The organism is Streptomyces alfalfae (assembly GCF_004127445.1).
Taxonomy (GTDB): Bacteria; Actinomycetota; Actinomycetes; order Streptomycetales; family Streptomycetaceae; genus Streptomyces; species Streptomyces alfalfae.
Genome location: NZ_QEXM01000051.1, coordinates 1 through 111,830, shown reverse-complemented (window position 1 = coordinate 111,830; position 111,830 = coordinate 1). Strand labels below are relative to the sequence as shown.

Genomic DNA, 111,830 nt, shown 5'->3' with positions numbered 1-111,830 from the left:
TCCGCGCCCCGGACGGTGTGTTCGTTCAGCCGGCTTGGCGCCTGCTCAGACGGCGAGCGCCTGGGCGCGGCGCTTCACCTCCGTGCCGCGATTCTCGCTCAGGGCCTGCGCGGGGGTGCCGGGCAGGGAGGGGTCGGGCGTGAAGAGCCACTCCAGCATCTCCTCGTCGGAGAAACCGTCGTCCCGCAGGAGCGTCAGGGTGCCGGCCAGGCCCTTGACGACCTTGTCGCCGTCGATGAAGGCGGCAGGCACCTGGAGCGCGCGGTTCTCACCGCGGCGCACGGCGATCAGCTGGCCCTCCTTGACCAGCTGCCGCACGCGGGTCACCTCGACGTCGAGCATCTCCGCGATGTCGGGAAGGTGGAGCCAGGCGGGGACGAGTGCGTCGGTCTTTGCGTCAATCTCGGTCACGGTCCCAGGGTATCTCCGGGCCGGAGGGCGTCGCCTCGGGCGCGGCCGGGCCCCGCGCCCCTTCCGGGGGCGCGCCTCACGGTCGTGCTACAGGGCCGCCTTCTTGAGCGGGACCGAGGGGTCCGTCACCAGGGCGGGATCCAGTCGCGTGCCCGCCTCGATCAGTTTGCGGCCCTGCGCCAGGTCCCTCGGGCGGCCCACCGCGAGGACCGCCGCGAGGGCGCCGTCCCTGAGCCAGCAGACCGACCAGGCCACGCCGGCCGGGTCGCCGCGCCAGACCAGTTCGTCGCCCTCCGCGTGGTGGCCCGCGTACTGGACGAAGCGGCCGAACTGCTCCGACCAGAAATACGGCACCGGGTCGTACGCCACGGGGGTGTCCCCGAGGATGTTCGCCGCGACCGTGCGCGGACCCTGGAGGGCGTTGTCCCAGTGGTGGACCAGGAGGCGCTCGCCGTACCTGCCGGAGGGGAACGAGGAGCAGTCGCCGACCGCGTAGACGTCGGGCGCCGAGGAGCGCAGGTGGTCGTCGGCGACGACCTCGCCGTGGGCGCCGAGCTCGATGCCGGAGCCGGCGAGCCAGCGCGTGGCGGGCCGCGCCCCGATGCCGACGACGACGGCGCCCGCGGGCAGCCGGGCGCCGTCGGAGAGGACCACGGCGCCCGGCTCGACGCGCTCCACGCGCGCGTGGGTGCGCAGCTCGGCCCCGGAGTGCGCGTACCAGGCGGCCATGGGGGCGGCGACGTCGGCGGGCAGCGCGCCCGCGAGGGGGCGGCCCGCGGCCTCCACGACGGTGACGGAGCAGCCCGCCTCCCGCGCGGCCGTGGCGAACTCGGCGCCGATCCAGCCCGCCCCCACGACCACGACGTCGTGCTGCTCGGCGAGGACGGGGCGCAGCCGCTCGGCGTCGTCCAGGGTGCGCAGGAGGTGCACCCCGGGGACGCCCTCCGTGCCCGGCAGCCGGACCGGTTCGGCGCCGGAGGCGAGGACCAGCACGTCGTACGGGACGGGGCCCGCCGCGGTGTCCAGTTCGCGCTCGGCGAGGCGCACCCCGGTGACCTCGGTGCCGAGGCGCAGTCCGATGCCGAGGGCCTTGAAGTCGATGTCGAAGGCGGAGCCCTCCGCCTTGCCGAGCAGCACCGCCTTGGACAGCGGCGGCCTGTCGTAGGGCTGGTGCGTCTCCGCCCCCACGAGGGTGACCGGGCCCGCGTGCCCCTGTTCACGCAGGGCGACGGCGGTCTGCACGCCCGCCATCCCCGCCCCGACGATGACGACGTGCCGCTCTGCCTGCCTCCGCTGCTCAGTCACCCGATCACTGTAGGACGGCGGGCAAGGCCGCCTTCAGAGGCGGGCGGGGAGATCTCTGACACACCGTCACCGCCCATGTCCGGACAGCTCCCCTACTGTCACGCCGGGCGACGGGCTAGGGTGGCCGGTGCAGAGCACTCGCGGGAGCCCGGGCGCACCGGGCTGAGAGGGAGGCTGGACGGCCTCCGACCGTACGAACCTGATCCGGGTCATGCCGGCGAAGGGAGGGGCTGGACGCCCATGCATCCACCGACACCATCCGAGGGATCACCGCGCCCGGCGGACGTACTCGTCGTGGGCGGCGGCATCATCGGCCTGGTCACGGCCTGGCGGGCCGCGCAGCGCGGGCTCGCCGTCACGGTCGTCGACCCCGAGCCCGGCGGCGGCGCGGCGCAGGTCGCCGCGGGCATGCTGGCCGCCGTCACCGAGCTGCACCACGGCGAGCAGGCCCTGCTGGGCCTCAATCTCGCCTCCGCGCGCCGCTACCCCGACTTCGCCGCCGAGCTGACCGAGGCGAGCGGCCGCGGCCTCGGCTACCGCACCTGTGGCACGCTGGCCGTCGCCCTGGACTCCGACGACCGCGCGCACCTGCGGGAGCTGCACGCCCTGCAGAGCCGGTCGGGCCTGGAGTCGGAGTGGCTGAGCGGCCGTGAGTGCCGACGCCTTGAGCCGATGCTGGCACCCGGCGTGCGCGGCGGGCTGCGGGTCGACGGCGACCACCAGATCGACCCGAGAAGGCTCACCGCTGCCCTGCTGACCGCCTGCGAGCGGGCGGGCGTGCTCTTCCGCCGCGCCTGGGCCGAGCGCCTGGACGTGGCGGGCGACCGGGCCCGCGGGGTGGTCCTCGCGGACGGCGCCGCGCTGCACGCGGGCCAGACCGTCCTCGCGGCGGGCAGCCTCAGCGGACGCCTCGCGGGCGTGCCCGAGGCCGTGCTGCCGCCCGTGCGGCCGGTGAAGGGGCAGGTGATCCGCCTGACGGTGCCGAAGCCGTACGCGCCGTTCCTGAGCCGCACGGTGCGCGCGGTGGTGCGCGGCAGCCACGTCTACCTCGTACCGCGCGAGGACGGCGAGCTGGTCGTCGGCGCCACTAGCGAGGAGCTGGGCTGGGACACCACGGTCACCGCGGGCGGCGTGTACGAGCTGCTGCGGGACGCCCACGAGCTGGTGCCCGGCATCACCGAGCTGCCGCTCACCGAGACCCGCGCGGGTCTGCGTCCCGGCTCCCCCGACAACGCGCCGATGCTCGGCCCGACGCGCCTGCCGGGGCTCCAGCTGGCCACCGGGCACTACCGCAACGGCGTCCTTTTGACGCCGGTCACCGGTGACGTCATGGCGCAGGCCCTGACCACCGGTGAGCTGCCCGAGGAGGCGCGGCCGTTCACCCCGCGCCGCTTCGCCGGGCCCGCCGCGCCCTTCCCCGCCCTCCCCACGCAGTCGTTCACGGAGCAACCCGCATGAGTACGCCCTTCGCCGTTTCCGTCAACGGGGAGGTGCGCGACGTGCCGTCGGGCACCACCCTCGACGCGCTCGTCGCCACCCTGACCACCGCGCACTCCGGTGTCGCCGCCGCCCTCAACGAAACCGTCGTCCCCCGCGCGCGGTGGTCGAGCACGGCGCTCGCCGCCGGTGACCGCGTCGAGGTGCTCACCGCCGTCCAGGGAGGCTGACCATGGCTGACGACCCCTTCGTCATCGGCGGGCTCACGCTCTCCTCGCGCCTGATCATGGGCACGGGCGGGGCGCCGAGCCTCGATGTCCTGGAGCGCTCCCTGGTCGCCTCGGGCACGGAGCTGACCACCGTCGCGATGCGCCGCCTCGACCCGGGCGTGCAGGGCTCCGTGCTGTCCGTGCTCGACCGGCTCGGCATCCGCGTCCTGCCGAACACGGCGGGCTGCTTCACCGCCGGTGAGGCCGTGCTGACCGCCCGCCTGGCCCGTGAGGCGCTCGGCACGGACCTGGTGAAGCTGGAGGTGATCGCGGACGAGCGGACGCTGCTGCCCGACCCCATCGAGCTCCTGGACGCCGCCGAGATCCTGGTCGACGACGGTTTCACCGTCCTGCCGTACACGAACGACGACCCGGTGCTCGCGCGCCGGCTCCAGGACGTGGGGTGCGCGGCGATCATGCCGCTCGGCTCCCCGATCGGGTCCGGGCTCGGCATCCGCAACCCGCACAACTTCCAGCTCATCGTCGAGCACGCGCGCGTGCCGGTGATCCTCGACGCGGGCGCGGGCACCGCGTCCGACGCGACGCTCGCCATGGAGCTGGGGTGCGCGGGCGTGATGCTCGCCTCGGCCGTGACGCGGGCGCAGGAGCCGGTCCTGATGGCGGAGGCCATGCGGCACGGCGTCGAGGCAGGGCGCCTCGCGCACCGGGCCGGGCGGATTCCGCGGCGGCACTTCGCGGAGGCGTCGTCGCCCGTGGAGGGCATGGCGAGGCTCGATCCGGAGCGGCCCGCGTTCGGGGAGCCCCGCTAGGGCCACGGGAACCGCGCGAGCGACCGCGACGCGACCGCGGACGCGAACGGGCCGGCTCCGTCGCCTGTCACAGCTCGGCTTCAGTACCGCCGCCAGTGTGCCCGCCCCGGCCGGGGTGTCGGTGGCTGCTCGTAGACTCGCCCCGTGGACACGACCCTTCAGGACCCGCTCGTCGGGCAGCTGCTCGACAGCCGTTACCGCATCGACGGCCGTATCGCGGTCGGCGGGATGGCCACGGTCTACCGGGCCGTGGACACCCGCCTCGACCGGGTGCTCGCGCTCAAGGTGATGCACCCCACGCTGGCGGCCGACGCCTCCTTCGTGGAGCGCTTCATCCGTGAGGCGAAGTCGGTCGCCCGCCTCTCCCATCCGAACGTGGTGGGCGTCTTCGACCAGGGCGCCGACGGTTCGTACGTCTATCTGGCGATGGAGTACGTCGCGGGCTGCACCCTGCGGGACGTCCTGCGCGAGCGCGGTGCGCTCCAGCCGCGGGCCGCGCTCGACATCCTGGAGCCGGTGCTCGCCGCGCTCGGCTCCGCGCACCGGGCCGGTTTCGTGCACCGCGACATGAAGCCGGAGAACGTCCTCATAGGGGACGACGGCCGGGTCAAGGTCGCCGACTTCGGTCTCGTCCGCGCGGTGGACACCGTCACGAACACCACGGGCACCGTCCTCGGCACCGTCTCGTACATGGCGCCCGAGCAGATCGAGCACGGCACGGCCGACACGCGCGTGGACGTGTACGCGTGCGGCGTCCTGCTCTACGAGATGCTCACCGGCGCCAAACCGCACTCCGGGGACACCCCCGCCCAGGTGCTCTACCAGCACCTCAACGAAGACGTGCCGCCCCCGTCGGCGGCCGTGCCCGGCCTCCCGGTCGAGCTGGACGAGCTGGTCGCCTCCGCGACCGCCCGCACCCCGGACGTACGCCCGTATGACGCGGTGGCGCTCCTCGCCCAGCTCCGGCAGGCGCGCACCGGCCTCAGCGAGCAGCAGCTCGACGCGGTGCCGCCGCAGGCCCACGCGACCGCGCACGACAACGCCGATGACCGCACCAGCGTGATCCCGCGCGCCGCGCGTTCCGTGCGGCTTCCGCTGCCCGCCGATGCCGATGCGGCCGACCCGCAGGCCCCGCTGAACCGCACCAGCGTCCTGGCCACGCCGCCGCCCGGGCCGCCCGCGCCCGCGCGAACCTCGCGGCTGCGGCTCGACCCGCGGCGCCGCACGGTCGCGGCAGTGGCCGCCGTCCTGCTGGTCCTCGGCCTCGGGGCGGGCGTCTGGTACATCAACTCCGGGCAGTTCACGGAGGTCCCGCCGCTGCTGACGAAGACCGAGGCGCAGGCGAAGCAGCGCCTCGAGGAGGCCGGTCTCGACGTGAAGGGCGTCGAGCGGGAGTTCAGCGACACGGACAAGCGCGGCACGGTCATGGCCACCGACCCCGGGGTGGGAGAGCGCATCCGGCAGAACGGCCAGGTGACGCTGACCGTCTCGCGGGGCCCGGAGACGGTGAAGGTGCCGGACGTCAAGGACCTGCCGCTGAACAGGGCCAGGCAGGAGCTGAAGAACGCCGGGCTCGCGCCGGGCATGGTCAAGAAGGTCTTCAGCGACGAGATCGAGAAGGGCTCCGTGGTGAGCACGGACCCGCGGGCCGGTTTCACCCGCAAGGCGGACTCCGCCGTCGCCCTGGTCGTCAGCAAGGGCGAGGAGATCAAGGTCCCGGACGTGGCGGGGTCCTCCCTCGACGACGCCAGGGAGGACCTGGCGGAGGACGGGCTCAAGGTCAAGATCCTGCCGGGCCGGGTGCACTCCTCCGACGTGGACAAGGGCGGGGTCGTCAAGCAGTCGCCCGCTCCGGACACGTCGCTCGCCGAGGGCGACACGGTCACGCTGACGCTCTCCAAGGGCCCCGAGATGATCGAGGTGCCCGACGTGACCGGTATGAAGATCGGCGAGGCCACGGAGGAGCTGGAGGCGGCCGGGTTCGAGGTGGACGAAAACCGGGGGCTGCTCGGCATCTTCGGTGACACGGTGAAGGAGCAGTCGGTGGACGGTGGGGACAAGGCGCCCAAGGGGGCGTCCATCACGATCACCATCCGGTGAGGTTGCCGGCCTCTGGCCTGGCGGTTCTTTCTCGCCTGCGGCGGCCTTCCCGTCCCGTGTCCGGGGAGGCGGCGCTCGTCCGGTCTGCGGGTGGTGGGGGCTGGTCGCGCATTTCCCCGCGCCCCTGACGGCAGCCGTCGCGCGCCGCGTCAGGCGGCTCGGCCGTTTGCGCGTCCTCGGGTGCGGTGTGAGGGGTGGTCGGGGGTGGGGCGGGGGCATGTCACCCTTGACTGCGTGAGCAGTGACCAGTCCCCCCGTGCCGTGTCCCGCAACCCCGTCGGGGGCCATGTCCCCGTGGCCGGAGGTCTGGCCTCCGTGGGGCTCTCGTACGCCCGTGAGATCGGCGCGGAGGCCGTCCAGGTGTTCGTCGCCAATCCGCGCGGCTGGGCGACGCCGGTCGGCAACCCGCAGCAGGACGAGGCGTTCCGCGAGGCCTGCGCCGCCGAGGGCATCCCCGCGTACGTGCACGCGCCCTACCTGATCAACTTCGGCTCGCACACCGAGGCGACCGTGGAGAAGTCCGTGGACTCCCTGCGCCACTCGCTGCGGCGGGCCCGCGCCATCGGGGCGCTCGGCGTGGTCGTGCACACCGGCTCGGCGACCGGCGGCAGGGACCGCGCGGTCGCCCTCGCGCAGGTGCGCGAGCGCATGCTGCCGCTGCTCGACGAGCTGACGCACGACGACGACCCGTTCCTGCTCCTGGAGTCGACCGCGGGCCAGGGCGCCTCGCTCTGCTCCCGCACCTGGGACTTCGGCCCCTACTTCGAGGCGCTCGACGCCCATCCGAAGCTGGGCGTCTGCCTGGACACGTGCCACATATTCGCCGCGGGCCACGACCTGACGGGGCCGAGCGGCATGAAGCAGACCCTCGACCTCCTCGTGGACACGGTCGGCGAGGGCCGCCTGAAGCTCGTGCACGCCAACGACTCCAAGGACGTCGCGGGCGCCCACAAGGACCGCCACGAGAACATCGGCACCGGCCACATCGGCGAGGAGCCCTTCCGCGAGCTCATGCTCCACCCCGCCACGGAGGGCGTGCCCCTGGTCATCGAGACGCCCGGGGGCAAGGAGGGGCACGCGGCGGACGTGGCGCGGCTCCAGGGGCTCAGGACCCTGTAGCGGCCGGGGGATCAGAGCTCGGGGCCGTCCCCGGGCTCCTCCTGGTAGGAGTAGCGCTGCTCGCGCCAGGGGTCGCCGACGTTGTGGTAGCCGCGCTCCTCCCAGAAGCCGCGGCGGTCGGCGGTCATGTACTCGACGCCGCGGACCCACTTCGGGCCCTTCCAGGCGTACAGCTGGGGCACGACGAGCCGCAGCGGGAACCCGTGCTCCGCGGTGAGCAGCTCGCCGCCCTTGTGCGTGGCGAAGATCGTGCGCTCGGAGGCGAAGTCGGCCATCCGGAGGTTGGAGCTGAAGCCGTACTCCGCCCAGACCATGACGTGGGTGGCGTCGGCGGCGGGCGGCGCGAGCTCCAGGATCGTGCGGGCCGGCACTCCGCCCCATTCGGCGCCCAGCATGCTGAACTTCGTGACGCAGTGCAGATCGCCGACCACCGTCTCGTACGGCAGGGCGGAGAACTCCTCGTGCGTCCAGCAGTGCTTCTCGCCGTCGGCGGTGGCCCCGAAGACCCTGAACTCCCAGCGCTCGGGGCGGAACTTCGGCACCGGGCCGTAGTGCGTGACCGGCCAGCCACGCTGCAGCCGCTGACCCGGCGGAAGCTCCGGCTCCGCTGCCTCTCCAGATGCGCGTTCCGCCGGCTGACCCATGCCTCCATCCTGACAGACCGGAAGCGGTGGACGTGACCATACGAAGCCCGACAGATACGGATTCGGGCAACTCCTACTAAGCCTGCACTTACTGGACGGCTTCCGAACGCCGGTGCAAAGATGCCCGCTACCTGCCCAGTACCCGCGTGGAAGGAGCCTCTGCGATGCAGGGCGACCCCGAGGTCATCGAATTTCTCAACGAGCAGCTGACCGCCGAACTCACGGCGATCAACCAGTACTTTCTGCACGCCAAGATGCAGGAGAACTTCGGCTGGACGAAGCTCGCCAAGTACACCCGGTCCGAGTCCTTCGACGAGATGAAGCACGCGGAGGTGCTGACCGACCGGATTCTCTTCCTCGACGGTCTGCCCAACTACCAGCGGCTCTTCCACGTTCGTGTGGGCCAGACGGTGACCGAGATGTTCCAGGCGGACCGCCAGGTCGAGGTCGAGGCGATCGACCGCCTCAAGCGCGGCATCGAGGTGATGCGCGCCAAGGGCGACATCACGTCCGCGAACATCTTCGAGTCGATCCTCGCCGACGAGGAGCACCACATCGACTATCTCGACACGCAGCTCGAACTGGTGGAGAAGCTGGGAGAGGCGCTCTACATCGCGCAGCTCGTCGAGCAGCCGGAGAGCTGAGAGCGCGGGCGCAGGCGGGCTAGGCCGCCTCGTCCAGCGCCGAGAGGACCGGCTCGCCCTGGTCGGCCAGCTCCCTGCGGGGGCACGCGCCCCGGCCGAGGAGCGCCTGGATGCTCCGTACGCACGAACCGCAGTCCGTGCCCGCCTTGCAGGCGGAGGCTATCTGGCGGGGCGTGCAGGCGCCGTCCGCGGCGTGCTGCTTCACCTGCGCCTCGGTGACCCCGAAGCAGTTGCAGACGTACACGCGGTTCACCTCCCGGACAGGACTCATCGGCGGCGCCGTCCCGATTGATCGGTGAGGCTAACCTAACCTTACCCATGTCCCCGGGTCCACAAAAGCCCCGATACGCCGGTGGGGCACGGATCACATCGATCCGTGCCCCACCGCCGCGCATGACGGGAATACCTACTGGTCGCGGTACATCTCCGCGACCAGGAACGCCAGGTCGAGCGACTGGCTGCGGTTGAGCCGCGGGTCGCAGGCCGTCTCGTAGCGCTGGTGCAGGTCGTCGACGAAGATCTCGTCGCCGCCGCCCACGCACTCGGTGACGTCGTCGCCCGTGAGCTCGACGTGGATGCCGCCCGGGTGGGTGCCGAGGGCCTTGTGGACCTCGAAGAAGCCCTTGACCTCGTCGAGCACGTCGTCGAAGCGGCGCGTCTTGTGGCCGGACGCGGCCTCGTAGGTGTTGCCGTGCATCGGGTCGGTGATCCAGGCGACGGTCGCGCCGGACGCGGTGACCTTCTCGACCAGCTCCGGCAGCTTGTCGCGGACCTTGTCGGCGCCCATGCGGACGATGAAGGTCAGCCGGCCGGGCTCACGGTCGGGGTCGAGGCGCTCGATGTACGACAGCGCCTCCTCCGGCGTCGTCGTCGGGCCGAGCTTGATGCCGACGGGGTTGCGCACCCGGGAGGCGAACTCGATGTGCGCGCCGTCCAGCTGGCGGGTGCGCTCACCGATCCAGACCATGTGGCCGGAGGTGTCGTACAGCCGGCCGGTGCGGGAGTCGACACGGGTGAGCGCGCCCTCGTAGTCGAGCAGCAGCGCCTCGTGGGAGGCGTAGAACTCGACGGTCTTGAACTCCTCCGGGTCGGTGCCGCAGGCCCGCATGAAGTGCAGTGCGTTGTCGATCTCGCGGGCGAGCTGTTCGTAGCGCTGGCCGGAGGGGGACGACTTCACGAAGTCCTGGTTCCAGGCGTGGACCTGGCGCAGGTCGGCGTAACCGCCGGTGGTGAAGGCGCGCACCAGGTTCAGCGTGGAGGCGGAGGCGTGGTACATCCGCTTCAGGCGCTCGGGGTCCGGGATCCGGGCCTCTTCGGTGAAGTCGAAGCCGTTGACGGAGTCGCCGCGGTAGGTCGGCAGCGTCACGCCGTCGCGGGTCTCGGTGGGCTTGGAGCGCGGCTTGGAGTACTGCCCCGCGATGCGGCCCACCTTCACGACGGGCACGGACGCCGCGTACGTGAGGACGGCGCCCATCTGGAGCAGGGTCTTCAGCTTGTTGCGGATGTGGTCGGCCGACACGGCGTCGAAGGCCTCGGCGCAGTCGCCGCCCTGGAGCAGGAACGCCTCTCCCTTGGCGACGGAGGCCAGTCGGGCGCGCAGCTGGTCGCACTCGCCCGCGAAGACGAGCGGCGGATACGACTCGAGGTCCGCGATCACATCGCGCAGAGCCTCGGCATCGGGGTACTCGGGCTGCTGCGCCGCGGGCAGGTTTCGCCAGGTGTTGCCACCGGTTGCGGTGGTCTTAGCCGTTACGGTCACCCCCACAACATTACGGGGTGACGTCCCCCGTCCATTCACCCGCTCACCAAGTGAGACGGACCCGACACAGGCGTGCGCCGACGCTCCAGCTCCCGTTCACCGGCGGACGGCGCCGCCAGAGCGAGCCGACGGTGCGTGCGGCGCAGCATGGTGCGCGCCATGAACGGGTGGAGGCGCTTGACCACGCCCCAGTAGATCCTGCCGCCCAGCGTGTCGGTGCGCACGGTGGAGCTCAGCGTGACGTGCCGTCCGTCCACCAGGATCGAGGCGCGCGCCGTCAGCCCCCGGACCTGGACCTCCAGGAGCAGCTCGTCCCCCTCCCGGGCGATGACGGGGAAGGCGTCGCGCAGGATGCCGGTCCAGGCCTCCGGGTCGCGCGGCTGCCCCGGGAGCAGCGGCATGCGGTAGGCGTCCTCGTAGCCGGGGCGGTCGACGGCGGCGCGGAGCAGACGGGCGGCCTCCGGCACCGCGACCGTCTCCGGGCGGTCCCACAGGAGCCGGTGGCACAGCCGCACCCGGAGCGACCAGCGGACGGGGCGGGCGCAGCCGCCCGTCGCCGCCCGCTCGATGTTGTCGAAGACCTCTTCGACGACCGTCCCGTGCAGCGGCCGGACGACGGCGGGCCACAGCAGGCGGTCCCCGCCGCGCGGTGCGCTCTCCAGGACGTGGCGGACGCGGCAGCGGCCCTCCCCCGCCGGCTCGACGGACATCTCGTGGAAGCCGTTGCCCGGCGGGGTGAAGGCGAACCGGACGCGGCTGCCCGGCTCGTACTCCGTGACGCCGTAGCGGACGGGGCCGTGGCCGCCGGTCGCGCCCACGCCGAGCGGGCGGTCGAAGGTCATCGCCTGCCAGGCCGGCGTCGGGAAGAGCGGATCGTCCTCGGCGGAGAGCCGGTCGAGCAGGGCGCCGACCACCTCCGCCGGAGCCTCGATCACGCGCTCGTGCTCGTCGCGCACCATCCCCATCACGTACCTCCATACGCTGACGTATGGTCGACCATACGGTACCGTATGGCCATGGTGCAACGGCAGCAGAAGAAGCCCGCGGCGAAGCCCCGGCTGACCGCCGAGGACTGGGCGGACGCCGCCCTGACCGCGATCGGCGAGGGCGGTCTCGCCGCCGTCGCCGTGGAACCCCTGGCCGTCCGGCTCGGCACCACCAAGGGCAGCTTCTACTGGCACTTCGCCAACCGTGACGCGCTCGTCGAGGCCGCACTCGGCCGCTGGGCGGAGATCCACACCGAGAAGGCGATCCAGGAGGTCGAGGCCGAGCCCGACCCCCGCGAGCGCGTCCGTCTGCTCTTCGCCGGGGCCATCGGGTCGGCCACCTCCGACTCCCTGGAGGTCGCCCTCCTCGCGACCGCCTCGCACCCCCAGGTCACCGAGGCCCTGCGGCGCGTCACCGAGCGCCGGGTCGCCTACGTGGGCGAACTCTTCGCCGGCCTCGGCTTCCCCCCGGCGGAGGCCGCGCGGCGCGGGCTGCTCGCGTACAGCGTCTACCTCGGGCACGTCCAGCTCGGTCACGCGGTGCCGTCCGTGGTGCCGGAGGGCGACGGGCTCGGCGCATATCTGGACGAAGCCCTGGACGCGCTGATGACGCGGTGACGATGCGCTAGGGTGCGGGACATGCACGCGCAGACGACGACGCGAAACTGGTGGTGGCCGGCTCATCCGGCGGCCCACTGACTGCGCGTACCCACTGTCGCGAAGGCCGCCCGAGGGGCGGCCTTCAGTGTTCTCCGGAGCTCACCGGAAGCGGGCCGTTCCTCTCCGAGTGAGAAGGAACAGAACCCATGCAGCTCACCGACCTGCTGACCGACGACCGCCCGTTCGCCCTGCTCCGCCGCCGCACGCCCGGCCGCGACCACGACACGGTCGAGGTCCTGATCGGCCCGACGGGCACGTACGAACGGCTCGCCGACATCCCCGAGGGCCTCGCGCTCGTGCCCTTCCGCCAGATCAGGGAGCGCGGCTTCGACGTCCGCGACGACGGCACGCCGCTGACCGTGCTCACCCCCGAGGAGACCTGCGAGCTGCCCCTCGCGGAGGCCCTTTCCGCGCTGCCCGCGCACGAGGTGCGGGTCGAGGGCGGGGCCTTCGACGTCGACGACACCGCGTACGCGGACATCGTGGGCCGCGTCCTGAAGGACGAGATCGGCCGGGGCGAGGGGGCCAACTTCGTCATCCGCCGGACGTACGAGGGCGAGATCCCCGGGTTCGGCCGTGCGGACGCCCTCGCGCTCTTCCGGCGGCTCCTGGTGGGCGAGCGCGGCGCCTACTGGACGTACGTCGTGCACACCGGGGACCGGACGCTCGTCGGCGCGAGCCCCGAGGTGCATGTGCGGATGTCCGGCGGGACGGTCGTCATGAACCCCATCAGCGGCACCTACCGCTACCCCGCGGGCGGACCGACCCCCGAGGACCTGCTCGCCTTCCTCGCCGACGGCAAGGAGATCGAGGAGCTGTCGATGGTCGTCGACGAGGAGCTCAAGATGATGTGCACCGTCGGCGACATGGGCGGCGTCGTCGTCGGGCCGCGCCTGAAGGAGATGGCGCACCTCGCCCACACGGAGTACGAGCTGCGCGGCAAGTCCACGCTCGACGTGCGCGAGGTCCTGAAGGAGACGATGTTCGCGGCGACCGTCACCGGCTCGCCGGTGCAGAACGCCTGCCGGGTCATCGAGCGCTACGAGCCCGTCGGGCGGGACGGCGTCGGCCGCGGCTACTACGCGGGCGCCCTCGCCCTCCTCGGCAGGGACGCGGGCGGCGCCCAGACCCTGGACTCGCCCATCCTGATCCGCACCGCCGACATCTCCCCCCGGGGCCGACTCCGGGTGCCGGTCGGCGCGACGCTGGTGCGCGGCTCCGACCCGGCGGGCGAGGTCGCGGAGACGCACGCCAAGGCCGCGGGCGTGCTCGCGGCGCTCGGGGTGCGGCCGGGGCGGCCCCGCGACGAGGCGGTGCGGCCCGCCCTCGCCGACGACCCGCGCGTTCGGGCGGCCCTCGACGGGCGGCGGGAGCGCCTCGCGCCGTTCTGGCTGCGGATGCAGGAGCGCGGCGACGCGCTGACCGGGCACGCGCTCGTGGTCGACGGCGAGGACACCTTCACGGCGATGCTCGCGCACCTGCTGCGCTCATCGGGCCTGACGGTCACGGTGCGGCGCTATGACGAGCCGGGCCTGCGCGAGACGGTCCGCGCGCACGAGGGGCCCGTCGTCCTCGGCCCGGGTCCGGGTGACCCCTCGGACGCCGCCGACCCCAAGATGCGGTTCCTGCGCGCGCTGACCGCCGAGGTGGTGCGCGATCACCGGCACGGGATTCTCGGCGTCTGCCTGGGGCACGAACTGCTCGCCGCCGAGCTGGGCCTGGACATCGTCCGCAAGGAGGTGCCGTACCAGGGCGCGCAGACCCCGGTCGACCTCTTCGGGCGGACCGAGACCGTCGGCTTCTACAACAGCTACGTGGCGCGCTGCGACGACGAGGCCGCCGCCGAGCTGGCGGCCCACGGCGTGGAGGTCGGCAGGGACGCGGCGACCGGCGAGGTGCACGCCCTGCGCGGTCCGGGCTTCGCCGGGGTGCAGTTCCACCCGGAGTCGGTGCTCACGCTGCGCGGGACGGCGATCGTGCGGGAGCTGCTGGCCGGGGTGCTCGTGTAGGGCTCCGCTACCCGTCCGTGGGGGCCGCCGGGACCAGGACGTTCTCGTTGCGGCGGCCCGCCACGTAGTCCTGGACGTTGCGCAGGGTGGTGTCGACGATCTGGCCCACCGCGTCCTCGGTGTAGTACGCCTGGTGCGAGGTGACCACCACGTTCGGGAACGTCATCAGACGGGCCAGGGTGTCGTCGGTGACCGTGTCCAGGGACTTGTCGAGGAAGAACAGGCCCGCCTCCGCCTCGTAGACGTCGAGGCCCACCCCCGTGAAGCGGCCGGCCCGCAACTCCGCGACCAGGGCCTCGGTGTCGACCAGGCCGCCGCGGCTGGAGTTCACGAGGATCGCGTCGTCCTTCATCATCCGCAGCGCCGCCGCGCCGATGAGGTGCTGGGTGGAGGGGAGCAGCGGGACGTGCAGGCTGATCAGGTCGGCCTCGGCGAAGAGCCGCTCCCGCTCGACGTACTGCATGCCCAGCTCCCGGCAGGCGGGGTTCTCGCGGGCGTCCCAGCCGAGCAGCCGCATGCCGAAGCCGTGCGCGATCCGGGCGAACGCCTCGCCGATCTTGCCGGTGCCGAGCACGCCGACGGTGCGTCCGCGCAGGTCGCGGCCCATCAGGCCGTCGAGGCGGAAGTCGAAGTCGCGGGTGCGGTTGCTCGCGCGGACGATGCGGCGGTTGACGGCCATCGCGAGGGTCCAGGCGAACTCGGCCACGGAGTACGGGGAGTAGTACGACACGCGGGCGACGGTCAGGCCGAGGCGCTCGGCGACCCGCAGGTCGATGTTGTTGAACCCGGTGGAGCGCTGGGCGATCATCCGCGTGCCGCCGTCGGCGAGGATCTGCAGGACCCGCTTGTCCAGCGTCGCGTTGACGCTGGAGGAGATGACCTCGTGGCCCGCGGCGATGGGGGCGGTGTCCTCGGTGAGGAAGACGTCGAGGCAGCGGATGTCGTGGCGCCCCTGGAAGGCCTTCTCGATCAGCGGCTTCTCGTCGGACTGCACGCCGAACGCGAGGATCTCCATGGCGCGAGTCTAGGTACCGCCTGCCGGGACGGCACCTTGAACGGGTGCCGTCCCGGGGCCGGTCGCCGCGTTCGGGGCGCTCAGCCGAAGAAGACGCCGACTTCCCCGTAGAGCGCCGGGTCCACCGTCTTCAGCTTCGCCGTGGCCTCGGCGATCGGGACGCGGACGATGTCCGTGCCGCGCAGGGCGACCATCTTGCCGAAGTCGCCGTCCCGTACGGCGTCGATGGCGTGCAGTCCGAAGCGGGTGGCGAGCCAGCGGTCGAAGGCGCTGGGCGTGCCGCCGCGCTGCACGTGCCCGAGGACCGTGGTCCGCGCCTCCTTGCCGGTGCGGCCCTCGATCTCCTTGGCCAGCCACTCGCCGACCCCGGAGAGCCGCACATGCCCGAAGGAGTCCTGCGTGCCGTCCTTGAGGACCATCTCGCCGTCCTTCGGCATCGCCCCTTCGGCGACGACGACGATGGGGGCGTACGAGGCCTTGAAGCGCGAGGTCACCCAGGCGCAGACCTGCTCCAGGTCGAAGCGCTGCTCGGGGATGAGGATGACGTTCGCGCCGCCCGCGAGGCCCGAGTGCAGCGCGATCCAGCCGGCGTGCCGGCCCATGACCTCGACGACGAGGACGCGCATGTGCGACTCGGCGGTGGTGTGCAGCCGGTCGATCGCCTCGGTGGCGATGCCGACGGCCGTGTCGAAGCCGAAGGTGTAGTCGGTGGCGGAGAGGTCGTTGTCGATGGTCTTGGGGACGCCGACGACCGGGACGCCGTACTCGTCGGTGAGGCGCGCGGCGACGCCGAGGGTGTCCTCGCCGCCGATCGCGATGAGGGAGTCGACCTCCTCCTTGGCGAGGGTGTCCTTGATGCGGCGCACCCCGTGCTCCTCCTTGAGGGGGTTGGTGCGCGAGGAGCCGAGGATGGTGCCGCCGCGCGGCAGGATGCCGCGGACCGCGGGGATGTCGAGCCGGACGGTGTCGCCCTCCAGCGGGCCGCGCCAGCCGTCCCGGAAGCCGACGAAGTCGTAGCCGTACTCCTGCACGCCCTTGCGGACGACGCCCCGGATGACGGCGTTGAGCCCGGGGCAGTCGCCGCCTCCGGTCAGTACTCCGATTTTCTTGGCCCCCATGGGACCGTCCCTTCGCCGCAGTGACCTGACGCGGGTCACGCTAATGGTGATCCAGGTCACTCCGGGACAGTGCGGACGGTCAATTCCCTTTCGGGACAGAGGAGTTGATCACGGGCATTCACTCGTACGAGGGGTCATGCGTCGTCGGCCTTGTCGATGCCCCGCTCGATCGCGTAGCGCACGAGCTCCACCCTGTTGTGGAGCTGGAGCTTGCCCAGGGTGTTCTGGACGTGGTTCTGCACGGTGCGGTGCGAGATGACGAGGCGTTCGGCGATCTGCTTGTAGCTCAGGCCCTTGGCGACCAGGCGCAGGACCTCCGTCTCGCGGTCGGTGAGCCGCGGCGCCTTCGGGTCCTCGGGGGTGCCCGCGGCGGGCTCGGTGGCCAGCCTGCGGTACTCGCCGAGGACGAGTCCGGCGAGGCCGGGCGTGAAGACCGCGTCGCCGACGGCCGTGCGCCGCACGGCGTCGGTCAGCTCCTTTGTGGACGCCGACTTCAGCAGGTAGCCGGTGGCGCCGGACTTGACCGCCTCCAGGACGTCGGCGTGCTCGCCGCTCGCGGAGAGCACCAGGACGCGCAGCGCGGGGTGGGACCCGACCAGCTCCTTGCAGACCTGGACGCCCGGCTTGAGCGGCAGGTTCAGGTCGAGGACCAGGACGTCGGGGGCCGCGGCCCGGGCCCGGCGCACCGCCTGCTCGCCGTCGCCCGCCGTGGCGACCACGTCGAGGCCCGCCTCCGTCAGGTCGCGGGCGACCGCGTCCCGCCACATCGGATGGTCGTCGACGACCATGACCCTGATGCGGGCCGCCCCGTCGCCGCCCTCCGTCCCCGGCGTGCCGCCCGTGGCGTCCGTGGCGTCCGTGGCGTCCGTGCCGTCCGTGCCGTCCGTGCCGTCCGTGGCCGGTTCCCGCAGCTGCCGCTGTCGCTGTTCGTTCATCGCGTCTGTCGCCTTCCCCCGTGTTCCGTGCCGTCCCGCGCCGCTCAGCGCGGGACCCTCATTTCCACTTCCGTGCCCTGGCCGGGCACCGAGATCAGCTCGGCCGTGCCCCCGATGTCCCGCAGCCGCCCGCGGATCGACTGGGCGACGCCGAGGCGGCCCTCCCCCTCGGCCTCCGCGAGACGGCCCTCGGGGATGCCGGGGCCGTCGTCCCGGACGGTGACGATCACCGCGTCCGGCTCGTCCTCGATCAGGATCCAGGCGTGCGCGCCGGGCCCCGCGTGGCCGCGCACATTGTCCAGCGCGGCGCCGACGGCTGCCGCGAGTTCCCCGGCCGCGTGCGGCGGGAGCGGCACCGGAGCGCCCGGCTCGGAGAGCGTCACCCGTGACCCCGCGTGCACGGCGAGCAGCGGGCGCAGATCGCGGGGCGCCGCGTCGTCCGGCTCCTCGTCCGGCACCTCGACAGCGCGGACCAGGGCGCCCCGCGAGGCGTCCTCCGAGGCGTGTGAGGCGGGCACCAGGCCGCCCGCGACCAGGCTGCGCAGCGCCACCTCCTGCTCGCCCGCCAGCCGCCCGAGCTCCGCCGCCTCACCGCCGATGGCCGTGCCGCGCCGCTGCACCATGGCGAGGACCTGCAGGACGCTGTCGTGGATGTCGCGGGCGAGCCGTTCGCGCTCGCGGGTCGCCGCCTCGATCTCCAGGGCGCGGGCGAGGGTGCGCTCGGAGGCGCGGGCCACCTCCACCACGTAGCCGATGGCGATGGAGGCGATGCAGACGAGGACGACGTTGTGGACCGTGTCGCGGCTGAACGCCCCGCGCTGCACCACGTTGGCGACGCCCACGAGCAGCGACGCGAAGGCCGCCCAGCGCCAGCCGCCCTTGATGGCGTACGCCAGGACGGCGCCGGCGGTCCATATCGAGGGCAGCGTCGGGCCGCCGTTGACGATCCGCTCCTGCGAGTCGGCGAGCGGCGTCAGCAGGATGCCGACGAGGGCGACGGTCAGGTCGCAGACGAGGAAGCGCCGGGTGCAGCTCGCGGCGTTCGCGACGCGGGGCAGCGTGCCGAGCGTCCAGCCGGCGAGCACCGCGAAGTAGGAGATGGCCACCCAGGGGTGTTCGAGCTCCTCGTGCGCCGTCCAGAAGAGCCCGATCGCGTACAGCATCGTCAGCACGCGGTAGCCGGTGAGCGCGCGCCAGAGCGGCTGCTCGACCGACATCCTCATGACCTTCTCGCGACGTGCCACGTCCCGTCCCCCCCACGCTCCGTCCCCGCCGGGCCGTGCCCGGCCCGTCGTGCCGGCCGCCGGGCACCCGCCGGGTCCCACCCCCTGAACGGACGCGGCTAGGAGGCCGGCCGTTCCTTCTCCGCCGACTTCTCGCTCGCCCTCGCGGCCTTCGCGGCCTCGGAGATCTGGCGCTTGGCGGCCGTCGCGTACATGTCCACGTACTCCTGGCCCGAGAGCTTCATGATCTCGTACATGACCTCGTCGGTCAGCGCCCGCAGCACGAAGCGGTCGTGCTCCATGCCCTGGTAGCGCCGGAAGTCCAGCGGCTCTCCGATGCGGATGCCGGGCCGCATCAGCTTCGGCATCACCTTGCCCGGCGGCTGGATCTTCTCGGTGTCGATCATCGCCACGGGGAGCACGGGCGCCCCGGTGGCGAGCGCCACGCGCGCGAGGCCGCCGGGCTTGCCGCGGTAGAGGCGTCCGTCCGGCGAGCGCGTGCCCTCGGGGTAGATGCCGAAGAGCTCGCCGCGCTCCAGGACCTCGATGCCGCTCTTGATGGCCGCCTCGCCCGCGCCGCGCCCGCCGGAGCGGTCCACGGGGAGCTGGCCGACGCCCTTGAAGAAGGCGGCGGTGAGCTTGCCCTTCACTCCGGGCGAGGTGAAGTACTCCGCCTTGGCGATGAAGGTGACCTTGCGGTCGAGGACCGCGGGGAGGAAGAAGGAGTCCGAGAACGAGAGGTGGTTGCTCGCCAGGATGGCGGGCCCCTCGGCGGGGACGTTCTCAAGGCCCTCCACCCAGGGCCTGAAGCCGAGCTTCAGCGGCCCTCCGATGGCAACCTTCATTGCGCCGTAGATCAAACCGAGTGCCTCCTGTTTCTGTGGATCAGACCTTAACCCGGTGTGCGGTCAATGGGCCCGACGACCCTGGCCGGTGTCAGCCCGGTCGCGTACGGTGAAGTACTCCCCCATCTCACGTTCATGAAGGAGACCGAAGGTGCCGGTCCTCCCCGGAGCCGAGCCGTACCGCCACGAAGGCGGCGAGGTCGGCGTCCTGCTCTGCCACGGCTTCACCGGATCCCCGCAGTCGCTGCGCCCCTGGGCACAGTTCCTGGCGGAGCGCGGCCTGACCGTCTCGCTGCCGCTCCTGCCCGGACACGGCACCCGCTGGGAGGACCTGCGGATCACCGGCTGGCAGGACTGGTACGCCGAGGTCGACCGCGAGCTGCGCGGCCTCCTGGAGCGGTGCGAGCGCGTCTTCGTCTTCGGCCTCTCCATGGGCGGCACGCTGTCGCTGCGCCTGGCCGCGAAGCACGGCGACGCGGTCGCGGGCCTGGTCCTGGTCAACCCGGCGAACAAACTGCACGGCCTCGCGCCGTACGCGCTGCCGGTCGTCCGGCATCTCGTGCGGACCACGAAGGGCATCGCCAGCGACATCGCCAAGGAGGGCTCGGTCGAGATCGGCTACGACCGGGTCCCGCTGCACGCCGCGCACTCCCTGCGCGCGTTCTTCCGCCTCGTCGACGGCGAACTGCCGCAGGTGACCCAGCCCTTGCTGCTGCTCCACAGCCCCAGGGACCACGTGGTGCCCGCCGCCGACTCCGCGCGCGTCCTCGGCCGTGTCTCGTCCACGGACGTCACGGAGATCCTGCTGGAACAGAGCTACCACGTGGCGACGTTGGACCATGACGCGGACCGGATCTTCGAGGCGAGTCATGCTTTCGTCAGCCGGCTCGCCCCCAGCGTCGGCAAGGAAGGGACGGCCACCGGTGGCTGAGCACGAGGCTGACCGCGAGAAGAGCCGCGAGGAGCCCGAGGAGAGCAGACCGCCCCGCGACGGGGCGTCGCCAGACGGCAAGACGCCGCCGGACGGCAAGACGCCGCCGGACGGCAAGACACCGCTCGACGGCAAGACACCGCTCGACGGCAAGGCCCCGCTGGACGGCGGGGTCCCGATCGACGAGGAGGCCGCCTGGCAGGCGATCGTCGCGGGGTACGGCGAGGAGCCCGCCGACCCGCCCGGCGCCAAGCCCTTCAAGTCCGTGGAGGACCTGGCCCTCCTGGAGTCGGAGTCGAACGGCCCGGCGCCCGTGCGGCCCGGCCCCGGCAAGGACCCCGCGGAGCCGGGCGTGAAGCCCGACCCCCGCGCCAAGGCGGAGCCCACGGCCGAGCCGGGCGCCGACAAGCCGCTCGGCAGCTCCGTCTCCTTCGCCCCCGGCGTCGGCGGCCCCCGGGACCACACGGCCCCCGAGCCCTCCGAGGACGACTTCGACGCGGACGACGAGGGCCACTTCGTGCCGCCGGAGCCGCCGCCGCTGCCCGAGGCCGACGTGACGGCCAAGTTCGCCTGGGTCGCGGTGCTCGGCGGCCCGCTGCTCATCCTGCTCGCCGTGCTCTTCGGCTGGCAGATGACGTGGTGGCTGACCACGCTGGGCATCGGCGGCTTCCTCGGCGGCTTCGCCACCCTCGTCATGCGGATGAACGCGGGCGACGAGGAGGACGACGACCCGGGACGCGGCGCGGTCGTCTGACCCCTCCCCCGCACCCCTGGGCGCCAGGCCCTACCGACCGGGGGAAACGGGGGCCGGAGGGACTCTGAGGGCGGCCAGGACCGGGAGGTGGTCCGTCGCCGCCCGCAGATCCGCCTCCGTCACGCCCGGCAGCCCCGCCGGCACCCCGCAGCCGAGCACCTCGACGCCCGGGGTGGCGAGGATGGCGTCGATGCGCTGATGGGGGTCGCCGGGCGTGGAGGTGTGCTCGCCGCCCCAGGGACTGGTGGCCCAGCAGTCCTGGAGCGTCTCGGTGAGCCTGCGGAAGGTCCGGCCCCGCGGCCGCTCGTTGAGGTCGCCGCCCGCGACCGCGTGGTCCACGCCCATCCCGGCGAGCCGGTCGAGCAGCAGCCCGCCCTGCGCGTACCGCTCCTCGCCCTGCAGGCTCAGGTGGCAGCTCAGCACGCCGAGCCGCGCGTCCCCGAAGCGGACGACGGCGGTGGCGAAGCCGCGCCGGTGCAGGCCGGGGGTGAGCGGGAGCAGGACGTCCTCGGTCCGCTCGACGGTGGCCCGCAGCGAGCAGAGCAGCGCGGGGCCCGCCGCCGTGCCGCCGCCCGAGAGGATCACCAGGTCGGCGGCGCGCGCGAGGCGGGCGAGCTTCTTGCGCCAGCGGAAGAACCGGGGCGCCTCCTGCACCAGGACGAGGTCGGGGGCGCAGGCGGCGATCACACGGGCGAGCGCGTCGGTGTCGTCCCGCATCGAGCGGATGTTGTAGCTGAGCACCCGGATGACGGCCGAACCGTCCTCTTCGGTGCGGGAGTTGGGGAGCGCGGCCAGCGGACTCGTCGACATGGCGATCAAGATACGACAGCGCCCGCCGCTCCCTCGCGGGGCACGGCGGGCACGGTCGGATGAACCGGGTCTCACATCACGGGGTCGGGCTCCCGCGCCAGGTCGGCGGCGCCCACCAGGCCCGCCTTGTTGCCGAGCCGGGCGGCGATGACCTCGGCCTGCGGACGCCAGGCGGCCCCGACGAGCCAGCGCTTGAAGGACTTGCGGATCGGGTCGAGGACGAGGTCGCCCTCGTCCGAGAGGCCGCCGCCGACGATGAACGCGGACGGGTCGAACAGCGACGCCAGGTCGGCGAGGCCGGCGCCCGCCCAGCGGGCCAGCTCGCGGTAGGAGTCGATGGCGACCGCGTCGCCCTGCCGCGCGGCCATCGAGATGTGCTTGCCCTCGATGCCCTCGGGGCTGCCGTCGCCGAGCGACAGGAGGTACTCGGCGCGCTCGGGCGTGGCGTTGGCGCGCTGGCGGGCGTAGCGCACGAGGGCGCGGCCCGACGCGTACTGCTCCCAGCAGCCCTGGCTGCCGCAGCCGCAGAGCAGGCCGTCCGGGACCATGCGGATGTGGCCGAACTCGGCGGCCACACCGAAGTGGCCGCGGCGCAGCTTGTTGCCGATGATGATGCCGCCGCCGAGGCCGGTGCCGAGCGTGATGCAGATGACGTTGCGGTGGCCCTTGCCGCCGCCGAACTTGTACTCGCCCCAGGCGGCGGCGTTGGCGTCGTTCTCCACGACGACCGGCAGGCTGACGCGCTTCTCGACCTCGTCCTTGAGCGGCTCCTGCCGCCAGTCGATGTTGGGCGCGAAGTAGACCGTGGAGCGCTGGCGGTTGACGTACCCGGCGGCGCCGATGCCGACGCCGACGATCTCGTGACCGGCCCGCGCGCCCTCCACGGCGGAGGCGATCGCGTCGACGATGGCCTCGGAAGTACCAGGGGTCGGCACCTTGAAGGTCGAGAGGATGTTGCCTTCCTCGTCGACCACTCCGGCCGCGATCTTGGTGCCGCCGATGTCGACGCCGATGGTGAGTCCCATGAATCCCTCAGTTCGATCGAGCCCCGCTACGGCCCACCGTACCCGAGGGGGGTCAGTCCAGATCGATGTGTTCACCCGCTGACGGGCTCTCGTCGCCGCGGTCCCCGCCGCGCGCCGGGTCGTCGGCCCCGTCCGCGCCGCCGCGGGTCCAGCGGCTCTCCTGGCTTCCGGCCGCCGAGCGGTAGGCGGCGAGCAGCTCGGAGCCGGCCGCGGCGAGGTGGTCGAAGACGTCGGGGTTGCGCTCGATGACCGGTTCGACGGCGGCCTTGGCCTCCCTGACGACCTGCTTCAGGGTCTGCTCGACGGCTCCCTGGGCGACCGCGCCGAGCAGCGGCGCCTGGAGCCCGGAGAGCTTCTCCGAGACGGCGTCGACCAGCTTGCGCAGTTCCTCGGCGGCCGAGCCGGGCGGCTGTCCGTGCCGCTCGCGGCGGCGGGCCTTCTCCGCCGCCAGGTCCTCGGCGCACGCCTTCGCCCAGGCGTCGGCGTCGACTTCGGGGGCTTCGCGCTCCGTGGCATCGCTCATACCACTCGACGTTACCCGAATGGCCGTAGCCCGTTCACCGTCCGCGCGGCCACAGGTCCGGGTCCGGCGTGAAGCGCACCCGCAGCTCGCCCTCGCGCAGCCCGGCGCCCGCGACGGCGCAGCGGCGCAGCGCGGACGGGAGGGCCAGGACGCGGCGGAAGGGGCCCGCGGTGACGACGAGGCTGTCGCCGCGCCGGACCAGGCCGAGCTCCTCGCGCACGGCCCCGGGCAGGGGGATGTGCCAGACGTAGGTGTCGCCGCCGTCGTCGGCGGTGGTGCGGGTGACGGGCCACTCGGCGGGGGCGGGGGGCTCGGCCGGCGCGGGCACGCCGAGCGCGGCGAGGTCGTCGGCGCCGCGCGGGTCGTGCCCGAGGTGGCGGACCCGGCGCACGAGGTCGTACGTGGTCTCCCACTCGGCCAGCGTCTTGTCCTGCTGGGCGCGGAGGGCGGCGAGCCAGGTGTCGGCGGAGGCGTCGGGAAGGACCCGGTTGGCGAGGACGAGGTCGGTGCGCAGCCCGTGCAGGGCGAGCCCGGTGGCGCTCCGCGCGACGGCGTCGGCTCCCGCGGGCCCCGGCTCCGCGACCAGGCGGACGGTGGTGGCGGGGTCCTCGATCACGGCCTGGGCGGCGGCGAGTTCACTCTCCCAGCGGGCGGCGGTCTCATACAGCCAGGCCGCGGGCATGGGGACGCCCGCGAGGCGGCCGAGCACGGGGCGCAGGGCGCGGGCAGCCTGCCGCTCGGGGGGCAGCAGCTTGCGCAGGTAGCGGCGGAGCTGCTCCGGCAGGGCGAGGACGGCGAGGGCCTCGGGGGCGGGCGGCAGGTCGACGACCACGGTGTCGTAGGCGTCGGCGCGCGCGGCGTCGCGCAGGGCGCGCAGCAGGGCCAGCTCCTCGCTGCCGGGCAGCGGGGTCAGCTCCTCGCCGTCGATCCGCTCGGCGCCGAGCAGCTCGAAGGCGGAGGCGGCGCGTTCCTGCACGGCCAGCAGGTCGTCCCGGAAGCGCTCGTCGGGGGCGAGGCGCCACGCGGTGAGCCCGGGGTGCGCGTCCGGCCCGCCGAGGACCGTCCCGAGCGTGTCCCCGCGGTCGGCGGAGACCACGAGGACCCGCTGCCCGGCCCGCGCCGAGGCGAGCGCGGCGGCGGCGGCGACGGTGGTCCGCCCTGAGCCGCCGGGACCGGTGACGAGAAGGGTGCGCATAGGAGTGAACGGTACGTCAGGGCGGACCGGCGGACTCAGCCCCTCCGGCCGCCCGGGACGGCAGGCCTCGCGGGCCTACTTCCCGGACTCCACCCTCTTCTTCAGGCCCGCGAGGGCCCGGTCGATGATGACCTTCTCGGCCTTGCGCTTGATCATGCCGAGCATGGGGATCTTGACGTCCACGGTCAGCCGGTAGGTGACCTGCGTGCCGGAACCGGCGGGCTTCAGGAGGTAGGAGCCGTCGAGGGAGCGCAGCATCTGCGACTTGACGAGGGTCCAGCTCACCTCGTCGTCGCCGGTCCAGGTGTAGCCGAGCGTCTGGTCGTCCTTGATCGCGCCCGCGTCCATGACGAGGCGGACCTCCTTGGCGCGGCCCTGCTCGTCGGTGGCCAGGACCTCGGCCTCCTTCACCTCGCCCGTCCAGTCGGGGTACCGCTCGAAGTCGGCGATCACCCCCATGACCTCGGCCGGCGCCGCCTCGATCGTGATGCTCGAGCTGGTGTGTTCGGCCATGGCCGTGGCTCCTCCAGATGCGGTCCGGTACAAGGGGGTGTCCGAGGTGGTCTACCGCGTGAAGGCTACCGCGCGCCCCGCGCTCACCACTCCAGGGCCCAGGGCCTGCCGGACCCGGCGAAGTGCCCGACGTTCACGCACTCCGTGGCGCCGACGCGCATGCGCCGGACCAGCGGCTGGTGGACGTGGCCGAAGAGCGCGTACCGCGGCCGGGTCCTGCGGATCGCGTCGAGCAGCGCCCGGCTGCCGCGCTCGAAGCGGCGCGCCACGGTGTCGTACAGGAGTTCGGGCAGGTCCGGCGGGATGTGGGTGCACAGGACGTCGACCTCGCCGACCGCCTCGACCTTGGCGGCGTACTCCTCGTCGCTGATCTCGTAGGGCGTCCGCATCGGGGTGCGCAGGCCGCCGCCGACGAAGCCGAAGACGCGGCCGCCGATCTCGATCCGCTCGCCGTCCAGGACGGTGGTGCCGGGGCCGGCGTACTCCGGCCACAGGTCCGGCATGTCGACGTTCCCGTATGTGGCGTACGTCGGGGCGGGGAAGGCGGCGAACAGCTCGGCGTACTGCCTGCGGACCGCCCGCTCGATCGCCGGGCGGCGGTCGACGCCCGCCCAGAGCCGCCTGCCCAGCTCCCTGGCCTCCTCGAAGCGGCGGGCGGTGCGCAGCTCCACCAGCCGGGAGGCGTTCTCCGCGCCGAAGAGGTCGGGGAAGATGCCGCGCGAGTGGTCGGCGTAGTCGAGGAAGAGCACGAGGTCGCCGAGGCAGACCAGCGCGTCGGCGCCCTCGCCCGCGCGGGCGAGGGCCTTCGCGTTGCCGTGCACGTCACTGACCACGTTGACCCGGAAAGCTGGCATGCCGATCACCCTAAGTCGGCCGCGCGGCGGAGGATAGAGGCCCCGGTCACACGGTCGGACCTGCGGTTACTTCCGAGTCGGGAAGCCGGTGGCGTACTGTGCGACGCAGACCACGACGGCGTGTGACGCACCGAACATCTGAGGCCGCCCCCCTACCGGACAAGCCATACCCATGGGTAACGTCCGGGCAGTCCAGTAGTGCTCGGCCCCCCACTTCGACTGAGCACCTGCCCGATCTTGGACCGCACCGTCGCAGCACGACGTCGTGGCGCCGGTGCCCTATGTAGGAGCAGCAGTCTTGCGCGAGTTCAGCCTTCCGGCCCTGTACGAGGTCCCTGCGGACGGCAATCTGACCGATATCGTCCGCAGAAATGCCGCGCAGCATCCGGATGTCGCCGTCATCGGCCGCAAGGTCGACGGACGCTGGCAGGACGTCGACGCCAAGACCTTCCTCGCCGAGGTCCGCGCCACCGCCAAGGGCCTCATCGCCTCCGGGGTGCGCGCGGGCGACCGCGTCGGCCTGATGTCCCGCACGCGCTACGAGTGGACCCTCCTCGACTTCGCCATCTGGAGCGCGGGCGCGGTGACCGTGCCGGTCTACGAGACCAGCTCGGCCGAGCAGATCCAGTGGATCCTCGGTGACTCGGGCGCCGTGGCCTGCGTCGTCGAGCTGGACGCGCACGCCGCCGCCGTCGAGTCCGTGCGCGAGGCGCTGCCGGCCCTGGACAGCGTCTGGCAGATCGACGCGGGCGGGGTGGAGGAGCTGCGGCGCGCGGGCGCCGACGTGACGGACGCGGCCGTCGACGAGCGCTGCGCCGCCGCCGGGGCCGACGACCCGGCCACCATCGTCTACACCTCCGGCACCACGGGCCGCCCCAAGGGCTGCGTGCTCACCCACCGCAGCTTCTTCGCGGAGTGCGGCAACGTGGTGGAGCGCCTGAAGCCGCTGTTCCGCACGGGCGAGTGCTCGGTCCTGCTCTTCCTGCCGGTGGCGCACGTCTTCGGGCGCCTGGTCGAGGTCGCCGCGCTGATGGCGCCGATCAAGCTGGGCCACGCGCCCGACGTCAAGAACCTCACGGACGAGCTGGCCTCCTTCCGGCCGACCATGATCCTCGGCGTGCCGCGCGTCTTCGAGAAGGTCTACAACTCGGCGCGCGCCAAGGCGCAGGCCGACGGCAAGGGCAAGATCTTCGACAAGGCGGCGGACACGGCGATCGCGTACAGCCGCGCGCTGGACACCGCGGCGGGCCCGTCCATCGGTCTGAAGATCAAGCACCTGGTCTTCGACAAGCTGGTCTTCAGCAAGCTGCGCGCGGTCCTCGGCGGACGCGGCGAGTACGCGATCTCCGGCGGCGCCCCGCTCGGCGAGCGCCTCGGCCACTTCTTCCGCGGCATCGGCTTCACCGTCCTGGAGGGCTACGGCCTCACCGAGTCCTGTGCGGCCACCGCCTTCAACCCGTGGGACCGGCAGAAGATCGGCACGGTCGGGCAGCCGCTGCCGGGCTCCGTCGTGCGGATAGCGGACGACGGCGAGGTCCTGCTCCACGGCGAGCACCTGTTCTCGGGGTACTGGAACAACGAGGGCGCCACGGAGGAGGCGCTCGCCGACGGCTGGTTCCACACGGGTGACATCGGCACGCTCGACGAGGACGGGTATCTGCGGATCACCGGGCGCAAGAAGGAGATCATCGTCACGGCGGGCGGCAAGAACGTCGCCCCCGCGGTGATCGAGGACCGCATCCGCGCGCACGCGCTCGTCGCCGAGTGCATGGTCGTGGGCGACGGGCGGCCCTTCGTGGGCGCGCTCGTCACCGTCGACGACGAGTTCCTCGGCCGGTGGGCCGCGGAGCACGGGAAGCCCGCGGGGTCCTCCGCGGCCTCCCTCCGCGACGACGCGGATCTCCTCGCGGCGATCCAGAGCGCGGTGGACGACGGCAACGCGGCGGTCTCCAAGGCGGAGTCCGTCCGGAAGTTCCGGGTCCTCTCCTCGCAGTTCACGGAGGAGTCGGGGCATCTGACGCCGTCCCTGAAGCTGAAGCGGAACGTCGTCGCGAAGGACTACGCGGACGAGATCGAGGCGATTTACCACGGGTAGCGTGGACGGTCCCCGCGCCCACTCGCCGCGGGGGCCCGGCTTCTCGGCGGCTCTCGGTCTCGTGGTGGTTGCCCGCGCAGTTCCCCCGCGCCCCTGACGGGGCGCTGCTCAGGGGCGCGGGGAACCGCGCGACGAGCCCACGACGGCACGCAGCCGCCTACGAGCCCCCGGCAGGAGACCAGCAGGCCTACAGCAGGTCCCGCAGTCTCTCTGCCAAGAGGTCCCAGCGCCAGCGTTCCTCCACCCAGGCGCGCCCCCGCGAGCCCATGCGGGACCGCAGCTCCGCGTCGCCGAGCAGCGTGACGATCCGGTCCGCCGCCTCCTCCGGGGCGCCGCCCCGGACGACCCAGCCCGTCTCGCCGTCGAGGACGGCGTCGGGCGCCCCGCCGGAGTCGCCCGCGACGACGGGCAGCCCCGTGGCGGACGCCTCCAGGTAGACGATGCCCAGGCCCTCCACGTCCAGGCCGCCCCGCCGCGTCCGGCACGGCATGGCGAAGACGTCGCCCGCGCCGTAGTGGGCGGGGAGTTCCGACCACGGGACCGCCCCGGTGAAGCGGACGGAGTCCGCGACGCCGGTCGTGGCCGCCAGCTTGCGGAGGTCCTGCTCATAGGGCCCGCCTCCCACCACCAGGAGCACCGCCTCGGGCTCCCGGGCCAGAATCCGCGGCATGGCCAGGATCAACGTGTCCTGTCCCTTGCGCGGCACGAGCCGCGAGACGCAGACGACGACGGGTCGCTCCGTCAGACCGAGCCGCGCCCGCACCGCGTCGCCCCCCGAACCGGGGTGGAAGGTCTTCTCGTCGACGCCGGGCGGCAGTTGCGCCATCCGCCCCGCCGCGGCGGGCGTCAGCGCGGCGGCGATGCGCGACCGGGTGTACTCGCCGAGGTAGGTGACCGTGTCCGTCGACTCGCCGATCCGGCGGAGCAGTTGCCGCGAGGCGGGCAGCTGCGCCCAGCCGGCCTCGTGGCCGTGCGTGGTGGCCACCAGCCGCGTGGCGCCCGCCTTCCGTAGCGCGGAACCCATGAGCCCCAGCGGCGCCGCCGCGCCGAACCACACCGACGTGCACCCGTGCTCCCGCAGCAGCGAGACCGCGCGCCGGGTGACCCGCGGGGTCGGCAGCAGCATCGTCGTGGGGTCGCGGACGACCCGGAAGGGCTGTTCGGCGTCGAAGGCGGCGGTGGCCTCCGCGCCCTCGCGGCCCCGCTTCCAGGTGGAGGCGTAGACGACGATCCGCTCGGGGTCCAGGCGCAGCGCCATGTTGTGCAGGAACGCCTGGATGCCACCGGGCCTGGGCGGGAAGTCGTTCGTGACGATCAGGGTCTTGTGCATCGCGCCCGACAGTACCGAAGGGGCACACGGCCCCGCCTCTTCGCCCTCCCCCCGGCCCACCCTGCATCATGACCCCGGCGGACGGATACGCAGAACAGGCAGAAGGGGCGAGGCGCATATATGGCGCGCATCCTGATCTTCTGGGTCCTCACCAGGGCCGTGCTGCTGCTCTGCGTCTTCCGTGTGCTCACCGCCCCCGGGCCCGACGTGACCAGCGACGTCTCGGTCATCTACCAGGGCTGGTACGAGATCCTGCGCACCGGCACCTTCCCCCTCGACGACGTCACCTGGCAGTACCCGCCCGGCGCCGCCCTCGCGGTCCTCTCCCCCGCCCTGCTGCCCTTCCTCGACTACGCCTCGGCCTTCTTCGTCCTGGCCTTCCTCGCCGACGCCGCCGTCTCGGGGCTGCTCCTGTGCGCGGGGCTGCGGCCCGGCAGGTCGCCGCGCGGCCTCGTGGTGTGGACGGCGGGGGTGCCGCTGCTCGGGCCGACCGCCTACGCCCGCTACGACATCCTCGTGACCGCCGTCGCGGTCGCCGCGCTGCTCGCCGGGGCCAGGCATCCGCGCACGCTGGGAGCGCTCGCGGGGCTCGGCGCGCTCCTGAAGGTGTGGCCCCTGCTGCTGCTCGTGGGCGTCCCGCGCGGCCGGGCCGCCCGGCGGTCGTGGACGGCGGCCTCGGTCACGGTGCTCGGCGTGACGCTGGTGTCCGTGGTGGCGATGCCGGGAGCGCTCGCCTTCCTCACCTTCCAGCGCGACCGGGGCACCGAGGTGGAGTCGCTCGGCGCCCTCGCCTTCCACGTGGGGCGCCACCTCGGCTGGCGGGGCGAGGTCCAGCTCAACTACGGCTCGGTGGAGTTCCTCGGCCCCTACGTCCCGCTGGTCAGCACGGCGGCGCAGGCACTGACCCTGGCCGCCTTCGGCTGGCTCCTGCTCTGGCGGCTGCGCGCCCGCGCCCGGCCGTGGCCCGCGGGCACGCTCGCGGACGCGGCCTTCGTGGCCGTGCTGCTCTTCACCGCCACGAGCCGGGTGATCAGCCCGCAGTACATGCTGTGGCTGGTCGGGGTCGGCGCCGTCTGCCTGGCGTTCCGCACGAGCGGCATGGAGCTCCCGGTGCGGCTCGTCCTCGTCGCCACGCTCGTGACGTTCCTGGAGTTCCCCGTCTGGTTCTCGCACGTGGTGGCCGGCGATCCGCTGGGCGTGGCCCTGCTCCTCGTACGCAACGGCCTGCTGGTCGCGGCGGCCGTGCTCGCCTGCCGGAGCCTGTGGCGCCGCTGCGCCGGTGAACCGGTGCGGGGGACGGTCAGCGCAGCTCGGAGCGGAGATACGTGCGCCAGCGCGCCGTGAACTCGGCCGGCGTGGTGTCCAGCACGTCCCGCAGCGCGTCCGCGACCGCGCCGGTCCGCTCGTCGTGGGCCCCCACCGCGCGGTAGAACTCCCCCAGTTCCCGCTCGCCCCACTGCTCGGCGATCATGCGGCAGGCCAGCCACGAGCCCTCGTAGGCCTCGGCCAGCCGTTCGGCACGGCCGCCGAAGCCGAAGTCCGCGTCGTCGGGGAGCCCGGCGGGCAGCCGCCCGTCCCGCACCGCGCGCCGCAGTTCGGGCGCGGCCCGCGCCGCCGTGCGTCCCGTGCCGCGGTAGCCCACCCAGTCCGCGAAGCCCTCGGAGAGCCAGAGCGGGGTGGCGCGCGAGGTGCGGGAGCGGGTCGCCACGTGGACGGTCTCGTGGGTCATGACGACCTGTTTGCCGAAGTCGCCGAGGACGCCGTACGCCTCGGGGTTGACGATGACGCGGTCGGCGGGGGCGCGCCCCGAGCCGCCGACCTCTCCGGTGGTGACCGCCGCTATCCCCCGGTACCCGGCGGCCGGCGCCCCCAAAAGGCCCGCCATGCCGTCCAGCGTGCGGGGAACGAGGACGACGACCTTGCCGGGCCACTTCTCCCGCCACGCCTCGTCCACCGCGGGCACCGCACGGTCGGCGAGGTCGCGGTAGGCGCGCCGGTCCGCCGCGCTCTGCCCGACCCCGAGGACGAGGCTGTGCCTGCCCCGCTCGGCCCGCACCGGGCCCTGGTCCCAGAGCTGCTGGCCCGCCTTCCTCGCGGGCCGCTCCGACGTCACGTACCACCGCCCGTCGTGCCGCTCCAGGGCGAGCGTGCGCTCCGCGGTGCGCGGGGCGCGGTCGTAGCCCTTGACGCGGTAGCTGAGCTCGGCGCGCGCGGTGGCCCTCGCGCCCGAGCGGTCGAGGCCGGTCAGGCGGTACTCCCACGCGTCGAGCGGCACGTCGCGGACGTTGGCGAAGAGGTCCGTGGGGGCGCGCCCGCCCGCCGCGCCCCGCTCGGTGCGCTCGTACGCCTTCTCGTCCCGTTCCAGGACGGCGTGTGCCCGGCGCTCCAGGAGCCTGCGCACGTCGCCCGCCGCGGAGTCGGGGACCGGGTCTCCGCCGCAGCCCGCGAGCACGGCGAGGCAGAGCGCGACGCACAGCGCCACCGCCCCCGACCCACGCCCGTGACCAGCCACCTTCCCGATCGTACGGGCCTGCCCGGCAGGCGGCCGGTCAGATACGGGTCACGGAGGAGACCGGCATCATGCCGACCGGGTCGTAGCGGACGGGCGCGCCCGGGTAGGGGGCGTGCACCACCTGGCCGTCGCCGACGTACATCCCGATGTGGCTCGCATCGTCGCGGTAGGCGACGAGGTCACCGGGCCGCACCTCGGAGAGGGAGACCTGCCGTCCGGCGTGCCGCTGCGCCTGCGAGGTGCGCGGCAGCCCGACCCCGGCCTGGGCGTACGACCACTGCGTGAGGCCCGAGCAGTCGAAGCCGGAGGGCCCGTTGGCGCCCCACACGTACGGGCGGCCGACCGCGGACCTGGCGGCGGCCAGGGCGGCCGCCGCGCGCGAGGACACCGCCCCGGCGGGCGCGGGGAGCCCCGCGCGGTCGCCGCCGCGCGAGGCCCTGTCGTAGGCCCGGCGCTCCTTGCCGGTGAGCGAGTTGAGCAGCCGTCTCGCCGTGGCGAGCTTGTGCTCGACGGTGCGCTTGTGGCGGGCGACGACGGCGCGGCTCTTCTCCAGCTCGGCCAGCGCGCGTCCGGCCTCGGCGCGCTCGCGGGCGAGGCCGCGCTGGGCCTTCTGGAGGTCGGTGAGTTCCCCGGCCTGGCGGAAGGTGACGCGGTCCAGGACGGCGGCGCGGTCGAGGTAGCCGTCGGGGTCGGAGGAGAGCATGAGCAGCAGTGCGGGGTCGATGCCGCCCTCGCGGTACTGCGCCTGGGCCAGCGCGCCGAGCTCGCCGCGCATTCCGTTGATCCGCTCCTGGCCGCGGGCGACGCTCTCCTTGGCCCGCTTCACCTGCGCCCGCAGCTTGTCCGTGCGCTCGTCGGCGTCGTTGTACGCCTCGGTGGCCCGCTCGGCCTCCTCGTAGAGCCGGTCGATCTCGGCCCGGGTGTCGGCGGGCCTTTCGGGCCTGAGCTGGGGCGCCGCGCCCGCGGGTGCGGCGGCCAGGGCGGCGGCAGCGGTGGCCGCTGCCGCCGAGAGGACGGTGACACGCGTGCTCCGGTCGGTGCCGGGTCGTGCGGGACGACGGTGGGACCCCACTGGGCGCCGCTCTCCCTTCCGCTGGAGGACCCCCGCTCTCCGGGGGAATGCGCGCCGACAGTAGCCGTGCGACCAGCACGGGACCAACGTCCCGGATGGGTGCCCAAACGCCTGCGCCCCGCTTCAGACGCAGGTCATCAGCGGGGCGCGGGGGTCAGCGGGGGGTGCCGTAATTCGCCCGTTCGGGCGGATCGGCGGGCCGTTGGCGCCGGGCGGGGCGGAGCGGGGCTCCGTGGTTCAGACGCGGACGCCGAACTGGAAGGTGCCGAGGTAGGACATCGACTCGTAGCGGACGTTGGCGCCCGGCTTCGGGGCGTGCAGGACCTGGCCGTTGCCGGCGTAGAAGCCGACGTGCGCGAGGTTGTTGAAGAAGACCAGGTCGCCGGGCTTCAGCTCGCCGCGGCCGATCCTCGTGCCGTCGTTCTGCTGGGTGTACGTGGTCCGCGTGATGGAGACGCCGGCCTGCGCGAACGCCCACTGGGTGAGCCCGGAGCAGTCGTAGGAGTTGGGGCCGGTGCCGCCGGAGACGTACGGCTTGCCGATCTGCGTCGCGGCGGCGCTCAGGGCCGCGGCGCCACGGCCGGAGGCGGGGGCCTCGTCGCCGAGGTCGGCGCGCTGGTCGGCGGCGCGGCTCGCGCGCTTCTGCTCCTTCTCCGCCAGGTCCGCCTTCTCCTTGGCGGTCAGGGTGTTGAGGAGCTTCTGGGCCTCGCCGAGCTTGCCCTGGACTTCCTGCTTCTTCTTGCCGAGCTCCTCGCGGGTGTCCGCGAGGTCGTCGAGCTTGCCCGAGGCCTCCTTGCGCTTCTGCGCGAGGTCCCGCTGCTTCTTCTGGATCTTCTTGAGCGAGTCGACCTGCTGGCTGCTGAGCTGGTCGAGCGTGGACGCCTTGTCGAGGTAGTCGTCCGGGTCGGAGGAGAGGAAGAGCTGCAGGGAGGGGTCGATGCCGCCGGAGCGGTACTGCGCGCTGGCCATCGAACCGAGGCCGTCCCGCAGCTCGTTGAGCTCCTCCTGGCCGTCGGCGACCTTGTCCTGGAGAGCGCCGATCTGCTTCTCCAGCTTCTCCTGCTTCTCCTTGGCCCCGTTGTACTTGTCGGTGGCCCGCTCCGCGTCCTCGTAGAGCTTGTCGACCTTGGACTTGACCTCGTCCTTGCTCGGCTTCGGCGCGGCCTGGGCGGCGCCCTGCGAGGTGAGGGCCACGGCAGCGGCGGCGGTCGCGGTGAGCACGGTCACGCGGGTGCGGCTCGGCTGCTTGGGACGACGGTGGGACGCCACGCGGGCGGCTCCTTCTTCCTCCAGCCGCCTACCGAGACCCGGTGGGCGGGCACCATCGCCGTCACCCCGAATGGGTGATCAACTAAGCGAGGGTTCGAGGCGAGACCCTAGTGACCTTCCTGTGATCAGTTCAAATTACCGGGGCGGAAAATCGTTCGCGAGGCGCATATTTTACCGATGGCGCACAGCCCGTGATGATCTTCTGACACTACGTCGCGCCCATGGGCCGTCAATTCGGGCATACAGCACAGGAGTTGCGTGAAGCCCCTTTAGTCCCGCGAAAGCCGCGGTCCGGCCGTGCGCGGCTCAGCCCCGCGAGAGCCGCTTCAGGAGCACCGCCGAAGCCACCGGCCGCGCACCGGCCTTGGCGATCCCGTCGGCCACCTCGCGGTCGGTCGAGACGACGACCACGGGCCTGCCCGGCGGCTCCGCGCGCACGAGCTGACGGATCAGCTCGTCGGCGGTCACCCCCGGCTTGGAGAAGAGCACCCTGACCCCGCGCGGCGGCGCGAGCAGCACGGGAGCGGCCAGCTCCGCCCCGTCGAAGACGCAGGTGACCTCGGCGCCCGACTGCAGGGCGAGCTGCGAGAGCGAGCCGAGCAGGCGCAGCCGCTGCTTCTCCAGCGGCATGGTCGGATAGCCGGTCTTGGTGACGTTGTAGCCGTCGACGACCAGGTGCGCCTGCGGCAGCGCGAGGAGCTGGTCGATGACCGCGGGGTCGCTCTCGGAGAGGGCGCGGGCCGCGATGTCCTTGGGCGACATCCGCCCCGGCTCGACGGCGTCCACGGTCTCCGCGGGGCGTACGGAGACGGGCGGCAGGGCCAGTTCGCGCCGGAGCCCCTGGGCCGCGTCGAGCACCGTGTCGAGCAGCAGCCGCACCCGCATGTCCTCGACGCTGCGCCCCTCGCGCGCCGCCTTGCGGCTGGCCTCGAGGGCGGCCTCGGTCTCGCCGAGCCGCGCCTTGAGCCGCCGGGTCTCGCTCTCGGCGGCGGACACCTGGGCCTGGCTCTCGGCGCGGACGGCCTCCGTCCGAGCGGCGGCCTTGCGCAGCGCCGCCTCGCCGCGCTTGACGTCGCTGAGCGCCCCGCGCAGCTTGCGGTGCAGGGACTCGGCTTCCCTGCGCGCCGCTTCCAGCTCGGCGCGCAGCCGCTCGGTCTCGGCCCTGGTCTGGCCGCGGGCCGCGGCCAGCTCCTCGCGCAGCCGCTCCAGCTCGGCCCTGGTCTCGTCGTCCGCGCGCTCGGCGTCGGCCCGCTGGGCCTCCTCGCCCGCCGCGGTCACCAGCTTCACCCAGCCCGCGGGGCGCAGCACATAGGCCGCCGCCGCCACGTCCAGGGGGTCGGCGGCCGGGGGCGGGGCGCCCGCGTCCAGGGCGCCCGCCAGCTCGGCCTGGGACTCCCTGAGCCGTTCGCCGATGCGCTGGCGGAACAGGGCCTCGCTCTCCAGGGCGGCCGCCATGGCGTTGCCCGCGAACTTCGCGCGCCGGGTGGGCGTGAAGCGGGCGTACTGCCGGAGCTGGGCGGGGAGCTCGGCCAGGGTCAGGCCGCCGAAGGCGTCCGAGACGAGTCGGACGACGCGCCGGCGCACGCCGTCCGGCAAGGGGCGGTCGAGCACCTCAGCGGTGCCGTCGTCCGGCTCCCCGCCCGCGCTCTGCACCATCCGTCACCCCACTTGCCGTGCGGGCCCCGCTCCCTCTCAGGAGTCGGTGCCCGGCCTGTCCACCAGTTCCACCTGATCCACCGCGTTGCACCAGCGGCAGCGGACCGACTCGATGGTCTCACTGACCACCTCGCGTTCCTCCACGTTCGACTCCCCCGCGAGGTCGAGATGCACATACTCGACGACCTTCGAGCTACGGGTCACGTCGAAACGCGTGAGGTTGCCGCACAGCTTGCAGCGCCACCGGGTAGTGGCGGTCGGCAGGGGAACCGTCATCGTGGCTGATCGCTTTCCTCGGTGGCGTGGCACTCGTCCGGGTTTCCGTGGTGCGTATTGCCCGCAACCTTAAGGCCTGTAAGGGGCACCGCGCGGCGGTGTCCACCCCGGCATGGCGGTCTGTGCGGGTAGCGCCCGTTACGTCATGCTCTGTTCATGATCAACGCATGGAGTACGCGGGCGAGCCGGCTCTTCGGCGAGCGGTCCGCCCCGGTGACGTACGGACTGATCGCCGCCTGCTGCCTGGTCTTCCTGATCTCCCCGGTCTCCGGGCTGAACCCCGGCTACGGCCGCGGCAACGAACTGCTCGGCGCGCAGCAGGCCTACTTCGAGCGGTGGGGGGTGGTGCCCACCGAGCTCTTCGGCGGCGTGCCGAGCGCCGCGCTCGGCCCGTTCACGGCCCTGTTCGTGCACGGGAGCTGGATCCATCTGCTCGGCAACATGCTCTTCCTCTTCGTCTTCGGGGCGATGGTGGAGGAGCGCATGGGACACCTCACGTACGCGCTCTTCTACGTCGGCTGCGGCTATCTGGCGCTGCTCTCGTACGCGGCGGCGCACGCGGACTCCCAGCAGACGCTCGTCGGGGCCTCCGGGGCGATCTCCGCCGTCCTCGGGGCCTTCCTCTTCCTCTTCCCGAAGGCGCGCGTCACCAGCATCTATCCGTTCCTCTTCTTCCTGCCGCTGCGTTTCCCCGCCTGGCTGGTGCTGCCGTTCTGGGTGGCCCTGCAGTGGCTGGCGGCGGGGCGGGACGGCCAGGGCACGGGGGTGGCGTACCTCGCGCACCTGGTGGGCTTCTCGCTGGGGTTCCTCTCCGCATGGGTGTGGTCCTCGCGGAGGGCTAAGGTGAAAGGCACCGCACCGGCCATCGAGGGAGACAGCCAGCCGTGATCACCGCGATCGTGCTCATCAAGACCAGCGTGGACCGGATCCCGGAGATCGCCGAGTCGATCGCCGCGCTCGACTCCGTCAGCGAGGTCTTCTCCGTCACCGGGACCTACGACCTGATCGCGATGGTGCGGGTGCCGCGCCACGACGACCTCGCGGACGTCATCCCCGGCCGGATCAGCAAGATCCCCGGCGTCGAGGGGACGGACACGCACGTGGCGTTCCGCACGTACTCCCAGCACGACCTGGAGGCGGCGTTCGCGATCGGCCTCGACTCCTAGGGTCAGGGGCCGCCGGGCCCGGGGAGCGCGCGCCGAGCGGTTCATGAAGGTTTCCTCATCCGCGGCTCATCAGGACGCGGCGGCACGTCGTGCAGGATCGCGGGCATGGTCTTCTCCCACCGCATGGCGGCCCTGGCAGCCGTCGTGGCGATACCGCTCGGCATCGCCGCGACGAGCTACCTGCTGACGGACAGCCCCACGCCACCCAAGGCTCCGCCCAAGGTCGAACTGCGCAGCGACTCCCCCTCCGCCACTCCCACCAGCGCCCGGCCCACCCCGAGCGACGAGACGGTGCCCCCGCCGCCGGTCGGCGGGAACACCCCGGGCGACGACAGATCACCGGGCGATGACAACGACGACGACGCGGACGACGACGCGGGCCGGGGCGACAGCGACGACGACGGCCCCGGTGACGACGGCTGAGCCCCCGCGCCGCCGGATATCCGCCCGGGTCCGCATCCTGCTGTGGCTGCTCGTGGTGATGGCCGTCGCGCTGACCGCGGTGGCCGCCACCACGCGCTCGGTGCTGCTGCGCGACGTCGACCACCGCGTCGGCCGGCTCCTCGCGCAGGAGACCGGGGAGTTCACCAACTTCGTGAAGGAGGGCGTCGACCCGCACACGGGCGAGCGGTTCACCGACCCCGAACCGCTGCTGCGGCTGTTCCTCTCCCGGCAGTACGCCGACCCCGACGAGGAACTGCTCGGCCTGATCGGCCGCCAGGGCCGGGGCCCCGCCAAGAAGGAACAGTCCAGGGAGCCGCGGATCGACCACCCGCTCGCCGGCGACCCCGCCTCGCTGAAGGCGGTCTTCGACTCCCCCGACGCCACCGGCACGCTGGACCGGCCGGGCGGCGAGGTCCGCTGGGCCAAGGCGGTGATCGAGGCGGGTCCCGGGCACCCGGAGGCGGCCTTCGTGGTCGCCTTCCACCCGGCGGGGGAACGCGCCAAGGCCGACAGCGTGTTCACCATGCTGCTCGCCATCTCCGGGGTCGCGCTCCTGATGACGACGGGCATCGGCTGGGTCGTCGCCGGGCGCATCCTCAAACCGGTCAGGCTGGTGCGGGCCACCGCCGCGCAGCTCACCGAGCAGGACCTCACCCAGCGCATCCCGGTGCAGGGCCACGACGACGTGGCGGCGCTCGCCGAGACCTTCAACGGCATGCTGGACCGCCTGGAGCGGGCCTTCGCCGCCCAGCGGGAGTTCGTCGACGACGCGGGCCACGAGCTGCGCACCCCCATCACCATTGTCCGCGGCCACCTGGAGCTGATGGACACCGCCACCGACAACGCCGCCGAGCGCGAGGAGACGGTCCGCATCGTCACCGAGGAGCTCGACCGGATGAGCCGCATGGTGGAGGACCTGCTGCTGCTCGCCAAGGCCGAGCGGCCCGACTTCGTCACCCCCGGGCCCGTCCAGCTCGCCGAGCTGACCGCGGACGTCTTCGTCAAGGCCAGGGCGCTCGGCGAGCGCGACTGGCACCTCGCCGAGGTCGCCGACACCGAGGCCAGGCTCGACGCCCAGCGCATCACGCAGGCGATGGTCCAGCTCGCCCAGAACGCCGTCCAGCACACCGTCCCCGGCCAGCGCGTCGGCATCGGCTCGCGGCTGCGCGACGGGGACATCGAGCTGTACGTCGCGGACAGCGGCCCCGGGGTGCAGCCGCAGGACGCGGCGGTGATCTTCGAGCGGTTCCGCCGCGGCACCGCGCGGCGCGGCTCCCGCTCCACCGGGGCGGGGCTCGGCCTCGCCATCGTCAAGGCCATCGCCGAGGGCCACGGCGGGCGCGTCGAACTGCGCCCCACGGACGGCGGCGGCGCCACCTTCGTCCTCGTGCGGCCACAGCAGGAAGGGGCGGCCCGCCCATGAACCGCGTACTGATCGTCGAGGACGAGGAGCGCATCGCCTCCTTCGTCGAGAAGGGCCTGCGCGCCAACGGCTTCACCACCACGGTGGTCGGCGACGGCGAGAGTGCTTACGACTACGCCCTGACCGGCGGCTTCGACCTGGTCGTCCTGGACATCGGGCTGCCGGGCAAGGACGGTTTCACGGTCCTGCGGCAGCTGCGCGAGGCCCGGGTGGCCACGCCCGTCATCGTGCTGACCGCCCGCGACTCGGTGCGGGACACCGTCGCGGGCCTGGAGGGCGGCGCCGACGACTGGATGACCAAGCCGTTCCGCTTCGAGGAACTGCTCGCCCGGGTGCGGCTGCGCCTGCGCACGGCGGCGTGGGCGCCGGAGGTCACGGTGCTGCGCAGCGGCGATCTGACCCTGGACCTGCGCACCCGCAGGGCGCGTTCGGGCGAGCGCACGGTGGACCTGACGGCCCGTGAGTTCGTCCTCCTGGAGCTGTTCCTGCGCCATCCGGGGCAGGTGCTCTCACGCGAGCAGATCCTCTCCCACGTCTGGGGGTACGACTTCGACCCCGGCTCCAACATCGTGGACGTGTACGTGCGCGCGCTGCGCAAGAAGCTGGGCGCGGAGCGGCTGGAGACGGTGCGCGGGATGGGCTACCGCCTGCCGGACGCCGGATGAGGACGGGCGCACCGCCGGGCCGGTGAAATTTCCTTCATGCTCGGCTCATTGAGGGCTCACGGCGCCGCACCACGCTGGACACGTGACCCTGACTCCCCTCCGAGCCGTCACGCTGTGCGTCGCGCTCAGCGTCTGCGCGCTGCTCGCGGTCCCCGGCAACTTCCCGGGGCTCGGCATCGACGCCCGCCTCACGCTCGCCGTCTTCGCCCTCGCGACCTGCGCCTGGATCGGCACGCCGATCGACGACACCTACATCGCGCTCGGCGCGGGCCTCGCCCTGACCGCGACCGGCGTGATCAGCAGCGACACCCTCTTCGGCACCCTCGGGGACGAGACGGTGTGGCTGCTGATCTGCGCCTTCGTGCTCGCCGCCGCCGTGGCGCGCAGCGGGCTCGCGGGGCGGGCGGCGACCTTCCTGGTCAGCGGGGCGCGCAGCGTACGGCAGCTGACCCATCTGACGACCGCCGCGCTGGTCGTGACGGCCTTCGCGGTGCCCGCCACCTCCGGGCGCGCCGCGCTCGCGCTGCCCGTCTTCCTCGCCCTGGCCAAGGTCCTCGCCGACCGAAGGCGCCTGGTCGTGATGCTCGCGCTGCTCTTCCCCACCGTGATCCTGCTCTCCGCGGTCGCGACGCTGATCGGCGCGGGCGCCCACCTGATCACCGTGTCGGTGCTCTGGGAGGCCACCGGTGACCGCATCGGCTTCACGCAGTGGCTGCTGCTCGGTCTGCCGCTCGCCGTCGCCTCGTCCCATCTGGCCGCCGAGGCCGTGCTGCTGACGACCACGCGGCGCGCGGACCGCAGGGGCCCGGTGCGCATCACCGTCGAACAGCTCCAGGCCCACAGCGAGCGGCCGGTCTCGGGCCCCTGGGAGCCCGCCGAGACGCGCTGCGCCCTGCTGCTCGCCACGGTCGTCGCGCTCTGGTGCGGCGAGCCCCTGCACCGGGTGCCGCCCGCCGTCGTCGCGCTGATCGGCGCCGTCGTGGCCGCCTCCCCCGCCCTCGGCACCGTGCGCCTCAAGGACGCCCTGAAGACGGTGCCCTGGGCGCTGCTGCTCTTCATGGCGGCGACGATGGCGATGGGCGTCGCCCTGGCCGACTCGGGAGCGGCGACGTGGCTGGTCGGCGGCCTGCCGCTGGATGTGCCCCCGTGGCTGTTCCTGGCCGTGGTCGTCTGTGTGAGCACGGCGGCGCACCTGGTCCTGCAGTCCCGCTCGGCCCGTTCGTCCGTCCTGGTCCCGCTGGTCGTCGCCGCGGCGGCCGGCGCCGGAGTCAATCCGGTCGCCGCGGCCCTGGCCTCGACGGCGGCGGCGGGGTTCTGCCACACGCTGCCCGCCTCGGCCAAGCCGGTCACCCTGTTCGCCGACATCCCGGGCACCCCCACCTACACCCCGCGCGACCTGCTGCGCCTCTCCGCGGTCCTGGCCCCGCTGACCGCCGCGCTCGTCCTGCTCTTCGCCGTCACGCTCTGGCCGCTGCTCGGCGTCCCCGTCCGCTGAACCCGCCCGCACAGGAGATCTCATGCTGAACCGTTTCGCCATCGCTCCCAGCGGCTTCAAGGAGTCCCTCTCCGCGGGGGCCGCGGCCGAGGCCATCGCCGCGGGCGTACGCCGTGTCGTCCCGCACGCGGAGACCGACCTGATCCCGCTGGTGGACGGCGGCGAGGGCACCGCCCGCGCCCTGGCGTCCGCCGACGGCGGCCGGCTCGTCGCGCTGCCCGCCACCGGGCCCGTGGGCCAGCGGATCGGCACGCACTTCGCGCTGCTCCGCGACGGCACGGCCGTCGTCGAGATGGCGGCCGTCGCCGGGCTCTCCCTGGTCCCGCGCGATCTGCGCGACCCTGGCGCCACCACGACGTACGGCGTCGGCGAGCTGATCCGCGCCGCCCTCGACGCGGGCGCCCGCCGCGTCCTCGTCGGCTGCGGCGACTCGGGCACCTCCGACGGCGGCGCGGGCGCCCTGCAGGCCCTGGGGGCCCGCCTCCTCGACACCGACGGCTGGGAGCTGCCGCGCGGCGGCCGGGAGCTGGCGCGGCTGAGCCGGATCGACGCGAGCGGCCTGGACCCCCGCCTCGCGGACACCGACATCCGCGTGGCGTGCAACCCCTTCAACGTGCTCTGCGGCGAGCGCGGCGTCGCCCGCGTCTTCGGCCCCCAGAAGGGCGCGACCCCCACGCAGGTCGAACAGCTCGCCGCCGCCCTCGAACACTGGGCGCACGTCCTCACCCGTGACCTCCGCGCCGCGACCGACCTCTTCGAGGGCGCGGGCACCGGCGCGTCCGGCGGCCTCGGGGCGGGTCTCGCCGCCCTCGGCGCGCGGCTGCTGCCCCGCTTCGACGTGCTGCTCGGCCGGATCGACCTGGACGCCCGCCTGGCCCGCGCCGACCTGGTCGTCACGGCGGAGGGCGCCCTCGACCACCAGACGCCGCGCGGCAAGATCCCGGCCGAGGTGGCCCGCCGCGCCAAGCGCTCGGGCCGCCCGGTCCTGGTCCTCGCGGGCACGATCGGTCAGGGCGCCCACCAGGTGCGGGCGGTGGGCGTCGACGCCTACAGCGCGATCCTGCCCGCCCCGGTCACCCTGACCGAGGCGCTCGGCAGAGGCGGCGAGTTCCTCACCGACGCCACCGAACGGGCCCTGCGCATGATCCTGCTCGGGTCGCGCCTGACGCCCGCGGGGGTGGGCCGGACGTCCCTGACGGGTCAGGCGGCGACGCCGGTGTCCGGCACGCAGCGGCCGTCCTCGGTGCGGTAGTTCCACCGGGCGCCGTCCGCCACCAGCTCCTTGACGGCCCGTACGAAACGCTCGACGTGCTCGTCGGGGGTGCCGGCGCCGAAGCTGACGCGGATCGCGTTCAGCGACTTCTCGCCGGGCGCGGCCTCGGGGGCGCCGCACTCGCCGGGCTCGTCGGCGTCGCTGCCGAGCAGGGTGCGCACCAGCGGGTGGGCGCAGAACAGGCCGTCCCGTACGCCGATGCCGTACTCGGCGGAGAGCGCCGCGGCGAAGTGCGAGCTGTTCCAGCCGTCCACGACGAAGGAGATGACGCCCACGCGCGGCGCGTCGTCGCCGAAGAGGGAGAGCACCCGCACGGCGGGCACCTCGGCGAGCCCTTCGCGCACCGCGGCGATCAGGCGCCGCTCCCTGGCCACCAGCGACTCGAAGCCCGCCTCGGTGAGCGCCTTGCAGGCGGAGGCGATGGCGTAGACGCCGATGACGTTGGGCGAACCGGCCTCGTGGCGGGCGGCGGTGTCGTGCCACTCCACGTCCACGCCGCCGCCCGCTTCCCTGGGGCGCCGCGTCACCTTCCGCGAGGCGCCGCCGCCCGCGAGGTAGGGCTCGGCCTCCCGCAGCCAGTCGGAGCGGCCCGCGAGCACGCCGGAACCGAAGGGCGCGTACAGTTTGTGCCCGGAGAACGCGACCCAGTCGGCGTCCAGCTCCCGTACGGAGACGGGGTGGTGGGGGGCGAGCTGCGCGGCATCCAGGACGATGCGGGCGCCGTGCGCGTGGGCGACGGCGGCCAGCTCCCGCACCGGCCACAGCTCACCGGTGACGTTGGAGGCGCCGGTCACGCAGACCAGGGCGGGCCCGTTGGGGCCTCCCCCGCTCGAACGAAGCCGAGAGCTCGGGGAAGGGTCGCGGTCGGCGAGGGCGCGCTCCAGGGTCCGCACGGCCTCGTCGGGCGTGCGCGGCGCGTCGAGGTAGGTGACCCGGGCGTCCCGCCACGGCAGCAGCGAGGCGTGGTGCTCGGTCTCGAAGACGAAGACCTCGCAGCCGGCGGGCAGCGCGGCGGCGAGCAGGTTCAGCGAGTCGGTGGTGGACCGGGTGAAGACGACCTGGTCGCCCTCGCGGCAGTCGAGGAACGCGGCGACGGTCGCCCGGGAGTTCTCGAAGAGGTCGGTGGAGAGCTGCGAGAGGTATCCGGCGCCGCGGTGCACGCTGCCGTAGTAGGGCGCGTACGCGGCCACGTCGTCCCAGACCCGCTGGAGCGCCGGGGCGCTCGCCGCGTAGTCGAGGGCGGCGTACGTGACCTCGCCGCCGGTCACGAGCGGCACGGTGACGTCGCCGCCGAGCACCGGCAGCGGCGCCTCGCAGCAGGGGTCGGCGGGGGTGGTCTGGGCGGTGGCGGTCCGTGCGGACATGGCGAAGTCTCCCTGCGGGCATGGTGGAACAGCTGCGTAAGATCCCGTGCGGCGGCGGAACAGCGGTTCCGCGTACGGGTGTTGCCTCGACGCGCGGCGCTCTGGGCCGGGCGGAGGGGGTACGGCGAACGGGGCCCGAGGCCCTATCGCATTCGCTTGCTCACGAGACTGCTCCCTTGAGGACCAGGACCCCAGGGCTGTGACATCCGACGATGTCCAGGGGTCCGCGCTTGCCATACGCCTTGCTGCGTACGGCCTGGTCTTCACCCGGGGCACCCCGCCACGGACGGAGGGTTGCCGGACAGCGGGCCGGGGCCGTAGTCGCTGTCACTCATGACCTGTGCAGCATCCTGCCACACGATCTTCCGTGCGCAAGGCGCGGTCCAATATCCGGACCGCGCCCCGCGTCACACCGCCGGGTCCGCTCAGCGGTTGCTGGCGGTCACCCACCGCTCCAGGGCCCGCTTCGCCGCCCCGGAGTCGATCGACTCGGCCGCCCTCGCCATCCCGGCGCGGATCTGCTCGTCGAGGCTGCCCTCCCCCTGCGCGAGGGCCACCAGGGCCGCCGCCGAGTTGAGGAGCACCGCGTCGCGCACCGGGCCGCTCTCGCCGTCGAGCAGCCGCCGGGCGACCTCCGCGTTGTACGAGGCGTCGGCGCCGCGCAGCGCCTCCACGGGCACCAGGTCGACGCCGACGTCACGCGGGTCGAAGGCCTCCTCGCGGACCGCTCCGTCGCGCACCACCCAGACGCGGGAGGTGGACGTCGTCGTCAGCTCGTCCAGGCCGTCGTCGCCCCGGAAGACGAGCGAGGAGTTCCCGCGCTCGGCGAAGACGCCGGCGACCACGGGCGCCATCCGCGCGTCGGCGACGCCGACCGCCTGGGCGCGCACCCTGGCCGGGTTGGTGAGCGGGCCGAGGAGGTTGAAGACGGTCCTGATGCCGAGCTGGCTGCGCGCGGCGCCGGCGTGCCGCAGCGCCGGGTGGAACTTCACCGCGAAGCAGAAGGTGATGCCCGCCTCCTCCGCGACCTCGACGACTCGATCGGGGGTGAGCTGGAGGTTGACGCCCAGCTTCTCCAGGACGTCGGAGGCGCCGCTGGCCGAGGACGCGGCGCGGTTGCCGTGCTTGACGACCTTCGCGCCGGTGCCGGCGATCACGATCGCCGACATCGTGGAGATGTTCACCGTCTTGGCGCCGTCGCCGCCCGTGCCGACGATGTCGACCGTCTCGCCCGGCACCTCGATCACGTTGGCGTGCTCGTACATGGCGCGCACGAGACCGGAGATCTCGTCCACCGTCTCGCCCTTGGCCCGCAGCGCCACGACGAAGCCCGCGATCTGCGCGTCGGTGGCCTCGCCGCGCATGATGCGGTCCATGGCCCAGGCCGTGTCGTCGGCGCTCTGGTCGCGCCCGTCGAGCAGTCCGTTCAGCACGTCGGGCCAGGAACGGTCCGCCGCGGTGGTGCCTCCTGCGGGGGTCACAGCGCTCATAGCCGCTCCTGGGTTTCAGTCCGAGGGAAGTAGTCGCCCCGTCACACCGGGGGTGGGACCACCCTATCCAGCCCCGGGGACGGCAAAGAGCCCCGTCCATGCAATGGACGGGGCTCTTGCCGTGGCGACCCTTGTGGTCTACAGCTCGTGGAGCTTCGGTCGATCAGTGGTGGCCGTGGCCGCTCGTGATCTCCTTGTACTCCTCGGCGGTGGGCTTGGGGATCTGGCTGTCCTCCCCGTAGTAGCCCTTGGAGAGCTTGGCCCTCAGCTTCTGCGAACCGGTCACCTTGCGCTCGACACCGTTCTCGTCGACCGTCGGGCCGATCTCGACCGGCTTGTACTGCTCGTGCGCCGTGAGGGTGTGCAGCTGGTCCTTGCCGAGCGGCTCGTGGATCTCGATGAACTCACCGTGCGGCAGGCGCTTGATGATGCCCGACTCGCGGCCGTGCAGCACCTTGTCCCTGTCGCGCCGCTGCAGACCCAGGCAGATCCGCTTGGTGACGATGAACGCGATGACCGGGCCGACGAAGAAGGCGATGCGCACGAACCAGGTGATCGCGTTGATCGACAGGTGGAAGTGCGTGGCCCAGAGGTCGTTTCCACCACCGATCAGGCAGATCAGGTACCAGGTGATCCAGGCGACACCGAACGCGGTGCGCGTCGGGGCGTTGCGCGGACGGTCCAGGATGTGGTGCTCGCGCTTGTCACCGGTGACCCAGGCCTCGATGAACGGGTAGACCGCGATGACGACCAGGATCAGCGGGAAGACGATCATCAGCGGGATGAACACGCCCAGGACGAGCGTGTGGCCCCAGAGGTTGATCTCCCAGCCCGGCATGACACGGATCAGACCCTCGGAGAAGCCCATGTACCAGTCGGGCTGCGCACCGGTGGACACCTGGTCCGGGCGGTACGGGCCGATGGCCCAGATCGGGTTGATCGAGGCGATCGCCGAGATGACCGCGATGACGCCGAAGACCAGGAAGAAGAAGCCTCCGGCCTTCGCCATGTACACGGGCAGCAGCGGCATGCCGACGACGTTCTTGTTGCTCTTGCCGGGGCCCGCGAACTGCGTGTGCTTGTGGTAGAAGACCAGGATCAGGTGCGCCACCATCAGGCCCAGCATGATGCCCGGCAGCAGCAGGATGTGCACCGAGTAGAAGCGCGCCACGAAGTCGCCGCCGGGGAACTCCCCGCCGAACAGGAACATCGACAAGTACGTGCCGACGACCGGGACGGACAGGATCGCGCCCTGCATGAAGCGGACACCGGTGCCGGAGAGCAGGTCGTCCGGGAGCGAGTAACCGGTGAAGCCGGTGAACATGCCGAGGACGAACAGCAGGAAGCCGAACAGCCAGTTGACCTCACGCGGCTTGCGGAAGGCGCCCGTGAAGAACACGCGCATCATGTGCACGAACATGCCGGCGAGGAAGATCAGCGCCGCCCAGTGGTGGATCTGCCGGATCAGCAGACCACCGCGCACATCGAAGGAGATGTGCATGGTCGAGTTGAACGCCTCGGACATCAGCTGTCCCTGCAGCGGGACGTAGCTGCCGGTGTACTCCACCTCGTTCATCGACGGGTGGAAGAACAGCGTCAGGTACACACCCGTGAGGATGATGATGATGAAGCTGTACATGCAGATCTCGCCGAGCATGAAGGACCAGTGGTCCGGAAAGATCTTGCGCATGTTGGCCTTGGCCAGGGAGTAGATCCCCAGACGGCCGTCGGCCCAGTCGGCCACCCGCTCGCCGGCGGGTGCCTTCTTGCCGGAGTTGCTCGCGCCGTGCGCGTCGTTGGTGGGGTTGGTGCTCATCCGCGCTCCCAGAAGGCAGGACCGACGGGCTCTTCGAAGTCGCCGAGCGCTTCGAGGTAGCCCTCCTCGTTCACACCGATGCGCAGCTGCGGCAGAGCGTGACCGGCCGGGCCGAAGATGACTCGGGCACCGTCGGAGAGGTCGAAGGTGGACTGGTGGCACGGGCAGAGGACGTGGTGCGTCTGCTGCTCGTACAGGGAGATCGGGCAGCCCACGTGGGTGCAGATCTTGGAGTACGCGACGATGCCCTCGTGCGACCACTCCAGCTCGCGCTTGTCCTTGATGTTCTCCGGCTGGATCCGGACGATCATCAGGGCGGCCTTGGCGATCTGGACCTGGAAGTCGTGGTCGTGCTCCGACATGCCGTCGGGCATGGCGAACGTCAGCGACCCGACCTGCACGTCCGAGGGACGCAGCGGCTCGTGCGTGTTCATGTTGACGAGCTTCTTGCCCTTGGCCCACTTGGTGTGCCGGAGCTTGTCCTCGGGCAGCGGACCGAGGTCGCGCAGGAGGACGACACCGGAGAGCGGGACCAGGGCCAGGGCGCCGAACATCGTGTTGCGGATCAGCTTGCGCCGTCCGAACTGCGACTCCTGGGCACCGGCCCTGAAGTCGGCCATGACCTTGGCCCTGACCTCGGGCTCGGCCTCGATGGGGTGCCGGTCGTCGGCGACCTCCACGTCGGACATCAGGGTGCGGGCCCAGTGGACCGCGCCCGCGCCGATGCAGAACAGCGCCACACCCAGGGTCAGGCCCAGGGCGAAGTTGAGACCGCTGATGTGCCCGATCGGCCAGACGTAGATGCTCTTGTCCGCCGGGATGGCCACGAACGAGGCGATGAAGCCGACGGTGGCCAGCATGGACAGCGTGAACATGAACGCGATCGCACGCTCGGAGCGCTTCGCGGCCCGCTCGTCGATGTCCTGGATGCGGTGCTCGTGCGGCGGAAGGCCCGGGTCGGCGAACGGGTTCTCGTCCGCGACCGCTACCGAGCCGTGCTCGGTCTCCTGCTCGGTCGGCAGGTTCTTCTCTTCTGGAATCTCTTGGCTACTCATGACTTCTTGGCCTTTGCGGTCCGAGCGGCGACCCACACGGCGACCGCGATCAGCGAGCCGAGACCGAAGATCCAGCCGAAGAGGCCTTCACTGACCGGACCCAGACCACCGAGCTCAAGACCGCCAGGGCTCTCGGTCTTCTCGCCGTTGACCGCGTCGAGGTACGCGATGATGTCCTTCTTCTCCTTCTCCGGCATGGTCGTGTCGGGGAAGGACGGCATGTTCTGCGGGCCGGTCTGCATGGCCTCGTAGATGTGCTTCGGGGAGACATCCTCGAGCGACGGCGCGTACTTGCCGTGTGTGAGCGCGCCACCCTTACCGGTGAAGTTGTGGCACTGGGCGCAGTTGGTGCGGAACAGCTCGCCACCCTTGGCGATGTCCGCCCCGTCCGGGCTGTACTGCTTCTCGGTCGGGACCGAGGGACCGGCGCCGAGCGACGAGATGTACGCCGCGAGCTGGTCGATCTGGGCCTGGTTGTAGATGACCTTCTTCTTGGGCGCCTGGGCGCCCTGCTGCTGGAGCGGCATACGCCCGGTGCCGACCTGGAAGTCGACCGCCGCGGCGCCCACGCCGACCAGGCTCGGACCGTCGGAGGAGCCCTGACCGCCGGTTCCGTGGCAGCTGGAGCAGCCCACGGCGTAGAGCTTCTTGCCCTCGTCGATGGCGAGGGACTGGGCGGTGTCGTCGGCCTGCGCCTTGTCCGCCGGCGCGAACGCGGCGTACAGCCCCCCGGTGGCCGCCAGCGCGAGGAGTAGGACGACGACCGCCGCCAGCGGATGGCGTCGTCGTGCGGAGAGCTTTTTCACGGATTACCCCGGTGTCAGGATCTTCTGCGTCGATGCTGGAAAGTGTCGGTACGTCGCGTGAGCGACCCCCGCCGATTACTTGATCATGTAGATCGTGGCGAAGAGGCCGATCCAGACCACATCGACGAAGTGCCAGTAATAGGACACGACGATGGCTGCGGTCGCCTGTTCATGGGTGAACCTCCTGGCCGCGTACGTGCGGCCCAGGACCAGCAGGAAGGCGATCAGGCCGCCTGTCACGTGCAGTCCGTGGAAGCCGGTGGTCAGGTAGAAGACCGAGCCGTACGGGTCGGACGAGAGCGAGAGGCCCTCGTGCTTGACCAGCTCGGTGTACTCGTACACCTGACCGCCGATGAAGATCGCACCCATGATGAAGGTGACGATGAACCACATCCTGAGCTTCTTCACATCGCCACGCTCAGCGGCGAACACGCCTAGCTGACACGTGAGGGAGGAGAGCACCAGGATGGTGGTGTTCGTCGCCGAGAACGGGAAGTTAAGGGCCGAGGCCATTTCCTTCCAGTGATCAGGACCTGTCACCGATCGCAGGGTGAAGTACATCGCGAAGAGGGCCGCGAAGAACATCAGCTCGGAACTCAGCCAGATGATGGTTCCGACGCTGGTGAGGTTCGGTCGATTGACCGGCGGGTGCGCGTGCCCGGTATCTACTGTCGTTGCTGTCGCCACGACCGACATTATGTCGGTCGCTTATCCCGCCCTCACCCCGGGGGGTGCCGTTCGGAGTGTCTGTGGGGTGTGTCCTGCCCGTATGGCCCATCACGGGCCCTTCCGAACCGGTGTTGACGGGGTGTCGGGAGGAGTAGCATCCGCGCATCGGTTCCCGATCCCATGACGGCACAGCTCAGCTCAGGACTGCTCGACGTACTGGAGGAACAATGCAGCCGACCGCCACGGTGCTGGTCTACAGCGACAACGCGAGCACCCGCGAGCAGGTCCGCCTGGCCACCGGGCGCAGGCCCGCCACCGACGTCCCCGAGGTCGAGTTCATCGAGTGCGCGACGCTGCCCGCGGTCCTCAAGCGGCTGGACGCGGGCGGCGTGGACGTCTGCGTGCTGGACGGCGAGGCGAAGCCCGCGGGCGGCATGGGCGTGTGCCGCCAGATCAAGGACGAGATCTTCCGGGCCCCGCCGGTGCTGCTGCTCATGGGGCGCCCCCAGGACGCCTGGCTGGCCACCTGGAGCCGGGCGGAGGCCGCGGTGACCCTGCCCGTCGAGCCGGTGGAGTTCGCGGACGCGCTGGCCGCCCTGCTGCGCAGCCGCCTGGCCGTGCGCTCCTGAACCGGCCCCGTCCCGCCCCGTACGCCCGACAGGGCCCCGCGTCCCGGCGCGGGGCCCTGCGCGCTGTCCGCGCGGCTCTCTGTGCTGTTCTGCGGGGCCGCTAGACCGCCGGCCGCAGCCGGGCCGCCTCGACGGCCGCGGGGCCGTCCTTGCCGCCGGGGAGGAGCGCGCTGCCCTGCCGCCACTTCTTCCAGCCCATGTTCCAGTCGCCCAGGCCGTTGCCGAAGACCGGCATGTCCTCGCCGAAGCTGTTGATGGTCCGGGTGATGTCGCCCTGCCGCACGGTCTCGAAGAACCAGGCGGCGTTGCCGGTGCTCATCCCCACGCAGCCGTGGCTGACGTTGGCGGAGCCCTGGGAGCCCACGGACCAGGGCGCGGCGTGCACGTATTCCCCCGTGTCGGTCAGCCGGGTGGCGTAGTACACGGGCAGGTTGTACGAGTCGGCGGTGCCCTCGGGGATGCCGATGCTGGTGCCGCGCATGCGTACGAAGTACTCCTTGCCGAGCACGACCTTGACGCCGTTGCGCGTGGAGTAGCCGGGCTTGCCGGTGGTCACCGGTATCGACCTGATCTCCTCGCCGTTGCGGTAGACCGTCATCGTGTGGGACGCGGCGTCCGTCACGGCCTCGACCCGGTCCCCCGTGGTGAACCTCAGCGGCTTGGTCTCGGCGCCCCACAGCCGGTCGCCGACCTTGATGCCCCCGAGGCTGCTGGAGACGCTGACGGTGGCGTGGGCGGGCCAGTACTCCTTGGGGCGGTAGTGCAGCGTCTCGCTGTCCACCCAGTACCAGGAGCCCTCCGTCGCGGGTATGGACCTGACCTTCAGGGCCCGCTCCACGACCGCGCGGGCCTTCTTGCCCTTCACCGGGGCGCTGAGCGAGGCCGTGACGGGCTGTCCGACGCCGTAGGTGCCGTCCCCGGGGCCGAGCTCGACCTTCAGCTGCTTCTTCGCGGGGGCCGTTCGGGTGCCGAAGGTCATGACCTTGCGGCCGGGCGCGCCGTCCTCGTCCTCGGTGCTCACCCGCACCGTGTACTGGGCGCCGGCCGCGAGGGGCGCCGTGCTGTGCCATCGGGCGCCGTCGACGGAGAGTTCGCCCGCCAGGCGCCGGCCCGCGGCGTCGGTGGCGGTCACGTCGGTGATGCGCGCCTCGTCGCCCTGGGCGGTGATCTCGAGGGGCTTGTCCGGGTCGGCCTTCTGGCTGCCCGCCGGGGCATTGACGGCTATCTGGCCGGCCGCGTCGTACGGCTGCGCCGAGAGCGGATGGCCGTCGGAGCCGCCGCATGCCGTGACGCCCGCACCGAGGGCGGCCACCAGCAGGGTGCAGCTCGATATCGTACGAATACGCGGTGACTGGCTCATAAGCACACGGTATGGACATTCACCCCGTACGGCGCGCCGAAGTGCCCCGTACGGGGGACACGGTTGCTGCGGTACGCGGAGAGGCCCGGACCCTCCAGAAGGAGTGTCCGGGCCTCTCGTGCGCTTCGTGAACTACAGACTCACTGGGTCTGGTTCTCGCCGCGGTAGTACTCGAAGACCCAGCCCCAGAGCCCGATGAGCAGGAGCGGGGCGGAGAAGTACATCAGCCACCAGCCGATGGCGATGCTCATGAAGGCGAGCGCGCCACCGACGGCCAGCGAGAGCGGCTGCCAGCTGTGCGGGCTGAAGAAGCCCACCTCGCCGGCCTCGTCCGCGACGTCGGCCTCCTTGTTGTCCTGTGCGGAGGCGTCGACCCGCCGGGCCGTGAAGGCCAGGTAGTAGCCGATCATGATGCACAGGCCGAAGGCCAGGAAGAGCGCCGTGGTACCGGCCGGCTCCTTCGACCACACGCCATAGACGATCGCCATGGCGAGGACGAAGACGCTCAGCCAGATGAACATCTTGCCCTGGATCTTCACTTCGCGGCCTCCTTGTCGCCGCCGAACAGCGCGGTGTCCTTCTGCCCGTCGTTCTCGATCTGGCCGAGGGCCGCGATGTCCGGGTGGTGCAGGTCGAAGGCCGGCGATTCACTGCGGATGCGCGGCAGGGTGACGAAGTTGTGCCGCGGCGGCGGGCAGGACGTCGCCCACTCCAGCGAACGGCCGTAGCCCCACGGGTCGTCGACCGTGATCTTCTTGCCGTACTTGGCCGTCTTCCAGATGTTGTAGAAGAACGGCAGTATCGACAGACCGAGCAGGAACGAGCAGATCGTCGAGATCGTGTTCAGCGCGGTGAAGCCGTCCGCGGCGAGGTAGTCCGCGTAACGACGCGGCATGCCCTCGGCGCCGAGCCAGTGCTGCACCAGGAACGTGCCGTGGAAGCCCACGAACAGCGTCCAGAAGGTGATCTTGCCGAGCCGCTCGTCGAGCATCTTGCCGGTGAACTTCGGCCACCAGAAGTGGAAGCCGGAGAACATGGCGAAGACGACGGTGCCGAACACCACGTAGTGGAAGTGCGCCACCACGAAGTACGAGTCGGAGACGTGGAAGTCCATCGGGGGCGAGGCGAGGATGACGCCCGTCAGGCCACCGAAGGTGAAGGTGATCAGGAAGCCGACCGCCCACAGCATCGGGGTCTCGAAACTCAGTGACCCCTTCCACATCGTTCCGATCCAGTTGAAGAACTTCACGCCTGTCGGCACGGCGATGAGGAACGTCATGAAGGAGAAGAACGGCAGTAGTACGCCACCGGTCACGTACATGTGGTGCGCCCACACCGTCACGGAGAGACCCGCGATGGCGATGGTCGCGCCGATCAGGCCCATGTAGCCGAACATCGGCTTGCGGGAGAAGACCGGGATGACCTCGGAAATGATGCCGAAGAACGGCAAGGCGATGATGTACACCTCTGGATGGCCGAAGAACCAGAAGAGGTGTTGCCACAGCAATGCGCCGCCATTTGCCGCGTCAAAGATATGGGCGCCGAATTTGCGGTCCGCCTCCAGGGCGAACAGCGCGGCGGCCAGGACCGGGAAGGCCAGCAGCACGAGGACGGCCGTGAGCAGCACGTTCCACACGAAGATCGGCATGCGGAACATGGTCATGCCCGGCGCGCGCATGCAGATGATCGTGGTGATGAAGTTGACCGAGCCGAGGATCGTGCCGAAGCCGGAGAAGGCCAGACCCATGATCCACATGTCGGCGCCGATGCCCGGCGAACGGACCGCGTCCGAGAGCGGGCTGTAGGCGAACCAGCCGAAGTCGGCCGCACCGTTCGGCGTGAGGAAACCGCCGACCGCGATGAGCGAGCCGAAGAGGTACAGCCAGTACGCGAACATGTTCAGTCGCGGGAAGGCGACGTCCGGCGCGCCGATCTGGAGCGGCATGATCCAGTTCGCGAAACCGGCGAACAGCGGCGTCGCGAACATCAGCAGCATGATCGTGCCGTGCATCGTGAACGCCTGGTTGAACTGCTCGTTCGACATGATCTGCGTACCCGGGCGGGCGAGTTCGGCGCGCATGAAGAGCGCCATCACTCCGCCGATGCAGAAGAACGCGAACGACGTGACCAGATAGAGCGTGCCGATCGTCTTGTGGTCAGTGGTGGTCAGCCACTTGATGACGACGTTTCCCGGCTGCTTGCGCCTGACCGGCAGCTCGTTCTCGTACGAGTCCGTTGCTGCTGCCGCGGCACCCTGGGGTTCGTTGAGGATGCTCACAGGTTGTTCGTCTCCCGGTTCTTCTCGTGGCCCGTCTGCTCGATGCCGGCCGGGATGTAACCGGTCTGGTTCTTCTTCGCGAGCTCTTCCAGATGCTTCTGGTAGCGCTCGGGAGAGACGACCTTGACGTTGAAGAGCATCCGGGAGTGGTCGACGCCGCAGAGCTCGGCGCACTTGCCCATGAAGGTGCCCTCCTTGTTGGGAGTCACCTCGAAGGCGTTGGTGTGGCCCGGGATCACGTCCTGCTTCATGAGGAACGGCACCACCCAGAAGGAGTGGATGACGTCACGCGAGGTCAGGACGAAGCGGACCTTCTCACCCTTGGGCAGCCACAGGGTGGGGCCGGGGTTGCCGTTCTGAGGGTTCCGCTCGCCGGGCGTGCCGACGTCGTAGACGCCACCGGCACCGGCCGGGAAGTCGTCGCGGAACCGCTTCGGAATGGCGTCGAGGTCCTTGGAGGTCTTCGCGTCCTCCTTGTCGGAACCCTTGACGTCCTCGACGTAGTTGAAGCCCCAGCTCCACTGGAAGCCGACCACGTTGATCGTGTGGGCCGGCTTGTCCTCGAGCTTGAGGAGCTTCGACTCGTCCCGTGCCGTGAAGTAGAAGAGCACGGAGACGATGATGAGGGGGACGACCGTGTACAGCGCCTCGATGGGCATGTTGTACCGGGTCTGCAGAGGTACTTCCACCTTCGTGCGGCTGCGCCGGTGGAAGATGACGCTCCACAGGATCAGGCCCCAGACCAGCACGCCCGTGGCGAGCGCTGCCGCCCACGAGCCCTGCCAGAGGGAGAGAATCCGCGGAGCCTCCTCCGTTACCGGGGTGGGCATTCCAAGGCGGGGGAAATCCTTGTATGTGCAACCTGTGGCGGTCGCCAGGATCAGGCCCGCAGTCAGCACCTGCGGCAGCTTCCGCCGCATCGGGCGCCGCGACGAGCGGTCGGAGCCGTTGGGACTCACGTAGCGCCTTCCCGAGAGTCTCGCCCGCGTTGTCGGCTGCGGCCTTCACGCTGGTCGGTCGCCGCCCTGCGGCGGGCAGGGGTTTGGATGTTTATGCGGACCAAACCCTACTGGACGCTATTTGGGGTCGCGCGGGGAGGGTGCCTAACGCGCCGCGGGTCACTCCGAAGGGTGGGGGCTGGGCCCGGGGCCGCCTTCTGACGGGGGGTCGGGCGCGCCCCTGAGCGCCTGCCGGGTCGGTGGAACCTCGCCGTCCGCGCGCGGGTCCGCGGTGGCCGGCCGCGCCCACGCGGCGGAGCCGCACATGTCACGGTGCCGCGCCCCTCCAGGGCGCGCCCCTGTTCTAGCGTTGCCCCGTGTCCTACTTCGATGCCGCTTCCTCCGCGCCCCTCCATCCCGTCGCCCGGCAGGCGCTGCACGCCTCGCTCGACGAGGGGTGGGCCGATCCCGCCCGGCTCTACCGGGAGGGGCGGCGGGCCCGGCTGCTGCTCGACGCCGCGCGCGAGGCGGCGGCCGACGCCGTGGGGTGCAGGCCCGACGAGTTGGTCTTCACCTCCTCCGGCACCCGGGCCGTGCACGCCGGGATCGCGGGCGCGCTCGCCGGGCGCCGCCGCGCCGGAGGTCACCTGGTCGTGTCGGCGGTCGAACACTCGTCGGTACTCCATTCGGCCGAGGTCCACGAGGCCGCCGGCGGGACGGTGACCGAGGTCGGCGTGGACCGGGGCGGCGCGGTCTCCCCCGAGGGGTACGCCGAGGCACTGCGCGAGGACACGGCCCTGGCCTGCCTCCAGTCCGCCAACCACGAGGTCGGCACCGAGCAGCCGGTGGCCGAGGTGGCCGAGGTCTGCCGCGCCGCCGGGGTGCCCCTCCTGGTGGACGCCGCGCAGTCGCTGGCCTGGGGCCGGGTGGACGGGGGCTGGTCGCTGCTCACGGGCAGTGCCCACAAGTGGGGCGGTCCCGCGGGGGTCGGGCTGCTCGCCGTGCGCAAGGGCGTGCGGTTCGCGGCCCAGGGGCCCGCCGACGAGCGGGAGTCCGGGCGGGCCGCCGGGTTCGAGAACATCCCCGCGATCGTCGCCGCCGTCGCTTCGCTGCGGGCGGTGCGGGCCGAGGCCGACGCGGAGCGGGCGCGCCTGCGGGAGCTGACGGAGCGGATCAGGGAGCGGGTGCCCGCCCTCGTGCCGGACGTGGAGGTGGTGGGCGATCCGGTGCGGCGGCTGCCGCACGTCGTCACCTTCTCGTGTCTCTATGTCGACGGGGAGACGCTGCTGCACGAGCTGGACGCGGTGGGCTTCTCGGTGTCGTCCGGCTCGTCGTGCACCAGTTCCACACTGACCCCGAGCCATGTGCTGAGGGCGATGGGCGTGCTGAGCGAGGGCAATGTCCGTGTCTCGCTGCCGGCCGGCACGGAGGCCGCCGAGGTGGAGCGCTTCCTCGGCGCGCTGCCCGGCGTCGTGGCCGGGGTGCGCGAGAAGCTGGGGGCCCCGGCCGGCCCGACGGCCGGCGCGGAAGGGGCCTCGCTCGTGGTGGACGCGCTCGGCAAGCGGTGCCCCCTGCCCGTCATCGAGCTGGCGAAGGTGATCGGGGACGTCCCGGTCGGCGGCACGGTGACCGTGCTCGCGGACGACGAGGCGGCGCGGCTCGACATCCCCGCCTGGTGCGAGATGCGGGGGCAGGAGTACGTGGGTGAGCGGCCGGCGGACCACGGCCGTGCCCATGTGGTCCGCCGGAGCTCGTGACGGGGTGGGTCCGGTCAGCCGAGGTGGGTGCGGACCTCGGCGGCGGCCTCGTCGCCGTACGCCTTGGTGAAGCGGTCCATGAAGTCGGTGCGCCGCAGCTCGTACTCCTGGGTGCCGACGGTCTCGATGACCAGGGTGGCCAGCATGCAGCCCACCTGCGCGGCGCGCTCGTGGGAGACGCCCCAGGCCAGGCCGGAGAGGAAGCCCGCGCGGAACGCGTCGCCGACGCCGGTCGGCTCGACCTTCGCCTTCTCCTCGGGGACGCCGACCTCGATCGTGTCCTGGCCCACGGACTCGATGCGCACGCCGTTCGCGCCGAGGGTCGTCACGCGGTGGCCGACCCGGGAGAGGATCTCGGCGTCGGTCCAGCCGGTCTTGGACTCGATGAGCCCCTTCTCGTACTCGTTGCAGAAGAGGTACGTGGCGCCGTCGAGGAGGGTGCGGATCTCCTCGCCCTCCATGCGGGCGATCTGCTGCGAGAAGTCGGCGGCGAAGGGGATCGCGCGGGTGCGGCACTCCTCGGTGTGGCGGAGCATCGCCTCGGGGTCGTCGGCGCCGATCGAGACGAGGTCGAGGCCGCCGACGCGGTCGGCCACCGTCTTCAGCTCGATCAGGCGGGCCTCGCTCATCGCGCCCGTGTAGAAGGAGCCGATCTGGTTGTGGTCGGCGTCCGTGGTGCACACGAAGCGGGCGGTGTGCAGGGTCTCGGAGATCCGGACCGACGCGGTGTCCACACCGTGCCGGTCGAGCCAGGCGCGGTACTCGTCGAAGTCGGAGCCCGCGGCGCCGACCAGGATCGGCCGCGTGCCGAGCTGGCCCATGCCGAAGCTGATGTTGGCCGCGACGCCTCCCCTGCGCACGTCGAGGGCGTCGACCAGGAAGGAGAGGGAGACCGTGTGCAGCTGATCGGCGACCAGCTGGTCGGCGAAGCGGCCGGGGAAGGTCATCAGGTGGTCGGTGGCGATGGAGCCGGTGACTGCGATACGCACGGCTGGACGCTCCTGTGGAGGAGAGGCGGGTTGACGGTTCACGCTATCGGGTCCACCCACCGTCTCTGAAGTGGCAAAACTACCCGATAGTAGGTCTTTTTTCCTGAGTGATGTGATGCATACGGTTCCGTTATGCCCCTAGTCACGAAGAATTCCGCCCTGAAGCGCCCCGCCCGGCTCACCGGGGAGGCGGAGCGGCCGGAGAGCATGGAGACGCTGCGGGGCGACTGCGCCCGCATGGCCCCGCACTGGGCGGTGCCCGCCGCGGCCGTGAGCGCGCCCGTGCCGCCCTCCCTGATCCACGGCGTCGACGTGCCGCCCGCGTCCGCCCGGCTGATCGACGGGATGTCGGTGTACGGGGACTGAGCGAGACTGGTCCCGGCCGGGCGCGCGGCCCATGGAACCGTGCGCTCCCCCTCCGCGTCCCATCGCCGTCCCCCGCGCGGGGGAACCGGTATACGACGGAGCCCGCCCATGGGTTTCCGGGGACGGCAGTGCAGTCGAAGGAGCGATGCGGTGAGCACCGAGCCATCCGTTCATGAGACGGCCGATCGGGGACGGCGGCGGTCCCGCCTCGCCGTCGCCTCGGTCGCGGCCACCGTGCTGCTGGTCGGCGGCGGTGGCGCCTACTTCGCGGCGACCGCGTCCGACGGCGGCGGCCGCGGCGGCAGGGCGCCCGCGGGCGGCGAGGGCAACCCTCCGCCGCTCGCCCTCGACGGGTACACGGACAGCGGCAGGGAGAGCGGCGGCGGCCCCGGCATCGCGCCGGGCGAGCCCGACCCGAACGGCGCCACGTACGAGGCGGCCGGCGAGCTGCCCGAGGGCCCCGGCTCCGCCCCCGTCTACCACGCGCGCGGCGAGGTCACCCGCGCCGAGGTGGCGCACCTCGCGAAGGCGCTCGGCGTGAGCGGTGCGCCGGTGCTGCGGGACGGCGTCTGGAAGGTGACGCGGGACAGGGACGGCTCGGGCCCCTCCCTCCAGGTGAACAAGCAGGCGCCGGGGACCTGGACGTACGTCGGGCACGGCGAGGGCGGCACCGACAACTGCCCGAAGGGCAAGCCCTGTTCGTCCGGATCCACCGCGTCCGACGGCGAGCTGGGCGACGCGGTGAGCGAGCGGACCGCCAAGGACGCCGCCGCGCCGGTGCTGAAGGCGCTCGGCCAGGACGACGCCAAGCTGGACGCCCGCCAGCTCATGGGCGCCGTGCGCGTGGTGAACGCCGACCCGAAGGTGGGCGGCCTGCCGACGTACGGCTGGTCGACCGGCATCCAGGTCGGCTCGGACGGCGAAGTGGTCGGCGGCAGCGGCCGGCTGAAGGCGCCGGTCAAGGGCGCCGAGTACCCGGCGATCGGGGCGAAGGAGACGCTGGACCTGCTGAACTCCCAGGGCCGGGGCGGCGGCGGGAAGATCGCGGGCTGCGCGACCCCGGCGCCGCACGCCGACGACAGCACGAAGACCGAGGGCGGCACGAAGCAGGCGCCCTGCGTGCCCTCGCCGACGCCGCCGAAGCCGCAGCCGATCGAGGTCAGCGACGCGACGTTCGGCCTGGCCACGCACTTCGTGGGCGGCAAGCAGACCCTCGTGCCGTCCTGGCTGTTCGAGGTGCGGCCGCGGGGCGCCGACGACTCCTTCACGGTGACGCACCCCGCCGTCGCCCCGAAGCACCTGACCTCACCCACCCGCGCGGGCACTCCCGAGCCCTCGGGGAAGCCGGAGCGCGGCGGTGAGGGACCGGCGGACATCACGTCCTACACCGCGGACGGCACGTCGCTGACCGTCCACTTCTGGGGCGGCGTGTGCGGCGAGTACTCCGCGTCCGCGAGCGAGGACGGCGACCGGGTCCGGGTCACGGTGTCCGAGGAGCGGCAGGAGAAGGGCAAGGTCTGCGTGATGATGGCCGAGGAGCTCAAGGAGACGGTCACGCTCGACGAGCCGCTCGGCGACCGGAAGGTCGTGGACGCGGACGGCGACACGGTGCGGCGCCGGTAGCCGGGGCCCGCACGGACGAAGGCGGCGGCCCCCCGAAGTTTCGGGGGGCCGCCGCCTTCGGCGTACTCGCACCTTCAGGGTCAGCTGAAGGAGTCACCGCAGGCGCAGGAGCCCGTGGCGTTCGGGTTGTCGATCGTGAAGCCCTGCTTCTCGATGGTGTCCACGAAGTCGATGGAGGCGCCGCCCAGGTAGGGAGCGCTCATCCGGTCGGTGACGACCTTGACGCCGTCGAAGTCCTTGACGACGTCGCCGTCGAGCGAGCGCTCGTCGAAGAACAGCTGGTAGCGCAGGCCCGAGCAGCCGCCCGGCTGCACGGCGACGCGCAGCGCCAGGTCGTCGCGGCCCTCCTGCTCGAGGAGGCCCTTCACCTTGGCCGCGGCGGCGTCCGACAGGAGGATGCCGTCGCTCACGGTGGTGGTCTCGTCCGATACGGACATCTGCTTCTCTCCCGGGTTGTACGGAGACTGCTTGCCGACGGTTGCAACCGGCGGGGCCGCGGATTCATTCCGGGCCGAGCGCTTACGTCTTACTCCTTCATGCTCGCACACGGCGTGCTGGAGGACACCGGGCCCCGTGGGACCCCGGATTCACGGACCGGCGAATGCGTCACATCGACACTATGGCCATCGTCAAAGTGACGTGAAGCAGTTATGATAGATAGCGTCAAATAGACGAAAACTCTCGTCTGCAGAGAAGAAAGGGTGCGTGTCGTGACCACCGCCCAGTCCCCCGCGGACCGCGTGAACCTCGATGTTCAGCCCACGCCGCTCGCCCTCCTGCTGCTCGGCCGCGAGGCCGACCCCAAGAGCGAGCGCGGCGTGGACTGCCCGGGCGACCTCCCGTCCCCCTCCGACCCCGGCCTGGTGGAGCGCGCCCGCGCCGCCAAGGAGAAGCTCGGGGAGAAGGTCTTCGTGCTCGGTCACCACTACCAGCGCGACGAGGTCATCCAGTTCGCCGACGTGACCGGTGACTCCTTCAAGCTCGCGCGGGACGCCGCGGCGCGGCCGGACGCGGAGTACATCGTCTTCTGCGGCGTGCACTTCATGGCCGAGTCCGCGGACATCCTGACGACGGACGACCAGAAGGTCGTCCTCCCCGACCTGGCCGCCGGCTGCTCCATGGCCGACATGGCCACCGCCGAGCAGGTCGCCGAGTGCTGGGACGTGCTGACCGACGCGGGCATCGCCGAGCAGGTCGTCCCCGTCTCGTACATGAACTCCTCCGCGGACATCAAGGCGTTCACGGGCAAGCACGGCGGCACCATCTGCACGTCGTCGAACGCCAAGGTCGCCCTCGAGTGGGCCTTCGAGCAGGGCGAGAAGGTCCTCTTCCTGCCCGACCAGCACCTGGGCCGCAACACCGCCGTGCGCGACATGGGCTTCTCGCTCGACGACTGCGTGGTCTACAACCCGCACAAGCCGAACGGCGGGCTCAGCGCCGAGCAGCTCCGCGACGCCAAGATGATCCTGTGGCGCGGGCACTGCTCGGTGCACGGGCGCTTCTCCCTGGAGAGCGTGGAGGACGTGCGGGCGCGCATCCCCGGCGTGAACGTCCTGGTGCATCCGGAGTGCAAGCACGAGGTCGTCGCCGCGGCCGATCACGTGGGCTCCACGGAGCACATCATCAAGACGCTGGAGGCGGCGCCGGCCGGCTCCAAGTGGGCCATCGGCACCGAGCTGAACCTCGTACGGCGCCTGGCGAATCGTTTCGCCGCGGAGGACAAGGAGATCGTCTTCCTCGACAAGACGGTCTGCTTCTGCTCGACCATGAACCGGATCGACCTGCCGCACCTGGTCTGGACGCTGGAGTCCCTCGCCGAGGGCACCCTCGTCAACCAGATCCAGGTCGACCGGGAGACCGAGCAGTTCGCGAAGCTGGCGTTGGAGCGGATGCTCGCGCTGGCCTGACCGGCGCCAGTGCCCGTCGCCTCGGCCGCGGGTCCGCTGTGGCCGGTCGCGCAGTTCCCCCGCCCCTTCCGGGGTGCGGAAAACGGGCGCCCCTCGCTTCGAGGGGCGCCCGTTTCCGTCGATCCGGCGGGTCAGACCTGGGCCGGCTCCGGGTCGGAGGCGTCCGTGCTCTCGGGCTCGGCGCCCGCCTTCTTCGCCCGCTTCGCCGCGCGCTTGTCGCGCCTGCGCTCCTTGCGCAGCTCCACCATCGCGTACAGCGTCGGGACGAGGAGGAGCGTCAGGAGCGTCGACGTGATCAGGCCGCCGATCACCACGACCGCCAGCGGCTTGGCGATGAAGCCGCCCTCGCCGGTGATGCCGAGGGCCATCGGCAGCAGGGCGAAGATCGTCGCGAGGGCCGTCATGAGGATCGGGCGGAGCCGGTGACGGCCGCCCTCGACGACCGCCTCGACGATGCCGTGACCCTGCGCGCGGTACTGGTTGATCAGGTCGATCAGCACGATCGCGTTGGTGACCACGATGCCGATGAGCATCAGCATGCCGATCATCGCGGGCACGCCCATCGGGGTGCCGGTGGCGAGCAGCAGGCCGATCGCGCCCGTGGCCGCGAACGGGATGGAGACCAGCAGGATCAGCGGCTGGACCAGCGAGCGGAACGTGGCGACCAGCAGCATGAAGACGATCGCGATCGCCGCCAGCATCGCGAGGGCGAGGTTGGCGAACGCCTCTTCCTGGTCCTCGGAGACGCCGCCGATCGTGGCCGTGGCCCCGTCCGGGAGCTTCAGCGCGTCGAGCTTCTTGGTGAGGTCCGCGCTGACCGCGCCGGTGTTGTCGCCCGTCGGCTTCGCCGTGATCGTGGCGGCCCGTGCCCCGTCGATACGGGTCATGGAGACGGGGCCGTCGACCAGTTCGACCTCGGCGATGTCCCCGAGCTTCACGCCGGGGCCGAGCGGCAGCCGCTTCAGCTCGGCGAGCGTCTTCGCGGGCTTCGCCGCCTTGATGACGACGTCGCGCTCGGTGTCGTCGAGGGTCGCCTTGCCGCTGGTGGTGCCCCGCACCGCCTGGGCGACGGCCTGGCCGAGGGTGGTCTCGTCGAAGCCCGCGGCGGCGGCCTCGGCGTTGCCCTTGACCGAGATCCGCGGCACGCTCTGCGACAGGTCGCTCTGGACGTCGGTGACGTCGTCGAGGGTGGCGACCTCGTCGCGCACCTGGTCGGACGCCTTGCGCAGCACGTCGGCGTCGGCGGCCTTGACCACGACGCTCAGGTCCTGGCTGCCGAAGCCGTCACCGGCCGAGATGGACGTGCGGCCGATGCCGGAGAGCTTGCCGAGCTCCTCCTCGACCCGGTCCTGCGTCGTGTCGTAGGACGCCTTGTCCTTGAGCGTCAGGGTGTACGAGGCCTGGTTGGTGTCGGTGCTCCCGCCGAAGGCGGCCATGAAGCCGGAGGAGCCGACCGTGACCTGGTAGTCCTTGATCTCGTCGATGCCGGAGAGCGTCTTCTCGACCTTCTTCGCCGCCGCGTCGGACGCCGCGAGGCTGGTGCCGGGCTTCAGCTCCTGCTTGATGGTCAGGACTTCCTGCTCGCCCTGGTCGAAGAAGTTCGTCTTCAGCAGCGGGGCCATGGCGAACGTGCCGATGAGGACGACGACCGCGATGACGAGGCTGGTGAACCGGCGCCGGGTCGCGAAGCGCAGGACCGGCACGTACATCCGCTGGAGCTTGCTGCGGCTCTCCTTCTCCTCGGCCTTGCGGCGGGCCTCCTCCGGGTCGACCCCGCGGACCGCCTTGGGGGGGCGCAGGAACCAGTACGACAGGACCGGCACGACCGTCAGCGAGACGAGCAGGGAGGCGAGGAGCGCCGCCGTGACCGTGAGCGAGAAGGAGCCGAACAGCTCGCCGACCATGCCGCCGACCAGGCCGATGGGCAGGAACACCGCGACCGTGGTGAGCGTCGACGACGTGACGGCGCCCGCGACCTCGCGGACGGCCTTGAGGATCGCCTCCTGGCGCTCCTCGCCGTAGCCGAGGTGGCGCTTGATGTTCTCCAGGACCACGATCGAGTCGTCCACGACGCGGCCGATGGCGATGGTCAGCGCGCCGAGCGTGAGCATGTTCAGCGAGAGGTCGCGGGTCCACAGGACGATCAGGGCGAGGACCACCGAGAGCGGGATGGAGACCGCGGTGACCAGCGTCGAGCGGATCGACGCCAGGAAGACCAGGATGACGATGACGGCGAAGACCAGGCCGAGGGCGCCCTCGGTGGTCAGGCCCTCGATGGACTTCGAGACGGCCGGGCCCTGGTCGCTGGCGACGGTCAGCTCGGCGCCGGAGCCGAGGTCCTCGCGCAGCTCGGGCAGCTTGTCCTTGACGGCGTCCGAGATGGCGACGGCGCTGCCGTCCTGGTCCATGGTGACGGCGACGGCGAGGCTGGGCTCGCCGTTGGTGCGCGTGATGGACGTCGCGGTGGCCGGCTTCTGCTCGACGGAGGCGACGTCGCCGAGGCGCACCGGCTTGCCGGGCCGGTCGCCGGGCGCGGCCTCGGGGGTGACGCGCAGGTCCCGGATCTGCTTCAGGGAGGTGAAGCCGCCGCCGACCTGGACGGTGCGGTTCTTGCCCGCCTCGTCGAAGGAGCCCGCGGGCAGGGTGGCGCCGCCGGCCTGGAGGGCCTTGGCGAGGGCGCCCGTGGTGAGGCCCGCCCCGGCCAGCTTCTTGTCGTCGGGGGTGACGTCGACCTGGAGGTCGCGCACGCCGTCGACGGTGACCTGGCCGACGCCGTCGATGTCCTTCAGGGCCGGCACGACGGTCCGGTCGAGCTGGTCGGCGAGGGCCTGCTGGTCCTTGTCGGAGGTGACGGAGAGGACGACGGTCGGGATGTCGTCGGTGGAGCCCGCGACGACCTGCGGGTCGACGTCGTCGGGGAGTTCGGCCCTGGCCCGGTTCACGGCCTGCTGGACATCGGCGACGAGCTGCTCGGAGCCGCTGCCGTAGTCGAACTGGGCCATGATCACGGCGTTGCCCTCGCTCGCCGTGGAGGTGATGCCGGTGATGCCGTCGACCGCGTCGATGGTGTTCTCGAGCGGTTCGACGACCTGCTTCTCGACCACATCGGGGGACGCGCCCTGGTAGGGGGCGAGCACGGACACCATGGGCAGTTCGATGGAGGGCAGCAGTTGCTGCTTGAGCTGCGGTATCGCTATCGCGCCGAAGACGATGGCGATGATGGACACGAGTCCGATCAGGGCCCGTTGGGCCAGGCTGAACCTGGACAGCCAGGACATGGTGGTCTCTCTCTGTGGCATGAGCGGCGGGGGCGGGCGGGCACCGGCGGCCTGGGGCCGGCCGGCCGGAGATGAGTGCCTCCGGCAAGCGTTTACGCGCCCCTCACACCATCAGCCATGGGCGAGGCGCGATGCCTCACTCCCAGGACCGTTCTTTGCGGCGCGTGTACTGCGGACGCAGTACACGCGCCCCGGGCGTCACTCCACCCTTGGACGTACCAGCCCCGACTCGTAGGCGATGACGACGAGTTGAGCGCGGTCGCGGGCGCCCAGTTTGGCCATCGCGCGGTTCACATGGGTCTTCACCGTGAGCGGGCTGACCTCCAGGCGCTCGGCGATCTCGTCGTTCGAGTGGCCGCCCGCGACCTGGACGAGGACCTCGCGCTCGCGGCTGGTGAGCGCGTCGAGCCGCCCGCCGCGCGCCGGTTCGTCACCGTCGGGGCCCTCGCCCTGCGCGAGGAACTTGGCGATGAGCCCCTTGGTGGCCACCGGGGAGAGCAGCGCCTCGCCCGCCGCCGCGATGCGGATGGCGCCGAGGAGTTCGTCGGGTTCCGCGCCCTTGCCGAGGAACCCGGAGGCGCCGGCGCGCAGCGACTGCACCACGTACTCGTCGACCTCGAAGGTCGTCAGCATCACCACGCGTACGTGGGTCAGGGCGGGGTCGGCGCTGATCTCCCGGGTGGCGGCGAGACCGTCGGTGCCCGGCATGCGGATGTCCATCAGGACCACATCGGCCCGCTCCGACCTGGCGAGCCGCACCGCCTCCGCGCCGTCGGACGCCTCGCCGACCACCTCCATGTCGGGTTCGGAGTCGACGAGCACCTTGAACGCGCTGCGCAGCAGCGCCTGGTCGTCGGCGAGCAGTACGCGGATCGTCACGCGGTCCCTCCCTTTGCCGTGATGACCGGCAGGATCGCATGGACGCGGAAGCCGCCTCCGTACCGGGGCCCCGCGGTGCAGCTCCCGCCGAGCGCGGTGACGCGCTCGCGCATGCCGAGCAGGCCGTGGCCGCCGCCGTCGGTGTTCGGCTCGGCGCCGGCCTGGCCGCCCTGGCCGCCGTCGTCGATGACGGTGACCTCCACGTTCGGGCCCACGCGGACCACGCTGACCTCGGCCTTGGCCCCGGGGCCCGCGTGCTTGCGGACGTTGGTGAGCGCTTCCTGGATGATGCGGAACGCGGCGAGGTCGACGGCCGCGGGCAGGTCGAGGCCGACCTGGCCGAGCGCGACCTCCACGGGGAGGCCCGCGTGCCGGAAGGTGTCCACCAGCTCCTCCAGCCTGTTCAGCCCGGGAGCCGGTTCGGTGGGCGCCTCGGGGTCGCCGGTCTGGCGCAGCAGGCCGACGGTGGCGCGGAGTTCGTTCAGCGCCGAGCGGCTGGCGTCGCGTACGTGGGAGAGGGCTTCCTTGGCCTGGTCGGGCCGCTTGTCCATGACGTGCGCGGCGACCCCGGCCTGGACGTTGACCAGGGCGATGTGGTGGGCGACGACGTCGTGCAGGTCCCTGGCGATGCGCAGCCGCTCCTCGGCGACGCGGCGACGTGCCTCCTCCTCCCGGGTGCGTTCCGCCCGCTCGGCCCGCTCCCTTATGGCGTCGACGAAGGCCCGGCGGCTGCGGACCGCGTCGCCCGCGGCGGCGGCCATGCCGGTCCAGGCGAAGATGCCGAGGTTCTCCTGGGCGTACCAGGGCAGGGAGCCGGACAGCATCGCGACGCCGGTCAGGCCCGTCATCGTGACCAGGCCGATCCGCCAGGTGGTGGAGCGGTCGGTGGTGGCGGCGACGGTGAACAGGGCGATGACCGCGCACATCACGACGGGGGCCCGCGGCTCGCCGGTGAGCAGTTCCGTGAGGGAGGCGGCGCAGGTGGCGCCGAGGACGGTCCAGGGGGCGCGGCGCCGGAAGCACAGGGCGAGGGCGCCGAGCGCCATCAGCAGCAGGCTCGGGAGCGCAGGGGTGCGGGTGCCCCAGGTGGGGCCGTGTTCTCCGTAGGGCTCGGCGAAGGAGCCGACGACCATGCAGACGAGGACGACCGTGGCGAGCGTCGCGTCCACCGCGAGCGGGTGGGTCCTCGCCCAGCAACGGCCTTTTCCTAGCGTGGTCACGTCCCGCTCTTCTGTGTGTTCTTCTCCGCGGGCCGGTCGCGGCGGTCCGTCGGGCCCGTCGAGGCGGTCCGTCGTGGCCGGCGGCGCCCGCGCGGCGGAGCGGCGGTCCGGCACGGCCCCGCGGCCCCGCTGTCTCCCGGCCGGAGCTCAGCCGGGGATCAGGCCGTCGTCCGAGAGCATGTCCCTGACCTCGTCCAGCGTGGCGTCCGGCGCCGGGAGGATCAGCTCCGAGGGTTCGAGCGCGTCGTCGGGGAGGGGCGTGCCGAGCTCCCGGACCTTGTCCAGGAGCGCGAGCAGTGTGGCACGGAAGCCGGGGCCGTCGCCGCTCTCCATCTCTTCGAGCAGCTCGTCGTCCAGCTTGTTCAGTTCGGCGAAGTGGCTGTCGGCCAGCTTCACCTGCCCCTCCCCCATGATCCGTACGATCATGTCGTCCTCCTCGGACGTGAGCGATGCCTGCGGGTTCCCGCCGGGGCTACTGCTTGTCGAAGCGGTGAGGGGTGTCCTGCGGCTGCTGCTGGGCGCCCGCCTGGCCGACGCCGCCCTCGATGGCCTGCTGGCCACTGGAGGAGCCCCCGGCCAGCTCCGCCTTCATGCGCTGCAGTTCCAGCTCTACATCAGTACCACCGGAGAGGCGATCCAGCTCGGACTGGATGTCGTCCTTGGCGAGCCCGGAGGAGTCGTCGAGGGCGCCGGAGGCGAGCAGTTCGTCGATCGCGCCGGCCCGCGCCTGGAGCTGCGCGGTCTTGTCCTCGGCGCGCTGGATCGCCATGCCGACGTCGCCCATCTCCTCGGAGATGCCGGAGAAGGCCTCGCCGATGCGGGTCTGCGCCTGGGCCGCGGTGTAGGTCGCCTTGATCGTCTCCTTCTTCGTGCGGAAGGCGTCGACCTTGGCCTGGAGGCGCTGGGCCGCGAGGGTGAGCTTCTCCTCCTCGCCCTGGAGCGTCTGGTGCTGCGTCTCCAGGTCGGTGACCTGCTGCTGGAGCGCGGCCCTGCGCGAGAGCGCCTCGCGGGCCAGGTCCTCGCGGCCGAGGGCGAGGGCCTTGCGGCCCTGGTCCTCAAGGGTGGAGGACTGCTTGTTGAGCTGGGCGAGCTGCAGTTCGAGGCGCTTGCGGGAGGTCGCCACGTCGGCGACTCCGCGGCGCACCTTCTGCAGCAGCTCCAACTGCTTCTGGTAGGAGTAATCGAGGGTTTCGCGCGGGTCCTCGGCCCGGTCAAGGGCCTTGTTCGCCTTCGCGCGGAAGATCATTCCCATACGCTTCATGACACCGCTCATGGGCTTCGCGCGCCCCCTTCTGACGGACTTCCAGCTCCAGGTACTGCTCAGAACCCACAGTACGGGCCCTGCATCCATTACCGCACTGTTCGCGTGCGGATGCGCTCATCCCCAAGGACGACTGCGTGCGGCGCCGCTCCGGCGTAAGGAGTAGGTGCACCCCTGGTAACGGTCACGAGGCGGCTGGATACCGCCTGCTACGTCCCGATAGCCACGTAAATCAAGACGCGCGGCGTTGCCGGATCGTTCCCCGTCCCGCTGGGGTCCATGCCGTCGCACCCCGTACCCTTGGATTTTGTGTTCCGTAGCCGATCCAAGGAAGAGAAGGCCCCGGCCGCCCAGGCGCCGGTGACCGACTCCAAGTTGCCCCGTGACCCGCAGGCCCCCAAGGGCCGCCCCACCCCCAAGCGCGCCATGGCGCAGTCGCAGCGCCGCAGCGTGACCAATACGCCGACGACGCGCAAGGAGGCGGCGAAGCGGCAGCGCGACGAGCGCCGTGCGCAGATGGCGAAGCAGCGCGAGGCGCTGGCCAGCGGTGACGAGCGGTTCCTGCCCGCGCGTGACAAGGGTCCCGTGCGCAAGTTCGCGCGTGACTTCGTCGACTCGCGCTTCTGCGTCGCCGAGTTCTTCCTGCCGCTCGCGGTGATCATCCTCGTCCTGAGCATGGTCCGCGTGCCCCAGCTGCAGAACATCGCGCTGCTGCTCTGGCTCGTCGTGATCGTGCTGATCGTGCTCGACTCGGTCGCCACCGCGTTCCGTCTGAAGAAGCGCCTGAACGAGCGCTTCCCCGGCGAGAGCAAGAAGGGCGCGGTCGCCTACGCGCTGATGCGCACCCTCCAGATGCGGCGTCTGCGGCTGCCGAAGCCGCAGGTCAAGCGCGGAGAGCGGCCCTGAGCGGATTCACCGGCAAAGCCGCCGCCTGGCTGCAGGGCCTGGGCGGGCCGCGCAATGCCATACGTCAGGAGCTGGTGGCCCGGCAGCTCGACGAGCAGATCGTCGCGCGCTACCCCGTGGGGCAGCGGCTGCGGGTGCTCGACGTCGGGATGGGCCAGGGCACGCAGGCCCTGCGGCTCGCCCGCGCCGGGCACAACGTCACGGGCGTCGAGCAGGACGCCGAGATGATCGCCGCCGCGCGCGAGGCGCTCTCCCGGGAGCCCGAGGGCATCCAGAGCCGGGTGCGGATCGTCCAGGGTGACGGTCACCAGACCGGTGTGCACTTCCTGCCGGGCAGCTTCGACATCGTGCTCTGCCACGGCGTCCTGATGTACGTGGAGGAGCCCGACGCCCTGCTCGCCGGGCTCGCCCGGATGCTGGCCCCCGGCGGGCTGCTCTCCCTGCTCGTGCGGAACGCGGAGGCGCTGGCCATGCGGCCGGGGCTCAGCGGGGACTGGCAGGGCGCCATCGACGCCTTCGACTCCGACACGTACCGCAACCGCATCGGCGTCGACGCGCGGGCCGACCGGCTCGACGCCCTCTCCGCGACGCTGGCGGGGATCGCCGCGCCGCTCCAGGCCTGGTACGGCGTGCGGGTCTTCACGGACACCCTGCGGGACGGCGAGCCGCTGCCCGCGGAGTGGGACTTCGACGCGCTGCTCACCGCCGAGGAGCGCGCGGGGCGCACCGACCCCTACCGCCGGGTCGCGGCGCTGCTGCATCTGTGCGGGGTGCGGGACTGACGTCCCCGGGAACGCGAGGGGCGGCGGCCGTGGTCACGGCCGCCGCCCCTCGCGTTCCCGCCGGTTACGCCTGCGCCTCTTCGGACGCCTCCGCCGCGTCCGCGTGCAGACTCATCGGGCCGTAGATCTTGGTGGCGTCCTCGAAGAGGGTCACCTGGTCGGCGCCGCCCTCGGCGAGCGCCTTCCAGTACTCACCGACCCAGGACTCGGCGTCGCCCTGTGTGGTGAACTCCTCGGGCTGCACCGCGGGCCGGACCTCCGTCCCGTCCGCCTTCTCGAACCGCCACGTCCATGCCGCCATGTCAGCCTCCCGAAGGTTCCTCGGCGGCCTGGGGACCGCCCGAATCCGCCTGAAGCCTAGCCGGGCGCGCGGCCCGGGACCCGACGCGGGAGGATCTTCGTGTGGAACTGACTCTGCTCGGCACCGGCGCCCCCGAAGGACTGCCCCTCCCCGGCTGCTCCTGCGCGGTCTGCGCGACCTCGCTCGGCGGCGCGGCGCGGGCCGCCACCGCGCTGCTCGTGGACGGCGTCCTGCTGCTCGACCTCACCCCCGGCGCGGCCTTCGCCGCCGCCCGCGCGGGGCACTCGCTCGGCGGGGTCCGGCAGGTCCTGCTCTCCCACCCGCACGACGGGCCCGCCGTCGACGTCCCCGTGGGTCTCCCCCAGCCGGGGCGGGTCGCCGACGGCAGGGAGCTCGCGCTGCTCACCGGCCACCGGGTGCGCGCGGTGGCGATGGACGCGCCCGGCTCGGGCTACGAGGTGACCGGGCCCGACGGGCAGCGGCTGCTGTATCTGCCGCCGGGCGGGGCGCCCGCCGGGTTCGGCGAGGGGAACGGCGGGCGCACCCCGTACGAGCTGGTCGTCGCCGACGTGGTCGGGCGGCCCGACGGGATCGCCCGGCTGCGCGCGGTGGGCGCGGTGGGGCCGACCACCGACGTGGTCGCCGTGCACATCGGCCACGGCGTGCCGCGGGGCCGTGAGCTGACGCGCCGTCTCGCGGCGGCGGGCGCGCGGGCCGTGCCGGACGGGACGACACTCGCCGTCGGCGCCTACGAGGAGGTGCCGGACGTGCCGCGCCGCACCCTCGTGCTCGGCGGCGCCCGCTCGGGCAAGTCGGTGGAGGCCGAGCGGCGCCTGGAGAGCTTCCCCGACGTGCTGTACGTGGCGACGGGCGGGACCAGGAGGGACGACGCCGAGTGGGCGGAGCGGGTGAGCCTGCACCGCGAGCGGCGCCCCGCGTCGTGGCGGACCGAGGAGACCTGCGATCTCGGACCGCTGCTCGAACAGGACGGGCCGCCCCTGCTCATCGACTGCCTGTCGCTCTGGCTGACCCACGTCATGGACGAGGTCGGCGCGTGGGACGACGCGGAGTGGTCCGGCGGCGGCGAGCGCGAGCTGCGGAGGCGGGTCGCCGCCCTCGCGGCGGCGGTGCGCGGCACGCGGCGCACGGTGGTCGCCGTGTCGAACGAGGTCGGCTCCGGCATCGTCCCCGCGACCGCGTCGGGCCGCCGCTACCGCGACGAGCTGGGGCGGCTGAACACCGCGTTCGCCGCCGAGTGCGAGCACGTGCTGCTCGTCGTCGCGGGTCTGGCGACGCCGCTGCGCGGCTGATCCGGCCGGGGTGGCGGCGCGGGCGTTCAGCCCGCGTCGCGGCGGGCGATGACCCGGTAGGCGTTGCCGAAGCCGGTGCGGGTGAGCAGGGGCGACAGGAGCCGGTCCAGGGCGTGGGCGAGGGCGAGCGGCGGCACGGAGGCCCACCAGCCGGCCCGCCGCAGCCCGCGCCGGAGCAGGGGCGCGGGTCGGGCGCGCCAGGGGACGTCGCCCTGGGGCAGGCGGCCGTTGACGACGAGCGCGAGGGCCCCGGTCAGGTCGGCCGGGACGTGGGGGGTGCGGCGGTCGACGGCGACCACCGTGAAGCCGAGCCTCGTCAGCTCCGCGCGCAGGCCGGCGAGCGGCATGAGGTGCAGGTGCCGTGGCTGGGCGTAGCAGGGCCACCACTTGCCGAGGAGCCGCGCGAAGCGGCACTCGGGGTCGGTGGCCTCGATCATCAGGTGGCCGCCGGGACGCAGGGCGAGCCGCGCGGCCTTCAGCTCCTCGCGGGGGTCGGGGCTGCCCGCGAGGTGGTGGAACATGCTCACCGCGTCGTAGCGCCCCGCCAGGCGGTGCGCGAGCGCGGGGAAGCTGCCCCGGTGCCCCTCCTCGACGCGGCCGCTCCGTACGGCCTCCTCGACGCCGCGCCCCTGGTCGAGGCCGTCGAAGGCCGTGTACGGCAGGACGCGCCGGGCCAGGTCGGGGAAGCGGGCGGCGCCGGTGCCGACGTCGAGCCAGCACTCGGGCTCGTCGAGGGCGCGCAGGGCCAGGGCCCTGGCGAGGTGGCGCCGGTCGCCGGGGCGAGTGCCGAGCAGCCGGTCGGCGAGCGGGCCGCCGAGGCCCTGGTGGGCGCCGTACAGGTGCGGGTCCCCGCGGTAGAAGTCCCGGCCCTCGGGGGTCAGGCGGGGGTTTTGGAACAGGTGCGCGCAGGCGGCGCACTGGTCGAGCGTGAAGGTGCCGGGCTTGCGCTGGAGCAGGTCGGTGGAGCGCAGCAGGACCCGCAGCCGCGGGGAGCCGCACCAGGGGCAGTCGGCGCGGCGCGGCTCGTGGAACCGGCCGGGGCCCTGGGCGAGCGCGGCGAGGCAGGCGGAGCGCCGGTCGGCGGCGGTCGGGGCGACGTCCATGGTCGTGGCTCCTGGGGTGGGCGGCACCGGACGTATGGCGATACGGCAATCCGGCACAAAAGGAACGTAAGGGATGGGTCGCGGCCGGGCAATGACGTCACGCGTCCGTGGCGTCACGAGCCGTGACGGCGCGTCGGGCGGGGCCGCCGGCCGCGTGTTCGCGAGGGGTGCGGACGCCGGGCCCTTTCGGGCGGCGGCACCGGCCCTGCCGGTACTGTTCGGCGAATGAGCTCGCTGAATCTCGACGACTTCACCGACCTGATCGAGCGCCCCGACGGCGGGGTGCGCCGCGACGCCGAGGAGCGCAGGGAGCGCCAGGGGCTGCCGCCCGGCGCCCTCGGCCGCCTCGACGAGCTGGGCGAGTGGCTGTCGGCGGCCCAGTCCGCGGTGCCGGTCAAAACCGTCGACCGGCCCCGCGTGGTCCTCTTCGCCGGCGACCACGGGGTCGCGGAGCTCGGCGTGTCGGCGCGGCCCGCGGGGAGCGCCGCCGCCCTGGTGCGCGCGGTGCTCGCGGGCGAGAGCCCGGCGGCGGTGCTCGCCCGCCGCCAAGAGGTGCCGGTCCGCGTCGTCGACATGGCGCTGGACTGCGACCCCGCCGAGCTGCCCGAGGAGGTCGCCGGCCACCGGGTGCGGCGCGGTTCGGGGCGTATCGACGTCGAGGACGCGCTGACTGCCGAGGAGGCCGAGCGGGCCGTGCGGGCGGGCATGGCCGTGGCCGACGAGGAGGCCGACTCCGGCACCGACCTGGTCGTCCTCGGGGACATCAGCGTGGGCGGCACGACGCCCGCGGCCACGCTGATCGCCGCGCTCTGCGGCACCGACGCGTCCGTGGTGACCGGGCGGGGCGGCGAGGCCATCGACGACCTGGCGTGGATGCGCAAGTGCGCGGCGGTGCGCGACGCGCTGCGGCGGGCACGTCCCGTCCTCGGCGACCAGCTGGAACTGCTCGCCGCGGTGGGCGGCGCCGATCTGGCCGCGATGACCGGCTTCCTGCTGCAGTGCGCGGTGCGGCGCACGCCGGTGATCCTCGACGGCGTCGTGGCGTCGGCGGCGGCGCTGGTCGCCCAGCGGGTCGCCTTCCGGTCGCCGGACTGGTGGCTCGCGGGGCACGACAGCGGGGAGCCCGCCCAGGCCAAGGCGCTGGACCGGATGGCGCTCGAACCGCTCCTGGCCCACGGCGTCAAGGTCGGCGAGGGCGTCGGCGGCCTGCTCGCACTGCCCCTGGTGCGGGCCGCGGCGGCCCTGTCGGCGGAGCTCCCCGAGCGGAAGCCGGCCGAGGACGCCCCGGCGCAGGCGGGCCTGTCGGAGGGCGACCCGGCCGAGGACGCCCCGGCCGCCGATGAGGGCCTGCCGTCCGGCGCGGACCGGCCGTAGGCGTCAGGCGCGCCCGTAGCGGCGGCAGGAGGTCCAAGGAGTCCCGCTCTCGCCCCATATGATCCCTTTTCATGGGTTTCATGGGAGATGAGCGGCATGGGAGATGACCAGGCGGCCACCGGGCGGCGGCCACGCACCGTCACACAGCGCCGGGCCGCCGGTTTCACCGTCTGGTACCTCCGCGCCGTCACGTTCGTCAACTTCCTGAGCGCGGTGTGGGTCTCCCTCGGGCAGGACCTGCGGCAGCACAACACGGAGAACTACTTCACCCCGTACCTGCTGACCGCGGGCTTCGCCTCCGGGGCGTTCACGCTGTTCCTGGCGATCACCATGCGGCGCCGCAAGCGCGCCGCGTGGATCCTCAACCTCGTCCTCAGCGGCCTCTTCCTGCTGCTCTTCGCCTTCGCGATGCTCTTCCCCGAGATCCGGGCGCACGCGCAGAACTGGATCTCGCTCGTCCTGACCGCCGCCTTCGTGGCCGCGCTGCTCCTCGGACGCCGCGAGTTCTACGCGAAGGGCGACCGCGCCAACCCTGCGCTGGCCTCGGTCGTCGCGGTCGGCGGGCTCCTGGTGACCTCGCTGCTCGCGACGCTGCTCGTCACCGCCACCAACCGCGCGCACGACGGCCACCGCTCGTCCTTCCTCGACCGCTGGCGCTACGGCACCATGCGCCTGGTCTCGCTCGCCGCCGACGACGAGCGCTTCGCGGGCATCACCACGCCGGGCTGGGCCAACGTCTGCGTCAACATCCTGAGCACCCTGCTGCTCTGCGCCGTCCTGTACGCGGCGTTCCGCTCCCGCCGGGCCGTCGACCCGCTCACCGAGGACGACGAGGAGCGGCTGCGCGCCCTGCTGGCCCGGCACGGCGAGCGCGACTCCCTCGGCTACTTCGCGCTGCGCCGCGAGAAGAGCGTCGTGTGGTCGCCGACCGGCAAGGCGGCCGTCGCCTACCGCGTCGTCGGCGGCGTCTCGCTGGCCTCGGGCGACCCCATCGGCGATCCGGAGGCCTGGCCCGGCGCGATCGAGCCGTGGCTCGCCGAGGCCCGCGAGCACGGCTGGCTGCCCGCCGTGATGGGCGCGAGCGAGGAGGCGGGCACCGTCTACGCGCGGCACGGCCTCGACGCCCTCGAACTGGGGGACGAGGCGATCGTCTGCACGGCCGCGCGGGGCGGGGCCCCGCAGGAGCACTTCACCCTGGAGGGACGGGCCATGCGCACCGTCCGGCAGGCGTACAACCGCGTGCGGCGCGCGGGCTACCAGGTGCGCGTCCGGCGGCACGAGGACATCCCGGCCGACGAGATGGCGTACCTCGTCGAACGCGCCGACGACTGGCGTGACGGCGCCACCGAGCGCGGCTTCTCCATGGCGCTCGGACGGCTCGGCGACCCGGCCGACGGGCGGTGCGTGATGGTCGAGTGCACGGACGCGGACGGCGTGCTGCGGGCGGTGCTCTCCTTCGTGCCCTGGGGGCCGCACGGGCTCTCCCTGGACCTGATGCGCCGCGCCAGGGACTCCGGGAACGGCCTGATGGAGTTCATGGTCATCGAACTCCTCCAGCGCGCCCCGGAGATCGGGATCACGCAGGTCTCACTCAACTTCGCGATGTTCAGATCCGTCTTCGAACGTGGTTCCCGGCTCGGTGCGGGACCGGTCCTGCGCCTGTGGCGGTCGCTGCTCGGCTTCTTCTCGCGGTGGTGGCAGATCGAGTCCCTGTACCGCGCCAACGCCAAGTACCGGCCCATCTGGGAACCCCGCTTCCTCCTCTTCGAGAAGAGCGGCGACCTGCCGCGCATCGGCATCGCCGCCGCCCGCGCGGAGGGGTTCCTCGAAGCGCCGGGGCCGGCGAGGGGGGTCCCCCTCGTCCGGGCGCAGCCGTGAACCCGGTGGCGGCCGCACCGCACGCATCTGGAGTCGAGACGATGAACGCCCTGGCCCGCTACGCCCGCGCCGAGTGGGGGCCGCTCGTCTCCACCCTCCGGGACGCGCTCGCCGCCCGGCGCCTGCGGGCCGTGCCCCTGACCCTCACCGCGGTCTGCCTCACCGCGCTCCTGCAGTACGCGCAGAACCGGCCCTGGGGCTACCAGTTCGTGCAGGACATCGGCTCGGTGCGCGCCGAGGACCCGCTGTGGCTCGCGCTCCTGCGCACCCCGCTCTCCCTCTTCGTGCCCGCGCTCGACCTGCCGGTGTGGGGCGCCCTCGTGCAGATCCTGCTCGTCCTCGGCGTCTCCGAGATCTGCCTCGGCCGCCGGCGCACGCTCCTCGTCGGGTACGCCGCCACCCTCGCCGGCACGCTCTACGCGCGCGTGGGCATCGCCCTCGGCCCCGGCCACCCGCTCGGGCTCCCCGGCTCCGACGCGCACGTCGTGGACACCGGTCCTTCGGCCGCCGTCGTCGGCCTCGCCGTGTACGTGTGCTGGCGGTACGGGGCGTACGTCACGGCGGCCCTGGTGACCGCCCTGATGGGCGTCGAGCTGGCCGTCAAGGACAACCTCGCGGGCAAGGAGCACCTGGCGGCGATCGCGGCCGTCCTCGTGCTCTGCGCGCTCCGCCCACCGCGTCACCGGCGCCGCGGCGGCGGGCGCTCCGGGCCCGGCGGGGACCCCGCGTCGGGCGAGAAGCCGCCGATCCAGTCCTGAACCCTGCGGCGCGGGCCCGCCCAGCGGCGGTCGTGCCGGAAGGCCCGCAGCGCCGCACGCGCGCGTGCCCGGTGCCGGCGGCGGTAGAACCGCCGCGCCCACGCCGACCCGGGCCGGGCGAGACGGACCGCGCCGATCAGCGCGACGAGCGGGACGACCGTGCCGATCAGGGCGGTCCGCAGCTTGCCCTTGAGGAGCGCGATCAGCGCGAAGGCGCAGTTCACGCCGGTGTTCAGCGCCAGCAGGGCCCGGTCGTGCCGCTCGTCGGGCGCCAGGTCGTCGACGCCGAGCGGTGAGAAGCCGGTGAGGACGAGCAGGACCAGGGCGGCCGTGAGCATGACGACCTCCACGCTCTTGCGGCCCTGCTCGCTCCAGTACACGTCGTCGAGGTAGAGGATCAGCGCGAACTCGTCGAGCACGAGCCCGGCGCCCACGCCGAAGATCACGGCGGCGTACGCGGACCCGGCGCCGTGCCGCCCCGCGCCCACCGCCCAGAACCCGCCGACCAGCATCAGGAAGACGCCGGGGACGACGTGGTGGACGTGCACGGAGCCCGTGCTGATGTCCCGGAACGGCCCCTTGCCCGCCCGGATGAGCCGCGTGACGGTCCGGGTGACCAGGAACGCCCCCACGAACGAGACCAGCGCGAGCAGCAGCGGCAGCTTCCCCGGCTCGACGACGTTCCGGTACCACCAGTCGCTCACGCGGCCCACCAGACGCTCATACGGCCATCCTCCGGCCCCGTCGGGCGGCCCGCAGGCCGGGCGGACCCATCGGGGTAGCCTTCGCCGGTGTCACGAACCTCCCCCGCCGACGGCATACGCTTCGCCTTCGGCACTCTCACCGCGCTCCCCGTCGAGGTCACCCGCTGGGACCGCGAAGCCGCCCGCAGCGGCATGCAGTGCGCTCCCCTCGCGGGCCTGGTGGTCGGCCTCTGCGCGGCGGGCGTCGGCGGCGCCCTGACGGCGCTCGGCTCCGGCCCGCTCCTGGCCGCCGTCGCGACCGCCGCCACCCCCGCGGCCCTGACCCGGGGCCTCCATCTCGACGGACTCGCGGACACCGCCGACGGCCTCGGCAGCGCGAAGCCCGCCGAGGACGCGCTGCGGATCATGAAGCAGTCCGACATCGGCCCCTTCGGCGTCATCACCCTGCTCCTGGTGCTGCTCGCCCAGGTCGCCGTCCTCTTCCAGCTCTACGACGCGTCGTGGACCCGCGGCGCCGTCGCCGCCGTCGTCTCGGCCACCGCGGCCCGCCTCGCCCTCACCCTGGCCGCCCGCGCCGGGGTGCCGCCGGCCCGCCCCGAGGGGCTCGGCGCCGCCGTCGCCGGGGTGGTGCCGCGCGGCGCGGCGCTGCTCGTGGCCGCGGCCGTCGTGTGCGGGGCGGCGGCGCTCGGGGCGCTGGAGGGCCCGCACGGCATCGCGCGGGCGGCGGTCGCCGTCGGCGTCGCCGCGCTGGCCGCCGAACTGCTCCTGCGCCACTGCGTACGACGCTTCGGCGGCGTCACCGGAGACGTCTTCGGCGGCCTCGCGGAGGCGGCCGCCACGGCCGCCCTCGTGGTGCTCGCGCTCGGCTGACGCCCCGTCGGACGGGGCTCCGGAGCGCCCGACAGCGTGCCGAATACACACAGTGATGCGCACCGCAGCGTTCACGGGCGTAGGCTCGCGACGGGCTCACCACCCCACAGCCCGTCGAAACTCACCGAAAGAGGACCTCACCACCGTGACTGCTCTGACTCTCAGCACCGCCGCCGCGCCCGGCCTGCGTGCCGACGCGATCGTCGTCGGTGTCGCCAAGGGCTCGGGTTCCAAGGGGGCCCTGGTCGTCGCGCCCGGCGCCGAGTCCGTGGACAAGGCGTACGACGGCAAGCTCGCGTCCGTCCTGGAGACCCTCGGCGCCACGGGCGGCGAGGGCGAGGTGACGAAGCTGCCCGCCCCCTCCGGCTTCAAGGCGCCGGTCGTCGTCGCGGTCGGCCTCGGCGAGGTCCCGGAGAAGGACGAGACGTACGGCGCCGACGCCCTGCGCCGCGCCGCCGGTGTCGCCGCGCGCGCCCTGACCGGTTCGAAGAAGGCCGCGTTCGCGCTGCCCGTCGAGGACGCCGAGGACATCGGCGCCCTGGCGGAGGGCGCGCTGCTCGGCGCCTACTCCTTCACCGCGTACAAGGACGCCGGCGAGACCAAGGGCAAGAAGAACGGCAAGGACGCCAAGGCGCCGCTCGCCGAGATCGCCCTGCTCGGCGGCAAGCCGCGCGACAAGGCCTACAAGGCCGAGCTGGAGCGCGCCGTCGCGGTCGCCGAGGAGCTCAACCGCGCCCGTGACCTCGTCAACACCCCGCCGAACGACCTCGACCCCGAGGCCTTCGCCGCCGTCGCCACCGCGGCCGCCAAGGAGCACGGCATCAAGGTCCAGGTGCTCGACGAGAAGGCGCTCACCAAGGGCGGCTACGGCGGCATCCTCGGCGTCGGCGCGGGCTCGGAGGCCCCGCCGCGCCTGGTGAAGCTCTCGTACACCCACTCCAAGGCCAAGAAGCACCTCGCCTTCGTCGGCAAGGGCATCACGTACGACTCGGGCGGCATCTCGCTGAAGCCCGCCGGCCACAACGAGACCATGAAGTGCGACATGGCCGGCGCCGCGGCCGTCTTCGCCGCCGTGGTCGCCGCCGCGCGCCTCGGCCTGGAGGTGAACGTCACCGGCTGGCTGGCGCTCGCCGAGAACATGCCGTCCGGCTCCGCGACCCGCCCCGGCGACGTCCTGCGGATGTACAGCGGCAAGACCGTCGAGGTCCTGAACACCGACGCCGAGGGCCGGCTCGTCCTCGCCGACGCCATCGCCAAGGCCTCCGAGGAGCAGCCCGACGCGATCGTCGACGTGGCGACCCTGACCGGCGCCATGATGGTGGCGCTCGGCAACCGCACCTTCGGCATCATGTCCAACGACGACGCCTTCCGTACGTCGGTCCACGAGATCGCCGAGGAGGTCGGCGAGGCGTCGTGGCCGATGCCGCTCCTCGCCGACCTGCGCAAGGGCATGGACTCGCCGACCGCCGACATCGCCAACATCGGCGACCGGATGGGCGGCGGCCTGGTCGCGGGCCTCTTCCTCCAGGAGTTCGTGGGCGAGGGCATCGTCTGGGCCCACCTCGACGTCGCGGGCCCGGCCTTCCACGAGGGCGCGCCGTACGGCTACACCCCCAAGGGCGGCACCGGCAGCGCGGTCCGCACCCTGGTCCGCCTCGCCGAGCGCACCGCCGCGGGCGACCTGGGCTGAGCGGGACACACCCGACGCGGGCCCCGGACGTGCGTCGTCCGGGGCCCCGTTCTTCGCACGCGCGCGATTTCGCCCTCGACGAAATCCGCATGTCCGTCCGTGTGAACGGGGCCGCCGACGGGGCAGTGGGGTGTCTCACAGCCCGGCCCGGCGTCCCGTCCCGCGCCGACAAGTGCGAAGATGGGTTCCCGGCAGGACAGGGCCCCCACCACAGGGCCGAAACAAGAGCGGCCGAATACCAGCCGACCGACCGGTCGTCCCCCGCGAAAAGGGGTCCGGCGTACGGCGCACATGCATGGAGGACGTGACGTGGCGAACGACGCCAGCACCGTTTTCGACCTAGTGATCCTCGGCGGCGGTAGCGGCGGTTACGCCGCGGCGCTGCGCGGAGCGCAGCTGGGCCTGGACGTCGCCCTGATCGAGAAGAACAAGCTCGGCGGCACCTGCCTGCACAACGGCTGCATCCCCACGAAGGCGCTGCTGCACGCCGGCGAGATCGCCGACCAGGCGCGCGAGGCCGACCAGTTCGGCGTGAAGGCCACCTTCGAGGGCATCGACATGGCGGCCGTCCACAAGTACAAGGACGACGTGATCTCGGGCCTGTACAAGGGCCTGCAGGGGCTCGTCGCCTCCCGCAAGGTGACGTACATCGAGGGCGAGGGCAAGCTCTCGTCGCCGACCTCCGTGGACGTGAACGGGCAGCGCGTCCAGGGCCGCCACGTCCTGCTGGCGACCGGCTCCGTGCCGAAGTCGCTCCCGGGCCTGGAGATCGACGGCAACCGCATCATCTCCTCGGACCACGGCCTGACCCTGGACCGGGTGCCGAAGTCCGCGATCATCCTGGGCGGCGGCGTCATCGGCGTCGAGTTCGCCTCGGCGTGGAAGTCCTTCGGGGCCGACGTCACGGTCATCGAGGGCCTCAAGCACCTCGTGCCCGTGGAGGACGAGAACAGCTCCAAGCTTCTTGAGCGCGCGTTCCGCAAGCGCGGCATCAAGTTCAACCTCGGCACGTTCTTCGAGAAGGCCGAGTACACGCAGGACGGCGTCCGCGTGACCCTCGCCGACGGCAAGACCTTCGAGGCCGAGGTCCTCCTGGTCGCCATCGGCCGCGGCCCGGTCTCCCAGGGCCTCGGGTACGAGGAGCAGGGCGTCGCCATGGACCGCGGCTACGTCCTGGTCGACGAGTACATGCAGACCAACGTCCCGACCATCTCGGCCGTGGGTGACCTGGTCCCGACCCTCCAGCTCGCGCACGTCGGCTTCGCCGAGGGCATGCTGGTGGCGGAGCGTCTGGCCGGTCTCAAGCCCGTCCCGGTCGACTACGACGGCGTGCCCCGGGTGACGTACTGCCACCCCGAGGTCGCCTCCGTCGGCATCACCGAGGCCAAGGCCAAGGAGATCTACGGCGCCGACAAGGTCGTCGCCCTCAAGTACAACCTCGCGGGCAACGGCAAGAGCAAGATCCTCAAGACCGCGGGCGAGATCAAGCTCGTCCAGGTCAAGGACGGTGCCGTGGTGGGCGTCCACATGGTGGGCGACCGCATGGGCGAGCAGGTCGGCGAGGCGCAGCTGATCTACAACTGGGAAGCGCTGCCGGCCGAGGTCGCCCAGCTCATCCACGCCCACCCCACGCAGAACGAGGCGCTCGGCGAGGCCCACCTGGCCCTGGCGGGCAAGCCGCTGCACTCCCACGACTGACCTGCGGTCAGCGGGCGCGACGAGACGACGACCAGACTTCCTTCCCCGGGCTCTCGGCTACGGTTCGAGCGGGGGAGGCCCCAATCTTTTGTAAGGAGCAACTGAAACCATGGCGGTTTCCGTATCCCTTCCGGCGCTCGGCGAGAGCGTCACCGAGGGCACTGTCACCCGTTGGCTGAAGGCCGAAGGCGAGCGCGTCGAGGCCGACGAGCCGCTGCTCGAGGTCTCGACCGACAAGGTCGACACCGAGATCCCCTCCCCGGCCGCGGGCATCCTGGCCTCGATCAAGGTCGCCGAGGACGAGACCGTCGAGGTCGGCGCCGAGCTGGCCGTCATCGACGACGGTTCCGGCGACGCGGGCGGCTCGGCCGCCCCGGCGCAGGCCGAGGCCCCGGCCGCCCCCGCGCAGGAGGAGGCCCCGGCCGCTCCCGCGCAGGAGGAGGCCCCCAAGCAGGAAGCCCCGCAGCAGGAGGCGCCCGCGCCGTCCGGCGGCGCCGCCGAGGGCACCGAGGTCACCCTGCCCGCGCTCGGTGAGTCCGTCACCGAGGGCACCGTCACCCGCTGGCTGAAGGAGGTCGGCGAGGAGGTCGCGGCCGACGAGCCCCTCCTTGAGGTCTCGACGGACAAGGTCGACACCGAGATCCCCTCGCCGGTCGCGGGCGTCCTGCTCGAGATCGTCGTGGCCGAGGACGAGTCCGCCGAGGTCGGCGCCAAGCTCGCCGTCATCGGCGCGCCCGGCGCCGCCCCGGCCCCGGCCAAGGAGGAGGCCCCGGCCGCCCCCGCGCAGCAGGAGGCCCCCCAGCAGGAGGCCCCGAAGCAGGAGGCTCCGGCCCCGGCCCAGCCCGCCGCTCCGGCTGCCGCCCCCGCCGCTCCGGCCGCGCCCGCCGCTGCCGCCCCGGCTCCGGCCCGGCCCGCGGCCCCGGCCCAGACCGCGGCTCCGGCTCCGGCGCAGCCCGCTGCCGCCGCGCCCGCCGCCCCGGCCCAGGCCACCCCGGCCGACGACGGCGCCTACGTCACCCCGCTGGTGCGCAAGCTGGCCTCCGAGAACGGCGTGAACCTCTCCGAGGTCACCGGTTCCGGTGTCGGCGGCCGTATCCGCAAGCAGGACGTCATCGCCGCCGCCGAGGCCAAGAAGGCCGCTCCGGCCCCGGCCGCCGCCTCTCCGGCCGCGCCCAAGGCTCCGGCCCTGGAGGCCTCCCCGCTGCGCGGTCAGACCGTCAAGATGACCCGGATGCGCAAGGTCATCGGCGACAACATGATGAAGGCCCTGCACTCGCAGGCCCAGCTGACCTCGGTCGTCGAGGTCGACATCACCAAGCTGATGAAGCTGCGCGCCAAGGCCAAGGACGCCTTCGCCGCCCGTGAGGGCGTCAAGCTCTCCCCGATGCCGTTCTTCGTCAAGGCCGCCGCCCAGGCGCTGAAGGCCCACCCGGTCATCAACGCCCGGATCAACGACGACGAAGGCACCATCACCTACTTCGACGCGGAGAACATCGGCATCGCCGTGGACGCCGAGAAGGGGCTGATGACGCCGGTCATCAAGGGCGCGGGCGACCTGAACATCGCCGGCATCTCCAAGAAGACCGCCGAGCTGGCCGGCAAGGCCCGTGGCGGTGGCCTCACCCCGGACGACATGTCCGGCGCCACCTTCACGATCTCCAACACCGGTTCGCGCGGCGCCCTGTTCGACACGGTCATCGTGCCGCCGAACCAGGCCGCCATCCTCGGCATCGGCGCCACCGTCAAGCGCCCGGTCGTCATCAACCACCCCGACCTCGGCGAGACCATCGCGGTGCGTGACATGACCTACCTGTCGCTCTCCTACGACCACCGTCTGGTGGACGGCGCCGACGCCGCCCGCTACCTGACCGCGGTCAAGGCGATCCTGGAGGCCGGCGAGTTCGAGGTCGAACTCGGCCTGTAGCGCCGCCGCGCGAGGCGTTGTAAGACTCGTCTCATCAGCGCGTACGCCCCCGTCCGGACTCTTCCGGGCGGGGGCGCAGCCGTATTGTCTAGGGGTCACACGCCCTTGGGGTCCCGATGCCCCCGCCGGAGGAGCCCACATGACCGCGCCCGTTGTCCACTCGCTGCGCGACCAGATCCGCGAGCACATCGTGGAGGGGATCGTCAGCGGGCGCTGGAAGCCGGGCGAGCGCATCGTGGAGCGCCGTATCGCCGTGGAGCTGGAGGTCTCGCAGACCCCGGTGCGCGAGGCGCTGCGCGAGCTGGAGACGCTGCGGCTCATCGAGTCCGCGCCCAACAAGGGCGTACGGGTGCGGAATCTGACCGCGGCCGACCTGGAGGAGAGCTACCCGGTCAGGGCGGGCCTGGAGGCGATCGCCGCCGAGCTGGCTGCCGAGCGCCTCGCCGAGGACTGCTCGGCCCTGGAGCCGCACGTGGCGGCCCTGTACGAGGCCGACCGCGCCGCCGACGGCACCGGACAGGTGCGGCACACGGTCGCCTTCCACCGCGAGCTGGTGCGGGCGGCGAACAACTCGGTGCTGCTGCACACCTGGGAGGGCCTCGGCATCGAGGTCTTCACCGCGCTCTCCATCCGCTGGCTCGGCACGGTCCAGCAGTCCTACGCGGAGGAGCACGAGGCCCTGGTCTCGGCCTTCCGGGAGCGCGATCCCGCCATCGCGGAGCTGGTGAAGGCCCACGTCCTCGGCTGCGCGCCGCGCGCCTGATCTCCGACTCCGCCGGGCGCCCGGGGCCCCCGCAGGCCGCTCATGATCCCCGTAGGCCGCTCATACGCGCTCCCACCTGCGCGAATCCTTCAAATCGAAGGCACCCGGTGCCCACTTTCATGGCACCGAATGCCTACTTTCTTCATCTGAAGAGATTTTGCCGTTCAAGCTTTGATCGATCATCGATCACGGGATTACAGTCGACGACGGGCTCTGACCCGAGCCTCACGCCCTGTCCTGCCAGACACGGCACCCCCACCCCTTACCGAACAGGGGACCCCCTCCGACTCAGGAAGGCGGCGCAATGACCGACCCCTCCGCAATCCAGCCGAGCGAGCTCGACCAGCTCCCGGACCGCGACCCCGAGGAGACCGCCGAATGGCAGGCCTCCCTGGACGCCGTTACCCAGGCGGCCGGGCCGCACCGTGCCGCGTACCTGATGCGCCGCACGCTGGAGCGTGCCGAGGGCGCGGGCCTGGCGCTGCCCAAGCTCCTCGAAACGGACTACGTCAACACCATCCCCACCTCCGCGGAGCCGGCTGTCGACGGTGACGAGGAGATGGAGCGGAAGATCACCGCGTGGAACCGCTGGAACGCGGCCGCGATGGTCACCCGCGGCTCCAAGCACGGCGTCGGCGGCCACATCGCCACCTTCGCCTCCGCCGCCTGGCTCTACGAGACGGGCTTCAACCACTTCTTCAAGGGCAAGGAAGCCCAGGACGCCCCCGGCTCCGGCGACCAGCTCTACATCCAGGGCCACGCCTCCCCCGGCATCTACGCCCGCGCCTTCCTCGACGGCCGTCTGAACGAGACGCAGCTCGACAACTTCCGGCAGGAGGCGGGCGGCAACGGCCTGCCGTCCTACCCGCACCCGCGCCGCCTGCCCTGGCTGTGGGAGTTCCCGACGGTCTCCATGGGCCTCGGCCCGCTGTCGGCGATCTACCAGGCGCGCTTCAACCGCTACCTCACCAACCGCGGCATCAAGGACGTCTCCGCCTCGCACGTGTGGGCGTTCCTCGGTGACGGCGAGATGGACGAGCCCGAGTCGACGGCGGCCCTCGCACTGGCCGCGCGTGAGGGTCTGGACAACCTCACCTACGTCATCAACTGCAACCTGCAGCGCCTCGACGGCCCGGTCCGCGCCAACTTCCGCGTGGTGCAGGAGCTGGAGGCCCAGTTCCGCGGCGCCGGCTGGAACGTCATCAAGGTCCTGTGGGGCAACGCCTGGGACGAGCTGTTCCGGCTCGACACCACGGGCGCCCTGGTCCGCCGCCTCCGCGAGGTGCCGGACGCGCAGTTCCAGACGTACGCGACGCGCGACGCCGCCTACATCCGCGAGCACTTCTTCGGCTCCGAGCCCTCGCTCGTCGAGCTGGGCAAGCTGCTCAGCGACGACAAGATCAGCGAGTGCTTCCACCTCTCGCGCGGCGGCCACGAGGCCCGCAAGGTCTACGCGGCCTACCGTGCGGCGCTCACCCACAAGGGCGCGCCGACCGTGATCCTCGCGCAGACCGTCAAGGGCTTCACCCTCGGCAAGGGCTTCGCGTCCAAGAACGCCAACCACCAGATGAAGAAGCTGTCGGTGGACGAGTTCAAGGACATGCGGGACCTGCTCGGCCTGCCGATCCCGGACAGCGCGTTCGTCGACGGCCAGGTGCCCTACGGCCACCCCGGCGCCGACTCCCCCGAGGTCCGCTACCTCCAGGAGCGCCGCGCGGCCCTCGGCGGCCCGGCCCCGGCCCGCCGCACGCAGCCGCTGGCCCCGCTGCCCGCCCCGGCCGACAAGGCGTTCGCGTCCTTCGACAAGGGCTCGGGCTCGCAGTCGATCGCCACGACCATGGCGTTCGTACGCCTGGTCAAGGACCTCGTACGCGACAAGGAGTCCGGCAAGCGCTGGGTGCCGATCGTCCCCGACGAGGCGCGCACCTTCGGCATGGAGAGCCTCTTCCCGTCCCTCGGCATCTACTCGCCGAAGGGCCAGACGTACGAGCCGGTCGACCGCGACCAGCTGATGTACTACAAGGAGGCCAAGGACGGCCAGATCCTCAACGAGGGGATCACCGAGGCCGGTTCCATGGCGGACTTCATCGCCGCGTCGACGTCGTACGCGACGCACGGCGAAGTGATGATCCCGTTCTACATCTTCTACTCGATGTTCGGCTGGCAGCGCACCGCCGACCAGATGTGGCAGCTCGGCGACCAGCTCGGCCGCGGCTTCCTCGTCGGCGCCACGGCCGGCCGTACGACGCTGACGGGCGAGGGCCTGCAGCACGCCGACGGCCACTCGCCGGTGATCGCCGCGACGAACCCGGCGGCGCTCTCCTACGACCCGGCGTTCGCGTACGAGGTCGCCGCGATCGTCAAGGACGGTCTGCGCCGGATGTACGGCGAGGCGGCTCCGGGCGAGGACCAGAACGTCTTCTACTACCTCACCGTCTACAACGAGCCCATGCCGCAGCCCGCGAAGCCCGCGGGAGTCGACGAGGGCATCGTGCGCGGCCTCTACCGCTTCAACACGGCGGAGTCCGCGGGCCTGTCCCCCGCCGCCGACGCCGCGCGCGTCCAGCTCCTCGGCTCCGGCACGGCCATCCACTGGACCCTGGCCGCGCAGAAGATGCTGGCCGAGGAGTGGGGCGTGGCCGCGGACGTGTGGTCCGCCACCTCCTGGACCGAGCTGCGCCGCGACGCCCTGGAGGCGGACGAGGCACTGCTGCGCGGCGAGGAGCGCACGCCGTACGTCCGCCAGGCCCTCGAAGGCGCGCAGGGCCCGGTCCTCGCCGTCTCCGACTACATGCGCCAGGTCCCGGACCAGATCGCCCAGTGGGTCGAGCAGGACTACTCCTCGCTCGGCGCGGACGGCTTCGGCCTCTCCGACACGCGTGACGCGGCGCGGCGCCACTTCGGCGTCGACGCGGAGTCGATCGTGGTGGCGGCCCTGGCCCAGCTGGCGCGGCGCGGCGAGGTGCCGGCGTCCGCGGTGAAGGAGGCTCGGGCGAAGTACGGGCTGTAGCCCGCGACCCCCGGCCGCTCTCCCCAGCCCCCGCTCCGTCCGCCGCGGAGCGGGGGCTCGCGGTTTTTTCCCCCCGCTGGGGCGGGGCGTCCGGTTCGGCCACCGCGCGGCTCCGCGTCGCGCGGCTGTCCCCCACCCCCGCCGCCCGTGCACCCCGCGTCCGGGGCTGAACGGACGGGTGAGCGCCCAGGGTCCATCACGCCCCTCTGGCCCTGGCGAGGGGCTGCGACGCCACCGGCCTGGCGGCTGTTCCGCCCGGAGAACCCGTGCCCCCTCGGCCTCGGCGCACTGTCCCGCCGCTTCGCGGCGGATGCTCCCCACCCACCCGTTCACCCCGCATCCGGGCCCGAACGAACGGGCGGAGGGGGTGGAGGCCCACTGCGGGGCAACGGGCGGGCGGGCGGGAGAGCTACGCCGCGAAGCGGCGGCACGAGGGCGAACGCACCCGCAGACAACGACCGGGTTACCCAGAGGCCACACCACAGAGCAACGGGCGGGCGGGTGGGAGACGCTCGCCGCGAAGCGGCGGCACGAAGGCGAACGCACCCGCAGACAACGACCGGCTGCCCGGAGCCGTCCAGGCAGGCCGATCGGGGGCGACCGGAGCCGCGGGCCGACGGCCCGGGAAGCGAGGCCCCGCGGAGCGGGAGCAACCCCGCGGCCCGGGAAGTGCGAGCCCCCCGCAGTGGGGGGACCGGCGGCATCATGGGGGCATGCGCGCTGCCCGCCTCATCAAAATGGTGCTGCTCCTCCAGGCAAGGCCCTCCATGACCGCCGCCGAGCTGGCCACGGAGCTGGAAGTCTCCGAGCGGACCATCACCCGCGACGCCCAGGCCCTCTCGGAGGCCGGCGTCCCCGTCTACGCCGACCGGGGCCGCACCGGCGGCTACCGCCTCATCGGCGGCTACCGCACCCGCCTGACCGGCCTCGGCCGCAGCGAGGCGGAGGCCCTGTTCCTCTCCGGGGTCCCGGGCGCCCTGCGTGAGATGGGCCTGGAGGACGCCGCCTCGGCGGCCCGCCTGAAGGTCTCGGCCGCGCTCATGCCGTCCCTCAAGGACGCCCCGCGAAGCGCCGCGCAACGCTTCCATCTGGACGCCCCCGGCTGGTTCAAGGAGATCCCCGCCCCCCGGCTGCTGCCGGTCATCGCCGACGCGGTGTGGGACGACCGCCGGGTGACCGCCCGCTACCTGCGCCAGGAGACCGAGGTGGAGCGGGAGTTGGAACCGTACGGCCTGGTGCTCAAGGCGGGTGTCTGGTACCTCTGCGCCCGCGTGCCCGACCACGGCACGCACCGCGTCTACCGCGTCGACAGGTTCACCGGCCTCATCTCCGGCGCCGAACGCTTCGTACGCGACGAGGGGTTCGACCTGCCGGCCTTCTGGGAGGAGCGGGCGGCCGAGTTCGCGCGGGCGATCCTGCGCTCCGAGGCCGTCGTGCGGCTCACGGAGGCGGGCGTGCGGCAGCTCCCGTACGCCATGGACCGCTCGGTCGTGGACGAGGCGATGGCGTCGGCGGGCGCCCCGGACGCGACGGGCCGGGTGACGGTCACCCTGCCCGTCGAGAACGAGGACGTGGCCTACACCCAGCTCATGGCGCTCGGCCCGGAGGCGGAGGTGGTGGAACCCGCCGCCCTGCGCGAACGGTTCGCGTCCGCGGCGGCCCGCTCGGCCGAGCTGTACCGGCAGGGCTGAGCGGACCCCCCGTGCCCCTCGCGGACCGAAACCCCCCTCTCACCGCTCGCCACTCACCGGTACCCCGTGACATCCGCCTCCGGGCTCTCCTGGTCGACCTCCAGGAGGTACCGCCACGCGTCCGGCGCCGAGCCGTCGACGTCCGTGAACCCGTACTCCTTGGCGAGCCCGCCGCTGGAGAGCGAGGCGCCGTTCCAGCGCGCCACGTCCGGGTCGGCGGCCAGCGCGGCGAGGGCGCGCCCGATGAACGTCGGCGTCTCCGAGATCGCGAAGTGCGGATCCTGCTCGCACCCCGCACGCCAGTTCTCCTCGGAGACCTTGAAGTACGTGTCGAGCATGGCTTCGGAGCGCAGCCAGCCGGGGGTCAGGCAGACGGCCGTGCAGCCGTACTCCGCCAGTTCCTCGGCGAGCCCGCGCGCCATCCGCAGCGGGGCGGCCTTGGCGAGGTCGTAGTAGAAGGGCTTGCGGTAGCGCCGGTTGTACTCCTCGGTGCCGTCGGTGACCTCGACGACCAGGCCGCCGCGGTTCCTGATCAGCAGCGGCAGCGCGTACCGGCTGGTGATGATGTGGGACTCGACCCCGAGGCGCAGGACCCGCAGCCCGTTGCCGAGGTCGTGCTCCCACATCTTCTTGTCCCACTCGACGAAGGTGTCGCCGCCCCAGAGGTCGTTGACGAGGATGTCCAGGCGGCCCCGTTCGCGGTCGATGCGTTCCACCAGCGCCCGGACCTGTTCCGGTTCCAGGTGGTCGGTCGGTACGGCGATGCCCTCGCCGCCCGCCTCGTCCACGCGTTCCGCGGTCCCCTCGATGGTCTCCTTGTCCCGTCCCACCTCGCTGACGTGCTCACGGGTGGTCCTTCCCGTCACGTACACGGTCGCTCCGGCGCGGCCGAGCTCCACGGCCATCGCGCGTCCCGCGCCGCGGGTGGCGCCCGCCACGAGGGCGGTCTTTCCGGTCAGGGGTCGTGTTGTCTCCATGTCCTTGACGCTTCCACCAAAAGCCGACACCTCCTGTCGGTTTTTCCCAGGGCATGTGCACGCATAACGAGACAGCCGCATTCCGCCGTACTCCGCGTGCGCCCGCACCCCCCAGGGCCGATGCTGGACGCGTGATGGACGAGACGGAGTTCTGGGAGATCGTGGACAGTACCCGCGAGGCCGCCGGCGGCGACCCCGAGGACCACGCGGAGCTGCTCGTCGAGCGTCTGGTGGGTTCCGACCCGGACGCCGTGCTCGACTTCGCCCGTCACTTCGAGGCCCGCTACAACCGCGCCTACCGCTGGGATCTGTGGGGCGCCGCCTGGGTGCTGCTCGGCGGCGCGAGCGACGACGCCTTCGACTACTTCCGCTGCTGGCTGATCGGCCAGGGCCGGGCGGTCTACGAGGGCGCGGTGCACGACCCGGACGACTTGGCCGACCTCCTGGACGACTTCGACGAGGACCTCGACGGCGACGGCGAGGAGCTCGGCTACGCCGCCGACGAGGCGTACGAGCAGCTCACCGGCCTCGTCGCCCCCGATCTCGGCATCCAGCCCGCACCACCTGAGCCTTCGGGCGCCCCGATCGACTTCGAGGACGACGCGGTGATGGCGCGGCACTACCCGAAGCTGTGGGACCGCTTCATGTCCGAGTGACGCCCCCCGCCCCCACACCCTCATCCCGGCCCCGCGGCCCCGTCCCCGCGGGCTGCTACCGCCTCTCGGGCGCGAACACCATCATCGTCACGTCGTCCCGTACGGCCCCCGCGTGCCGCAGGACGTCCGACCAGACCTGTTCCGTGAGCGCGGGCGGGTCGTCGACGACCGCAGGGTCCGCCTCGATCATGGCGGAGAGCCGTTCGAGGAGCGGGTAGAAGGCGCCGGTCGCGTCCCTGGCCTCGCAGACGCCGTCGGTCAGGGCCAGCAGCCGGTCGCCGGGGAACAGCGGCACCGTCAGCCGTTCGGGCGGGGCGGTCCCCGCGATGCCGAGGCCGAGCGGCGGCCCCGACGCCACCGACAGTTCGGTGACGTCGGGCCCGCGCAGGAGCAGCGGGGCCGGGTGGCCGCACGAGAGGACGTGGACGACGTCGGAGCCGTCGGGGAACTCCAGGAACACTGCCGTCGCGAACAGCTCGGTGTGCTCCTCGTCCGCCGAGTCGACGACGAGCCTGCGGTCGAGGCGGGCGGCGACGCCCTCCAGCTCGGCCATGTCGATGACCGCCTCGCGGAAGGCGCCGAGCAGCGCGGCGACCGTGCCGACGGCGGCGAGCCCGTGGCCCTGGACGTCGCCGACCAGGGCGCGTACGCCGTGCGCCGAGACACGTACGTCGAAGAAGTCGCCGCCGACCAGGGACTCGCGCTGCGCCGCCTGGTACAGGCCCGCGCACCGCACCCGGCCGACGCGGTCGGGCAGCGGCGGGAGCACCGCGAGCTGGGCCGCCTCGGCGACCGTGCTGACCATGACGAGCTGGCGTTCGCGGCGGCCCCGGACCCAGGCGAAGAGCACGCTGAGCAGGGCGATGAAGGTGATCGTCAGCTGGTCGCCGCTGCCCGGGTGGCCGAGCCCCAGGCCGGGCAGGGTGAGCAGCAGCAGGACGAGGCCGCCGAGCAGGGCGGTGGCGGTGGGCCCGTAGGACAGGGCGGCGAGCGGTGTGACGGCGGCGACCAGGAAGATCAGGTCCGGCGTCTGCGGCGTGAGCGTCTGGATGAGGACGACCGCCGCGAGGAGCAGCGGCGGCGGCCACCGCACCCAGGGCGGGGGCGGCGTGCCGCGCAGCAGCCAGTCGCGCTGGTCCGCGTCGCGCCGTCTCGCCGCAGCCCTGATCATCCCTACACGCTCCTACGCGCGCCGGGGCACCGCACGCCGGGCCGGTCCGTCGGGTGTCCCGCGCGGCCGGAGGAAGGAGCCGGAGGGAGCGTTCGGCAGGAGCGGTCAGAGGGAGCGGCCCATGAGGACGTCGTCGACGTACTCGCCTTCGAGCAGGAATTCGCCGGGCAGCACGCCCTCGATCACGAAGCCCTCCGACTCGTAGAGCCTGCGGGCCGGCGTGTTGTGCCCGAGGACGCGCAGGGTGATGCGCCGGGCGCGCTGCCTGCGTGCCTCGTCCAGGGTGGCGCGCATCATGCGCCGGCCGACGCCCCGGCCGCGCGCCTCCTCGGCGACCAGGAAGCCCTGGATCTGGCGGACGTGCGCGTTGGAGAACAGCGGCGTGGGCAGGCCGAGCTTCACGTAGCCGACGAGCTGCCCGTCGAGTTCGGCCACGAGATGGTCGTGGGGGCCGAAACGGTCGTTGAAGAAGGGGTCGTAGGGCGGCTCCGGGCGGGGCAGGACCGCGTGCAGCGGGGACCAGGCGGCCCGGTCGAGGCGGGCGAGGGCGGCGTCGTCGTCGAGCAGGGCGGTGCGTATGTGCAACTCCGGCATGGCGCCACTGTACGGCGGTCGCGCCGCGCCCCACCCGCGGTCATCCGACCTGTCCCCTTCCCGTCTCCCCCGTGCCGGGTTCCTTTCGCCGTCGGTGCCGTCCGTACCCTGCGCGCCCGCCCTGCCGGGTTCCTTCCGGGCTTTTCGGACAGGATGGAGCCATGGAAACCACACGGTCCCGCGTCGCCGTCTCCGGCGCCTCCGGTCTCATCGGCACGGCGCTCACCCGCTCCCTCACCGCGGACGGCCACGAGGTGGTCCGCCTGGTGCGCAGAGCGCCCCGCGGCCCCGGCGAGGTGCGCTGGGACCCCGCGGGCGGCCGCGTCGACACGGCGGGGCTCGCGGGCTGCACGGCGATCGTCAACCTCGCGGGCGCCGGGATCGGCGACCACCGGTGGACGGCGGCCTACAAGCGGGAGCTGCGCGACAGCAGGGTCCTCGGCACCTCCGCGCTCGCCGCGGCGGCGGCCTCGCTCGACGAACCGCCCCGGGTGTTCCTCAACGCCGGGGCGATCGGCTACTACGGGGACACCGGCACGCGTGCGGTGGACGAGACCGCCCCCGCCGGCACGGGGTTCCTGCCGGCCCTCTGCGTGGAGTGGGAGGAGGCCACGGCGGCCGTGCGGGAGGCGGGCATCCGTACGGTCATCGCCCGCAACGGCCTGGTCGTGGCCCGCCAGGGCGGCGCCTGGGCGCGTCTCTTCCCGCTCTTCAAGGCGGGCCTCGGCGGGCGTCTGGGCAACGGCAGGCAGTACTGGAGCTACATCTCCCTGCACGACGAGGTGGCCGCCCTGCGGCATCTCCTCGCCACCGAGACCCTGTCGGGCCCGGTCAACCTCACCGCCCCCGAGCCGCTGACCAACGGCGAGATCACCGCCGCGATGGGCCGGGTGCTGCGCCGCCCCACGCTCCTTCCCGCGCCCGCTCCCGCGCTGCGCGTGGCGCTCGGCGAGATGGCGGGCGACGTGCTGGGCAGCCAGCGCGTCCGGCCGGCCCGCCTCCTGGAGTCGGGCTTCGCGTTCACGTATCCGGGCATCGAGGAGACGCTGCGGGCGGCGCTGGCGTAGCCGGGGGGCGGACGGCGTCGGGCGGTCCGCCGGGGCGTGCGACCCGCGTGCGACCGTGCCCGGTCCGTGCGCGACTGGACCGGCGTGCGGGCGCTCCTACGCTTGATCCGAACCCCTGTGTTCGGGAGCCCTGTGGGGGGCATCAGATCCCCACCAGCCCGCGCGACCTCTGGGAGGGGCACGTGCTAGAGCCTGCGCACCATGCGGACGTCGTCATCGTGGGGGCCGGGGCCGCGGGGCTCTCGGCCGCGCATCGGCTGACCAGCGCCGGAGTGAAGACCGTAGTCCTGGAGGCCGCGCCTTGCGTCGGCGGCAGGATGGCGACCGAGAAGGTCGACGGCTTCCGGCTCGACAGGATCGGGCAGTTGCTGACCACCTCCTACCCGGAGCTGCGCCGCACGCCGGGGCTGGACGCGCTCGTGCTGCGCCCGTTCGCCCCCGGCATCCTGGTGCACAGCGACGGCCGCCACCACCGGGCGGCGGAGCCCGTGCCCGGACGGAGCGCGAGAGGCGCACTCACGGCGGCGCGCGCCCTCGCGAGCGCCCCCCTCGTGCCGCGGGCCGTGAAGCCCGCCCCGAGGCCCGCCTCGCGCCCGGCGCCCCTCGGCGGCCCGCTCGACCAGGCACGGCTCGGCGTCGCGCTCGCCCGCATCGGGGCGACCCCCGTCGAGCGGCTGCTCGGCCGCCCCGAACTCCCCGCCCGCAAGGCCCTCGCCGCCCGCGGGCTGCCCTCGCGCACCGTCGACGGCTTCCTGCGCCCGCTGCTCTCGGCGCTGCTCTGCGACCCCGGTCTCATCACGTCCAGCCGGTGCGCGGACCTCGCCCTGCACGCCTACGCGCGCGGCCGGCTCTGTCTAACCGAGGGCGGCGCCGAGGCACTGCCCGAACTGCTCGCCGCGGCGCTGCCGCCCGGCACGGTGCACACCGGCGTCCGGGTCACCTCGGTCTCCACGACCTCCGTCACCACCGCCGGGCACGGCACGGTCGACTGCCGGGCCGTGCTGCTCGCCACCGACGCCCGCGCCGCCGCGGAACTGCTCCCCGGGCTGCGCGTGCCGTCCTTCCACGAGGTGACGGTGTTCCACCACACGGCGCCCGAGCCGCCGATGGAGGATGCCGGGCTGCTCCTCGACGCCGACCGCGCGGGCCCGGTCGCCCACACGGCGGTCGTCAGCCAGGTCGACCCGTCCCGCGCGCCCGCGGGCCGGGTCCTGGTCTCCTCCACGGTGCTCGGACCGCCACCGGACGAGCGGGCCGTGCGCACCCACCTCGCCGCGCTCTACGGCGCCCCGACCGACCGCTGGGAGCTGCTCGCCCTCCACCACACCCGCGAGGCCGTGCCGGCGATGCCGCCCCCGCACGACCCGCGCCGCCCGGTGCGGCTGCTCGGCGGGCTCTACGTCTGCGGGGACCACCGGGACACCAGCACGGTCCAGGGCGCCCTGCACTCGGGGCGCCGCGCGGCCCACGCGGCGCTCAGGGACTTCGGCATCACCCCGGCGGACGGCGACGCCCGGGAGCCCCTGCCCTTCGCCGCCTGATCCCTCCGCCCCTCGGCCACTTCCCAGGAAGCCCCCGCGCCCCCACGGCGGGGGCTTCCGCCCGCGCCGCGTCCGGGGGCACGTCCGGGAGCTAGCCGAAGACCGCCGTGATCTTGTCGCGGTATCCCCGTACGGGCGTCGCGTCCCGGTAGGGCTCAAGGCGGCGCTCGAAGTCGCGTACGTACTCGTGCGCCCGGGCGGACCGCATATCCCCGGCGGCCTGGGCGGCCTCCGCGCCCAGCAGGCAGGCCTGTTCCAGGTCGCCGAGGCCGAGCCGGGCGGTGGCGAGCACCACCCGGCAGAACAGGCGGCTGCGCGCGAGGGCGGGGGCGCGCAGTTGCAGGGAGCGCTCGGCGTGCTGGGCGGCGGCGCGGTACTGCTGGAGGTCGCGGTAGCTGTGCCCGAGGTCGTCGGCGAGCTGGGCCTCGTCGAAGAAGCGGGCCCAGTGCGGCACCTCGTCGCCCGGCCTGGCCGCCCCCAGGGACCGTTCGGCCCGGGTCAGGGAGTTCGTGCAGGCCCGCACCTCGCCGAGCACCCCGTGGCCGCGCGCCTCGGCGGCGTACAGCAGGGCCTGCACGGTGGGCGGCGCGGAGGAGCCGATGCCCTGCTGGGCGACGCGCGCGAGCTGGACGGCCTCCCGTCCGTGCCCGAGGTAGACGGCCTGGCGGCTCATGGTGACCAGCACGTAGGAGCCGTAGGCCCGGTCGCCGGCCGCCTGCGCGAGCCGCAGCGCCTGGACGTAGTACCGCTGGGCCAGACCGTGCGCCGCGATGTCGTACGAGGTCCAGCCCGCGAGGCGGGTCAGATCGGCCACCGCCGCGAAGAGGCGCCGTCCGGCCTGTTCGCCGTAGGTGCCGCGCAGCATGGGCTCGGCCTCGTGCTCCAGGTAGCGCACGAGCGCCTGCCGGGCGTGCCCGCCGCCGTACGCGTCGTCGAGCGTGCGGAAGAGTTCGCCGACGGAGCGCAGGGCCGCGATGTCACCGCTGGTCACCCGCTGTCCCGGCCCGCGGTCGGACTCCCTGCGCTGGCGTGGCACGGCGGGGCGGCCCTGCTGGGGCACGCGCGCGTGGGCGGGCTCGCCGCGGCCCACCCGCTCGTCGGCCCTGCCGATCAGCCAGTCGCGGCTCGGCACGACGAGCCCGGCCGGGGTGAAGGCGATCTTCCGTAGCTCCGCGTGGCTCCCGGAGTCCTTGCGCCAGAGTCCGCCGACGATGTCGACGGCCTCCTCGGGCGTGGCGGCGAACTCCAGGCCCGCGTAGACCGGGGCGCAGGCGTCGAGGCCGAGGTCCTGCGCGGTGAGGCGGCGCCCGAGGCGCCGGGTGAAGACCTCGGCGATCAGGGCGGGCGTGGTGCCTCTGGGCTGCTGCCCGCGCAGCCACCGGGTCACCGACGTCTTGTCGTACCGCAGATCGAGGCCGTGTTCGAGGCCGAGCTGATCGACGCGGCGCGCGAGGCCCGCATGGGAGAACCCGGCTTCCGCGATCAGTGCGGAGAGCTGGCGGTTGGGGGTGCGCTGCGGAGGTCGTTCCGTCATCGGCTGTGCGGTCTCCTGCCTTCCGGGCCTGCCTGGAGCAGCCCTTACGGCTCCGTGAACGGCGCGAATGTAACGGCCTTCACCGCCCCTTTCGGCACGTTCGCCCCCCATTCATCCGATCGTGTGAGGAACCCGGGCCGGAGTTGTCGGAGGAGGGGGCCCGTACAGTGGCAGGGGCGCGATATGTGCACGGTGAACGTTCAGGGAGGCACCTGCCGTGAGTGAGTTTCGGTTCGTCCGCATGGGCTTCGGCCCTGACGCCGTGGAGTACCGGGAGGCCTGGGACGAGCAGCGCCGCGTACACGCCGCCCGCTTCGCCGACGAGGTCCCGGACACCTGCCTGCTCGTCGAGCACCCGCCGGTCTACACCGCGGGCCGCCGCACCGAGGACAGCGAGCGCCCGCTGGACGGCACGCCCGTCGTCGACGTGGACCGCGGCGGCAAGATCACCTGGCACGGACCCGGCCAGCTCGTGGGCTACCCGATCCAGAAGCTGCCGCGCCCCGTCGACGTCGTAGCACATGTGCGGCGTCTTGAAGAGGCACTTATCCGTACGTGTGCGGAGTTCGGCCTGGAGACCAGCCGCGTCGAGGGACGCAGCGGCGTCTGGGTCCTCGGCGACCCGGTGGAGCGGCGTCCCGCGCTCGGCGGCCTCTCCCTCGACTTCGACCCGCGGCTGACGGACGAGGAGTTCGACGCCCGGTTCAACGGCCCGGAGTACGCGCCGTCCAACGCGGGCCAGCGCCGCGAGGACCGCAAGGTCGCCGCCATCGGCATCCGCGTCGCCAAGGGCGTCACGATGCACGGCTTCTCGCTCAACGTGAACCCGGACAACACCTGGTTCGACCGGATCATCCCGTGCGGCATCCGCGACGCGGGCGTCACGTCGCTGGCGTACGAGCTCGGCCGTGACCTCACCATCGCCGACGTCCTTCCCGTGGCCGAGCGCCATCTGCGCGACGTCCTGGAGAACGCGGAACTCAAGCCGCGGCTGATCGAGAAGCAGGCGGAGCCCGCGGCGGCGCCGATGCCCGAGAAGGCCTCCGCGTAGCGGTACCGGACTCGGGGGAATGGACCCCCTTGGCCAGAGGTTGGCCAGAAGTAAGCCCAACGACATCACGGGCGTACCCTGGTGTGCGCCGAAGAATCGAAGCTACAGGGAGCCGATGTGTCCGCAGTCGCACCCGACGGACGCAAGATGCTGCGCCTGGAGGTCCGGAACAGCCAGACCCCCATCGAGCGCAAGCCCGAGTGGATCAAGACCCGGGCGAAAATGGGCCCCGAGTACAACGCCCTGCAGAAGCTCGTGAAGAGCGAGGGCCTGCACACGGTCTGCCAGGAGGCGGGCTGTCCGAACATCTACGAGTGCTGGGAAGACCGCGAGGCCACGTTCCTCATCGGCGGTGACCAGTGCACCCGGCGCTGCGACTTCTGCCAGATCGACACCGGCAAGCCGCAGGCCCTCGACCGCGACGAGCCGCGCCGCGTCGGCGAGTCCGTCGTCACGATGGACCTGAACTACGCCACCATCACCGGCGTCGCCCGCGACGACCTGGAGGACGGCGGCGCCTGGCTGTACGCGGAGACCGTGCGCCAGATCCACGCCATGACGGCGGAGCGCGAGGCGGGGCAGACCAAGGTCGAGCTCCTCATCCCCGACTTCAACGCCGTGCCCGAGCAGCTGGCCGAGGTCTTCTCCTCGCGCCCCGAGGTGCTCGCGCACAACGTCGAGACGGTGCCCCGCATCTTCAAGCGCATCCGCCCCGGCTTCCGCTTCGAGCGCTCGCTGGAGGTCATCACCCGCGCGCGTGAGGCGGGCCTCGTCACGAAGTCCAACCTCATCCTCGGCATGGGCGAGGAGCGCGAGGAGATCAGCGACGCGCTGCACCGGCTGCACGAGGCGGGCTGCGAGCTCATCACGATCACGCAGTACCTGCGCCCCTCGGTGCGCCACCACCCCGTGGAGCGCTGGGCCAAGCCGCAGGAGTTCGTGGAGCTGAAGGAGGAGGCCGAGGAGATCGGCTTCTCGGGCGTCATGTCGGGCCCGCTGGTCCGCTCCTCGTACCGCGCGGGACGGCTGTACCAGATGGCGATGGAGCAGCGCGGCACGGTCGCGGCCGTCTGACGCGGGTGCTCTCCGGTCGGCGGCGCGCCGCCGGCCCGGTGACCCCGGCACGTGCCGGGCGCGCGGGCATCGTGTGAATCGCCGCACAAGAAGCTACCGACTGGTAGAAGCCGCAACGACGCGGTTCGTACGATTCCGCAGGTCGCGGACGCGTATGGACCGCGTCGTCGTTTTTGGGCGCCGCATCAAGGTTTCATCGGCGTTTGACCGGTCGGTCACGCCCTGGTAACACCAAACAGTGACCCTGGTATCACCGCACGTACATCCTTACCCACAGCCGCTCCTCACCCGAGTCGCTTCCCAGGAGGGCCCCACCATGCAGGCCGCGCCCGTACGCGCCACCGCCATCCCGTCCGTCTCCGTCGCCCTGCGCGCCGTCGAGTCGCTCCTCATGAGCGGCGGGCAGCGCACGGCACGCCGCAACGCCTGGACTTCCGTGCTCGAGGACCGTCGCCGCGCCAAGGACCGGGTCGAGGCGCTGCGCGTGTTCGAGGAGAGCGTGGCGACCCGCACGTCGTAGGTCCGGGGAGACCGTGGCAACCCGCACGTCGTAGTCGCTTCCGGGGGCACGTAGACTCAAGAGCATGGCGAGGAAGGAATCCACCGCGGCGGATGCGGCCGCGGAGCCAGGGCGACTCAAGCAGATCGCTCTGACCTACAAGATGACCCGTCGGGCCGACTCGAAAATCGGCCTGATCATCGCGGCTGTGGGAATCGTCACCTTTGGTGTCTTCCTCGCGATCGGCTTCTTGATCGGTCACCCGGTCTATCTGGGCATTCTCGGCTTCCTGCTCGCCTTCCTCGCGATGGCGATCGTCTTCGGACGCAGGGCCGAGCGTGCCGCCTTCGGGCAGATGGAGGGCCAGCCCGGTGCGGCGGCCGCGGTGCTCGACAAGATCGGCCGCGGCTGGACGACGACCCCCGCGGTCGCGATGAACCGCAGCCAGGACGTGGTGCACCGCACCGTCGGCAAGGCCGGCATCGTCCTGGTGGCCGAGGGCAACCCGAACCGGGTGAAGGGCCTGCTGGCCTCCGAGAAGAAGAAGATGGCCCGCATCGTGGCGGACGTGCCGGTGCACGACGTCATCGTCGGCACCACCGAGGACACGGTCTCCCTCAAGAAGCTGCGCACGACGCTCCTGAAGCTGCCGCGCGTGCTCACCGGCCCGCAGGTGACGGCCACCAACGACCGGCTGCGCGCCATGGGCGACCTGATGTCGAACATGCCGCTCCCGAAGGGTCCGATGCCGAAGGGCATGCGGATGCCTCGCGGCGGCCCGAAGATGAAGTAGCCCCGGCTTCTCCCCGAGCGTCCCTACGGCGAAGGCCCCGGAACCGTCCAGGTTCCGGGGCCTTCGCCGTAGGCATCGTGCCGCGGCGTACGCGGCGGTCACCGTGCGCGGCGCGCTGCGCGGCGCGCTCCTCAGATCCGGATCTGCACGGCGCGGGCGAGGCGGTCGTGCAGGCCGCGGCCGTCGCGGTCCCAGATGAGGGCCGGGACGGCGATGCAGAGCAGGACGCAGCGGACCAGGACGCGGCCGACGCCGAGCCGCCCGCCGCCCTCGGCGACCACGCGCAGCCGGAAGAGGGCCTTGCCCGGCGTGCAGCCGACCGTGCCGACGGTGAGGACGCTCATGACGAAGAGGATGCCGAGCGCCCAGTTGCCCATGGCCTGCTGGTCGCCGCGGGCGAACAGACCGTATGCGATCACCATGCACAGGCCCCAGTCCACGGCGATGGCGCCGATACGGCGGCCGGGGCGCGCGATCGAGCCCGGCCCCTCCTCCGGCAGCCCGAGCTGCTGTCCCCGGTACCCGAAGTCGACACCGGCGTCCTCCGCGGCGGCGCGCGGGCCGGACAGCCACGATCCGATTACTTGCCTGTTGTCCACCCGTCCACGGTACTGCGCGCACGTGCGAACGGGACCGGGCGGGGTAGGCGAGGAGGGAGTCCCCCGCGGGCCGGTGCCCCCGGGCCGGTTAACTTCGGCGAAACAAATGGGTCACGCTTGAGAAATCCCCCGTCCTTATGGTCGGGTCCCAGCGTGTGCCACCGCACCGGCCGCACAGTGAGCTGCAACCCCGTCCCGCCCCGGGCGGGAGTAGGAGGAGTTGGATGTTGTTCCAGAACGCCGACGACGCGAAGAAGTACATCGCGGACGAGGACGTCAAGTTCATCGACGTCCGGTTCTGCGACCTGCCCGGTGTCATGCAGCACTTCACGATCCCGGCGGCGGCGTTCGACCCGGAGGAGGAGCTGGCCTTCGACGGTTCGTCGATCCGCGGCTTCCAGGCCATCCACGAGTCCGACATGGCGCTGCGCGCCGACCTGTCGACGGCTCGCCTGGACCCCTTCCGCCGCGACAAGACGGTGAACATCAACTTCTTCATCCACGACCCGATCACCGGCGAGCAGTACAGCCGTGACCCGCGGAACGTGGCCAAGAAGGCCGAGGCGTACCTGGCCTCCACCGGCATCGCCGACACCGCGTACTTCGGCCCCGAGGCGGAGTTCTACGTCTTCGACTCGGTCCGCTTCGAGACCTCCGCCAACCGCTCCCTCTACGAGATCGACTCCGAGGCGGGCGCCTGGAACACCGGGGCCGTCGAGAACAACCGCGGCTACAAGGTCCGCTACAAGGGCGGCTACTTCCCGGCCCCGCCGGTCGACCACTTCGCCGACCTGCGCGCCGAGATCTCCCTCGAACTGGACCGGCAGGGCCTCCAGGTCGAGCGCCAGCACCACGAGGTGGGCACGGCGGGCCAGGCGGAGATCAACTACAAGTTCAACACGCTGCTCGCCGCGGCCGACGACCTGATGCTCTTCAAGTACATCGTGAAGAACGTCGCGTGGCAGAACAACAAGACCGCCACCTTCATGCCGAAGCCGATCTTCGGTGACAACGGCTCGGGCATGCACGTCCACCAGTCCCTGTGGTCCGGCGGCGACCCGCTCTTCTACGACGAGCAGGGCTACGCGGGCCTCTCGGACACCGCGCGCTACTACATCGGCGGCATCCTCAAGCACGCCCCGTCGCTGCTCGCCTTCACCAACCCGACGGTGAACTCCTACCACCGCCTGGTCCCCGGCTTCGAGGCCCCGGTCAACCTGGTCTACTCGCAGCGCAACCGCTCCGCGGCCATGCGCATCCCGATCACGGGCTCGAACCCGAAGGCCAAGCGCGTCGAGTTCCGCGCGCCGGACCCGTCCTCGAACCCGTACCTGGCGTTCTCGGCCCTGCTCCTCGCGGGCCTGGACGGCGTGAAGAACAAGATCGAGCCGGCCGAGCCGATCGACAAGGACCTCTACGAGCTGGCCCCCGAGGAGCACGCGAGCGTCCCCCAGGTCCCGACGTCCCTCCCGGCGGTCCTCGACGCCCTGGAGGCGGACAACGAGTACCTCCAGGCGGGCGGCGTCTTCACGTCCGACCTGATCGAGACGTGGATCGACTACAAGCGCACGAACGAGATCGCCCCGATCCAGCTGCGGCCGCACCCGCACGAGTTCGAGCTGTACTTCGACCTCTAGGAAGTCCTGAGCGTCTGCCTCCAGCAGGGCCTGCCAAGGCCTGCTGGAGGCAGACGCTCGATGCCTTCATGCCTTCATGTCCCCAAGCCTTCACGGGTCGAGCGGCAGTTCCAGGAGTTCATCCGGAGGCTGGAAGCCCGCGCGGCGCCAGAGGGGGCTGCTGCGCTCGGACGGCCAGGCGATCAACGTCTCGAAGCCGGCGTCGCGGTAGTGCTCCCGCAGGGCCTCAAGGAGTCTGGCGCCGACTCCTCTCCTCCGTTGCGACGGCGTGACGTAGAAGTTCGTCACGTAGCCGATCGGGGCGCTCCCGCCGTACGGGTCCGGCATCCTCTCGACCGGGCAGAGGAAGACGTGGCCGCAGATCTCACCTCCGGCCTCCGCGACCCACGCCGACCAGCGGTCGCCACCGAGCCTGTCGTGCGTCCACTGCTCTGCCTCTTCCAGTGGCCGGGCCGGTGTCGATGGTCGCCGCCCCTCGTCGTCCTCGTGCTGGAAGGCCCGGCGCAGAGCGGCCAGAGCAGGCGCGTCGGCGGGCCGGGCCGGGCGCACGGTCACGTCGGTGGGCACAGCGGTCGTCGCTTCCGCTCACGGCGAGGGGAGCGGGACCGTGCGGTAGTGCGTCGTCAGGCGGCCCCCCTCGTCCAGGACGTGGAACGCCACCGCCGGTGGCAGGTCCCTGTGGACGTGGTGGGAGGCGTGGGTCCGGGGTTCCCAGGGGAGGCGGAGGGTTGAGATCACTCCCGGGGCCACCAGGAGGGGGCGGGACGCGAACGTCGTCGCCGCCGAGGTGTGCGCGTGGCCTGCCAGGAACGCCGTCACGTTCGGGTGGCGGGCGGTCAGCTCCGCCAGGCGTGCCTCGTCGAACTGGCGGATCTCGTCCACGTACGGCGTGTGCAGCGGGACCGGCGGGTGGTGGAAGGCGATCAGCGCCGGCACGTCGGGAGCTCGGGTGAGCGTGTCCGACAGCCAGCTCAGCGTCTCTTCCTCCAGCGTGCCGTGGGGCTTGCCGGGGACCGACGTGTCGCACAGGGCCAGGAGGAAGCGGTCCGTCACGTGGGACTGGTTGACGGGAGCCGGGCTCGGGGGCTCGCCCAGCAGGTGTTCGCGGTACGCGGGGCGCACGTCGTGGTTGCCGGGGCAGGTCAGCAGGGGGTGGCGGGTGGCGAGGAGCTTGCGGGCCGCCTCGTACTCGGACGGGGTTCCGTGGTCCGCTATGTCGCCGGTGACCAGGATCGCGTCCAGGTCGTACGGGAGGCCGTTCAGGTAGTCCATGACCGCTCGCGTGCGGGCCTCGCTGCGGCCCGCGTCCTCGGGGCTCGTGTCTATGTGCGTGTCGCTCACGTGGGCGATCACCGATACCGCCGGCCTCGCCCGTGCCTCCGCCGCCGCTTCCGGTGCAGCTTCCGGTGTTGCTTCCGGCATCGTTTCTCGCCTTCTCCGTACGGGTCCTCGTGCGTCTTCCGGGGAGGGTACGGGGGCCGACACTCGCGCGTTAAGGTCCAGTTGTGCGCCTCTGGCCCGGCCCCGGGGGGCGGGTGGACCGCAGGAAGCGGACCGAGGGGGCGCCGGTCTCCCCCGGGGTCACCACCGCGCGTACCCCGTAGACCTCCGCGATCAGCTCCTCCGTGACGACCTCCGCCGGCGTGCCCGCCGCGTGTGCCGTGCCGTCCTTCAGGATCAGCAGATGGTCGCAGAACATCGCCGCCAGGTTGAGGTCGTGCAGGGCGATCACGCTGGTCACGGGGAGTTCGGCGACCAGCGTGAGCAGGTCGAGCTGGTGCTGGATGTCCAGGTGGTTCGTCGGCTCGTCCAGGAGGAGTTCGCGGGGCTCCTGGGCCAGGGCGCGGGCGATCTGGACGCGCTGGCGTTCGCCGCCGGAGAGGGTGTGCCAGGACTGGGCCGCCCGGTCGGCGAGGCCGGTGCGGGTCAGGGCCTCCGTCACCGCCCGTTCGTCGTCGGGCGACGGGGACGACCAGGCGCGGCGGTGCGGGATGCGCCCCAGGCGCACCACGTCGCGTACGGTCAGATCGACCTGGGTCGTGGCGTGCTGCTCCACCACCGCGATGCGTTGCGCCACCGTGCGGCGCGGGGTGTCCCGCAGGGGGTGGCCGTCCAGGGTCACCACGCCCGAGGCCGGGGCGAGGACCCCGGCGAGGATGCGCAGCAGCGTGGACTTGCCCGAGCCGTTGGGGCCGAGGAGGCCGACCGTGGCGCCGGGCGGCGGGGCCAGGCTGACGCCGTCGACCACCAGGCGGCCCCCCGCCTCGCGGGCCACGCGTTCGGCGCGCAGGCCACCGCCCGCGGCGGCGGCCGTCACCGTCATGACACCCTCCGCGTCCGGTAGAGCACCGCCACGAACGCCGGCACCCCGATCAGTGACGTCACCACGCCCACCGGCACCTCCTGGGGGTCGAGCGCCGTGCGGGCCAGCGTGTCCACCCAGACCAGGAACACCGCCCCCGTCAGCGCCGTGACCGGGAGGAGGCGGGCGTGGCCCGACCCCACGATCGCGCGGGCCGCGTGCGGCAGGACCAGGCCGACGAAGCCGATGGCGCCCGCCGAGCTGACGAGGGCCGCCGTCAGCAGCGCCGTCACGCAGAGCAGGACGAGGCGGGTGCGGGCCACCCGTACGCCCAGGGTCGCCGCCGCCTCCTGGCCGAACGCGAAGGCGTCGAGGGTGCGGGCGTGACCCAGGCAGATCAGCAGGCCGAGCGCGAGCACCGCGCCGCACATCCACACGTCCGTCCAGCCCGCCCCGCTGAGCGAGCCGAGGAGCCAGAACAGCACGCCGCGCGTGGTCTCGGCGTCCCCCGCGGTGAGGATGACGAACGACGTCAGCGCGGAGAAGAGCTGCATGGCGGCCACGCCGGACAGCACGACCCGGTCGGTCGAGCCGCCGAGGGTGTGGCTCAGGAGCAGGACGAGGGCGAAGGAGCAGAGCGCCCCCACGAAGGCGCCCGCCGAGATCGACAGCGCTCCCCCGCCGACGCCGAGGACCACGACCGCCACCGCGCCCGTGGACGCCCCGGAGGAGACCCCGAGCACGAAGGGGTCGGCGAGCGGGTTGCGGAGCAGGGACTGCATGACCGCGCCGCAGACCGCGAGGCCCGCGCCGCAGACCGCGGCGAGCAGGGTGCGCGGCATGCGCAGGTTCCAGACGATGCCGTCCCTGATCGGGGTGAGCCGCTCCTCCCCCCAGCCGAGGTGTGCGGCCACCGCCGACCACACGTCGGGTACGGAGATGTCGGCGGGGCCGATGGTGACGGACGCCGCCACGGAGAGCACGAGCGCGGCGGCTCCGGCCGGCCACAGGAGGCCCGGCCGCAGCAGTCCTCGGCGCAACGGGCCCCCACGCAGCGGGCCCCGGCGCGGCTCGTCCCGCGCCACGGGAGCGGCGGACGTCACTTGGCGAGCCCGAACTTCCGCAGCCCGGCGGCCACCTGCTCGATGCCGTCGACCGTACGGATCGTGGGGTTCATCGCCTGGCCGCTCAGCAGCACGTACCGCTTCTTCTTGACGGCGGTCAGGTTCCTGGTCGCCGGGTTGGACTCCAGGAACCTGATCTTCGCCGCGGCGGACTCCGCCGACTGCGACTTGCGGGTCAGGTCGCCGATGACGAGGACGTCGGGGTCGCGGTCGGCGACGGTCTCCCAGTTGATCTGGGGCCACTCCTCGCGGGTGTCGTCGAAGACGTTCTCGGCGTCCAGCTCGCGCGTGATGATCCCGGGGGCTCCGCAGCAGCCCGCCATGTAGGGGGCGTCGGAGTTGGCGAACCAGTAGAGGAGCGAGGTGTCGGAGGCGTCGATGTCCTCGGTGGCCTTCGTGACCCGGGCCTTCAGACCGGCGATCAGCTTCTCGCCGCGCTTCTCGACCCCGAACACCTTCGCCAGGTCGCGCACCTCGGCGTAGACCGTGTCCATGGTGAGGGTCTTCACGCGCTTGCCGTCGCCGCCAGCGTCGTTGTCCTTGCCCGCGCAGTCGCTGGGCGAGACGTAGACGGGGACGCCGAGGTCGGTGAACTTGGCGCGGTCGGCGACGCCGCCCTTGCCGACGGTGTAGAGGAAGGAGGCGCTGACGAAGTCGGGCTCCTTGGAGAGGACCTTCTCCATGGCGGGGTAGCGGTCGGCGAGCCGCTCCACCTTGGCGTTGTCCTTCGCGAGGTGCTTCAGGACCGGGTCGGTCCAGGTGCCCGTGCCCACCATGCGGTCGGCGAGGCCGAGGGAGAGCAGGATCTCCGTGGAGCCCTGGTCCAGCGAGACGGCCCGCCGCGGCGGGGCCTCCACCTCGGTCTTCTCTCCGCAGGAGGCGACGGTCACGGGGTAGCCGTTCTTCGCCGTCCCCGCCGTCCCCTCCTCGGCGGGGCCGCCGCACGCGGTCAGCGCGAGCACTCCCGCGCAGCACAGGGCGAAGGTACGTATGCGGGCTGTGGAGGACACGTGATCCCTTGAGTCTCACGGCTCATACGCGGAGCCTGGTCTGCGTCACGACCTCTGCCGCCCGGTGTGCGGGCAGAGGCGCCAGCAGGTCTTCGGACTCGGGATCGGCCGGACGGAGCGCCTTCCCGGGCGTCCGTGGACGCCCAGTGGCCGTGTGCCCCGCCCGTCCCCCTCACCGCTGCGCGTCAGTTCCGGATTCGCACCGGATTCCCTGGCCCAGGTGTGGGTTTGACTGGCTTGCGCAAGTTATCACGCGGGCTCAGGGCGTCTCCGGGGGCCTCGGCTCCCCCCGGTAGGTGCCGAAGAACCAGCGGTTGCCCTCGGGATCGGCGATGCCGAACTCCCGACTGCCGTACGGCTTGTCCTCGATCCCCGAGATGATCTTCACGCCGGCCGCGGTCAGGCGGCCGTACAGGGCGTCCACCTGGTCGGTGACGACGTACGCGCCGGAGGTCCCCGGCGTGCCGCACGTGCCGCCGGCCGCCTCCGGGTCGTACGAGCCGAGCATGATGCCGCCGCCCTCGGGCCAGTCCAGCTGGGCGTGGGCGACGCGGTCGCCGTCCTCGTACACGGCGGTGCGCAGGAAGCCGACGGTGTCGACGAAGAAGTCGATCAGGGCGAGGGCGTCTTCCGCCTGGAGGGTGGGCCAGATGGTGGGGGCGGGGGTGGCGCCTGGCGCGGGGGTTTGTGTGGTGCCTTGTGTGGTGTCCATGTCTCTTACTCTCCGTCCCCGCCGTGCGCCCCGGCTTGGATATTCCGGCACTCCTCGGCCAGCCAGCGGGTGGGGCTGACTCCGGTGTACTGCCGGAAGTCCCGTACGAGGTGGGAGTGGTCGTAGTAGCCGCAGTCGGCCGCGACGCGGGCCAGGTCCTGCGGGGCGCCCGTCGCGACCGCGCGGACCACGGCGGACTTGGCGTGCTGGAACCGTGTCAGGCGCGCCACCTGCTTCGGGGTCAGGCCCGTCTCGGCGCGGAACAGCGAGGTCAGGCGGCGTTCGCTGAGCGCCACGTGCCGGGAGAGGCCGCCGAGGGTGCCCGCGCCGCGGTGCCTCGCCAGCCAGGCCCAGGCCTCGGCGACCTCCGGGCGTACGGAACCGGCCGCCCTGGCGTCGGCGGCCCGGCCGCGCAGGTAGGCGGACAGGGCGGCGAAGCGGTCCTCCCAGCGGTCGAGGCCGCAGAGCCGTTCCCGGAGGTCGGCGGCGCGTTCGCCGAACACGTCCGTGCCGTGGACGACCAGCTCGCCGGTGAGCGCGGATGCGGGCAGGCCGAGGAGGGCGCGGGCGGCGAGGGGGTGGACGGCGAGCTGGATGCCGGCCTCGTGCTCGGGCTGGACGACGTGGGCGGGGCTCTGGTGGAGGCCGCCGACGACGATGTCGGTACGGATGGCGTCCGGGCCGGTGGCCTGGTCCGGGGTGCGGCCCGTCGTGATGGGACCGTCCAGGGAGAAGATCACCGTCAGGTACGGGGACGGGAGGCCTCGGTGCAGGGCCGGGCGCCGGCCCGTCGTGCGGTAGCCGGTCGCCGAGATGACCATGCCGTTCAGTCTTGGCACGGTCGTCACGAACTCGCTGGGGGCCATGTCTCCATTATGTGGCGGGGGCTGGCCGGGGGCCTGGCGGTTCGTCGTCCGCGGGGCGGGGGTTCTCGCGCCGTTCCCCGCGGGCCTTGGCGGGGGCCTGGCGGGTTGTTTTCTGCGGGTCGTGGGGGTTTCTCGCGCCGTTCCCCGCGCCCCTTGGGGTGGGCCCGGTGGTTCTGGTTGGCTGCCGGCCGTGGGGGGTTCTCGCGCCGTTCCCCGCGCCCCTTGGGGTGGGCCCGGTGGTTCTGGTTGGCTGCCGGCCGTGGGGGGTTCTCGCACCGTTCCCCGCGCCCCTTGGGGTGGGCCCGGCGGGGTGGTCGTCTGCGGGGCGTGGGGGGTCTCGCGCCGCTCCTCGCGGTCCTTGGCCGGGCCTTGGTGGGGGCGGGGTGTTCCTAGTCTGGGGGGCGGTGTTCGGTTGCCCACGCTGTGATGTGTTTGGCCAGCTGTGCGCTCGCCCTGGTCCAGGCGAAGTGGTCCAGGCGGGCGCCCGCCTCCCGTTCCGTGTAGTGGGTCCGGGTGAGCCGGGCCCGGGGGGCCTTGCCCAGGAGGTGGTCCAGGGCGGTGGCGGGGGCGAGGGTGTCGTGCTCCACGGAGACGGCGAGCACGGGCAGCCCGAGGGCGGCCAGGGCCGCTTCGTAGTCGAGCGTGGCGCCCTTGGGGGCGTACCGGCCGGTGCGCCCTTGCCGCGCCCAGTCGCGCATGACGCCCTTGGGCTGATCGCCGCCGAAGCCGAGCCGGGACCCCGGCCAGCGGCCGAGCACCGTCGACACCCCGGCGATCAGCAGTTCGCCGAGGAGGAGGGCGGGGCCGCGCAGGGGGCCGTACGCGCGGAAGTGGACGGAACCCGTGGCCACGAGCGCCACCCCGTCCACCCGGGGGCCGCGGCCCGCAGCGGCGTACAGCAGGGCGAGCTGGCCGCCCAGGCTGTGGCCGAGGAGGTACAGCGGCGGCTCGGGGCCCAGCTCGGCGCGGATCGCGGCGAGGACGGCGGGCAGGTCCTCCTCGACGAGCTCGCGGTAGCCGTGGCCGAGGGCGTCGGGGTCGGTGGTGAGCGGCGTCGCCTCGCCCTGGCCGCGCAGGTCGGCGGTGAGCACCGTCAGGCCCTCGTCGTGCAGGTGGCCCGCGAAGCGGCGGTAGAAGCGGGCGGGGGTGCCCATGGCGGGCAGGATGAGCAGCGCGGGAGCCGGCGGCGGCCCCGGCGCCGGTGCGGAACCGGACGGCAGGAAGCGCTCCGGTTCCGGGGCGCGCAGGGCGCGCACGGGGACGCGGGCGCCGTCCGGCAGCTCGACGGTCGTCAGGAGCGGCGGCTCGCCGGCAGGTTCCCGCGGTGTCATGGCCACAGCATGGCCGATCGTATGGTCAACCGCCCAGGAGGGCGCGGCGGATGCCCGCCCGCGCCCGCGAGAACGTCCGAATCATGCCGTTCATGTGCCGTTCACATCGGGTCCGGCCCCTATACGGCCCGCGGACCAGTGACCGAGCGGACAGCGCGGGGGCGTACGGGGCCGACGCCCCGTACGCCCCCGCCCGTTCAGCGGCTGTACCGCATCAGCGCGCGCACCATGTGGCACGTGATGTCGGACGGCGGGTGGATGCCGACGTCCTCCGCCATGCGCCGGATCGTGCTGTTCTTCGCCTGGTTCGGCAGATAGACGCCCGAGTCGAGCAGCGCTATCGCGAGGCGCATGGCCTTGAGGCGGCGGTTGTGGTTGACGTACCACTCGCGCGGGCGCCCCGCGGGCAGTGCCCTCTTCTGGAGTGGTGCGTACGGCAGGTCGATGAGGACGGGTTGGGACACGGACTTCGTCTGCAGTGCGGCAGCGGGCACAGGCATCCTCCTGTCGCGATCAGGGCCCCCCGTCGGCGCCCTCGAACACTACGGTGATTCTACCGCCGAGCACTGACAATCACCCCTGGCCAGAAGGGCTTTGAGGTATTCGAACAGGGGCGTGCCCGAGGCCCTGGGGCGGGTGGGTCGCGGGTAGCGTGTGCGGCATGGAGATCTGGATCAACCCCGCCTGTTCGAAGTGCCGGAGCGCCCTGTCCGTGCTCGACGCGGAGGACGCCGACTACACCGTGCGCCGCTACCTCGACGACGTGCCGACCGAGGACGAGATCCGTGCCGTCCTCGACCGCCTTGGGCTCGAACCCTGGGACATCACGCGTACCCAGGAGCAGGACGCGAAGGAACTCGGTCTCTCCGACCGTGGGGCCTGGCCGCGCGACGCCTCGGCCCGCGACCGCTGGATCACCGCGCTCGCCGGGCACCCGAAGCTCATCCAGCGCCCCATCATCACGGCGGACGACGGCACGGCGGTCGTGGCCCGCAGCGAGGAGGCGGTGCGGGACGCGCTGTCCCGCTGAGCGCCGGCCGCGGGCAGTGGTCTTGCCGGTGCGGTGGCGGTGCGTGAGCCCGGACACACTCCCTCCAGGTAACACGGGGTTCACACGAGGGCAACGGTCGGGAAATCGCCGGTTGCCAGTCTGCTGGGCATCACCACGGCACCGCAGCGCCCGCACGTTCTGCGCCGTACCGAGCGTTATGAGGATGAGGCCCCCGTGACCTTCAAGGCTGAGTACATCTGGATCGACGGCACCGCCCCGACCGCCAAGCTCCGTTCCAAGACGAAGATCCTGGCGGACGAGGCGAAGGGCGCCGAGCTCCCGCTCTGGGGCTTCGACGGGTCCAGCACGAACCAGGCCAAGGGTCACGCCTCCGACCGCGTCCTCAAGCCGGTCTTCACCTGCCCCGACCCGATCCGCGGCGGCGCGGGCGACGTCCTCGTCCTGTGCGAGGTCCTCAACACGGACATGACGCCGCACGAGTCCAACACCCGTGCCGAGCTGGCCGAGGTCGCGGCCCGCTTCGCCGGGCAGGAGCCGATCTTCGGCATCGAGCAGGAGTACACCTTCTTCGAGGGCGACCGCCCGCTCGGCTTCCCCGTCGGGGGCTTCCCCGCCGCGCAGGGCGGCTACTACTGCGGCGTCGGCTCGGACGAGATCTTCGGCCGTGACGTCGTCGAGGCCCACCTGGACAACTGCCTCAAGGCCGGCCTCGGCATCTCCGGCATCAACGCCGAGGTCATGCCGGGCCAGTGGGAGTTCCAGGTCGGCCCACTCGCCCCGCTGGAGGTCTCCGACCAGCTCTGGATCGCCCGCTGGCTGCTCTACCGCACCGCCGAGGACTTCAAGGTCTCCGCGACGCTCGCCCCCAAGCCGGTGAAGGGCGACTGGAACGGCGCGGGCGCGCACACCAACTTCTCCACCAAGGCGATGCGCGAGGGCTACGCGCCGATCATCACCGCCTGCGAGTCCCTCGGCGAGGGCTCCAAGCCGCTGGACCACGTCAAGAACTACGGCGCCGGCATCGACGACCGCCTCACCGGACTGCACGAGACCGCGCCCTGGGACGAGTACAAGTACGGCGTCTCCGACCGCGGCGCCTCGGTCCGCATCCCGTGGCAGGTCGAGGTGGAGCAGAAGGGCTACATCGAGGACCGCCGCCCGAACGCGAACGTCGACCCGTACGTCGTGACGCGCCTGCTCGTCGACACCTGCTGCACCGCGCTGGAGAAGGCCGGACAGGTCTGATCAGGGACTCTTCGCCCATACGTTGACGGGGGCGCCCGCCGGTCGGACCGGCGGGGGG

At 72.5% G+C, this 111,830-nt stretch carries 105 protein-coding genes and 3 riboswitches; of the genes, 48 read left to right on the top strand and 57 right to left on the bottom strand.

The genetic code is table 11. The annotated features are described in order from the left end of the window. Positions 1-45 precede the first annotated feature (45 nt). The gene (locus tag DCW30_RS32525) at positions 46-411 is read right to left on the bottom strand and encodes an Rv2175c family DNA-binding protein (RefSeq protein WP_062781127.1); all 366 of its coding nucleotides are present in this window, start codon (positions 409-411) and stop codon (positions 46-48) included. Positions 412-498: 87 nt separating this feature from the next. Further along, complete coding sequence (locus tag DCW30_RS32520) at positions 499-1,662, bottom strand: NAD(P)/FAD-dependent oxidoreductase (protein WP_237283578.1); 1,164 nt, start codon at positions 1,660-1,662, stop codon at positions 499-501. A 184-nt stretch (positions 1,663-1,846) separates the two neighbouring features. Continuing rightward, a riboswitch (TPP riboswitch) is annotated at positions 1,847-1,959 on the top strand. On the opposite strand from DCW30_RS32520, the gene thiO reads away from it, so the two are divergent. The 5 genes from thiO to DCW30_RS32495 all read left to right on the top strand — a co-directional run bounded on the left by thiO (position 1,957) and on the right by DCW30_RS32495 (position 7,411). Beyond that, positions 1,957-3,174 (top strand): glycine oxidase ThiO, encoded by a 1,218-nt coding sequence (gene thiO, locus DCW30_RS32515; RefSeq protein ID WP_076689428.1) that lies wholly within the window; start codon positions 1,957-1,959, stop codon positions 3,172-3,174. (Overlaps the previous riboswitch by 3 nt.) After that, a complete protein-coding gene (gene thiS / locus DCW30_RS32510; RefSeq protein ID WP_062781123.1) occupies positions 3,171-3,383 on the top strand; it encodes a sulfur carrier protein ThiS in 213 nt (70 codons plus the stop codon). Before thiO ends, thiS begins: the two co-directional genes overlap by 4 nt. 2 nt (positions 3,384-3,385) lie before the next feature. Continuing rightward, complete coding sequence (locus DCW30_RS32505) at positions 3,386-4,192, top strand: thiazole synthase (protein ID WP_076686723.1); 807 nt, start codon at positions 3,386-3,388, stop codon at positions 4,190-4,192. A 144-nt stretch (positions 4,193-4,336) separates the two neighbouring features. Next, positions 4,337-6,292, top strand: a complete 1,956-nt coding sequence (gene pknB / locus DCW30_RS32500; RefSeq protein WP_076686722.1) for a Stk1 family PASTA domain-containing Ser/Thr kinase — start codon at positions 4,337-4,339, stop codon at positions 6,290-6,292. A gap of 234 nt (positions 6,293-6,526) precedes the next feature. Continuing rightward, positions 6,527-7,411, top strand: a complete 885-nt coding sequence (locus DCW30_RS32495) for a deoxyribonuclease IV (protein WP_076686721.1) — start codon at positions 6,527-6,529, stop codon at positions 7,409-7,411. A gap of 11 nt (positions 7,412-7,422) precedes the next feature. Here the strand turns inward: DCW30_RS32495 and DCW30_RS32490 are convergent, their stop codons facing one another. Continuing rightward, positions 7,423-8,055 carry a sulfite oxidase-like oxidoreductase gene (locus DCW30_RS32490; RefSeq protein WP_076686720.1) on the bottom strand — a complete coding sequence of 211 codons (633 nt, stop codon included), beginning with the start codon at positions 8,053-8,055 and terminating at the stop codon, positions 7,423-7,425. Positions 8,056-8,219: 164 nt separating this feature from the next. On the opposite strand from DCW30_RS32490, the gene bfr reads away from it, so the two are divergent. After that, a complete protein-coding gene (gene bfr, locus DCW30_RS32485; protein ID WP_062781113.1) occupies positions 8,220-8,699 on the top strand; it encodes a bacterioferritin in 480 nt (159 codons plus the stop codon). 19 nt (positions 8,700-8,718) lie between these two features. Here the strand turns inward: bfr and DCW30_RS32480 are convergent, their stop codons facing one another. From DCW30_RS32480 to DCW30_RS32470, 3 genes are all read right to left on the bottom strand, one after another. Continuing rightward, entirely contained in the window at positions 8,719-8,970 is a 252-nt protein-coding gene (locus tag DCW30_RS32480; RefSeq protein WP_076686719.1) for a (2Fe-2S)-binding protein, read from the bottom strand. Positions 8,971-9,105: 135 nt separating this feature from the next. Then, positions 9,106-10,458 carry a class II 3-deoxy-7-phosphoheptulonate synthase gene (locus tag DCW30_RS32475; RefSeq protein WP_076686718.1) on the bottom strand — a complete coding sequence of 451 codons (1,353 nt, stop codon included), beginning with the start codon at positions 10,456-10,458 and terminating at the stop codon, positions 9,106-9,108. A 35-nt stretch (positions 10,459-10,493) separates the two neighbouring features. Further along, on the bottom strand, positions 10,494-11,423 hold the full coding sequence (locus DCW30_RS32470) for a DUF2867 domain-containing protein (protein WP_076686717.1): 930 nt from the start codon (positions 11,421-11,423) through the stop codon (positions 10,494-10,496). A gap of 45 nt (positions 11,424-11,468) precedes the next feature. On the opposite strand from DCW30_RS32470, the gene DCW30_RS32465 reads away from it, so the two are divergent. The 3 genes from DCW30_RS32465 (at position 11,469) to DCW30_RS32455 (ending at position 14,113) form a co-directional block, all read left to right on the top strand. After that, complete coding sequence (locus DCW30_RS32465; protein ID WP_076686716.1) at positions 11,469-12,062, top strand: TetR/AcrR family transcriptional regulator; 594 nt, start codon at positions 11,469-11,471, stop codon at positions 12,060-12,062. A 21-nt stretch (positions 12,063-12,083) separates the two neighbouring features. Beyond that, the gene (locus tag DCW30_RS38315; protein ID WP_106977022.1) at positions 12,084-12,143 is read left to right on the top strand and encodes a trp operon leader peptide; all 60 of its coding nucleotides are present in this window, start codon (positions 12,084-12,086) and stop codon (positions 12,141-12,143) included. A 107-nt stretch (positions 12,144-12,250) separates the two neighbouring features. Next, complete coding sequence (locus DCW30_RS32455; protein ID WP_076686715.1) at positions 12,251-14,113, top strand: anthranilate synthase family protein; 1,863 nt, start codon at positions 12,251-12,253, stop codon at positions 14,111-14,113. Positions 14,114-14,120: 7 nt separating this feature from the next. Here DCW30_RS32455 and DCW30_RS32450 read toward each other — a convergent pair whose 3' ends face one another. The 5 genes from DCW30_RS32450 to DCW30_RS32430 all read right to left on the bottom strand — a co-directional run bounded on the left by DCW30_RS32450 (position 14,121) and on the right by DCW30_RS32430 (position 19,249). After that, complete coding sequence (locus DCW30_RS32450; RefSeq protein ID WP_076686714.1) at positions 14,121-15,128, bottom strand: 2-hydroxyacid dehydrogenase; 1,008 nt, start codon at positions 15,126-15,128, stop codon at positions 14,121-14,123. Positions 15,129-15,208: 80 nt separating this feature from the next. Continuing rightward, the gene (locus DCW30_RS32445) at positions 15,209-16,246 is read right to left on the bottom strand and encodes a 6-phosphofructokinase (protein WP_062781099.1); all 1,038 of its coding nucleotides are present in this window, start codon (positions 16,244-16,246) and stop codon (positions 15,209-15,211) included. A 134-nt stretch (positions 16,247-16,380) separates the two neighbouring features. Further along, complete coding sequence (locus DCW30_RS32440; protein ID WP_076689426.1) at positions 16,381-17,034, bottom strand: response regulator; 654 nt, start codon at positions 17,032-17,034, stop codon at positions 16,381-16,383. Positions 17,035-17,225: 191 nt separating this feature from the next. Beyond that, a complete protein-coding gene (gene macS, locus DCW30_RS32435) occupies positions 17,226-18,425 on the bottom strand; it encodes a MacS family sensor histidine kinase (protein ID WP_237283447.1) in 1,200 nt (399 codons plus the stop codon). Positions 18,426-18,523: 98 nt separating this feature from the next. Next, positions 18,524-19,249 (bottom strand): lysophospholipid acyltransferase family protein, encoded by a 726-nt coding sequence (locus DCW30_RS32430; protein ID WP_062781095.1) that lies wholly within the window; start codon positions 19,247-19,249, stop codon positions 18,524-18,526. A gap of 151 nt (positions 19,250-19,400) precedes the next feature. On the opposite strand from DCW30_RS32430, the gene DCW30_RS32425 reads away from it, so the two are divergent. Both DCW30_RS32425 and DCW30_RS32420 read left to right on the top strand, forming a co-directional pair. Continuing rightward, positions 19,401-20,180, top strand: a complete 780-nt coding sequence (locus DCW30_RS32425; RefSeq protein ID WP_076686713.1) for an alpha/beta hydrolase — start codon at positions 19,401-19,403, stop codon at positions 20,178-20,180. Between the two features lie 160 nt (positions 20,181-20,340). Beyond that, entirely contained in the window at positions 20,341-20,934 is a 594-nt protein-coding gene (locus DCW30_RS32420) for a hypothetical protein (protein WP_076689420.1), read from the top strand. Positions 20,935-20,964: 30 nt separating this feature from the next. On the opposite strand, the gene DCW30_RS32415 is transcribed toward DCW30_RS32420, so the two are convergent. From DCW30_RS32415 to DCW30_RS32390, 6 genes are all read right to left on the bottom strand, one after another. Then, positions 20,965-21,744 (bottom strand): endonuclease/exonuclease/phosphatase family protein, encoded by a 780-nt coding sequence (locus DCW30_RS32415; protein WP_062781092.1) that lies wholly within the window; start codon positions 21,742-21,744, stop codon positions 20,965-20,967. A 71-nt stretch (positions 21,745-21,815) separates the two neighbouring features. Next, on the bottom strand, positions 21,816-22,769 hold the full coding sequence (locus DCW30_RS32410; RefSeq protein ID WP_062781090.1) for an ROK family glucokinase: 954 nt from the start codon (positions 22,767-22,769) through the stop codon (positions 21,816-21,818). A 52-nt stretch (positions 22,770-22,821) separates the two neighbouring features. Beyond that, entirely contained in the window at positions 22,822-23,292 is a 471-nt protein-coding gene (locus DCW30_RS32405; RefSeq protein ID WP_076686712.1) for a DUF5304 domain-containing protein, read from the bottom strand. Between the two features lie 34 nt (positions 23,293-23,326). Continuing rightward, positions 23,327-24,487 (bottom strand): ArsA family ATPase, encoded by a 1,161-nt coding sequence (locus DCW30_RS32400; RefSeq protein ID WP_076686711.1) that lies wholly within the window; start codon positions 24,485-24,487, stop codon positions 23,327-23,329. Between the two features lie 75 nt (positions 24,488-24,562). Continuing rightward, positions 24,563-25,000 carry an SRPBCC family protein gene (locus DCW30_RS32395; RefSeq protein ID WP_062781084.1) on the bottom strand — a complete coding sequence of 146 codons (438 nt, stop codon included), beginning with the start codon at positions 24,998-25,000 and terminating at the stop codon, positions 24,563-24,565. An 83-nt stretch (positions 25,001-25,083) separates the two neighbouring features. Then, a complete protein-coding gene (locus DCW30_RS32390) occupies positions 25,084-25,854 on the bottom strand; it encodes a metallophosphoesterase family protein (RefSeq protein WP_103557504.1) in 771 nt (256 codons plus the stop codon). Positions 25,855-26,152: 298 nt separating this feature from the next. On the opposite strand from DCW30_RS32390, the gene DCW30_RS32385 reads away from it, so the two are divergent. Continuing rightward, positions 26,153-27,949, top strand: coding sequence for an AMP-dependent synthetase/ligase (locus DCW30_RS32385; RefSeq protein ID WP_076686710.1), 1,797 nt, complete (start codon positions 26,153-26,155; stop codon positions 27,947-27,949). A 187-nt stretch (positions 27,950-28,136) separates the two neighbouring features. Here the strand turns inward: DCW30_RS32385 and DCW30_RS32380 are convergent, their stop codons facing one another. Continuing rightward, positions 28,137-29,279, bottom strand: coding sequence for a glycosyltransferase family 4 protein (locus tag DCW30_RS32380; protein WP_076686709.1), 1,143 nt, complete (start codon positions 29,277-29,279; stop codon positions 28,137-28,139). A gap of 120 nt (positions 29,280-29,399) precedes the next feature. On the opposite strand from DCW30_RS32380, the gene DCW30_RS32375 reads away from it, so the two are divergent. Next, a complete protein-coding gene (locus DCW30_RS32375) occupies positions 29,400-30,623 on the top strand; it encodes a glycosyltransferase 87 family protein (RefSeq protein ID WP_076686708.1) in 1,224 nt (407 codons plus the stop codon). On the opposite strand, the gene DCW30_RS32370 is transcribed toward DCW30_RS32375, so the two are convergent. From DCW30_RS32370 to DCW30_RS32350, 5 genes are all read right to left on the bottom strand, one after another. Then, complete coding sequence (locus tag DCW30_RS32370) at positions 30,580-31,791, bottom strand: hypothetical protein (RefSeq protein ID WP_237283446.1); 1,212 nt, start codon at positions 31,789-31,791, stop codon at positions 30,580-30,582. The genes DCW30_RS32375 and DCW30_RS32370 overlap by 44 nt on opposite strands. A 37-nt stretch (positions 31,792-31,828) precedes the next feature. Next, complete coding sequence (locus tag DCW30_RS32365; RefSeq protein ID WP_076686706.1) at positions 31,829-32,863, bottom strand: C40 family peptidase; 1,035 nt, start codon at positions 32,861-32,863, stop codon at positions 31,829-31,831. Between the two features lie 237 nt (positions 32,864-33,100). Further along, positions 33,101-34,132, bottom strand: a complete 1,032-nt coding sequence (locus tag DCW30_RS32360) for a C40 family peptidase (protein ID WP_062781070.1) — start codon at positions 34,130-34,132, stop codon at positions 33,101-33,103. 306 nt (positions 34,133-34,438) lie between these two features. After that, positions 34,439-35,788, bottom strand: coding sequence for an NYN domain-containing protein (locus DCW30_RS32355; RefSeq protein WP_076686705.1), 1,350 nt, complete (start codon positions 35,786-35,788; stop codon positions 34,439-34,441). Between the two features lie 36 nt (positions 35,789-35,824). After that, entirely contained in the window at positions 35,825-36,064 is a 240-nt protein-coding gene (locus DCW30_RS32350; protein ID WP_076686704.1) for a hypothetical protein, read from the bottom strand. 156 nt (positions 36,065-36,220) lie between these two features. On the opposite strand from DCW30_RS32350, the gene DCW30_RS32345 reads away from it, so the two are divergent. From DCW30_RS32345 to DCW30_RS32315, 7 genes are all read left to right on the top strand, one after another. Further along, positions 36,221-36,952 (top strand): rhomboid family intramembrane serine protease, encoded by a 732-nt coding sequence (locus DCW30_RS32345; RefSeq protein WP_062781064.1) that lies wholly within the window; start codon positions 36,221-36,223, stop codon positions 36,950-36,952. Next, entirely contained in the window at positions 36,949-37,230 is a 282-nt protein-coding gene (locus tag DCW30_RS32340) for an Lrp/AsnC family transcriptional regulator (RefSeq protein ID WP_055566223.1), read from the top strand. The genes DCW30_RS32345 and DCW30_RS32340 overlap by 4 nt, the downstream gene beginning before the upstream one ends. A 105-nt stretch (positions 37,231-37,335) precedes the next feature. Continuing rightward, positions 37,336-37,653 (top strand): hypothetical protein, encoded by a 318-nt coding sequence (locus tag DCW30_RS32335; protein ID WP_062781062.1) that lies wholly within the window; start codon positions 37,336-37,338, stop codon positions 37,651-37,653. Beyond that, positions 37,640-39,097, top strand: coding sequence for a sensor histidine kinase (locus tag DCW30_RS32330; protein WP_076686703.1), 1,458 nt, complete (start codon positions 37,640-37,642; stop codon positions 39,095-39,097). Before DCW30_RS32335 ends, DCW30_RS32330 begins: the two co-directional genes overlap by 14 nt. Then, a complete protein-coding gene (locus tag DCW30_RS32325) occupies positions 39,094-39,762 on the top strand; it encodes a response regulator transcription factor (RefSeq protein ID WP_062781058.1) in 669 nt (222 codons plus the stop codon). Before DCW30_RS32330 ends, DCW30_RS32325 begins: the two co-directional genes overlap by 4 nt. A gap of 82 nt (positions 39,763-39,844) precedes the next feature. Further along, positions 39,845-41,257 (top strand): SLC13 family permease, encoded by a 1,413-nt coding sequence (locus DCW30_RS32320; protein WP_076686702.1) that lies wholly within the window; start codon positions 39,845-39,847, stop codon positions 41,255-41,257. A gap of 22 nt (positions 41,258-41,279) precedes the next feature. After that, a complete protein-coding gene (locus DCW30_RS32315; protein ID WP_076686701.1) occupies positions 41,280-42,509 on the top strand; it encodes a glycerate kinase family protein in 1,230 nt (409 codons plus the stop codon). Here DCW30_RS32315 and DCW30_RS32310 read toward each other — a convergent pair. The 6 genes from DCW30_RS32310 to ctaE all read right to left on the bottom strand — a co-directional run bounded on the left by DCW30_RS32310 (position 42,458) and on the right by ctaE (position 49,757). Next, positions 42,458-43,894, bottom strand: a complete 1,437-nt coding sequence (locus tag DCW30_RS32310) for an aminotransferase class V-fold PLP-dependent enzyme (RefSeq protein WP_076686700.1) — start codon at positions 43,892-43,894, stop codon at positions 42,458-42,460. The two genes, DCW30_RS32315 and DCW30_RS32310, sit on opposite strands and share 52 nt — an antisense overlap. A 221-nt stretch (positions 43,895-44,115) precedes the next feature. After that, positions 44,116-44,233: riboswitch (SAM riboswitch) on the bottom strand. 86 nt (positions 44,234-44,319) lie between these two features. Then, positions 44,320-45,384 (bottom strand): anthranilate phosphoribosyltransferase, encoded by a 1,065-nt coding sequence (trpD, locus tag DCW30_RS32305; RefSeq protein WP_062781050.1) that lies wholly within the window; start codon positions 45,382-45,384, stop codon positions 44,320-44,322. Positions 45,385-45,547: 163 nt separating this feature from the next. Then, positions 45,548-47,200 carry a cytochrome bc1 complex cytochrome b subunit gene (gene qcrB, locus DCW30_RS32300; RefSeq protein ID WP_076686699.1) on the bottom strand — a complete coding sequence of 551 codons (1,653 nt, stop codon included), beginning with the start codon at positions 47,198-47,200 and terminating at the stop codon, positions 45,548-45,550. After that, entirely contained in the window at positions 47,197-48,255 is a 1,059-nt protein-coding gene (gene qcrA / locus DCW30_RS32295) for a cytochrome bc1 complex Rieske iron-sulfur subunit (protein WP_062781047.1), read from the bottom strand. Before qcrA ends, qcrB begins: the two co-directional genes overlap by 4 nt. After that, positions 48,252-49,061, bottom strand: coding sequence for a cytochrome bc1 complex diheme cytochrome c subunit (qcrC, locus tag DCW30_RS32290; RefSeq protein WP_062781045.1), 810 nt, complete (start codon positions 49,059-49,061; stop codon positions 48,252-48,254). The genes qcrA and qcrC overlap by 4 nt, the downstream gene beginning before the upstream one ends. Before the next feature lie 75 nt (positions 49,062-49,136). After that, positions 49,137-49,757 (bottom strand): aa3-type cytochrome oxidase subunit III, encoded by a 621-nt coding sequence (gene ctaE, locus DCW30_RS32285; protein ID WP_055566234.1) that lies wholly within the window; start codon positions 49,755-49,757, stop codon positions 49,137-49,139. Between the two features lie 200 nt (positions 49,758-49,957). Between ctaE and DCW30_RS32280 the strand changes: the two genes are divergently transcribed. After that, positions 49,958-50,359 (top strand): DNA-binding transcriptional response regulator, encoded by a 402-nt coding sequence (locus DCW30_RS32280; protein WP_076686698.1) that lies wholly within the window; start codon positions 49,958-49,960, stop codon positions 50,357-50,359. Between the two features lie 100 nt (positions 50,360-50,459). Here DCW30_RS32280 and DCW30_RS32275 read toward each other — a convergent pair whose 3' ends face one another. From DCW30_RS32275 to ctaC, 4 genes are all read right to left on the bottom strand, one after another. Continuing rightward, positions 50,460-51,719: a L,D-transpeptidase gene (locus DCW30_RS32275; RefSeq protein ID WP_076686697.1), complete on the bottom strand. Its 1,260-nt coding sequence runs from the start codon at positions 51,717-51,719 to the stop codon at positions 50,460-50,462. Between the two features lie 140 nt (positions 51,720-51,859). Beyond that, positions 51,860-52,258 carry a cytochrome c oxidase subunit 4 gene (locus DCW30_RS32270; protein WP_062781039.1) on the bottom strand — a complete coding sequence of 133 codons (399 nt, stop codon included), beginning with the start codon at positions 52,256-52,258 and terminating at the stop codon, positions 51,860-51,862. Beyond that, positions 52,255-53,997 (bottom strand): aa3-type cytochrome oxidase subunit I, encoded by a 1,743-nt coding sequence (ctaD, locus tag DCW30_RS32265; RefSeq protein ID WP_062781037.1) that lies wholly within the window; start codon positions 53,995-53,997, stop codon positions 52,255-52,257. The genes DCW30_RS32270 and ctaD overlap by 4 nt, the downstream gene beginning before the upstream one ends. Next, on the bottom strand, positions 53,994-54,956 hold the full coding sequence (ctaC, locus tag DCW30_RS32260; RefSeq protein WP_076686696.1) for an aa3-type cytochrome oxidase subunit II: 963 nt from the start codon (positions 54,954-54,956) through the stop codon (positions 53,994-53,996). Before ctaC ends, ctaD begins: the two co-directional genes overlap by 4 nt. A 356-nt stretch (positions 54,957-55,312) precedes the next feature. On the opposite strand from ctaC, the gene DCW30_RS32255 reads away from it, so the two are divergent. After that, entirely contained in the window at positions 55,313-56,692 is a 1,380-nt protein-coding gene (locus tag DCW30_RS32255; protein WP_076686695.1) for a cysteine desulfurase/sulfurtransferase TusA family protein, read from the top strand. A gap of 14 nt (positions 56,693-56,706) precedes the next feature. Here the strand turns inward: DCW30_RS32255 and DCW30_RS32250 are convergent, their stop codons facing one another. Next, positions 56,707-57,681, bottom strand: coding sequence for a carbohydrate kinase family protein (locus DCW30_RS32250; RefSeq protein ID WP_062781031.1), 975 nt, complete (start codon positions 57,679-57,681; stop codon positions 56,707-56,709). A 132-nt stretch (positions 57,682-57,813) separates the two neighbouring features. Between DCW30_RS32250 and DCW30_RS32245 the strand changes: the two genes are divergently transcribed. Further along, positions 57,814-58,047: a hypothetical protein gene (locus DCW30_RS32245; RefSeq protein ID WP_076686694.1), complete on the top strand. Its 234-nt coding sequence runs from the start codon at positions 57,814-57,816 to the stop codon at positions 58,045-58,047. Positions 58,048-58,197: 150 nt separating this feature from the next. Continuing rightward, complete coding sequence (locus tag DCW30_RS32240) at positions 58,198-59,670, top strand: hypothetical protein (RefSeq protein ID WP_076686693.1); 1,473 nt, start codon at positions 58,198-58,200, stop codon at positions 59,668-59,670. A gap of 80 nt (positions 59,671-59,750) precedes the next feature. Here DCW30_RS32240 and DCW30_RS32235 read toward each other — a convergent pair whose 3' ends face one another. Then, positions 59,751-60,107, bottom strand: a complete 357-nt coding sequence (locus DCW30_RS32235; RefSeq protein WP_030933606.1) for a HesB/IscA family protein — start codon at positions 60,105-60,107, stop codon at positions 59,751-59,753. Between the two features lie 264 nt (positions 60,108-60,371). On the opposite strand from DCW30_RS32235, the gene nadA reads away from it, so the two are divergent. Then, the gene (gene nadA, locus DCW30_RS32225) at positions 60,372-61,577 is read left to right on the top strand and encodes a quinolinate synthase NadA (RefSeq protein WP_373569146.1); all 1,206 of its coding nucleotides are present in this window, start codon (positions 60,372-60,374) and stop codon (positions 61,575-61,577) included. 131 nt (positions 61,578-61,708) lie between these two features. Here nadA and DCW30_RS32220 read toward each other — a convergent pair whose 3' ends face one another. The 5 genes from DCW30_RS32220 to DCW30_RS32200 form a co-directional block, all read right to left on the bottom strand. Further along, the gene (locus DCW30_RS32220) at positions 61,709-64,855 is read right to left on the bottom strand and encodes an efflux RND transporter permease subunit (RefSeq protein ID WP_076686692.1); all 3,147 of its coding nucleotides are present in this window, start codon (positions 64,853-64,855) and stop codon (positions 61,709-61,711) included. Between the two features lie 198 nt (positions 64,856-65,053). After that, on the bottom strand, positions 65,054-65,734 hold the full coding sequence (locus DCW30_RS32215; RefSeq protein WP_062781021.1) for a response regulator: 681 nt from the start codon (positions 65,732-65,734) through the stop codon (positions 65,054-65,056). After that, positions 65,731-66,954 (bottom strand): sensor histidine kinase, encoded by a 1,224-nt coding sequence (locus tag DCW30_RS32210; protein WP_076689417.1) that lies wholly within the window; start codon positions 66,952-66,954, stop codon positions 65,731-65,733. Before DCW30_RS32210 ends, DCW30_RS32215 begins: the two co-directional genes overlap by 4 nt. 147 nt (positions 66,955-67,101) lie before the next feature. Next, a complete protein-coding gene (gene pspAA / locus DCW30_RS32205; RefSeq protein WP_076686691.1) occupies positions 67,102-67,380 on the bottom strand; it encodes a PspA-associated protein PspAA in 279 nt (92 codons plus the stop codon). 46 nt (positions 67,381-67,426) lie between these two features. Next, entirely contained in the window at positions 67,427-68,227 is an 801-nt protein-coding gene (locus tag DCW30_RS32200; protein WP_076686690.1) for a PspA/IM30 family protein, read from the bottom strand. A 267-nt stretch (positions 68,228-68,494) separates the two neighbouring features. Between DCW30_RS32200 and DCW30_RS32195 the strand changes: the two genes are divergently transcribed. Both DCW30_RS32195 and DCW30_RS32190 read left to right on the top strand, forming a co-directional pair. Then, complete coding sequence (locus DCW30_RS32195) at positions 68,495-69,121, top strand: DUF3043 domain-containing protein (RefSeq protein WP_076686689.1); 627 nt, start codon at positions 68,495-68,497, stop codon at positions 69,119-69,121. 74 nt (positions 69,122-69,195) lie between these two features. Then, complete coding sequence (locus DCW30_RS32190; protein WP_076686688.1) at positions 69,196-69,903, top strand: class I SAM-dependent methyltransferase; 708 nt, start codon at positions 69,196-69,198, stop codon at positions 69,901-69,903. A gap of 64 nt (positions 69,904-69,967) precedes the next feature. Here the strand turns inward: DCW30_RS32190 and DCW30_RS32185 are convergent, their stop codons facing one another. Further along, positions 69,968-70,204 carry a hypothetical protein gene (locus tag DCW30_RS32185; protein ID WP_076686687.1) on the bottom strand — a complete coding sequence of 79 codons (237 nt, stop codon included), beginning with the start codon at positions 70,202-70,204 and terminating at the stop codon, positions 69,968-69,970. 101 nt (positions 70,205-70,305) lie between these two features. Here DCW30_RS32185 and DCW30_RS32180 point away from each other — a divergent pair, with 101 nt between their 5' ends. Continuing rightward, positions 70,306-71,514: a bifunctional adenosylcobinamide kinase/adenosylcobinamide-phosphate guanylyltransferase gene (locus DCW30_RS32180; RefSeq protein WP_076686686.1), complete on the top strand. Its 1,209-nt coding sequence runs from the start codon at positions 70,306-70,308 to the stop codon at positions 71,512-71,514. Positions 71,515-71,540: 26 nt separating this feature from the next. On the opposite strand, the gene DCW30_RS32175 is transcribed toward DCW30_RS32180, so the two are convergent. Further along, positions 71,541-72,617, bottom strand: coding sequence for a class I SAM-dependent methyltransferase (locus DCW30_RS32175; protein ID WP_076686685.1), 1,077 nt, complete (start codon positions 72,615-72,617; stop codon positions 71,541-71,543). A gap of 225 nt (positions 72,618-72,842) precedes the next feature. Between DCW30_RS32175 and cobT the strand changes: the two genes are divergently transcribed. The 3 genes from cobT (at position 72,843) to DCW30_RS37120 (ending at position 76,627) form a co-directional block, all read left to right on the top strand. Continuing rightward, a complete protein-coding gene (gene cobT, locus DCW30_RS32170; RefSeq protein ID WP_076686684.1) occupies positions 72,843-73,991 on the top strand; it encodes a nicotinate-nucleotide--dimethylbenzimidazole phosphoribosyltransferase in 1,149 nt (382 codons plus the stop codon). 96 nt (positions 73,992-74,087) lie between these two features. After that, positions 74,088-75,869 carry a phosphatidylglycerol lysyltransferase domain-containing protein gene (locus DCW30_RS32165; RefSeq protein ID WP_076686683.1) on the top strand — a complete coding sequence of 594 codons (1,782 nt, stop codon included), beginning with the start codon at positions 74,088-74,090 and terminating at the stop codon, positions 75,867-75,869. A gap of 41 nt (positions 75,870-75,910) precedes the next feature. After that, positions 75,911-76,627 carry an MDR/zinc-dependent alcohol dehydrogenase-like family protein gene (locus tag DCW30_RS37120; protein ID WP_205576623.1) on the top strand — a complete coding sequence of 239 codons (717 nt, stop codon included), beginning with the start codon at positions 75,911-75,913 and terminating at the stop codon, positions 76,625-76,627. On the opposite strand, the gene DCW30_RS32155 is transcribed toward DCW30_RS37120, so the two are convergent. Then, positions 76,549-77,331, bottom strand: coding sequence for a hypothetical protein (locus DCW30_RS32155; protein WP_076689415.1), 783 nt, complete (start codon positions 77,329-77,331; stop codon positions 76,549-76,551). The genes DCW30_RS37120 and DCW30_RS32155 overlap by 79 nt on opposite strands. A gap of 87 nt (positions 77,332-77,418) precedes the next feature. On the opposite strand from DCW30_RS32155, the gene DCW30_RS32150 reads away from it, so the two are divergent. From DCW30_RS32150 to DCW30_RS32120, 7 genes are all read left to right on the top strand, one after another. Further along, the gene (locus tag DCW30_RS32150; protein WP_076686682.1) at positions 77,419-78,201 is read left to right on the top strand and encodes an adenosylcobinamide-GDP ribazoletransferase; all 783 of its coding nucleotides are present in this window, start codon (positions 77,419-77,421) and stop codon (positions 78,199-78,201) included. 145 nt (positions 78,202-78,346) lie between these two features. Then, positions 78,347-79,891 (top strand): leucyl aminopeptidase, encoded by a 1,545-nt coding sequence (locus DCW30_RS32145; RefSeq protein WP_076686681.1) that lies wholly within the window; start codon positions 78,347-78,349, stop codon positions 79,889-79,891. A gap of 309 nt (positions 79,892-80,200) precedes the next feature. Next, positions 80,201-81,589, top strand: coding sequence for a dihydrolipoyl dehydrogenase (gene lpdA / locus DCW30_RS32140; RefSeq protein ID WP_055528395.1), 1,389 nt, complete (start codon positions 80,201-80,203; stop codon positions 81,587-81,589). 109 nt (positions 81,590-81,698) lie between these two features. After that, positions 81,699-83,513 (top strand): 2-oxoglutarate dehydrogenase, E2 component, dihydrolipoamide succinyltransferase, encoded by a 1,815-nt coding sequence (gene sucB / locus DCW30_RS32135; RefSeq protein ID WP_076686680.1) that lies wholly within the window; start codon positions 81,699-81,701, stop codon positions 83,511-83,513. Between the two features lie 139 nt (positions 83,514-83,652). Beyond that, a complete protein-coding gene (locus DCW30_RS32130; RefSeq protein WP_062780997.1) occupies positions 83,653-84,276 on the top strand; it encodes a GntR family transcriptional regulator in 624 nt (207 codons plus the stop codon). Positions 84,277-84,580: 304 nt separating this feature from the next. Continuing rightward, positions 84,581-87,286 carry a pyruvate dehydrogenase (acetyl-transferring), homodimeric type gene (gene aceE, locus DCW30_RS32125; RefSeq protein ID WP_076686679.1) on the top strand — a complete coding sequence of 902 codons (2,706 nt, stop codon included), beginning with the start codon at positions 84,581-84,583 and terminating at the stop codon, positions 87,284-87,286. A 713-nt stretch (positions 87,287-87,999) separates the two neighbouring features. Further along, on the top strand, positions 88,000-88,977 hold the full coding sequence (locus DCW30_RS32120) for a helix-turn-helix transcriptional regulator (RefSeq protein WP_076686678.1): 978 nt from the start codon (positions 88,000-88,002) through the stop codon (positions 88,975-88,977). 53 nt (positions 88,978-89,030) lie between these two features. Here DCW30_RS32120 and DCW30_RS32115 read toward each other — a convergent pair whose 3' ends face one another. Beyond that, a complete protein-coding gene (locus tag DCW30_RS32115; protein WP_062780124.1) occupies positions 89,031-89,954 on the bottom strand; it encodes an SDR family oxidoreductase in 924 nt (307 codons plus the stop codon). A gap of 134 nt (positions 89,955-90,088) precedes the next feature. On the opposite strand from DCW30_RS32115, the gene DCW30_RS32110 reads away from it, so the two are divergent. After that, positions 90,089-90,610, top strand: coding sequence for a DUF4240 domain-containing protein (locus tag DCW30_RS32110; protein WP_062780125.1), 522 nt, complete (start codon positions 90,089-90,091; stop codon positions 90,608-90,610). A gap of 55 nt (positions 90,611-90,665) precedes the next feature. Here the strand turns inward: DCW30_RS32110 and DCW30_RS32105 are convergent, their stop codons facing one another. After that, complete coding sequence (locus tag DCW30_RS32105; protein WP_103557502.1) at positions 90,666-91,781, bottom strand: PP2C family protein-serine/threonine phosphatase; 1,116 nt, start codon at positions 91,779-91,781, stop codon at positions 90,666-90,668. 105 nt (positions 91,782-91,886) lie between these two features. Then, positions 91,887-92,375 carry a GNAT family N-acetyltransferase gene (locus DCW30_RS32100; protein ID WP_076686677.1) on the bottom strand — a complete coding sequence of 163 codons (489 nt, stop codon included), beginning with the start codon at positions 92,373-92,375 and terminating at the stop codon, positions 91,887-91,889. A 161-nt stretch (positions 92,376-92,536) separates the two neighbouring features. Between DCW30_RS32100 and DCW30_RS32095 the strand changes: the two genes are divergently transcribed. Together DCW30_RS32095 and DCW30_RS32090 are read left to right on the top strand one after the other, a co-directional pair. Then, positions 92,537-93,442 (top strand): TIGR01777 family oxidoreductase, encoded by a 906-nt coding sequence (locus tag DCW30_RS32095; RefSeq protein WP_076686676.1) that lies wholly within the window; start codon positions 92,537-92,539, stop codon positions 93,440-93,442. 182 nt (positions 93,443-93,624) lie between these two features. Next, on the top strand, positions 93,625-94,983 hold the full coding sequence (locus tag DCW30_RS32090) for an NAD(P)/FAD-dependent oxidoreductase (RefSeq protein WP_076686675.1): 1,359 nt from the start codon (positions 93,625-93,627) through the stop codon (positions 94,981-94,983). 91 nt (positions 94,984-95,074) lie between these two features. Here DCW30_RS32090 and DCW30_RS32085 read toward each other — a convergent pair whose 3' ends face one another. Then, positions 95,075-96,517 (bottom strand): NsdA family TPR-like regulatory protein, encoded by a 1,443-nt coding sequence (locus tag DCW30_RS32085; protein WP_076686674.1) that lies wholly within the window; start codon positions 96,515-96,517, stop codon positions 95,075-95,077. Positions 96,518-96,734: 217 nt separating this feature from the next. Here DCW30_RS32085 and lipB point away from each other — a divergent pair, with 217 nt between their 5' ends. From lipB to DCW30_RS32065, 4 genes are all read left to right on the top strand, one after another. Continuing rightward, the gene (gene lipB, locus DCW30_RS32080; RefSeq protein WP_076686673.1) at positions 96,735-97,568 is read left to right on the top strand and encodes a lipoyl(octanoyl) transferase LipB; all 834 of its coding nucleotides are present in this window, start codon (positions 96,735-96,737) and stop codon (positions 97,566-97,568) included. Positions 97,569-97,685: 117 nt separating this feature from the next. Further along, entirely contained in the window at positions 97,686-98,642 is a 957-nt protein-coding gene (locus DCW30_RS32075) for a lipoyl synthase (RefSeq protein WP_062780131.1), read from the top strand. Positions 98,643-98,958: 316 nt separating this feature from the next. Further along, a complete protein-coding gene (locus DCW30_RS32070; protein WP_076686672.1) occupies positions 98,959-99,162 on the top strand; it encodes an SCO2195 family GlnR-regulated protein in 204 nt (67 codons plus the stop codon). A 64-nt stretch (positions 99,163-99,226) separates the two neighbouring features. After that, on the top strand, positions 99,227-99,934 hold the full coding sequence (locus DCW30_RS32065) for a DUF4191 domain-containing protein (RefSeq protein WP_076686671.1): 708 nt from the start codon (positions 99,227-99,229) through the stop codon (positions 99,932-99,934). Positions 99,935-100,065: 131 nt separating this feature from the next. Here DCW30_RS32065 and DCW30_RS32060 read toward each other — a convergent pair whose 3' ends face one another. Then, the gene (locus tag DCW30_RS32060) at positions 100,066-100,533 is read right to left on the bottom strand and encodes an RDD family protein (RefSeq protein WP_076686670.1); all 468 of its coding nucleotides are present in this window, start codon (positions 100,531-100,533) and stop codon (positions 100,066-100,068) included. Positions 100,534-100,760: 227 nt separating this feature from the next. Between DCW30_RS32060 and glnA the strand changes: the two genes are divergently transcribed. Beyond that, positions 100,761-102,170, top strand: a complete 1,410-nt coding sequence (gene glnA / locus DCW30_RS32055) for a type I glutamate--ammonia ligase (RefSeq protein ID WP_062780164.1) — start codon at positions 100,761-100,763, stop codon at positions 102,168-102,170. Between the two features lie 90 nt (positions 102,171-102,260). On the opposite strand, the gene DCW30_RS32050 is transcribed toward glnA, so the two are convergent. The 9 genes from DCW30_RS32050 to DCW30_RS32010 all read right to left on the bottom strand — a co-directional run bounded on the left by DCW30_RS32050 (position 102,261) and on the right by DCW30_RS32010 (position 110,009). Continuing rightward, the gene (locus DCW30_RS32050) at positions 102,261-102,737 is read right to left on the bottom strand and encodes a GNAT family N-acetyltransferase (protein ID WP_076686669.1); all 477 of its coding nucleotides are present in this window, start codon (positions 102,735-102,737) and stop codon (positions 102,261-102,263) included. 18 nt (positions 102,738-102,755) lie between these two features. Further along, positions 102,756-103,511, bottom strand: a complete 756-nt coding sequence (locus DCW30_RS32045; RefSeq protein WP_232626663.1) for a metallophosphoesterase — start codon at positions 103,509-103,511, stop codon at positions 102,756-102,758. Positions 103,512-103,662: 151 nt separating this feature from the next. After that, on the bottom strand, positions 103,663-104,493 hold the full coding sequence (locus tag DCW30_RS32040; RefSeq protein ID WP_076686667.1) for an ABC transporter ATP-binding protein: 831 nt from the start codon (positions 104,491-104,493) through the stop codon (positions 103,663-103,665). Continuing rightward, positions 104,490-105,512 (bottom strand): FecCD family ABC transporter permease, encoded by a 1,023-nt coding sequence (locus tag DCW30_RS32035; protein WP_232627117.1) that lies wholly within the window; start codon positions 105,510-105,512, stop codon positions 104,490-104,492. The genes DCW30_RS32040 and DCW30_RS32035 overlap by 4 nt, the downstream gene beginning before the upstream one ends. Before the next feature lie 59 nt (positions 105,513-105,571). Further along, positions 105,572-106,606, bottom strand: a complete 1,035-nt coding sequence (locus tag DCW30_RS32030) for an ABC transporter substrate-binding protein (RefSeq protein ID WP_076686666.1) — start codon at positions 106,604-106,606, stop codon at positions 105,572-105,574. 66 nt (positions 106,607-106,672) lie between these two features. Beyond that, positions 106,673-106,858: riboswitch (cobalamin riboswitch) on the bottom strand. A gap of 7 nt (positions 106,859-106,865) precedes the next feature. Continuing rightward, positions 106,866-107,318 (bottom strand): VOC family protein, encoded by a 453-nt coding sequence (locus DCW30_RS32025; protein WP_076686665.1) that lies wholly within the window; start codon positions 107,316-107,318, stop codon positions 106,866-106,868. Positions 107,319-107,323: 5 nt separating this feature from the next. Beyond that, entirely contained in the window at positions 107,324-108,184 is an 861-nt protein-coding gene (locus tag DCW30_RS32020) for a helix-turn-helix transcriptional regulator (RefSeq protein ID WP_076686664.1), read from the bottom strand. A gap of 389 nt (positions 108,185-108,573) precedes the next feature. After that, the gene (locus DCW30_RS32015; RefSeq protein ID WP_076689409.1) at positions 108,574-109,515 is read right to left on the bottom strand and encodes an alpha/beta hydrolase family protein; all 942 of its coding nucleotides are present in this window, start codon (positions 109,513-109,515) and stop codon (positions 108,574-108,576) included. Between the two features lie 197 nt (positions 109,516-109,712). Then, the gene (locus DCW30_RS32010) at positions 109,713-110,009 is read right to left on the bottom strand and encodes a hypothetical protein (RefSeq protein ID WP_076686663.1); all 297 of its coding nucleotides are present in this window, start codon (positions 110,007-110,009) and stop codon (positions 109,713-109,715) included. 167 nt (positions 110,010-110,176) lie between these two features. On the opposite strand from DCW30_RS32010, the gene DCW30_RS32005 reads away from it, so the two are divergent. Together DCW30_RS32005 and glnII are read left to right on the top strand one after the other, a co-directional pair. Next, positions 110,177-110,545 (top strand): arsenate reductase family protein, encoded by a 369-nt coding sequence (locus tag DCW30_RS32005; RefSeq protein WP_076686662.1) that lies wholly within the window; start codon positions 110,177-110,179, stop codon positions 110,543-110,545. A gap of 195 nt (positions 110,546-110,740) precedes the next feature. Beyond that, positions 110,741-111,772 carry a glutamine synthetase gene (gene glnII / locus DCW30_RS32000; protein WP_076686661.1) on the top strand — a complete coding sequence of 344 codons (1,032 nt, stop codon included), beginning with the start codon at positions 110,741-110,743 and terminating at the stop codon, positions 111,770-111,772. Positions 111,773-111,830: the final 58 nt, after the last annotated feature.

What these genes read in the sequence shown, in the direction of transcription:
- DCW30_RS32520 (WP_237283578.1), bottom strand. Translation starts at nt 1,662, where the DNA reads ATGGCGGGCGTGCAGACCGCCGTCGCCCTGCGTGAACAGGGGCACGCG.
- thiO (WP_076689428.1), top strand. Translation starts at nt 1,957, where the DNA reads ATGCATCCACCGACACCATCCGAGGGATCACCGCGCCCGGCGGACGTA.
- thiS (WP_062781123.1), top strand. Translation starts at nt 3,171, where the DNA reads ATGAGTACGCCCTTCGCCGTTTCCGTCAACGGGGAGGTGCGCGACGTG.
- DCW30_RS32505 (WP_076686723.1), top strand. Translation starts at nt 3,386, where the DNA reads ATGGCTGACGACCCCTTCGTCATCGGCGGGCTCACGCTCTCCTCGCGC.
- DCW30_RS32490 (WP_076686720.1), bottom strand. Translation starts at nt 8,055, where the DNA reads ATGGGTCAGCCGGCGGAACGCGCATCTGGAGAGGCAGCGGAGCCGGAG.
- bfr (WP_062781113.1), top strand. Translation starts at nt 8,220, where the DNA reads ATGCAGGGCGACCCCGAGGTCATCGAATTTCTCAACGAGCAGCTGACC.
- DCW30_RS32480 (WP_076686719.1), bottom strand. Translation starts at nt 8,970, where the DNA reads ATGAGTCCTGTCCGGGAGGTGAACCGCGTGTACGTCTGCAACTGCTTC.
- DCW30_RS32470 (WP_076686717.1), bottom strand. Translation starts at nt 11,423, where the DNA reads ATGGGGATGGTGCGCGACGAGCACGAGCGCGTGATCGAGGCTCCGGCG.
- DCW30_RS32465 (WP_076686716.1), top strand. Translation starts at nt 11,469, where the DNA reads ATGGCCATGGTGCAACGGCAGCAGAAGAAGCCCGCGGCGAAGCCCCGG.
- DCW30_RS32455 (WP_076686715.1), top strand. Translation starts at nt 12,251, where the DNA reads ATGCAGCTCACCGACCTGCTGACCGACGACCGCCCGTTCGCCCTGCTC.
- DCW30_RS32450 (WP_076686714.1), bottom strand. Translation starts at nt 15,128, where the DNA reads ATGGAGATCCTCGCGTTCGGCGTGCAGTCCGACGAGAAGCCGCTGATC.
- DCW30_RS32445 (WP_062781099.1), bottom strand. Translation starts at nt 16,246, where the DNA reads ATGGGGGCCAAGAAAATCGGAGTACTGACCGGAGGCGGCGACTGCCCC.
- DCW30_RS32440 (WP_076689426.1), bottom strand. Translation starts at nt 17,034, where the DNA reads ATGGTCGTCGACGACCATCCGATGTGGCGGGACGCGGTCGCCCGCGAC.
- DCW30_RS32430 (WP_062781095.1), bottom strand. Translation starts at nt 19,249, where the DNA reads ATGAAGGTTGCCATCGGAGGGCCGCTGAAGCTCGGCTTCAGGCCCTGG.
- DCW30_RS32415 (WP_062781092.1), bottom strand. Translation starts at nt 21,744, where the DNA reads ATGTCGACGAGTCCGCTGGCCGCGCTCCCCAACTCCCGCACCGAAGAG.
- DCW30_RS32410 (WP_062781090.1), bottom strand. Translation starts at nt 22,769, where the DNA reads ATGGGACTCACCATCGGCGTCGACATCGGCGGCACCAAGATCGCGGCC.
- DCW30_RS32405 (WP_076686712.1), bottom strand. Translation starts at nt 23,292, where the DNA reads ATGAGCGATGCCACGGAGCGCGAAGCCCCCGAAGTCGACGCCGACGCC.
- DCW30_RS32400 (WP_076686711.1), bottom strand. Translation starts at nt 24,487, where the DNA reads ATGCGCACCCTTCTCGTCACCGGTCCCGGCGGCTCAGGGCGGACCACC.
- DCW30_RS32395 (WP_062781084.1), bottom strand. Translation starts at nt 25,000, where the DNA reads ATGGCCGAACACACCAGCTCGAGCATCACGATCGAGGCGGCGCCGGCC.
- DCW30_RS32390 (WP_103557504.1), bottom strand. Translation starts at nt 25,854, where the DNA reads ATGCCAGCTTTCCGGGTCAACGTGGTCAGTGACGTGCACGGCAACGCG.
- DCW30_RS32380 (WP_076686709.1), bottom strand. Translation starts at nt 29,279, where the DNA reads ATGCACAAGACCCTGATCGTCACGAACGACTTCCCGCCCAGGCCCGGT.
- DCW30_RS32375 (WP_076686708.1), top strand. Translation starts at nt 29,400, where the DNA reads ATGGCGCGCATCCTGATCTTCTGGGTCCTCACCAGGGCCGTGCTGCTG.
- DCW30_RS32355 (WP_076686705.1), bottom strand. Translation starts at nt 35,788, where the DNA reads ATGGTGCAGAGCGCGGGCGGGGAGCCGGACGACGGCACCGCTGAGGTG.
- DCW30_RS32350 (WP_076686704.1), bottom strand. Translation starts at nt 36,064, where the DNA reads ATGACGGTTCCCCTGCCGACCGCCACTACCCGGTGGCGCTGCAAGCTG.
- DCW30_RS32345 (WP_062781064.1), top strand. Translation starts at nt 36,221, where the DNA reads ATGATCAACGCATGGAGTACGCGGGCGAGCCGGCTCTTCGGCGAGCGG.
- DCW30_RS32335 (WP_062781062.1), top strand. Translation starts at nt 37,336, where the DNA reads ATGGTCTTCTCCCACCGCATGGCGGCCCTGGCAGCCGTCGTGGCGATA.
- DCW30_RS32325 (WP_062781058.1), top strand. Translation starts at nt 39,094, where the DNA reads ATGAACCGCGTACTGATCGTCGAGGACGAGGAGCGCATCGCCTCCTTC.
- DCW30_RS32315 (WP_076686701.1), top strand. Translation starts at nt 41,280, where the DNA reads ATGCTGAACCGTTTCGCCATCGCTCCCAGCGGCTTCAAGGAGTCCCTC.
- DCW30_RS32310 (WP_076686700.1), bottom strand. Translation starts at nt 43,894, where the DNA reads ATGTCCGCACGGACCGCCACCGCCCAGACCACCCCCGCCGACCCCTGC.
- trpD (WP_062781050.1), bottom strand. Translation starts at nt 45,384, where the DNA reads ATGAGCGCTGTGACCCCCGCAGGAGGCACCACCGCGGCGGACCGTTCC.
- qcrB (WP_076686699.1), bottom strand. Translation starts at nt 47,200, where the DNA reads ATGAGCACCAACCCCACCAACGACGCGCACGGCGCGAGCAACTCCGGC.
- qcrA (WP_062781047.1), bottom strand. Translation starts at nt 48,255, where the DNA reads ATGAGTAGCCAAGAGATTCCAGAAGAGAAGAACCTGCCGACCGAGCAG.
- ctaE (WP_055566234.1), bottom strand. Translation starts at nt 49,757, where the DNA reads ATGTCGGTCGTGGCGACAGCAACGACAGTAGATACCGGGCACGCGCAC.
- DCW30_RS32280 (WP_076686698.1), top strand. Translation starts at nt 49,958, where the DNA reads ATGCAGCCGACCGCCACGGTGCTGGTCTACAGCGACAACGCGAGCACC.
- DCW30_RS32275 (WP_076686697.1), bottom strand. Translation starts at nt 51,719, where the DNA reads ATGAGCCAGTCACCGCGTATTCGTACGATATCGAGCTGCACCCTGCTG.
- DCW30_RS32245 (WP_076686694.1), top strand. Translation starts at nt 57,814, where the DNA reads ATGCCCCTAGTCACGAAGAATTCCGCCCTGAAGCGCCCCGCCCGGCTC.
- DCW30_RS32235 (WP_030933606.1), bottom strand. Translation starts at nt 60,107, where the DNA reads ATGTCCGTATCGGACGAGACCACCACCGTGAGCGACGGCATCCTCCTG.
- DCW30_RS32220 (WP_076686692.1), bottom strand. Translation starts at nt 64,855, where the DNA reads ATGTCCTGGCTGTCCAGGTTCAGCCTGGCCCAACGGGCCCTGATCGGA.
- pspAA (WP_076686691.1), bottom strand. Translation starts at nt 67,380, where the DNA reads ATGATCGTACGGATCATGGGGGAGGGGCAGGTGAAGCTGGCCGACAGC.
- DCW30_RS32200 (WP_076686690.1), bottom strand. Translation starts at nt 68,227, where the DNA reads ATGAGCGGTGTCATGAAGCGTATGGGAATGATCTTCCGCGCGAAGGCG.
- DCW30_RS32195 (WP_076686689.1), top strand. Translation starts at nt 68,495, where the DNA reads ATGCCGTCGCACCCCGTACCCTTGGATTTTGTGTTCCGTAGCCGATCC.
- DCW30_RS32185 (WP_076686687.1), bottom strand. Translation starts at nt 70,204, where the DNA reads ATGGCGGCATGGACGTGGCGGTTCGAGAAGGCGGACGGGACGGAGGTC.
- DCW30_RS32175 (WP_076686685.1), bottom strand. Translation starts at nt 72,617, where the DNA reads ATGGACGTCGCCCCGACCGCCGCCGACCGGCGCTCCGCCTGCCTCGCC.
- cobT (WP_076686684.1), top strand. Translation starts at nt 72,843, where the DNA reads ATGAGCTCGCTGAATCTCGACGACTTCACCGACCTGATCGAGCGCCCC.
- DCW30_RS32165 (WP_076686683.1), top strand. Translation starts at nt 74,088, where the DNA reads ATGGGAGATGACCAGGCGGCCACCGGGCGGCGGCCACGCACCGTCACA.
- DCW30_RS37120 (WP_205576623.1), top strand. Translation starts at nt 75,911, where the DNA reads ATGAACGCCCTGGCCCGCTACGCCCGCGCCGAGTGGGGGCCGCTCGTC.
- sucB (WP_076686680.1), top strand. Translation starts at nt 81,699, where the DNA reads ATGGCGGTTTCCGTATCCCTTCCGGCGCTCGGCGAGAGCGTCACCGAG.
- DCW30_RS32130 (WP_062780997.1), top strand. Translation starts at nt 83,653, where the DNA reads ATGACCGCGCCCGTTGTCCACTCGCTGCGCGACCAGATCCGCGAGCAC.
- aceE (WP_076686679.1), top strand. Translation starts at nt 84,581, where the DNA reads ATGACCGACCCCTCCGCAATCCAGCCGAGCGAGCTCGACCAGCTCCCG.
- DCW30_RS32120 (WP_076686678.1), top strand. Translation starts at nt 88,000, where the DNA reads ATGCGCGCTGCCCGCCTCATCAAAATGGTGCTGCTCCTCCAGGCAAGG.
- DCW30_RS32115 (WP_062780124.1), bottom strand. Translation starts at nt 89,954, where the DNA reads ATGGAGACAACACGACCCCTGACCGGAAAGACCGCCCTCGTGGCGGGC.
- DCW30_RS32110 (WP_062780125.1), top strand. Translation starts at nt 90,089, where the DNA reads ATGGACGAGACGGAGTTCTGGGAGATCGTGGACAGTACCCGCGAGGCC.
- DCW30_RS32105 (WP_103557502.1), bottom strand. Translation starts at nt 91,781, where the DNA reads ATGATCAGGGCTGCGGCGAGACGGCGCGACGCGGACCAGCGCGACTGG.
- DCW30_RS32100 (WP_076686677.1), bottom strand. Translation starts at nt 92,375, where the DNA reads ATGCCGGAGTTGCACATACGCACCGCCCTGCTCGACGACGACGCCGCC.
- DCW30_RS32095 (WP_076686676.1), top strand. Translation starts at nt 92,537, where the DNA reads ATGGAAACCACACGGTCCCGCGTCGCCGTCTCCGGCGCCTCCGGTCTC.
- DCW30_RS32085 (WP_076686674.1), bottom strand. Translation starts at nt 96,517, where the DNA reads ATGACGGAACGACCTCCGCAGCGCACCCCCAACCGCCAGCTCTCCGCA.
- DCW30_RS32070 (WP_076686672.1), top strand. Translation starts at nt 98,959, where the DNA reads ATGCAGGCCGCGCCCGTACGCGCCACCGCCATCCCGTCCGTCTCCGTC.
- DCW30_RS32065 (WP_076686671.1), top strand. Translation starts at nt 99,227, where the DNA reads ATGGCGAGGAAGGAATCCACCGCGGCGGATGCGGCCGCGGAGCCAGGG.
- DCW30_RS32040 (WP_076686667.1), bottom strand. Translation starts at nt 104,493, where the DNA reads ATGACGGTGACGGCCGCCGCCGCGGGCGGTGGCCTGCGCGCCGAACGC.
- DCW30_RS32025 (WP_076686665.1), bottom strand. Translation starts at nt 107,318, where the DNA reads ATGGACACCACACAAGGCACCACACAAACCCCCGCGCCAGGCGCCACC.
- DCW30_RS32020 (WP_076686664.1), bottom strand. Translation starts at nt 108,184, where the DNA reads ATGGCCCCCAGCGAGTTCGTGACGACCGTGCCAAGACTGAACGGCATG.
- DCW30_RS32015 (WP_076689409.1), bottom strand. Translation starts at nt 109,515, where the DNA reads ATGACACCGCGGGAACCTGCCGGCGAGCCGCCGCTCCTGACGACCGTC.
- DCW30_RS32005 (WP_076686662.1), top strand. Translation starts at nt 110,177, where the DNA reads ATGGAGATCTGGATCAACCCCGCCTGTTCGAAGTGCCGGAGCGCCCTG.